Raw genomic sequence first — 115343 nt, forward strand, 5'->3', positions numbered from 1 at the left:
GGCACGCCGCTGCACCCGCGGTCGTGCTCGAACCGGTGCCGGTGCGCCCTCACCCACAACCCCGCCTCGCCGTCGTCGGCCGCGGTTAGGAGCCATCATGTCTTTTCTCTCCTCCGTCTGGTACACGCGCTGCCCGGCGCCGACGCCCCTCTCCATCGCCCACCAGCTCGGTTGGATCGACCGGCAGTTCGAATCCTCCGGGGTCATTGTCCGCTCGATCCGCGACAGCAAGGACCCCGTCGTTCGCCGGAGCCATTTCACACATGCGCTCGACTACTCTTTCCGGCAGGGAGGCAACATTCCGCCGATCTGGGCACGCTCCGGCGGACGCGAGACCCGCGTCATCGGCATCACCAGCACCGATGAGTTCCAGGCGATCATCGCGCTCCCCTCATCCGGCATAAAGACCGGCGCCGACTTGAAGGGCCGTCGCCTCGGCGTGCCGCGCAAGCCGGACGAGAAGATCGTCGATTTCCAGCGAGCCACGGCTCTGAAAGGGATTGTTTCGGCGCTTTCGCTCGATGGCCTGACGCACGATGACGTCAAATTCGTCTATCTCGACAGCACCGAGGCCAACCTGATCGAGCGGGGCAACACCGCCTTTCTCGGCCTGAAGCGCCGTTACCCTTATGGCGACGAATTTCTGGCCCTTGCCCGCGGCGACATCGACGCCTTTTTCGTCAAGGGTGCGGAAGGCATCGTGCTTGCCAACCAGATCGGCGCCGTCGTCGTCTCGGAATTCGGCTTCCATCCCGACGCGAAGATCCGCATCAACAATGGCACGCCGCGGCCCCTGACGGTCGATGCGCGCTTCCTCGACGAGCATTTCGACCTCGTGACCGAGCTTGTCGAAACCATCCGCGGCGTGGCGGCGTGGGCTGAGGCCAATCCGGGAGATGCGGTACGCTTGATCGCCAATGAGATCGGCGTTGGCGAAGATGCGGTCTGGGCGGCAAATGGCCCCAACGTGCACAAGCACTTGACGCTCTCGCTGGATGCAGACCAGATCGCCGCTTTCGACCACTTCAAGAGTTTCCTCCTCGAATGGGGCTTCATTCCCGCCGATTTCGATGTTTCGGCCTGGATCGACAGCAGGCCATTGGAAGCTGCAAACCGGCGGGCAGCCGCATGAGCCGGATCCTCGTTACCGGCGCGACCGGGAGGCTGGGCCGGCTTATCGTCGAACGGCTCGTCGCGCAGAACCGGCCGGTCCGGATCCTCACCCGCCGGCCGGAAACGGCACGCAACCTGTTCGGCGCCATCGTCCAGATCGCCGCCGGCGAATTTGCCGACCGCTACTCGCTCGATGCCGCCATCCGGGGCGTCGGGCGGCTTCTCCTCCTGTCACCGATCAGTGAAAGGCTGGCAGCGGACCAGATTGCCGTCGCCAACGCCGCCGAGGCCGCGGGCGTGCAGCGCATCGTCAAGATTTCCGGTTCGGACTGGACGATCGATCCGCCCGGCGTCTCGATTTCCGGTGACGCCCACGCGGCCGTCGAGCAACACCTCCGCCGCCTTTCGATTGAATCGGTTTCCCTTCGTCCAAATGCGTGGATGCAGGTGTCGCTTGCCAACACCATCAAACACGTCCTGGCCGGCAATCCCGTCACCGCCGCGAACCTTGATGCCGGCGTCGGATATATCGATGCCCGCGACATAGCCGACGTCGCCGTCCATCTTCTTCTCGCCGACAGGATCGCCGACCGTATCGCCGACGCCGACGCGCTCAACCTGACCGGCCCTGACGTGAGGACGCCGCGGCAGATCGCAAGCCTCATCGCGACAGCGCTTGGGCGACGGGTCACGGCGATCGAGAAGCGGCCCGGCATCGGCCCTTCCGATACTGGTTTTGAACATCGAGCCGTTGCACAATTCGCCACCCTCATCGCCGCCGGCCGCGCGGCCGTTACGACGGATCTCGTCGCCTCGATCCTGGGGCGACCACCGCGAAGCGTCGAGGCCTTCGTGTCAGATTATCTCGCCGCCGAAGCGGCCCTGGTTGGATAGAATCCATGAGTATTCCCTTCGTCGACATCGTCATCATCGGCGGCGGCCCTGGAGGCCTCGCCCTGGCTCAGGGCCTCAAGAAAAACGGCATCGATACCGCCGTCTTCGAGCGCGATCCGGTTCGCGCCGACTATGTGCAGGGCTTTCGCATGCGTATCCGCCAACGCGGCATCGATGCGCTTCAGGCCAACCTGCCGCCGCATCTGTACGACGCCTTTCTCGATACGCTCGGCCTTGCGCCAACGGAAAATCTTGTACTCGACGAGCAGTTTAATCGGCTGGACGACACCGGGCGTGGCAGCGGAGAGCCGGAAGATACGCATATCGAGAAATCCGTAAGCCGTATCACGCTGCGACAGATCCTGCTTTCCGGCCTCGACGATATCGTTCAAACCGGCAAACGTTTTGAACGATACGCTCTTCAGCCGGATGGCACGGTGATCGCTCATTTTGCCGACGGCTCGGCAGTGCGCGCCAATCTGCTGGTCGGTGCCGACGGGGCGGGATCGGCGGTGCGACGCCAGCTCCTGCCTGATCTCGCCAGCATCGATACCGGCGTACGTCGTCTCGCCGGAAAGATCGCGCTCAGGGACGCCGAACGCCATGGCATCTCGCCGCTGCTCACCGATTTCAACACCCATATCCGCCCGCGCGGAGGCCGCACGCTGATGATCACCAGCCACCGGGTCAATCCGGCTGCTTACGCGCGCCATGGCCTGATTGGCACCGAGGACCCGAGCCATTTGAGTATCCCCGGCTTCCACTTCAACAACACCACCAGCTATGCCTGGTGGAACACGGCCTACGACACCGGCGAGCTCGGACCGGACGAAGCCTTGGAAAAGCTGGACGGCGCTGCATTGCTCGAGGTGCTTCTCGCCCGTATCCCACATTGGGACGAGCGCATCCTGAAGCTTGTCCGGCATACCGATCCCTCTACCGTCGCCTTCCTCAAGGTGAAGAGTTCGACGCCCGGCGCCATTTGGCAGACGGGACCGGTCACCCTGCTTGGCGACGCCATCCACGCCATGACCTATTTTCGCGCCCTGGGCGGCAATACCGCGCTCTACGATACCGGCCTTCTCGTGCCGCAGATCGCCGCCGCCCGCCGCCACGGCAAACCCCAGGCGGCTGCCGTCAACGATTATGAAAATGCCATGCGCGAGCACGGCTACGAGGCCGTGCGCTCCTCTCTTTCGGCAATGTTACGCAATGTCGGTGCCGGCCGGCCGATTTCGGCCGTGGCCGCTCCCCAATAGCTTCAAGGAAATAATCGCATGTCCATCGTCGTCTTCGGCGCTTCAGGAAACATCGGCAGCAATATCCGCAAGGAAGCGCTATTCCGCGGCCACCGCGTCACCGCCGTCACCCGCTCGACAGATCTCGAACCCGCTGAGCGCTTGGCTGTCCTCAAGGCGGATATCGCCAATGCCGACGACGTCGCAAAGATTGCCGCCGGCCATGATGCGGTGATCAGTGCCTACAGTCCCGGCCTGCGCCGCCACTCCGCCGATGACGCAGCCGAACTCATCCGCAAGGCGCATGACGCGCTGTTTGCGGGGATCAAACACGCAGGCGTCCGCCGCCTTATTATCGTCGGCGGCGTTGGCAGCCTTGAGGCGAGTCCGGGTGTCGATGTGGTCGACAGCGATTTCTACCCAGCCGAACACAAGGCCCATACGCTGCGCAACCGCGAGATCCTGAGGAGCCTCAAGCGCGGTGACCACGATCTCGATTGGACCTATGTCTCGCCACCGCTTTCGATCAAGGCTGGCGAACGCTCCGGCAAGTTCCGGCTCGGCGAAGACCGTCTGCTGCGCGATGAAGCCGGCGAGAGCCGCATCTCGGAGGCCGACTTCGCCATCGCCATCCTCGACGAACTCGACAGGGGCCAGTTCGTCCGCCGGCGCTTCACTGCCGCCTACTGACGGCTCATTTAGGATTCCACACAGATGACAAGCACACAGCGCAAGCTCAACCTCAATGTCGGCATCAACACGACCGGTTATCTCGGCAATGCCTGGAAATACCGGACGGGCAACCGGCACGAGATCACCGATCCCAACTATTACCGGCGCCTGACCGAGCTTGCCCACAAGGGCCTGTTCGACGCGGTGTTCTTCTCCGACCATCCGGCGCTGATGACCGATCCGAATGGCCGCCCCTTCCACACGATCGATCCGCTTATTCTCTGTACCGCGCTTGCCGCCCAAGTACCGGATATCGGTTTCGTGGCGACCATGTCCTCGACCTACAATTCGCCCTATAACCTCGCACGCCGCACCCAGTCGACGGACATCATCTCGGGCGGCAGACTGATCATCAATATCGTCTCTTCCTTCAATCCGAACGTCGCCGCCAATTTTGGTTCGGAGCCGCTGCCGCCGCGCAACCAACGTTATGCCAAGGCCTCCGAATTCCTCGATGTCGCCAAGAAGCTCTGGGCGAGTTGGGACCCCTCCCGCGAAGGCGACGTGCCGGACGACCGTTTCTGGGATGCGACCAGCGCCCATGCGATCGATCACCAGGGCAGCTATTTTACCGTCAAGGGCCCGCTCAACGTTCCGCGCGGGCCGCAAGGCCACCCGGTCATCGCCCAGGCAGGCGCGTCTGAAGGCGGCATCGACCTTGCCGCCCGCCATGGAGAGATCATCTACTGCAACATCCTCTCGCGTCCCGCCGGCCAAGCCTTCGGCAAGAAGGTCAGGGACCGCGCCATTTCATTTGGCCGCGACCCCTTGGGCATTCGCATCGTGCCCGGCCTCGTCGTCATTCTCGGCGAGACCCGCGAGGAAGCACTGCGCAAACACGAACTCTTCAGCGGCGCCGGCTCGGAAGACGGCCTGATCGCCCGCTTCGTCAAGGAGAACGGCATTGATCCTGACGGTTTCGATCCGGATGCGGTTCTGGATGCGGAGCGTTTCATTCCCGATCCAAATCGCCTGCAGGCGGTAGGCATGGGACTTGGGCTTGTCGATCTGCTCACCCACGAGAAGCTGACCGCCAGAGAGGTCGTGCGGCGTTCGGAAGGGCATCACCGCCTCCTGCTCGGCACGCCCGAGGAGGTGGTCGACGGGATCATCGATCTCTGGGCGGACGGAACCGTCGACGGCTATACGCTGCAGCCACCCCGCGCGCCGGACGATATCGAGGAATTTGTCGATAAGGTGGTACCGATCCTGCAGGATCGCGGCGTCTATCGTACCCGGTACGAGGAAAAAACCGTCCGCGAGCGGTACGGCCTGCCCTTTCCCCAAGCAGGCGCCGACATCGGCAGGAGCGCCGCCATTTCATGGCTGCGCTGAGCTCCAGTATGATGTGTTGAACCGCCTCTCGCTCGGCTTTGGTTAGGCATTGGTCGAGATAGCGGTTTTAAAATGAGGATTCATCTCGCGCTCCAGCACGGTTCGCACGGCTGTTCTTTCGAGCATCTGGTTTTTGTGCCGGGTGAAATGCTCGAGCGTCTCCATCGGCAAGCCGTTGCTCGTGCCCCAGCCGTAAAAGACGAGCGCATAGGGGTCCACGACCGTATATTGTTCGCCCATGATCCAATGGTGATCGGCAATCAACCTGTCGATTTCTACCATACTCTCCCAATATCTCGCTGCAGCCTTCGTCCGGATAGCGTCGTGAACCTCTTCCTCATCGGCGAACTGATAGGGCCGGAATTTGGCTTTCTGAAATATATGCGGCGTGTTCGAAAACCACGCCATCTGCGCAATACATTGCATCTGCTCGACAACATCTGTCGGAAACATGCGCAGTTCGGGATTGATGAGGCCGATATAGGCCAGTATCGCGGTGTTTTCCGTGATCACCTGGCCATCCAGCGTCACAAGGGATGGGACTTTCCCCCGGGGATTGATCGCCAGATAGTCGGGAGTGAGGTGCTGTTGCTTCCCCAGCAATGTCTCGATCGGTCGAAACGGCCGGCCGGTCTCCTCGAGAGCGATATGGGGAGCAAGCGAACAGGCTCCCGGACTATAGAAGAGGATCGTTTCACCCTTCGGAGCCGAGAGCCCGCCCGATAGCAGCTCAACATTCTCCATATCCCGCTCCTCCCTATTGTTCTCCAAGCCGTCTGCCGGATGCCTAAGCTCTCAAAGCGGCGGTCATGATCCGTTCCCGCGTCATCGGCATGTCGTGGATGCGCATGCCCAACGCATGGGCGACGGCATTGCCAATGGCAGCAGCGGTCGGCCCACCGGCGCATTCGCCCACTCCAAGCGCCTCATGCTGGTCCGCTTCGATAAGTTCGACACGAATTTCCGGTATGTCCGAAAACCGAATGACGGGATAGCTATGCCAATCAACGGTCGAGATCCCTTGCGGGCCGAAGCCAACTTCTTCGATCAGGGCCCAGCTGATGGCCTGAACGATATTGCCTTCGATCTGGTTGACGACGCCATCGGGATTGATGACGAGCCCCGCATCCACGGCGCACCAGATATCGGTCACGCGCACCGCCTCCTCGACCTCGACGGCTGCAACGACCGCGGCATAGGCCGACGCGTTTTTATAGCGGGCGATGCCGATACCCAAGCCCTTCCCGGCGCCGCCAGCGTCACGTGACGACCAGCCGGCCATCGCCGCGGCCTTTTCAAGGGTTCTGCGGGCCCGCGGGTCGGAAAGGCTGGACAGGCGGTATCTCACCGGATCCTCGCCGGCCCGGGCGGCAAGTTCGTCGATCAGGGCTTCGATGGCAAAGACATTCAAAGTCGCCCCGAGCCCGCGCAACGACGAGGTGCGCACCGGCACGTCGTGTATCAGGTGGTAGCTGATCCGCTTGGCGGCCATGTCGTAGAGCGGAATTCCGTTACGCACCGCACCTCCTCCCCGCTCGAGCGGAATGTCGAAGGGCTTGCGTTCGGGCGGTGGCTCCTTCATCGCCTCGGCGGCCAGAAGATAGGCGCCCCCAACTCCGGGACGCTGGCCATGCGTAGCGCTCCATATCTCGGTCGTCCAATCGGCAGGTCGCCCGGCGGCGTCGACTGCCGCGTGGACGGTGACGGTCATTGCCGAGGAGAGCGGTTCGTAGCCGAACTCCTCTTCCCGCCGCCACATCAGCCGGATGGGTTTACCCGGTAGTGCCAATGCCACAAGAGCGGCATCCAACGCGGCATCATCGGCGCCGTTATGGCCATAACAGCCAGCGCCTTGCACGTGATGGCATGCGACCTTTTCGAGGGGCAGGCCGACCGTTTTTGCAATATTTTCCCGCAACGGATGCATGCCCTGGCCGTGGGACCAGACGGTCAGCATGCCATCGCGGTAAACTGCGACCGCGCAGGACGGGGCTAGCGAGCCATGAGACAGAAAGGGGCGGGAAAAGGTTGCCGATATACAATCGGATAAGGGGTCAGCAGGAGGATCGCCAATCACTCGGTCAATAGAAGGCTGTGCGGCCACCCATTCGGCCGTGGCCTGTTCGGGATGCAGCGTCCGAACGTTGGCCCAGACGGAATATTCCGCCGCAGCGACGGCCGCCGCGCGAACGGCGGTCTCGTCGCCCCCCACGAACGCCAGGAAGTTGTCGATGCGGATGACGTTGATATCGGCGACGGCCTTGCGCCGCACGGCCGCCTCGTCAAGCAGGGTAAGCGTAGCACCGCGACCAGGCTGGCGCAGGGTGCGGGCATGCAGCATGCCGGGCAGCGTCATGTCGTAGATGAAGCCTGATCCGGTCAGCTTTGCAGGAAGATCGAGCCGCGCAACGGAAGTGCCGACGAGACGATAGGCATCCGCAGGCTTCGGCGAAACCATGCCTGTCGCCTCGGCAGAAAGATCGAGCTCGCCTGCGATCGTCCAATAGTCGATCCCGCTCGGCAGGCCGTTTCTGAAGAAGGAACCTTCGACGATGGTGAGCTCATCCGGCGAGGCGTTCAGACGCAGGGCAGCATGCATCAAGGCAAGCGCGCGGACCTCCGCCGCGACGAGGCGAATTGCAGCGCCTGAATGCTCGATCGACCAGCTGGAGGCGGTATAGCCTTCCCCCGGCCCCTCCACGCTGTTGCCGGACATCATGCTGATCTGGCCGATGCCCAGATCCAGCTCTTCCGCAGCGATCTGGGCGAGCGCCGTCAGAACCCCCTGACCGAGCTCGACCTTGCCAGTGCCGATCCGTACCGTGCGGTCGCTGAGGAAGCGAAGCCAGCGGTCCAGACGCGGGTTGTCCTTCAGACTGTGGACAGGTCCTGTCATCGAGCCCCCTCATGGCGCAACACGGCTGCTGCCTTGAGCACAGCGCGCAGGATGCGGGGATGCGATCCACAGCGACAGAGGTTTGCATCAAGCACCGCAGCGACTTCGGCACGCGTGGGGTCCGGATTGCGATCCAGAAGAGCCTTGGCCGACATGAGAATACCCGACAGGCAATATCCGCACTGTCCTGCCTGCTCATCGAGAAAAGCTTGCTGAAGCGGATGCAGCGCTTTGGCCGAGCCCAAACCTTCCACGGTGGTGATGTCGCGATCCGAAAGCGTACCGACCTCACGACTGCAGGAATATTCTGCAGAACCATCGATCAGCACCATGCACGCGCCGCATTGTTCAAGCCCGCAGCCATATCGGCTGCCCTTCAGCCCCAGATGATTACGCAGCACGTCCAGTAGAGGCATAGTGGGAGGAACATCCAGGTCATATTCCCGACCGTTGACGGCCAGAGTAAAAAGCTTGCTCATGCAATGCAGTCTCTTCTTTGCCTGCCTAACGAGATATCTGGTCGCTGAGGACCGCAGCTGGCGGGACCGCCCAGCCTGCTCTGAAAAATGCCGGGCGTTGAACTTCAGCACCCGGCAGTCCCTTTGGCCGCCCGCGTTCAGATCGAAATCAGCTCGGCTGCACGAGGCCCGCCTTAACCAAGGGTTTGAGGGATTCAATCTCGCGCTCGATCGAACCGCGCATTTCGTCTGGCGTATTGACCACAGCCGTTAGACCGAGCGATGCCAGCTTGGCTTTGGCGGCGGGCGTGTCGCTCCACTCCTTGATGGCCTTATGGATGGCACTGACGATCTCGGGAGACATTCCCTTTGGGCCGACCGCGCCAAACCAAAGGGTCTGATTATAGTCCTTGAGCCCCTGTTCCGCGACCGTCTTTACATCCGGCAATTCGCCGATGCGCTGTGCTGACGTCACGGCAACGCCGTGGATTTTCCCATCCTTGATATGCGGCAGGTAATTGGACGGCGCGTCGAGAGCGAAATCGATATGCCCGCCGAGCAAATCGGCGAGCAGAGGTGGCGAGCCCTTGTAAGGGATGTGGTTTATCTCAATGCCGGTCTGCAGGCTGATGATGGCAGCACAGATATGGCCTTTCGTTCCGGCGCCCGGGTTTCCGATATTTATCTTTCCGGGATTGGCTTTCGCGTAGGCAATCAGTTCCTGAAGCGATTTCGCCGGCGCCTTGGCGCTTGCGGTCAGCAGTGCCGGGCTTTCTGCAACCACGGTGATGGGCGTGAAGTCAACCTGAGGATCATAGGCGAGATTGGTCTGCACCACCTTGTTGGCGGCGATCGGTGCGCTGCCGCTGATGAGGATCGTGTAGCCATCCGGCGCCGAGCGGGCGAGCTTTCCGCCTGCGAGTGCACCGGCCGCGCCGGCCAGGTTTTCGATCACGAACTGCTGGCCGAATTTCGCCGTCAGCAGGTCTGCCACGAGACGGGCGATAATGTCGCTCGTGCCGCCCGGAGGGTAAGCCGAGATCACCACCACCGACTTGCTTGGCCAGTTGGCGGCAATTGCTATTCTGCCTGAAGCCAGCGCGACAGCTGATCCTCCCAGCACGATGAATTCTCGTCTGTTCATTCTGTTCCTCCTCCCACTCGTTAAATCGAGTTCCTTGGCTAAAGCCCTACCCTGTCTGCTCTTCAGGGCGAACTGCTGACTATCGCCGTTCCGCCCTTTGGAACGGCCGGCATGGCCTTCCTGCGCCGGCAGTCATTCATGGCCGGCAAGCCAGCGTTCTTCGCCGGCGTGGAAAGCGCTGAGCTCGTCGGGCCGATCGTCCCCCAAAAGGTCAGGACTGACCGTCACACCCCGCTTGTGCTGGATATAGGTGAGGAACTTGTAGGACGGCCGCATCGTCGCCAGAAGCGACCAATCGACAGGCAGCAAATCCGACGGATTGACCGGTTTCATGATGTCCCTCTCGAAAAGCACCTCGAAACTCATCAGCTTCCACGTCCCCGCTTCCCGGACCGCCCGAGAAAAGAAGCGGCAGAAGACGTGAACGTCCACTTCGATATCGTCCGGGCGTGCGCGGTTGAAAATCATCGCTGGACTTTCAACGGTTGCCCGATCGCCGTTGACCTGCGCGAAAGCCGGAAACACCCAGTGCTTGCTGTTGCCGGTCGCGCCCATCCATTTGCGGGTCGCCTCCACATAGGCCTCTCCGCCGCGGGCGTCATACCAGCTTGTACGAATGTAAGCGTCCTTGTGGAAACATGCGCTCATGGTGTCGAAACGACGTTGGTCACGGGCAAATCGCTCGCGGCGCACGAGATCGAATAATTCTTCGCGATCGAGAAGAGCTCGAAGGCGTTTGTCATCGTCCAGCTGCATCATAACCCCCTGAAGGTTGATCGATTGGTTCGGTCAGAGTCAGGCGCTTCCGGCAGAAGGCGCCGGACGCTTCATTTGTTGCCATCAGTCGGCCTCCTGCAGCCCCTCCTCACGCACCTTGCGGAAGCGCGGCGATACAATCGACAGGAGGAGCAGGAAGGCAACGATCAGCGTGCCGAGACTGAGCGGGCTCGTGAAAAAGACCGTCGCGTCGCCATGGGAGATCAGAAGCGCCCGTCGCAGATACTCTTCGGCCATCGGGCCGAGGATCATCGCGAGAATGAGAGGCGCAGGTTCTGCCCCAATTTTCTTGAAGAAATATCCGAGCACGCCGAACAGGGCCATCATGTAGACATCGAAGACGCTGTTGTTGATGCTGTAGACGCCGATCGCGATGAAGACGCAGATCACCGGGAACAGGAAATGGTAAGGCACCGAGATCAGCCTGGCCCACATGCCGACAAGCGGAAGATTAAGAAACAGCAGCATCAGGTTGCCGAGCCACATGGAGACGACAAGGCCCCAGAACAGGGCTGGCTGTTGCGTGAGGATTTCAGGCCCTGGCTGGACGCCCTGAACCACCAGCGCACCGATCATCAGCGCCATGGTCGCGGTTCCGGGAAGGCCGAGCGTCAGCATCGGGATGAAACAGGTTTGCGCCGCGGCATTGTTGGCAGCCTCGGGTGCCGCAACGCCTTCGATCGCTCCCTTGCCGAATTGCTCGGGATGCCGGGAAATCTTCTTCTCCAGCGCATAGGCTGAAAACGAGGCGAGCAAGACCCCAGCGCCTGGCAGCACGCCGAGCAATACGCCGATGCCGGTGCCGCGCAGGATCGGCGCGGACATACGGCGCCAATCGTCCGCAGTCGGGAAAAGGCTGCTGACCGTCGCCACGCTGGCGACCCGGTTCCGCTCGTTCTCCAGATTTGCAAGAACATCGCCCAGACCGAATATGCCGGTCGCGACGACGACGAAGTCCAGTCCGTCCAGGAGGTTGGCGGAATCGAATGTGTAGCGCGCGGCGCCGGAATTGACGTCGGTTCCGATCATGCCGAGAAGAACGCCGAACAGCGCCATGCCAAAAGCCGTGAGCAGGGAACCACTTGTCAGCACCATTGACGTGATCAGGCCGAGCACGATCAGCGAGAAGTATTCCGCAGGTCCGAACGTCAGGGCGAAACTCGCAAGAAGCGGCGCCGATATCGCGATGAAAAGCGTGCCGACCGTACCGGCGAAGAAGCTACCGATCGCTGCCGCCGCCAATGCCCGTCCAGCCTTTCCCTGCTTGGCCATTTCATGGCCGTCCAGCGTCGTGACGACGGACGAAGCCTCGCCGGGAATGTTCATCAGGATGGCCGTGGTCGAGCCGCCATACTGGGAACCGTAGAAGATGCCCGCCAGCATGATCAGCGCCGTGTCGATCGGCAGTCCGAACGTGAAAGGCAGCAGCATCGAAATGGTGGCGATGGGGCCAAGGCCAGGCAGCACACCGACGGCCGTGCCGAGAAACACGCCGAAAAAACAGTAAAGGAAGTTCTCCGGCGTGGTCGCCGTCGAAAATCCAAGCAGAAGTCCGTTGAATATATCCATGTCAAACTCCTGCGATGTCTATAGGCCAAGGCCCTGCAGCCAGTTTCCGACAATCGGAACAGGCAGGCCGAGCAGTTCCACGAAAAGGACCGAACAGAACGCGGCAAAAGCAGCCGCCCCTGCGAAGGCTCTCCAGTCCAGCCGGAATTTTTCGCTCGTCGTTGCGCTGACGACCGTCAGCAAGAAGACGGCGATCGGCAGACCGAGCGGTTCGACGACCAGGCCAAAAATCAGGATCGCGAGGGAAACCACGACGATCGGCTTCCAGCCGATTTCCGGTATCGCTCCAAGGGTCAGCCGCGATCGGAACAGAACCAGAATGCCCGTGAGAACGAGCAGGCTCGATACGATGACAGGAAAATAACCCGGCCCCATCCGACTGGATGTCCCGAACGGATAGCTTGCCGCCATCACTGCCGACCCGACACCGATGGTGGTAAAAAACAGTCCCAGTAAAACGTCCTGGCTAAGCTTCATCCGAGCTCCTCACCCCAGAAGAAGTGGCACGCTATCGTAAGATACCCGATGCATGGTCCATCTCTTGAGAATGGACCATGATCATCAACGCACTACGAAACGTGCTCACATGGTTGATCAATACAAAGCTGGTGAAGGCTGGCAACGCGGCAATGACGATGTTTCACCAGACGAAGACGGCCGAAGCGGCGTGTCGCAGAATAGCGCGCGACGTTTCGGGCAATTTGCATGCTTGCGTTATAGATGGCGCCCCTCGTCGACAGGAACGACGATGCCGGTCGAACTGGTGAGATGGACGATACAGGCGATAACTGCTCGCGCAACATCATCCGGGGCAGTGATCCTCGCAAGAGGCAGCCTTTCCGCAACCTTCTGCAGCTGGTCTCGGGACCGATTGGGAACGAAATCCGTGTCCACGCCGGCAGGTGAAACGGAAAAGACGCGAATCTTGGGCGCCAGAACCTTGGCAAGCGCAATGGTGAGCGCATCGAGCCCCCCCTTGGCGGCCAGATACGCAAGGCTGCTCCCCACCCCCGTCCGCGCTGCGATCGAAGAGATGTTGACGATCGTCGCGCTGTCGACCTGTTCCAACAAAGGCCGAAATGCCCGGATCATGGCAAATGGTCCTCTCAGATTTATCGTCAACGCTCGATCGAAGATATCATCCGTCAACGCGTCGAAATCGTTTGCCGCAACGGGTGTGGTGGCACCTCCGCAATTGATCAGGGCATCGAGGCTGCCGAATTTCTCGCCGACGGCGGAGGCTGCCTCGGTGACCGAGGCCGGATCGTCGATCGCGATACGAATTGCAGCATGACCGCTGCCCTGGAGGCCGTTCACGACCTTCTCCGCCATCTCGCGTCGGCTGTTGTAGCCGACGATGACGGTGCTGCCCATGCTGGCGAGACGTGCCGCTGTCGCCCGCCCGATCCCGCTGTTTCCACCGGTAACAAGCGCGACTTTCGGAATTTTCAGTTCCGGGATTTCGATGGCAGTCATTTCCCCTCCCGGCAAGACCTCTGCGGTTCCTGCCCATTATCGAAAGCTTGATGAAAATGCGGGTCCCCCAGCCATCCCCGCTGCTCGAACCCGATCAAGCAGGGACGTCGCCAATCTGCCCGGTCGACGCTCCCACGAAAAGCCCCATCTACAAGCGGCCAGTGCCGGGATCGCAATCCCCAACGGTTTTGCCGGGGTTTCGCCGGCGGCAGCCAATTAGTCGCAATAGTCCTTCAGCGCCGCGGTGGCCGCCGATCGGATGAAGCCATGGTCGCTCGAAACCAGCATCGCGCTGGCGCCGAGCTGCTTGGCAAAGGTCAGATCTGCCTTACCATTCGGCAACAGCATCAGGGGAACGCCGGCCTCCCGAGCGGCCGCGGCCACCGTGGTGGTGATTTCGGCCACCTTGGCGCCGGCATCGGGATCGTCGCCGAATGATGCGGTAAGATCGCCTCGTCCCACGAACAATGCGTCAATGCCGTCGACCCTGGCAATATCGCCTGCATGTTCGACTGCTTCGGCATCCTCGATCATCGCAATGCATGTCACCTGTCGATCCTGCATCGCCATATGCTGCACACCGCCAACCACGCCCCAACCGCTGGCGCGCGTGAGCCCCGCAAACCCGCGGCTGCCGCCTCTATACCGGCAGGCTCTGGCAATCGCCTGAGCCTTCTTAACCGTCGTCACATGCGGGACCATGATGCCGGAGGCACCGCAATCCAGTGCGGAGAGGATATTCGCGTCGCTGAAGTCGCCGACGCGCACGATCGGCGCGATATTCGATGCCCTCGCCGCAAAGATCATCATATCCGTAATGGTGCGATCAAGCGGCGCATGCTCCTGATCGATGACCACGAAGTCGTAGCCAACCGCCCCCAGGATCTCGACCACCTGGGTGGTCGGAAGCTTGAGGAACGTGCCGATCATCCGATCTCGCGCCAGCAAACGATCGCGGAAGGAACTGAAGTGAGGACGTTGGTTGGTCATTGAGCCTGCCTTTCGATAGCTGCTGCCTATACGCTGCGGACGCAACTACGAAGCCAATAGCCGTACCGTTTCTCGCTGCGGAACGCCGGCTGCGGCCGCCTGTACGTTTCTAGGCGCGAAACGGCCGGCGATAAGAATTGTGATCGGCGGCTTCCGGTGCGAGCGAATACGCGAACCCTCATGGTCGATAGACGACCGCACTCAGCAAGGAAGGCGACGCTTGGCCGATCCCACAATCATCACCTGTGCCGTTACCGGCAATATAACGAGCCCTTCGCAGACGCCCCACCTGCCGATCACGCCGGAACAAATCGCCAATGCCTGCCTGGAGGCGACCCGCGCCGGCGCGGCCATCGTCCATATCCATGTCAGGCATCCCGACGGCAGACCGAGCATGGAACTCGCCCATTACCGGGAGGTCGTCGAGCGCCTTCGGGCGGCCGACGATGACGTCATCATCAACCTCACCACCGGTCCTGGCGGTCGCTTCATCCCGAGCGAAGACGACCCGAAGACTGCCGCGCCGGGGACGACCCTGCTGCCGCCGGAACTTCGCGTCGAACATATCGCCGCGTTGCGACCGGAGATCTGCAGCCTCGACTTCAACACGATGTATTCAGGGACATCGGTGGTCATCAACACGCCGCGCAATCTGGCGATCATGGCCGATATCATTCAAAATGCCGGCGTCCTCCCCGAACTTGAAGTGTTCGATACGGGAGACATACAGCTTGCCAATCATTTCCTGCAGGAGGGGCGGCTCGATGGCCCGGCGCTTTTCCAGATCGTGCTCGGCGTTCGTTACGGCGCCATCGCCACACCGGAAACCCTTCTTTATATGAAATCGCTTCTCCCGACGGGATCGCATTGGGCCGCTTTCGGCGTAGGGCGCTTCGAGTTCCCGATGCTGGCGCAGGCTTGGCTGGCGGGTGGACATGTCCGCGTCGGCCTGGAGGACAACATCTATCTCGAAAAAGGCGTGCTGGCCGAGAGCAACACGGTCCTTGTCCAAAAGGCCGTGCGAATCGTGAAGGAACTCGGAGGCACGATCGCCACGGTGGGTGAGACGCGCGAAATCCTGAAGCTGAAAAAACAGCTTCCAATGGCGAGCTGAAACACATCCAAAGCAAGGGAGATAAAGATGTACGTCCAAAGCGACCCGCGGTCGAGCCTGCGGGGCAGTGCCGCGCAGAAGGATGCCGTGGCGCATACCAGCTATTTCGGCTCTCAGACCGGCCTTTTCTATCAGCAAGACCCACAGGTCAGCGATGCCAACGGCGACACCTGGATCAGTCGCGGGCAGAACTTCGTCGTCGTCTATAGCAACGGCAAGGAAGGCGGCACCTTTTCAAGAGAAACCCAGCCTGACGAATATGCGCTGATCATCCCGGACAGGGAGACCTCGGTCGAGATTACGACGGCGCGAGGAAGCACGATCGTTCCGGGTTATTCCGTGGCCTTTGTGCCGCCTGGGGCAAGCTCGATCCGACTGCTGACCTCCGGCACGATCGTCCGGTTGTTCACTCCGAAATCGGAGGACCTGGCAAAGGCGGCATCCAACGCCGATGCCTTTAACGGGCCGCACCCCAACGTGCCGCCGTTCGAAGCCTGGCCCGAACCGCCCGGCGGCCTCAAGTTGAAGTGGTATACCCTGGACGTGCCCGAAGATCCCTCCCGATTCGGGCGGATCTATCGCTGCACGACCTTCATGATTAACTATCTCACCCCGCGGATCGGCCCCCGCGAGCGCGACAAGGTCTCGCCCCATCATCACGATGATTTCGAACAATGCTCGCTGGCGCTCAGCGGCAGCTTTACCCATCATCTACGTTGGCCGTGGGCGACCAACATGAATATCTGGCGTGAAGACGAACATCTCTACTGCGAGTCGCCTTCGATCTGCGTCATTCCGCCACCCGCCATCCATACGACGACGGCGGAATCTGCCGGCGTCAATCAGCTGGTGGATATCTTTGCACCGCCGCGGGCGGATTTCTCGGCAAAACCGGGCTGGGTTCTGAACGAAGAAGACTATCCGCTGCCCGAAAGCTGAAGATTGGTCGGGCGGCGGCATCCACTGCCGCCCGACCGATCTCGGGAGTATCATGATCCGGGGCGGGGCACAGGAACGGTCTCGGCAAGCGCCGGATCGACCGCCAGCACAACCTTGCCGATCTGCCGGTTTTCGTCGAGGATGGTATGGGCGGCCTGAACCTGCGAGAACGGGACGATCTCGTGGATACGGGTCACGATAAGCCCGCTCTCGAGCAACGGCCAGACCTGATCGACCAACTCCCTGGCGATTTGCCCCTTGTAGGAAGCAGGTCTTGGCCGCAGCGTCGAACCGGTGATCGTCAGCCTACGACGCACAAGCGCACGAATGTCCACCTCCGCGGTCGGCCCCTGATGGCTCGCGATGAAAACCAGACGTCCGTCGTTTTTCAGCAGGTCCAACTGGCGTTGCGTGTCAGGTCCGGCCTGACCATCGAGGATCACATCGACCCCGTCGCCGCCTGTCAACGCACGGATTTCCTCGTCCCACCGGCCACGGTAATCCAATGTCGCCCGCGCACCGAGAGCGCCGCAGACGGCTCGTTTCTCGTCGCTGCCGGCCGTAGCGAAAAGCGTGGCATTGCGCAGGTGTCGAGCAATCTGGATGCCAGCCATTCCCACTCCGCTCGTCCCGCCGTGGACCAGCAGCGTCTCCCCGTTCCCGAGCCGGGCAAGCCATATCAAGTTGTTCCAGGCGGTAAAAAAGGCCTCCGGCAGCGATGCCGCTTCGACGTAGCTGAAGCCACGCGGAATCGGCATGCACTGAACCGCCGGAGCAACGCAGTATTGCGCATAGCCTCCGCCGTTGACCAGTGCGCAGACCGCGTCTCCAATCTGGAGCGCGTCAACGCCGTCGCCCACGTCTTCGACCATGCCGGAGACGTCGAGGCCGATGATCGGGGAGGCGTCCGGCGGGGCTGGATAAAGCCCCCGCCGTTGCTGCACGTCGGGACGATTAACCCCGGCGGCGAAGACCCGTATCAAAACCTCTCCCGACCTTGGCCGCGGACGCGGCTGTTCGGCGATCTGAAGAACTTCCGGCCCGCCGGTCTTCTCGATCAGGACAGCCTGCATGGTTTCGACCGCGGCACCCACGTTCAGCCGGTCAATCCAAGCAGGCGGGCGGGATTGTCTGCGACCATGATCCGCACCTCCGCCTCGCTGAAACCGAGCGCCAGGCAAAGCTTGATGGCCTGACGCATGCCTTCCACCGGCGTCGGATTGTCCACCTGTCCGAGGTCGGACCCGATCGAGGAATGTTCGACGCCGGCCGCAAGAATATGCTCCCTGAACTCCTCGGGCGTGTAGGTGTTGAAGCGGGAATCCACATAAAGCCCAGCGGACTGCTCGATCAATGCGCCTAGCCTGGCCAGGTCGCGGACGTCTTCATACGTAAAATGCAGGCCGTACATGGGATGGTTGACGAGCAACCGCTTGACACCACGTGACCGCGCCTCGTCGAAGAGTTTCCAGATTTCCCATACATGCAGATGGCCCGACGAGAGGATCACATCGAATTCGGCGATGAGGTCGAGAATCTGCTTCACCTCGTCGAGGATCTTTCCATAGGGGTCGACAACGGTGAGCGCCGGAGAGGGCCGGAGCTCGACATTGGTTGCCAGCCGCGTCTTGCGATGCGCGCTGCGGATATGGTTGCCCGCCTGCGCCGTCGGCATCCAGATCAGCTTGGCACCCATCTTCAACTGAGCGTCGACGACGAACGGGTTCAGCCCTCCTGTCGAATTGTTGAGAACCAGGCCGCTGAACATCGACAGCCCGCGGTCTCCGAACAAACGCTCCATCATCGGAATGACGGGCGCCACCGAATAGTGGTGATCCTTAAACAACACGGCGCGCATCCCGGCCGCCGCCGCCTCGTCGGCCGCCTCCATGTGGTCGAGCTTCCGCGGCATGGTCGACGGGCCGGAATGGACGTGAAGGTCGATGGCGCCCTTCAACAGACCATTGGCCACGCCGTCGTCTATGCCAGCGATAAGCTGCCGGACTTGTTCCCTATTGCGGTTTGCATCATCTGCCGAAGCCATGGTCTTCCCCTGTAATCAACTAGGCTCTGGTAAAGCGTGACCCCGGGAAACGACAACTTGTCTTGGCTGTCGTTCCGCGTTACGAAACGGTCGCCAAGATGCTACGGGAGGAGGATCCATGGGCATTCGAGCTGTCGAACGCGCGATGACCGTTCTGCAGGAACTCAACCTGCAGCCCATCAACACGATCGCGCAACTGCACGCCCGGACGAAACTTCCCAAGCCCACTCTCGTGCGCATCCTGCGCACTCTCGAAGATGCGGGATATGTCGAGAACGATCCCCGGCAGGGCGGCTATCACGTCAGCGCGCTAGTAACCTCCTTAAGTTCCGGTTTTCACAAGGATCCTCTGGTCGTGGAAGCCGGGCGCGCATGGGCGATCGCAATGACCCGGCAGCACAAGTGGCCGGTGGCGATTGCGTTGCCGGACTATGACAGGATGGTGGTACGTTTCAGCACCGTGCCGGACAGTTTCATTTCGCCGTTCCACAGCACGGTCAACAAGCGGTTGAACCTTCTCACCCGCGGCCTCGGCCTTGCCTATCTGGCTTTTCTGGACAAGGAAGAATTCGAACTGATCATCGGTGTCCTGAAGCGCTCGGACGATCCGGAGAACGCCCTTAGCCATCATCCCGACGAGCTGAAGAGGCTCGTGGGAAGGGTGCACGAAAATGGATATGCCGTCAGGTCATCGCTGGTGGAGCCGAAAAACTCCAACACGATTGCCGTACCCATCATCGGTCAAGGCGATCGGGTGCTGGCGAGCATCGGTTTGACCTACTTCAAATCGGCATTCAAGTCGGAGCAGGAAGCTTGCGAGCGGTATGCCCCCATCCTGAAATCCGCGGCAAAAGCAATTTCGGAGGATCTGGATCGCCTCTCGAACCAACTTGCAGTCTGATTGCTTCGATCTTTCGCTCTGCTCTTAAACGCGGCATCGCAATCAGCCGCCCCGAACCGATCCGCGCCAAACCAGTTCGGCGTGCATCTTCTGAGAGTTGCCAAGTTCCGCGGGCAGGCGGTCAAGCCAGGCTACGGCTTCGGTCGCTATTCGATCGATCGGCTGGGCAAATGTGGTGAGGTTGTAGGAAGACCAGGACGACTGCTCGATGTCGTCGAAGCCGATGACGCAGACATCCGAGGGGATGACGAGGTTGAACTGGTGGCGGGCCGCATCCATCAGCCCACAGGCCAGCAGGTCGTTGACGCAGAAGATCGCATCCGGCCGCTTTTCGCGGGTGAGAAGCCGCTGCGCCAGCACAGCGCCGCTCTGGTAGGTCGTCGGGCCGAAACGCTCCACCGTAACCTCGAACCCATGTTCGCGGCCGGCGGCGCAGAACCCCTCCTCGCGCGCCATCAGGCTTGGTGTCATCGCCTCTGAATTGGCAAAGGCGAAACTGCGACAACCGGCGCGCAACAGCGCGATGAAGGCGCGTCGCGCCGCCTGCCGGTCATTGAGGTTGATCATCAGCGCGCCCTCCCGATCCTCGTCACGGTTGATGAGCACGAGGCGCTGGCCGCTCTTCAGGCAGAGGTCGGTGATCGATTTGTCGGGCATCCCGGAGAGAATGATTGAGGCATCGGCGCGATAACTAATCGCCTGCCGCAATGCCTGATCGACGCTATCGTCCGAACGGTCGGTATTGATCAGCATGGCGATCTTCGACGTGGCCTGAAGCTGCTGGGTCAGCGCGCGGACGAGCCTGGCGCGATAGGGCGTGTCCATTTCCGACACGATCAGGCAGACGATACCGCTTTCATTGCGCATCAGCCCGCGCGCGAGGTGGTTGACGTGATAACCAAGTTCTTCGGCGGCCTCCGTAACGCGGCGGCGCGTCTCGTCCGACACGCTGGCGCCGGGCGTAAAGGTGCGCGACACAGCGGACCGGGACACCCCTGCCCGATCGGCGACCTCCTTGGCGCTGACGAAAATCTTGCGGCTCATCGCCACCCCTCCCTTGCCCATCTCATGCCTATTTTTGCAAACGAGTGCAACAAATATATGATGGGGGCAACCAATGCTGCTGGAATTCTTCAGCGATAGGTTATTGACAAGCGATGCAAGTACGTGGAACCATTGCACACGCTTGCAAAGCGGGTGATGTGGAGGCGTCACCAAATCTGGGAGGATAAATCATGCGCCTTGCTCTTATGGCTGCGACTGCGCTCGCGGCTGGCCTTATGACGAATGCCACGGCATCCCGTGCGGCTGAAGAACTCAATCTCATCTGTTCCGCGGATGTCGTCATCTGCGAAATGATGCAGCAGATGTTCCAGAAAGAAACCGGCATCCAGGTGAATATGGTTCGCCTGTCGTCCGGCGAAACCTATGCCAAGATACGCGCCGAAGCCCGCAACCCGAAAACCGACATCTGGTGGGCCGGCACCGGCGACCCGCATCTGCAGGCCGCCGCCGAGGGACTGACCCAGGAGTACAAATCGCCGCTGCTCGGAGAGCTCAACGACTGGGCGAAAAAGCAGGCGGAGGCCTCGGGCTTCCGCACGGTCGGCGTTTACGCCGGCGCGCTCGGCTGGGGCTACAATACCGACCGCTTCAAGCAGAAGAACTACAAAGAGCCGAAGTGCTGGGCCGACCTGCTGGATCCTTCCTTCAAGGGTGAGATCCAGATGGCAAATCCGAATTCGTCCGGCACCGCCTATACCGCGCTGGCGACGCTCGTACAGATCATGGGCGAGGACAAGGCCTATGACTACCTGAAGAAGCTTAACGCCAACATCTCGCAATACACCAAGTCCGGCTCGGCTCCGGTCAAGGCCGCGGGCCGCGGCGAAACCGCGATCGGTATCGTTTTCATGCACGATGCCGTGGCTGTGGCCGTGGAAGGCTTCCCCGTAAAGTCGGTCGCGCCATGCGAAGGCACCGGCTACGAAATCGGCTCCATGTCGATCGTCAAGGGCGCCCGCAACATGGAAAACGCCAAGAAATGGTACGACTGGGCACTGAAGGCCGATGTGCAGTCGCATATGAAGGAAGCCAAGTCGTTCCAGCTGCCGTCGAATTCCAAGGCAGAAGTCCCGAAGGAATCGCCGAAGTTCTCCGACATCAAGCTGATCGACTATGACTTCACCAAATACGGCGATCCGAACACCCGCAAGAAGCTCCTGGAGCGCTGGGACAAGGAAATCGGCGCGAACGCCAACTGACGTCAATCGTTCCGCTGCACCGGGGCTCGCCCCGGTGCGGCGGACCTGTTCTCCTGTTAAGCAAGGTCACGGCCGGCCATGGACAATCGCAACCGCAGACTGGACATCGTGCTGGCCCTCGGCATTGCGGCCACGATTGTCCTGCCGTGGTACCGGATCGAGAAGGGGTTCTTTTCCTTCTCGTGGCTGCCTGACTTTCCCCGCACGGATGCGGTCGCGCCGGGCATTCTGCAGATGACCATGTACGGCCGCTGGTGGCTGCTGGCCGTGCTTTTCGCCCTCGCCGTGGCGCTCGTCGCGCGTTTCGTTGCCGATCCCATGAGGCGCGGCGCAATTCTCGCCTGGGCCGGCGGATTCGGCGTGCTGTTCCTTGCCTTGCAGGGGCTTGCGATCGGCGCCACCGGATGGACCTGGACCATCAGCGAGACGTTGTTCGGCCAGATTGTGGGTGGCCAGTCCTCAATGGGCGCCGGTGCGGTTCTTGCTTCGATTTCCTTCGTGCTGATATTCTCCTTCGGCCTTGCGGAACGCGGCGCCATGCGTGGCGATGCATTCGTCGTTTCGACCATTTCGATGCTTGTCTTCCTCGTCGCCGTCTTCGTCTTCTACCCGATCGGCAGCATGTTCATCGGCGCCTTCCAGGATTTCGACGGTTCGGCGAACTTCGACGGCTTCAGCCGTAATATCGCGGACTCGTCGATCTGGAGCCTCGATTGCCTGATCGGCGGGGCACGCTGCGGGATTGCCTGGCGTACGCTGTTTCTGGCGATCCTGACAGCGGCCGGCTCGACCACCCTCGGGCTCGCCTTCGCGCTGGTCGCGACGCGCACGCGCTTTCCGTTCAAGAAGGGCTTGCGGCTCCTGACCGTATTGCCGATCATCACGCCGCCCTTCGTGATCGGCCTCGCACTCACCCTGCTCTTCGGGCGCGCCGGCGTGGTCACCCAGGAGCTTTCGTCGCTCCTCGGCGTCGAACCGAGCCGCTGGCTCTATGGGCTTACCGGCATCTGGATCGCCCAGGTCCTCTCCTTCACGCCGATCTCCTTCCTGGTGCTGATCGGCGTCGTCGAGGGTGTCAGCCCGTCGATGGAGGAAGCCTCGCAAACGCTGCGCGCCAACCGCTGGCGCACCTTCTGGCGGGTCTCGCTGCCGCTGATGAAGCCGGGCCTGGCCAATGCATTCCTGATCGGCTTTATCGAAAGCATGGCCGATTTCGGCAACCCGCTGGTGCTCGGCGGCAGCCACGGCGTGCTTTCGACCGAGATCTTTTTCGCCGTCGTCGGCTCGCAGAACGATCCGTCCCGCGCCGCCGTGCTTGCCATGATCCTGCTCTGCTTCACGCTGTCGGCTTTCCTTGCCCAACGTGTCTGGCTTTCCGGCAAGAATTTCGCGACCGTCACCGGCAAGGGCGATAGCGGCTCCCACATTGCGCTACCCCGCGGCCTTTCCATCGGCGTCCATGCGATCGTCATTCCGTGGATGATCTTCACACTGGTCGTCTACGGCATGATCATCTTCGGCGGCTTCGTGAAGACCTGGGGTCTCGACAACGCGCTGACGCTCGCCCACTACGCCAAGGCCTTCTCCGTCACCATGCGCGACGGATCGATCGCCTGGACAGGCGTCGCCTGGAATTCGTTCTGGACGACGATGGAAATCGCTCTCATCTCGGCTCCACTCACCGCCGCCGTCGGACTTGCGACTGCCTACGTCATCGTCCGGCAGAAATTCGCCGGCCGTGAATTGTTCGAATTCGCGCTGATGATGAGTTTTGCCATTCCCGGCACGGTTATCGGCATCAGCTACATCATGGCGTTCAACCTGCCGCCGCTCGAAATGACCGGCACGGCGCTGGTTCTTGTCGCCTGCTTCGTGTTCCGCAACATGCCGGTCGGCGTGCGCGGCGGCATCGCTGCCATGAGCCAGTTGGACAAGAGCCTGGACGAGGCCTCGATGACGCTGGGCGCCAACAGCTTCCGCACCATTCGCAAGGTCATCCTGCCGCTCCTGCGGCCGGCGATCACCGCGGCGCTGGTTTATTCTTTCGTGCGCGCCATCACCTCGATCAGCGCGGTCGTCTTCCTCGTCAGCGCCCAATACAACATGGCGACGTCCTACATCGTCGGCCTGGTCGAGAACGGCGAATATGGCGTGGCGATCGCCTATTCCTCGATGCTGATCGTGGTGATGATCGGCGTCATCGCCGGCTTCCAGCTGATCGTCGGCGAGCGGCGGCTGAGGCGCGAGAACCGCGTCGCCGGCATTGCCAGCCAAACAATCCCCGCCTTTTCCGAGGAGAAAGCCGCATGATGCCCAGCCCTGGTTCGGTCGTCTTTCAGAATGTCCGCAAGACCTTCGGCGCTTTTACCGCCATCCACGACCTGTCGCTGACCGTCGAGCCCGGCACGCTGGTAACGCTGCTCGGACCTTCCGGTTGCGGCAAGACGACAACGTTGCGCATGCTGGCGGGCCTCGAACATCCGACCTCCGGCCGCATCCTGATCGGCGGCAAGGACGTGACCATGTTGCCGGCCAACGAGCGCGACGTCTCCATGGTCTTCCAGTCCTATGCCCTCTTTCCGCATATGACCTCGCTCGACAACGTCGCCTACGGGCTAGAATCCTCCGGGTTGAACAAGAAGGAAGCACGCCAGAAAGCCGAGCACGGGCTCGAACTCGTCGGCCTTGCCGGCATGGGTCGCCGCCTCCCGGCCGAGCTCTCCGGCGGCCAGCAACAGCGCGTCGCCGTTGCCCGCGCGCTGGTGCTCGAACCGCAGGTGCTATTGCTCGACGAGCCGCTGTCCAATCTCGACGCTCGCCTTCGCCGGCGCGTCCGCACGGAAATCCGCGAGCTGCAGCAGCGGCTGCAGTTCACCGCCGTTTACGTGACCCACGATCAGGACGAGGCGCTGGCCGTCTCCGACAAGATCATCGTCATGAAAGACGGAGAAATCGCCCAGGCCGGCAGCCCGCGCGAACTTTATGAAGCGCCGGCTTCAACCTTCATCGCCGACTTCATTGGCGAGGCGAATGTCGTGCCCTGCGAGATCATCGACATTTCGGGCGCGCACGCGACGGTCAGCATCGAGGGCTTGCGGCATGTCGTGCCGGCGCGCGGCGCCAAGACAGGTCGCGGCAAGCTCGCCGTGCGACCGAGCGCGATCACCGTGGAGCCGGCCGAGAGCGCTGCCTTTTCCGGGCGGATCAGCCATGCGGCCTATCTCGGTGATCATATCGAATACGAGGCGGAAACGAGCGGCGGGACGTTGTTCATCGTCGACCCGTCGGTCGACCGTCCTCTTGCCCCCGGCACTCAGGTCGCCATCGGCTTGAAGAGCCGGGGGATCGCCATCATCGCGGAATGACGACAAGGATATTGTCATGAATATACATGAACGGGAAATCAGGGACCGACATGCGTTGGCCGAAGAGATCGCATTGGCGGCCGGCAAGGTCGCCTTCGACTATTTCAGCAAGCGCGAGACCCTGGTCATCGAAACCAAGGGTGACCCCCAGGATGTCGTCTCGATCGCCGACCGGGAAGTCGAAAACCTCATTCGCGATTGCGTTTCCCAAGGCTTCGCCGAAGACGGATTTCTGGGGGAGGAATATGGTCTGGTCGGGGGAAGCTCCGGTTATACCTGGGTGGTCGATCCGATCGACGGCACAAGCCCCTTCGTCAGCGGCATGCCGAACTGGTGCGTCTCGATCGCCGTGGTGCACAACAAGGTGCCGGTGGTGGGCGTGATCTACGTACCCTGTCACGACGAACTCTATTCTGCCTCTACCGGACAGGGCGCCACGCTCAATGGTAAGCCGCTGTCGCTCGATCCGAAAAAGACCATCCGCAACGCGCTGACAGGGATCGGCGCCAACCATCACGTCACCCCCGCTTCGGTTGCCAAGATCGTCTCCGATCTGCTTGGAGCCGGCGGCAACTTTGTGCGGCTCGGCTCCGGCGCGCTGATGCTCGCCTATGTCGCCGCCGGTCGTCTCGTCGGTTATTACGAGCCCTACATGCACGCCTGGGACTGCCTCGGCGGCTACTGCATCGTCAAGGAAGCGGGCGGCTGGCACCTGCCGTTTCCGGCCGAGGGTGAACGGCTGACCAAGGGCGCTCCGGTTCTTGCGGCCGGCCCCGGCGCGATCGAAGACCTGCAAAGCATCGCCCGCATCGGCGCGGGAGACATCGCCGCCGCCTAGCCGCACATTCGTGACCGACGCGATAACGAGGTCGTCGAACCGAATTCCGGTTCGAGTGCCTTCAGCCGCCCTGCCCGGTCAGTGCGAAAGCAACCCTCGGCAAGCAGCAGTTCCAACGATCACCAGCTTCGCAAGATCGGCCTACCTTCATCCACAATGGTGTTGTCGGCCTTCGCGGTGCTGACGGGCGGCGGCTACCTATAGGCGAACAAGCGGGAAAACATCTATTCCGCGAATCGATGATTTGTCCTAACCAAGGCGGGATTTTTTTGAAGAGGCATTATGACAAGCAGATTGCCTCGCCAATGCAAAGCTAGAGATAAGTCCGATCAACCGTCGACCGACATAGCTGAAAGCCGCCGTTATGCCCGCGCTCATTTTGCCGAATCGCCCGCTCTCAATCGCCCGCGACGTTATCTCGACACCTGGAGCTTACTTCTGGTCGACCCCCATCATTCTTGCATTGGCTGTTTTCCTCGTCCTCTGGCAAGCGCCGGGGCTCCTGCGCGATTTCCAGATCAGCCGGAATCCCTTGGTGATGGAAGACGGGGATGTTCAAAACGGGCATTGCACGACCCGCAAAGCCATCTTCACCGATTGCGAGGCGCAGCTCGTCTACAGCTATAATGGACGAAATTACAGCTCCGAGGTGAAGATCATGTTCGTAGACTTTCATGTGGGAGACTACGAGACGGATCTTGTGATCTCCACGGATCACCCGGAACTGGCGACCATGAGCCTTGGCCTGGACAAGCTCTGGAATCGGATCATCACCCTTGGCTTGTTCACTGCTCTGCTCGGCGGCATGAGCCTCGGAATGCTGTTCCTGGCTCTGCGGATCTGGCGTGTCAAACGTCAGCTGCGGCGGCCAGCGCTCCTAAAGCCTGTGCCGGTGGAAATCACCGCTTTCGACCGGAAGCGAAACCTCCTCAATATCACCTACAACGACAAGCTCGCCGGCGATAAGACGGGGCGCTCGGTCTATACGCGGATGAGGGACGGCGAAGAGCCGCTGATCGTGGGGGAAGCGAATGGAAAGGCCGTTGGACTGGCCGTCAGGCACGGTAAGACCGCCTTGCCGGTACTTCTGGATGATCGTCTGCAGCGTATCGGGCTGACCGGGGAGGAGCGTGACGCTGCGCTTGCCCCATTCGTGCAGTTTAACGGCGGCCATAACGGACCGGTATTGCTCGATGAGGCTAAAAGGACGATTTCGATCGGCAAGCGGCTGCAGATGTTTTTCGGCACCCTGCTCGTGATCGTGGTCGGCGTGTTCGGTTTCTGGCTTTGGTATGTAACGAGTTCGAGCACGCAGTTTCAAAGCCCGGGGATGGATATCAACAACCTGATGCCGGCGCCGCTGAACGAATGGGGCTGCGGCCAACTAAAGAAACGGTTCGGCCACGATCGAGCGCCGTTTGGCTGCGTCGCAAGCGATTATACAAGCTGGAAATAACAGCTTGGCCGGCCATCGTCTGCTCAAGCCATATCTTTCGCAGACCTAAACCTGGCAATGACTGCCGGTTATTCCAGCCTGCTGCCCAAGTTGTGCATTCGTCTCAATTCCCTCCGCCACCATACGGAGCCGACTGGATTGCCGGCATGGAGTCCGAGCTCCGTTGCAAGACGGGCTGAGCCCGAAGAGCCGCTGAGCTCGGCAGTTTCGATCAACGATGTGGCACATGCGTGGCCGTCGAAGTTGCTATTTCATCGCTTCGAGCAGGGCAGCGATATAACCGTAGCAAAAAGCAAAGGCCACGCCCGTGGGATCGCGGCCGCTTATCGTGGGAACGTGATCCGGCATGATCATGTAGCGATAGCCGACTTCTTTATAAACCTTGAGGGAACGCACCATGTCCATGTCGCCCTCGTCCGGAAAGGTCTCCATGAAAGAGAGCTTTCCGCCCGCGATGTTACGGAAGTGGACATTGAAGATCTTGCCGCGTGTCCCGAACCAACGAATAATATCGTCGATTTCCTGCCCGGGATTGTCCAGCATCTCCCCGATCGAGCCCTGGCAAAAATTGAGACCGTGATAGGGGCTCTCGCGCATCAGCACGAACTTTTTTAAACCCTCAACGGTGCCGAGCACGCGAGTAACGCCCTTGTAGCCGGGCGGGGTGTAAGGGTCATGCGGATGGCAGGCAAGCCGCACCTTGTTGCTCTCCGCGACAGGCACCACCCGTTCCAAGAAATAGTCGATCCGCTCCCAGTTCTCGTCCTCGGACAACACACCTGCCAGGCCCGGTTCGGCCTGCTGGTCGGCCTTGTCCCACCGAAAGGCTTCGTTCAGTGAGCCGCCTCGCCCCGGTTCCATCTGGGTCCGCGGAATGCCGATCAGGTTGAGATTGTATTTCACCGAGGGGATGCCGGCCTTGGCCGTTTCCTCGATCAACCTGCACACCGCGTCGATCTGCCGGTCGCGATCGGGGCCTTTGAGGAGGATATCCGGATAGGACGCCTTCTCGATGGGCTGCGAGGGAAGCGGAAGCTGGATCATGTCGAGGATCAGCCCGAAGCTCTCGATCTTGTCGCGATGACGCTCGAGATCTTCCAGCTTCCAGCTCGAAGGCGCGCCGGGCGGGTCTGCGCAGATGTGTTTCAATCCCAACTGAGCGAAAACACGGTAGTCGTCATCATCTCTCGCGCCAACTTGTGTGCCGACATACATTTTAGCATCCTCCCAAGCCTCTCACATATCATACGACCTATTATGATTTTTATCGGCTGTCGAGCACCTTCGCGCAGTCCGGCGTCCAGACCGCTGGACGGACATATCACGGGACGGGTTCCCGCCGCCGACGGGCTGTCTTTCGGGCTCTCGGCGAGAGACTGCGCGATAACACGCATTATCAAATGGTTATCCTGAGTTACTTTACCCCGAAGATCTCCAGGAAGGCTTGCCCAAGGTCCGGACTGCAGCCTGATGAGCGATTCCGGCAAAGCTTGCCATCCCTCAGAAAGTCCGCTAAGTCATCATACAACGCTTAAAACAAGCGGCGATGCCCTTGGCCAACTCTGGGAGGAGTTACAATGAAATATCTTTGCACTCGATTGCTCGTCGGCGCCGCTTTCGCTGTCATGTCGTTCGGCATGCCAGCAGCTTTTGCCGAGACGCCGGCCAATCAGCTTGTTATTGCGACGTCGCTTGCCCAGGTTCTCTCGCTGGATCCGCATCAGGCAACGGAAGCCAAAGCCAACGAGATCATGGCAAACCTCTACGATCGCCTGGTTTCCACCGACGGTTCGGGAAAGATTTCCCCGCAGCTCGCCGAAAAATGGGAGATCGACGACAAGGGCATCACGTTCCATCTGCGCAAGGCGGAATTCGCCTCGGGCAACCCGGTCACCTCCGCGGACGTGGTATACTCGATTACCCGCCTCCTGAAACTCGACCAGGCCGCCGCCGCCAATCTCAAGCGTGTCGGCTACAACGGCGGCAATGTCGAAAAGCTGGTAACGGCGCCGGACGAGAAGACCGTGCGCATCGACCTTTCCGGCGAGGTCACCTCCGAGCTCCTGCTCTATCGGCTGGCAATGGTCATCGCCAGCGTTGTCGACAGCAAGGAACTGAAGAGCCACGTCGTCAACGACGACTGGGGTAATGCTTGGTTGCGCACCAATTCGGCAGGCTCGGGCCCTTTCACGCTGAACAAGTGGACGCCGAACGAGATCGTCATCCTCGACGCGAACAAGAATTACGTCGCCGGACAGCCGAAGATGCGCCGCGTCATTGTGCGCCATGTGCCTGAGAGCCAGGTCGAGCGGCTGATGCTCGAGCGTGGCGATATCGACATCGCAAGCGCGCTGACCGCGACCGACCTAGCAACCTTCACCGGCAAGCAGGGCTATGAAATCCAGCGCGTCCCAACAGGGGGCTTTTATGTCCTGTCGATGAACGCCAGCAAGGAGCCGCTTTCCAACCCCAAGGTCCGCGAAGCGATCGCCTACGGCATCGACTACAAGGGCATGGAAAAGGCCATCATGGGGCCGTACGGCCGCGCACGCACGGTTCCCGTTCCGGAAAACTTCGAATTTGCCATTCCGAGCCCGGATTGGAAGCTGGACGTGGCAAAGGCAAAGGCGCTGTTGGCCGAAGCCGGATACAAGGACGGCTTCACGGTGAACCTGAAGACGATTGCCCAGACGCCGCGCATCGATCTTGCGACCGCTATCCAGGCGTCGCTCGGCCAGATCGGCGTCAAGGTCAATATCATGCAGGGCAATGGTGCGGATATCATCGCCGCGCACCGGGCGCGAGATTTCGATCTGCTGATCCCGCAGACGGGTGCCTATATGCCGAACGTCCTGGGCGCGATGGAGCAATTCTCCAGCAATCCGGATAATTCGCTGAAGGCCAACAATGCCGGCAACTTCGTATGGCGCTCCGGCTGGGACATTCCCGAACTGACGGCCATCACCGCCAAGGCTGCGCTGGAACCGGATGCGAAGAAGCGCGGCGCCCTTTACGTTCAGATGCAGGAAATGTTCGTTGCCCAGAAGCCTGCTGTTCTGCCGCTCTTCGAACGATATGAGCCGATCGTTCTGACGAGCCGCGTGCAGGGTTATGTCGGGCATCCGAGCCAGACGACACGTCTCGAAGGCGTCGCGAAGACCGATAAGTAACTTAGCGTCAGATCAGGCAGCCGATCATGAAGGAACTTTCGTTAGCCGAGCTGGGACGACGACTTATCCATCTGATCGTCAGCCTGTTCATCCTGTTGTGCGTCACCTTCGTGATCGGTCGCGTCATGCCGACCGATCCGGTCGGGGCCATTGTCGGCGAACTCGCCGATCCGAAAGCCTACGAGGCCATGCGCGTTAGGCTTGGCCTCGATCTGCCGCTCTATCAGCAATTCTTCGTCTATGTCTGGGGACTGCTGCACGGCGATATGGGCACAGCCATCCTGACCGGCAACGCGGTCACCAAGGACCTGTCGCAGGCATTCCCGGCAACGCTGGAACTTGCAACGCTCGCGGTGTTGATTTCCACTCTGATCGGCGTTCCTCTCGGCCTGGCGGCCGGTCTCTTCAGGGATAGCGCGGTCGACAAATTTGCGCGCGTCTTCGCACTGGTCGGGCATTCGATCCCGGTCTTCTGGTTCGGTATCGTGGGCTTGGTTATCTTCTATGCCGGCCTCAACCTGGTCGGTGGCCCCGGTCGCGTCGATGTCTTCTATGAAGGCCTGATCGAACCGACCACGGGACTGATGCTCGTCGACAGCCTGCTCGAAGGCGAGACGGACATCTTCTGGAACGCCCTGTCGCATATCATCCTGCCGGCCTGCATCCTTGCCTATATGGCCATGGCCTATATCACGCGCATGACCCGGGCATTCACGCTGGAGCAGCTCAACCAGGACTATGTCATCGCCGCGCGCGCCAAGGGCGTCGGCCCGGTCCGCACCGTCATCAGCCACGTCCTGCCCAATATCGCGGTTCAATTGATCACGGTCCTCGCGATCTCTTACGGCAACCTTTTGGAAGGCGCGGTGGTGACAGAGATCGTGTTTTCATGGCCCGGCATCGGTCAGTACATGACCAACGCCCTCATGATCGGCGACATGAACGCAATTCTCGCGGCGACCATCATTGTTGGTTTCATCTTCATGCTCCTGAATTTCATTGCAGACATCGCCTACGCGCTTCTTGATCCGCGCACCCGGGAGGCCGCACGATGAGCAATATCATTCAGGACGACGCCATCATTCAGCCGCCGGCAATCGGCACCCGGATATGGAACTCGACCTCTCGCATTCTGCGCAAACTCGCCGACGAACCACTTGGCATGGTGGGCTTCATCATCCTCGCCATTCTGGTCGTGGTCGCAATCTTTGCGCCGTGGATCGCACCTTACGATCCCGCGGCCCAGACATTGGGCGACGCGCTTCAGCCTCCGAGCCTCGCGCATCTCGCCGGCACGGACGAATTCGGACGCGATATCTTCAGCCGTCTCGTCTACGGCACGCGCATCACCATCCAGACCGTCTTGTCCGTCTCGGTGATTGTCGGCCCGATCGGCCTCGTCATCGGCGTCGTCGCGGGCTTTTTCGGCGGACGCACCGATGCCATTCTGATGCGGGCCACGGATATAGTCCTGTCGTTTCCGTCACTGATCCTGGCGCTTGCCTTCGCCGCTGCTCTCGGGGCAGGCTTGGGAACCGCGATCGTTGCCATTTCGCTGACGGCCTGGCCGCCGATCGCCCGACTTGCACGCGCGGAAGCGCTCGTCGTGCGCAACGCGGATTACGTGGCGGCCGCAAGGCTTTACGGCGCTTCGCCATTGCGCATCCTGTTTCTCTACATCGCCCCGATGTGTATTCCCTCGGTGATCGTGCGGCTGACGCTCAACATGGCAGGCATCATCCTGACGGCTGCCTCCCTCGGCTTCCTCGGTCTCGGCGCACAGCCGCCGCTGCCGGAATGGGGTGCGATGATTTCCAGCGGGCGTAAATTCATGCTCGATTATTGGTGGGTCGCGGTGATGCCCGGCGTCGCCATTCTGTTGACCAGCCTTGCCTTCAACATCGCCGGAGACACGCTTCGCGATCTATTGGACCCGCGCCATGCCAGATCTTGAGGAAATGCCCGTCCTGTCCGTTCGCGGCCTGAACGTCCGCTTCGGCCGAAACTCCATTCCGGCGGTCTCCAATGTCAGCTTTGATGTGGGGCGGGAGCGCATCGGCATCGTTGGTGAATCCGGCTCGGGCAAATCGACCACCGGCCGCGCCATCATGCGGCTCTTGCCGCAGCGCGCCGGCGTGACCGCCGAGCGAATGGATTTCCTCGGCAGCCCGTTGCTGGAAAAGACCGAACGGCAGATGGGCGCTCTTCGCGGCAAGGATATCGCCCTGATCATGCAGGATCCGCGTTATTCGTTGAACCCTGTCCTGACCATCGGAAAACAGGTTGCCGAGGCTGCAAAGCTGCATCTTGGCGTCGGTGGCAAGGCTGCCGTTGCGCACGCCCGCGACATGCTGGCGAGGGTGCGCATCAACGATCCCGATCGCGTCCTGTCTCTTTACCCACACCAGATATCCGGCGGCATGGGCCAGCGGGTGATGATTGCGATGATGCTTCTGGCGCGCCCCAAGCTCGTGATCGCCGATGAACCGACGTCTGCACTCGACGTCAGCGTACGCAAGGACGTTCTGACGCTGCTCGATGAACTGGTGCGGGAGAACAATTCCGGCCTGATCCTCATCAGCCACGACATCCGTATGGTCGCTGCTTTTTGCGAGCGCATTCTGGTCATGTATTCTGGCCGCGTCGTCGAAACGCTGAGCAAGCTCGAAGATGCAGCGCATCCCTACACCCGGGGCCTGATCGCTGCGATGCCTGATCCCAAACATCCCGTCAGACGCCTGAAAGTCCTCGATCGCAAATCGATCGAAGTGGAGACCAATCCATGATCAAGGTCGAAAACCTCGATGTCGTCTATGGCTCCAAGGATAAAAGCAATCATGTCGTTCGCGGTGTCAGTTTCGCCGTGAGCCGCGGCGAAGCGCTCGGCATCGTCGGTGAATCCGGTTGCGGCAAATCGACGGTGCTGCGCTCGCTTGCCGGCCTCGAGGGCGCATGGACTGGATCGATATCGTTTGACGGCAAACCGGTCGGCAAGGTGCGGACACGCGACGAGCTGAAGCTTGCCCAGATGGTGTTTCAGGACCCCTACGGCTCGCTGCATCCACGCCACCGCATCGGCACCGCACTCGCCGAACCCATCAGGTCGATGGGCGCTGGCGACGGTTGGACAAGGGTCGCGGAGGCACTGCAACAGGTCGGCCTGCCGGTGCATTTCGCCGGCCGTTTCCCGCATGAACTCTCCGGCGGCCAGCGTCAGCGCGTAGCGATTGCACGGGCGCTGATCCTGTCACCGCCGATCCTGCTTCTCGACGAACCGACTTCGGCGCTCGATGTCTCGATCCAGGCGGAAGTGCTCAATCTGCTGGCGGACCAGCGGGAGGAGCGCAATCTGACGTTCATTCTCGTCAGTCACGATCTCTCCGTCATCTCCCATATGTGCGATCGGGTCCTCGTCATGCAGAATGGCGTGTTCGTCGACGAACTCACCAAGGCGGATCTGCAGGCGGGCGTGACCCACGCGAGCTATTCCCACGAATTGTTCGACGCAAGTTTTTTGTAGCACCGTGCACTCCGAGCCGACGACGTCTCCGCCGTAGCGAAAGACGCTGTCTATCCGGATCAGGGTGCGAGCTGTGTTTCAGGAGAGGTGTCCACCTGTCCGCGATATTCTCGCGGCGAGCACCCGACCACTCGCTTGAACGCCTTGCTGAAGGCGCTCTCGGACTGGTAGCCGAGCGCCGGCGCGACAACGGAGATGGGATCATTTCCCTTTTCGAGCCGGTCGCAGGCAAGAAGCATGCGCCATCGCGACAGATAGTCGATCGGTGTCTCTCCGACAGTTGCCCTGAAGCGTTCCGCAAATACCGAGCGTGACATGCCAGCTGTCTCGCCAAGCTCCGTCAGCGTCCAATGTCTTGCAGGGTCAGCGTGAATGGCCCGAATTGCGCCGCTCAGGCGTTTGTCCGACAAGGCAAAGAACCATCCCGTGCCCTGATGACCGTTTGCGAGATGCATGCGAAGCGCCTGGAGCAGCATCATATGCGCAAGATGTTGAGCCATGAGGTAGCCGCCAGGCTGGTTTAAACGAACTTCCTGCATCATGCGTTCGATCGACCAGCGCAAGGCGTCCCGCTCCGCTTCCTGGCTGAGGTGCACGATGGGCGGCAACATCTCCAGCAGCAGTTCGGCATGATGACCACCGACCGCAAAGCGGGATCCCGTCAGGGAAAAACCACCCCCTCCGTTGATGGTCACCATTCCGCCGGCACGGGCTGGCGGAAAGATCGTGGAGGCATCGATCGAGGGCAGATTGAGGTCGCTTGCAAGCCGGAACGGCAATCCGCGCGGAAGCACAAAGCAGTCACCCTGCTCGAGGCGTACCGGATCGCGGACGCTATCGACGGCCAACCAGCACCCGCCCGACTGGATCACATAACATTTGATCTGGCGTTGCTGGTCGCCGAACCGGACCGACCAATCCCCGCCGGCATCGAAGCCGGACGAAATGGTGCTGCTGGGTTTTAGCAGGGTGAGAAGCTCGGACAGGGGATCCATACGTTTTCCGGACGATCGCGACGATAATCAAGACCATGGAGCATGGATCGTCTGCGAGCAACGCCTTATTTGTTTCGGCGAGCCACGGCGTTGGTCCTGAACAAGGAACGACATCGACCCGCGAGAACATAAGGAGCATGCCATGATTGTAGTCACGACCCCTACGGGCGATATCGGCCATCAGCTCGTTGAGAATCTGCTTGAGAACGGCGCCGCCGTACGCGTCATCGTCCGCGATCCATCCAGGCTATCCGATTCCATTCGCAACCGGGTTGAGATCGTTTCGGGTTCCCATGCCGATGCCAATGTCGTGAACCAGGCGTTCGAGGGCGCCGACGCAGTCTTTTGGCTGGTGCCTGCCGACTCGAAGGCAGACAGCGTCACGGCCGCCTATGTCGATTTTAGTAAGCCGGCCGCCGAAGCGTTGAAGGCCTGCGGCGTCAAACGCGTCGTCAGCGTCAGTGCGCTCGGTCGAGCGACCCCGCTCGCCAACCAGGCCGGTTATGTCACGGCCTCGCTTGCGATGGACGACCTGATTGCGGCCACTGGCGTGAATTTTAGGGCGCTGACCATGCCGTCGTTCATAGACAACACCCTCATGCAGGCTGCGGTGATTAAGGCCCAAGGAGCGTTCTTTTCGCCGATCGACGGCGACCTGAAATTGCCGAGCTGCGCTACCCGCGACATCGCGGCCGTCGCATCGCGACTGCTGCTCGACGAGACCTGGACAGGTCAAGAAGAAGTCGCGGTCCTCGGTCGAGAGAACATCTCCTTCAATGACATGGCGGACATCATGTCCGATGTGCTCGGCAGGCCGATACGGTTCCAGCAGATTCCGCTCGACGCCTATAAAGCCCGATTCTTGCAGTTCGGGTATTCCGAAGCAATGGCCCAGGGAATGACAGACATGGCAGACGCGAAGAACCGCGGCCTCGACCTCGGCGTCGCGCGAAGTGCTGACAACACCACGCCCACGAGCTTCCGCCAATGGTGCGAAACGACGCTTCGCCCGGCGATCCTCGATTGAAAGCCGGGCGTCCAAAGTAAGGAGACGGCAACGTGCTGATGACAGGTGCGTCAGGTCAGATCAAAGTGCCAGTTCGCGCCGCATCGTTTCCAGCCGCTCCATGGCGATGACGCCTTCGGCGATCGTCGGGGCGGGCGTCGAAGCTCCCCCCAGGGCCGGGACGACGTCGGCCAGCAATGCGTGATATCCTTTCGGGTCCTCGTTGGCGGCTGCGGTAAAGTTCGGCTTCCAGGTCAGCGTATCGCAATCCTCCTTCAGCGTCGCGCCGAGGTCGTCGATCTTGAAGGGCGGGTTGCGGTGCCAGCGGATCTCGATCACGTCGTCCACCTCGATGCGCTGATGGTCGCCCATCAGCTCGATCCGCTCGACCGGAGTGCCCCGCGACTGGACTGTACCCATGGCGATATTGCCGATCGCGCCGCATTCGAATTCGAAAGCCACATGGAAAAGCAGGCGTCCCGGGGTCTTTTCGACCTTGCGGGTGGAGATCGAACGAACCGGTGAAACCAGGAAGGACACAAGGTCCATGTAGTGGACGCAGTGGTGCAGGAAGAAGCCGGTGTAATCGACGTTGCCGACGAAATAGCCGGGGGCTGTCATGTAGTAGCCGGTCAGGCCCAGCACGTCCCCGAAGCGTCCGGATTTCACGATGTTCGCCGCCATGCGGTTGCCGATCGAATATCGCTTCATGAACCCGATGAGCAGCGGCTTCTTTGCCTTTTCCGAGGCGGCCAGAAGCTCCCGCGCACCGGCGGCAGAACCCGATGGCGGTTTTTCCATGAAAACCGACAGGCCCCGTTCGAGCGCCGCCTTGCCGAAGGCAAGATGCTGATCCGGCCCGACGGCCATTCCGACCGCATCGATTCCGGGTGTCGAAAGCAACGTCTGGGCATCCGTCGTCAGATTGGCGACGCCGAATTGCCGGCCGGCATCCTTCAGACGCTTGCCGTCGATATCGCACATCGCCACGAGCTCGACATCATGGCGCACGAGCTGGGGAAGCAGCATCTGGGTTGCGTGGATACCACAACCGATCCAACCGATTTTCAAAGTCATCGACGATATTCCGTAAGCAGGAGATGGGATTTCATGAATGCGCTGGAGGCTGCGAGGCGATTGCTTTCGTCCTCGTGCGGCGGGCGCCACTGGGCAAACGGCACCCCGAAACGGTCGTCACTGCGCCGGAACGGCTCGAGCGATACCGGCCCCTTGTAACCGACCTCGTGAAGGGCGCGGCAGACTTCGACCCAGTTGGTCATTCCCGTTCCCGGGAAGCCGCGGTGGTTCTCATTGGCCTGGAAATGCACGAGACGGTCACCTGCAAGGAGGATCGCCTCGGCGATCGAGCTTTCTTCCATGTGCATGTGGAAGGTATCGAGCATCAGTTTGACGGCCGGGTTATCGACCGCGTCCAGCAATTCCATCGCCTGCTGCGTCGTGCAAAGCACATCGCTTTCGAAACGGTTCAGCGGTTCGACGGCCAACAGCACGCCGGCCTTGCCCGCATAATCGCCAGCCTCTTTCAGACCCCTGACGCAGCGTTCCTTCCGGGCCAGCCTTTCGGTTTCGTCGACCGGCTGCGGGGGGCGTCCGGCGAAAACCAGCGGATTTCCGGTCAGCGGGCCTCCGACGATCTTCGCGCCCAGGCCGGCGGCGCAATCGACCGTGTATTTCAGGTAGTCGATACCGGCGCGATGGGCCTCGGCATCCGCCGATGCGAGATTGCGCTGCAGGTTGACGCGGGCGGCGAGCACCACGCCGAGGCCGGCATCGTCGAGCGCCCTTTTTGTTTCCCCGATGTCGAGTTCGCCGATCTCCGGAACCAGAAGCTCCACAAAATCAAAACCGTGCTCACGCATCTTCTCAAACAGCCGGAAATGCTCGGCCGTAAAAGGCCTCGCATATTGCATGGAAATCAACCCGATGGGGTTCATTGTCATTTCCTTTTCAAATCCTCGATAGTTCCGTTGTTCTTTCTGTTGAATGTTCCGCTTCCCTCATCCCTGTGACGAGCACCGGAATGAGGGTGGAGCTCTTTCAGCGCCGGCCATTCTCACCCTTTCACCGCGCCCTGGGTCAGGCCGCCGACGAGGCGGCGCTGAACGAGAAGGAACAGGATGGTTGCAGGCATGGCGCCGACCACTGCGCCGGCCGCCAGCAGGCCCCATTCGATCTGGTACTCGCCGATCAACGTCTGGATCGCCACCGTGACCGGCCGTACGTTTCGCCCGCCCAGCGTCAGGGCGTAGAGATATTCGTTCCAGGCGGTGATGAAGATGTAGATGCCGGTGGAGATGATGCCCGGCATGGTCAGCGGCAGGACTATCTTGCGCAGCGCCGTCAGCCGCGAGCATCCATCCGTCATGGCTGCTTCGTCGAGGCTCTTCGGGATGGCGCCGATATAGCTCGTCAGCATCCACACCGCGAATGGGATCGCCACCGTCGCGTTGGCGAGGATCAGACCGAAATGGGTGTCGAGAATGTTGAAGCGGCGCATCAGCACGAAGAGCGGCAGGATGAGCAGCACGATCGGGAACATGTTGATCAGCAGGAACTGCAGCATCAACAGCTTGCGGCCCGGGAAGCGAAACCGGGAGAAAGCGTAGGCAGCCGTAACCGAGACGATCAGTCCGACGACGACCGTGCCGCCGGCGATGATCAGGCTGTCGAGCATGTTCTTGAGGAAGGACGTCTGCTCGACCAGCCGCACATAGTTGTCGAGGCTCCAGCCCCGCGGTGAAAGCGATACTCCGGTGGCAGAAAGCACGGCGGTCGGCGTCAGCGACGTCAGGATCATCCAGGCGAACGGCGCCATGGCGAAGAGGACGATTACCAGGACGGGCAGGTCCGTCGTGAGGATCCGGCGAAGCGTGCTCTGCTGTCTCATCGTTCCACCTCGCGCATGGTGCGGGCGAGATAGAGAGCCACGAACGCACCCAGAAAAATGGTGAAGGTGACGGCGATCGACGTGCCGTATCCGAAATCGAGATTCTGGCGCGCCTTGACGAAGGCGTAGAGCGGCAGCGTGTGCGTCGCATAACCCGGACCGCCGCCGGTCATGACGAAGATGACATCCATGGAATTGGCGACCCAGATCACCCGGAGCAGCCCGGCCGTTGCCAGCACCGGCGCGATCCCCGGCAGCGTGATATGCACGAATTGCCGCCACGTAGAAGCGCCGTCGATCGAGGCTGCCTCATACTGGCTGCGTGGAATTCCCTGCAGGCCGGCGAGGATCATCACCGCGAAAAAGGGAAAACCCTGCCAGGTCAGCGTCGCGATGATCGCGTAGATCGCGACATTCGGGTCGGCAAGCCACGGCACCGCCGAGCGAACGATCGAAAGATAGATGAGGATGTCGTTGAGCACGCCGGTATTCGGGTCATAGATCCAGCGCCACATCAGCGCGATCACGACGCTCGGCAATGCCCAGGGAATGATGATGAGGGCGCGTGCAAGACCGCGCCAGGGAAATTCGCGATTGAGAAGCAGCGCTGCGACAAGCCCCAACCCCATCTGCAGCGGCACGGTCAGGCCGATCCAGATGACCGTGTTCCAGAGCGCCGTCCAGAAGACCGGATCGTTGAACAGTTTTACGTAGTTTCCAAAACCGACGAACTTGCTGGCGTTCGGCCGAAACAGGATGAGATCGTAGAAGCTCGTGAACACCGCCTGCACCATCGGCATGAACACGATGACGACGGTGACCACGACGGCGGGGGCAAGCAGCAGGTAGGGAAGCAGCCGCTCGGAACGCCATATCGACGTTGTGCGGCGCTGGGTGGGGGAAGAGATCGATAGGGACATGCTTATCCTGCCTGTGGACCGCGGCGGAGAAGGAGGTCCCGACACATCACTGCCGGGACCGGGAGATTTTACTGAGCAAACAGCGTCTGCAGCTGTTCCATCATTTTCTTCGCCGTGATCTGACCGGTCAGCGCCTGCTGCATGTTCGTCTGCCAGGCCGTGTTGACGAATTCCGAAACCGCCGAGGTCTGGGGCAGCACCTTTGCGAATGGCAAGGACTGGACGGTCGCTTCGACGAAACGGCGCTCATGGAGTTTCCAGTCGGCGGAACCGCTCTTCGTGACCGTCAGCTGACCCGTCGCGCTGTTGAAGGCAACGTTGTTCTGGCCCTCTGCGAGGAAGGAAATCCACTTCCAGGCCGCATCCTTCACCGAGGACGAAGAGAAGATCGCGAGCGACTCGTCGCCGTAGGAAGTCCACTGGCCATTGCCGCATTTCGGAACCGGCACGGCCGAGACCTTGTCGCCGAGTGCGGCTACGAGATCCTTGGACGAACCGATATGGTGGATGGTCATCGCCGTCTTGCCGGACTTGAAGGCGGCAACGATTTCCTGGAAGCCGTCATTCGGCGCGGACGGCGGAATGACCTTGTCCTTCTGGAAGAGATCCACCAGCCACTGGTTTGCGGCAATCGCCTCCGGCTTGGTCAGGCCGCCCGGCTTCAGCTCGGCGCCCTGGGAGAGCACGAACGCACCCCACTGGTCCCAGCCGCCCTTGCCGCCGCGCAAGCCGAAACCATAGGTCTGCGGCGCATTGGTGAGCTTGATGGCCGCGTTGCGGAATTCTTCACAGGTCTTCGGCGGCTGCAGGCCAGCTGCCTGGAAGAGGTCGGTTCGATAGTATAGATAGAGGACGACATACTGGATCGGCAGATAATACTGCTTGCCGTCAGGCCCCTTGTTCAGCTCAAGCAGGTTATCCAGAAGGTCTGCTTTGCCTTTCCAGCTGTCGATCTGCTTGCCGATCGGTTCCAGCGCGCCCATTTCAGCGAGCCGCGGCTGGGCGAAGAGCTTCACCATGGCCGCGTCAGGCGCGTTGCCGCCGACCAGCGCGGTGTAGAGGTTGTCGTAGTAGCTGTTCCACGGCACGTTCTCGGCTTCGATCTTGATGCCGGGATTGGCTGTCTCGAATTTCTTGACCAGATCCGACATCGGGTTCGCCGGATTGTCGAAATGGTACCAGAAGCGGACGGTTTCCGCCTTGGCCTGGCTGAAAGCGGCCGAAGCCGCAAGAGCGGCCCCGAGCGCGAGTGTCTTCAGAAATTTCATAGTCTCCTCCTCCTGATTGTTTACGTCATGGACGTCTTGTTAGTCGCCTTGCTGCATTGCCCGCGACCGCCAGAGCCTCCCTTGCGGCCGAAAGTTCGTTGGTGTTCTGCAGGAAACCGTGGATGACGCCCGGCACGATGTGCAACTCGTCATCACGGCCAAAAGCCTTGAGACGTTGGCTCAGGCCCAAAGTGTCGGAAAGCAGCGGATCCACGGCGGCCGCCATCAGATAAAGCGGCGGCAGCGCGGCCAGGGCCGCATCGGAAGCCGCGAGGGGACAGGCGAGCGGATCCTCCTCGATCGCGCACTCGCCGGAATAGAACGACCAGTAGCGCTGCATCTTTCCGCGCGTCAGCGCGGGACCTTCGGAGAAGCGGACATAGGACGGCGACGTGAAGCTCCGTGCGTAACAGCCGTAGAAGAGCAGCGCTGCATCCGGCAATGCGCGGCCTTCCGCTTGCTCATGCAGCATCGCCGCAAGAGCAAGGTTCGCGCCCGCGGAGTCGCCCGAAATCAGCAACGGGCCGCGGCGGACGCCAGCATCGGCCGTCACTTCGAAAAGGTTGCGCAGGCTGGCAACGACGTCCTTGAGGCCTGCCGGATAGGGATTTTCCGGCGCCAGCCGATAATCAGGCATGACAACCGGCAGGCCACTTTCGAGTGCCAGAACCCGGGCGCAGCGCTCGTGGGTTTCCGGCGAGCAGAAGGCAAAACCGCCGCCGTGTACGAAAAGGATGGCGCCTGCCCCGCCGCCGGGAGGGACGAGCACCTTGAGGCGACAACGTGCCGAACCAAGGCTTGGGTCTTCCGCCACCATGACCTCAGTCACGTTTTCCATCGCCGGCAGGTTAACGTTGCAGCGTTCATTGGCGGCAAGCGATTGCGCCCGACCTTGCGCAGGCGGCAGCATTGTCGGATCCGGTAACGGTCCCAGTTCGGCAAGGACCCGCTCGATGAGCGCCGCCATCTCGTCCGACAAGACACCCGACAATTCGATATCGTTGCTCACTGGATCACCTCCGGGAAGACTTCCGGCCCAAAGTCGACGATGGTCGCGATATGATGATGCATGGCGGTGGTGGCGCGCCTTGCGTCGCCGCCCTCGATCGCGTCAATGATGCTGCGATGGCGCAGCGCCGTCGCCTCGAGATCCCGCGCCATCGGGCTGCGGGAAATCTTGAAGCGGTGATTGTGGACGAGGCAGCGATGCAGGATCGGGTCGAGTGCCGGCAGATTGGCATCCTCGAAAATTCGGCGATGGAAGTCGCGGTCGAACGAAGCGAGTTCCAGTTCATCGCCCGCTCCGGCAGCGACAAGCATCTTCTCAAGAAGGCCATTGAGCTCCTTGACCAGCGTCCGGCTCGGCGCACGCATCACCCGCGCCATGCCGCTACCCTCGATCTGCTGGCGCAGCCGGAACATTTCGATCGCCTCGTCCTCGGTGCATTCCGAGACCTGCGTGCCTCGATGCCCCTGGCGACGAACAAGCCCCTCCTCCTGGAGCTGAAGCAGCGCTTCACGCACCGTTCCCTGGCTGCACTGGAAATGTGCCGCCAGATCCAGTTCGGTCAGCCCGGTTCCGGGCGCCAGCGTTCCGAGCATGATGTCGCGCTTCAAGGCGTTGAAGGCGGCGCCTGCCTTGGGGGGTTTGGTCGATGTCGGTCGAGACGAAAAATACGCCATGTAGTCGATCCAGCCGGTTGCGCATTTCTAAACTTATCATTATTGATATTGATATCGATAATTGGCGTCAAGCGCCAAAGTCGTGTGGAGGAGGAAAAACGTGGCCGGCATTGCATTGAAGAAAATCCAGAAATCCTATGGTGCTCTGCGGGTCATCCACGACATCGATATCGAGATAGAAAGCGGCGAATTCCTGGTCCTCGTCGGCCCTTCCGGCTGCGGAAAATCGACCCTGCTGCGCATGATTGCCGGGCTGGAGGAGATCTCCGGCGGTGAACTCGATATCGGAGGCCGGACTGTGAACCTGCTACCGCCGGCCGAGCGTAACATCGCCATGGTGTTTCAGGACTACGCGCTCTATCCCCACATGAGCGTGCGGGAAAACATGTCTTTCGGCCTGAAGATGCGCGGCAGCGATCAGCCTGATATTGACAACCGCGTCAACCAGGCGGCGGACATCCTGAAGATCCAGGATTACCTCGACCGGCGCCCTGCGCAACTGTCTGGCGGACAACGCCAGCGCGTCGCGATGGGACGCGCGATCGTTCGCGAGCCTGCGGCGTTTCTCTTCGATGAGCCTCTCTCCAACCTCGACGCAGCCCTGCGCGTGGAGATGCGCCTCGAAATTGCAAAACTCCATCGCCGCATGAAGGCGACCACCGTTTACGTGACCCATGACCAGGTGGAGGCCATGACGCTTGCGGACCGCATCGTGGTGATGAACGGGGGCGTCGTCGAGCAGGTCGGCAAGCCGCTCGATCTCTATCACAAGCCGTCGAGCCTGTTCGTCGCCCGCTTCATCGGCAGTCCGACCATGAACACCGTCCCGGCCAAGCTCTCCAGATCGGGAGGCGAGGCTCAAGTGCTTGGAAGAACCGTTAAGCTGGACGGGCTTGAATTGTCAGGCCATGGCGCCGAGGACATCGTCCTCGGGATAAGGCCGGAAGACCTGATGCAATGTCCGGCCGAACAGGCCTGGTTCAGCGGCGAATTGATGGTGGCCGAGAAGCTCGGCAGCCAGACCTATGGCTATATTGAGGTCGGGCACACGAGAATGCTGGCTGTCGAGTTTCCTCGCGACCAGGAAATGAGTGTGGGCGATCTCATGCATGTCCGAGGCAGCGCCTCTGCGCTGCATCTTTTCGACGCTGGAAGCGGTAAGCGCCTGAGCATGTGAGCCGGAATGATCCTTGATCCATGATGGGTTCGAGAATGGTCGAAGCCGGATGCAGGGCCGGCCTGACATGCCGGCCCTTTCTGCGTCGAAAAAGTCGCTTCAGGATCGTGCTGCCGGAGCCGCCGTTTCGGGACGAACCTTGTCCAGCAGCTTCGAGAACACGCCCTTTCGAGCGTCCTTTGTCTTGATGCCTCGACGTTTTTTGATCTGGACCGTGAACGGCTTTGTCGGGAACTTCATCGAGACGTTCTCCCTAAGCCACCTGACGCTCGGCCTCGATCTGAAGAGGCGCCTGCTGAAAGGAACTGTCTCCGATCGCAATCCTGCGCGGTTTCATGGCCTCGGGCACTTCGCGCTTCAGCGCGATCGAGAGAAGGCCATTCCTCAACGAGGCGTTCTCGACCCTGACATGGTCGGCAAGCTCGAAGCGGCGTTCGAATGTCCGTCCGGCAATGCCGCGGTGCAAGTATTCACCGTCCTTCTCCTCGGCTTTCTGCCCCTTTACCACGAGAACGTTGCGCTCCTGGGTGATGTCGAGGTCGCCCTCGGCAAAACCCGCGACGGCCATCTGGATGCGATAGTCGTCTTCTCCGGTTTTGACGATGTCGTAGGGCGGCCAAGTATCGATAGCCTGCAGGCGCTGCGCATTGTTCAGGAGATTGAAGATGCGGTCGAAGCCGATGCTGGACCGGTAGAGTGGTGCGAAATCAAGTTCGTTTCTCATAGCCATATCCTCCGTAAAGCAACATGGAATGGAGACGCGTCGGAAACCTGCGCCTCCGGTTCGATCGGCCCCTTTTAGGCTGCCGACGAAAATGATCTGGTTTTGAGCGATTTTCGATTCAAGAGGGAATCCGAAAAAAATTTAAGCAGGCCCGCCACGAAAAACTAAAGCCTCATGATTGCCGATTTCGTGGGGCGCGCGTCCTTAAAAAGGCAGGCCCACATAGTTCTCCGCAAGCGCCGTCGAGGCCGCCCGCGAATGGGTCAGATAGTCCAGCTCGGCTTCCTGGATCCTCTGATCGAATTCGCCCGTATCGGGAAAACGATGCATCATCGTCGTCATCCACCAGGAGAAGCGCACCGCCTTCCAGACGCGGGCCAAAGCTCTTTCGGAATAGGCGTCGATGCCGGCATCGGAATGGTCCAAATAGTGTCCCCGCAGCCCGTCGAAGAGGTAATGCACGTCGCTTGCGGCAAGGTTCAGCCCCTTGGCTCCGGTCGGCGGCACGATATGGGCTGCGTCGCCGACGAGGAACAGGTTGCCGAACCGCATCGGCTCGGCAACGAACGACCGCAGCGGTGCGATCGACTTCTCGAAGGACGGCGCGGTGATCAGCGCTTCCGCGTGATGCACCGGCAAGCGGCGGCGAAGCTCGTCCCAGAACCGGTCGTCGCTCCAGTCCACGATCTTCTCGTCGAGCGCGCACTGGAGATAATAACGGCTGCGGGTCGCCGAGCGCATCGAACAGAGCGCGAAACCGCGTGGGTGGTTGGCATAGATCAGTTCATGGTTGACCGGCGCGACCTCTGCCAGGATGCCGAGCCAGCCGAACGGATAGATCTTCTCGAAAACGCGGATTGCGCTTTTCGGCACGGCGTTGCGGCTGGGGCCGTGAGAACCATCGCAGCCGGCGATGAAATCGCAGTCGATGCGATGCGTGCTGCCGTCTTTTTCGTAGGTGACGAAGGGTAAGCGGGTGTCAAAATCATGGGGCGTGACATTGCCGGCTTCATAGATCGTCTGGGCTCCGCCTGCCTCGCGACGTTCCATCAGGTCGCGGGTCACTTCGGTCTGGCCATAGACCATGACGCGCTTGCCGCCGGTCAGCCCGTAGAGATCGATCCGGTGGTCGCGCCCGTCGAAGGCGAGCGAAAAACCTTCATGCGGCAAGCCTTCGGAATGCAGCCGGGCGCCGGCCCCGGCCTGGTCGATCAATCCGACCGTGCCCTCCTCCAACACGCCGGCGCGGACGCGGCCGAGGATGTACTCCTTGCCGACACGATCGAGGATGATGTTGTCGACGCCCGCTTCCGTCAGAAGCTGGCCGAGCAGGAGACCCGACGGTCCGGAGCCGATAATGGCGACCTGCGTTCTCATGCGTCTCCTCCCGAATGTTTTTGTTTTGGTAAATTGTGCTCGGCTTCCGTGTTGGCAGCAATGGACATTCAAGCCAAAAAATTGGACAAAACGAACATTGCGGCCGGAGGCATCCGATGAACAGGCACATACCGACCTACCAGCTATACGGAGAGGATCCAGGCAAGCGGCATGATTTCTGGCTGCATTGCGAAACCATCAAGGCGAGAAGCAGCCGCCACCAATGGGAAATCCGCCTGCATCGGCATGAGTCATTCTTTCAGATACTGTACATCGAGGCGGGATCGGGCGACGCGACCTTCGACACCGAGACGCATGCCATCCGCCCGCCGTCGATCGTCACTGTTCCCCCTGCCCTCAATCATGGCTTCCGGTTCTCCCGCGATATCGAGGGGTTGGTCGTCACGATCCTGAGTTCTCATCTGGGCCATCCGCCGGGGGAGCGCAGCCGCTTCGGCGAATGGCTCGCCACACCGCACCTCACCCCGCTCGACCCGTCGAACGCCGATGCTGCCTACGTGATGCAAACAGTGAAACGAATTGGCGAGGAATTCGACCACCGCAACAGCGGGCGCAATGAGCTTCTGGCTTCCTACGTAAAGCTCGCGCTGAGGCTGACGGCGCGCATCTCTCACGCCGACGACATCAACCAGCTCCCGGCGAACGAAGGCGAACGGCGGATGGAGATGCTGGGCGGCCTGATCCGGCAGCACTTCCGCTCGCATAAACCGATATCCTTTTACGCGGGCGAACTCGGCATCTCGCTGACCCATCTCAACCGCATCGTCCGGTCGGTGGCGGGCTGTACGGCGCGCGATCTGATCGCCGCCAAGCTGATCGAAGAGTCGAAGCGCGAGCTCGTCTTCTCGCTCGCATCCGTACAGGAAGTCGGTCATCGCCTCGGCTTTGCCGATCCCGCCTATTTCTCGCGGTTTTTCCTAAAGCAGACCGGAGAGACGCCGCGCGCCTGGCGCCTGCGAGAAATCCAGTCGCTACACCGGACTTCTTCCTGAAGAGCGCGAGCTGCCGCGCGGCACAAAGCCTGGCCTCATCGTGGCGGCCGCAATCGGGGGCCGGAACCATCGGGCTTGCGCTCGGGGCAGGCTTGGACATCGTCCTTCAGGTGATCAGAAGAAGCAGGACGTATGAAACTACCGTGAAGAGCATCCCGCGGAATGCATAGGAGACACATCGGTACTTCTGCCGGGCGATGAGGGACAACACGTCGGCATTGTCCAGGTATTCCTTGAAAAGATAACCGACGTCGCTGCGCTGCGCCGCGTGCTCGAATATTGCTCGGTGCTGCGGCCATGTCCCCCAAAAAAGCGAGGTGGATTTCGCCACCCGCCGAGGCAACACAACGAGGATGGCTGAAAGAATTGAGGAAACTGACGCGATGGCGAGCAATGCGGAAACAACCACCGCAAGCCACGTGCCCCCGGTATACCGCGCCAAGGTGAAGACGCCGCGCCCCTCGCTCGAAGAGATCAAAAATGCCAGCATGAAGGTAAAAATATAGGCAGCCTTCTGATCGGATATTTTGATTTGGTCATAAAACACGTCGTTTATCTTACGGACGTGATTGAAATACTCTTCAGTGATCTCACCGGACGCCATCGGCATTTCGAGCATCTCGATCGGCGCGCTGTCGAAGTCGCTCAACTTGCTTTTCCTCAGTTCCGAACTGTTTCCCTGTTAATACACTCTGGCCGAAAAGCAATGCCGTTTCTAAAGGCTATCTTGACACTTGCCAGGTTTAAAAGCAGTGGTGAAGCATGTCGGGGGCGATCAATCGTTTTTATCTTGCAGCGGTCGCGCTGCCTATACTTGCTGGCGGACTAGCGTCGCCGGCAGCGGCAGAGCCTGTGCAACGATCGGGGCAGCCTGCCGGGGCAGTCATTGCGCGCAAGGCAGGCGAGGAAGTCCGCTTTATCGACGTGTCCAGCTGGCAGTTCGTCGACCTGAAGCAAGACCTCGTCACCGGCGACGTGCTGCGTACCAATGCGACCGGCCAGCTGGCGATCCTCTTTTCCGATCGGACGCAGGTCCGGCTCGGCCGCAATTCCTCGTTGGTTGTCAAGCAGATCACCGCCAGCACCAGCGCCGACACCATATTGGAGCTTCAGTCCGGTACCATCTGGGCACGCGCGGAACGCGGCGGGCCTGGTGTCCGGGTCGAGACGCCGGCGGCGGCCGCGGCGATCCGTGGCACCGACTGGACGATGACGGTCAAGGGCGACCAAACCTCGCTCAACGTCCTCGAGGGCATCGTGCAGCTCAGCAATCCGCAGGGCAGCGTCGAAGTGCGCCAGGGCGAGGGAGCCGTCGCCTCGATCGGCCAGGCGCCGCACAAGGTCGTCATCGTCGATTCCGACGACCGCGAGCAGATGCTGTTCTTCCTGCCGCCGCGCCAGGCATTCGAGCGGATGCCGCCGTCAGCCCAACCGGTTGCCGAAATGCGCCGTAAAGCCGATCGCATCACGGCGATCCCCGCCGAACGGCGCAGCGCGGAGGATTGGGTCTCGCTTGCCGAGGCCCAGCTTTCGCTCGAGGGTCGCCAGCGGGCGCGGCAGACGCTTGCCAAGGCCAAGGGCCAGCGGCTTTCCGCCTCGCAGAAGGCCCGAGTGACATTGATCGAGGCAGTCCTCGCCGCAAGCGAAACCCGCTATGCGGAAGCCGCGAAGCTGTTCGAGAAGGCGCAGCGCGGCCTGGATTCCAAACGACGGGGCATCGCACTTTACGGCGGCTATTATGCCCGGGCGCTTGCCGATCCCAACCGGGTCGAAGCACTGCCGCCGCAGGTGGGGGGACCGGACGGCGCATTTCTGCGCGCCTACGCGCTCGGCTTCCTGCAGGACCTGGGGGCGGCAATCAAGGTCCTCAAGGAGGCTGAGCGCCAGTATCCGGACGATCCGGAACTGCCTGCCTATCGCGGCTGGCTTGCGGTCTTGCTGAACGATCGCGCCCAGGCGGAGGAGGCGCTCAACCGGTCGCTTGCGATCGATCCCGCTGAGCCGACGGCGCTCGAGGCTCGTTCGCATTTCCGCGCGGGCTTCAAGGGCGATTATCAGGGCGCGCTCGCCGACCTCGAAGCGGCCATCAAGGTCGCACCCGGGGGCTCGACGACCTGGAACGCGATCGGCAACATCCAGGCCGCACGAAACGCCAACCGCGAGGCCGAAGCCGCCTTCAAGAAGTCGATCGAGCTCGATCCGCAGGACCCGCTCGCCCATTCCAACCTGGCGATCTTCTATCTTGATATCGGCCGGATCGAGGATGCCAAGCGCGAGATCGACACCGCGCTCGCCATCGATCCGGCCTTCGACATCACGCTCGTGGCGCGCGGTCGCTACTATCTGCAGACCGGAGAGCTGGACAAGGCCGTCGACGACCTGCTCGCGGCAAGCGTGGCCAATCCGGCCTATTCGCAAGCGCAATTGCTGCTTGCGGCCGCGAATTACGAAAAAGGCGACCGGGTGCCGGCCGAGCAGGCGACGGAAAATGCCGAACGGCTCGACGATAACGATCCGATAATATCCGCCCTGCGCACGGCAATCGCGATCGACAATTACGATTCGGAAGGCGCCATCCGCAACGCGCAGGAATATCTCAAGCGCTCCAAAGCCCGCGGCGGCGATTTCACCTCGCTCGGCGCCAACCAGCAGGCCGGGTCGACGCTGAACGATGCGTTCCGACTGCAGGGCATGAACGCCTGGGGCGAATATTACAGCGACGCCGCCTTCGATCCGTTCGCCGGCACCGCCTATATCGACCAGAGCATCCACGGCAGCGCCAACCCCTTCGTCAACAACTACTTCTACGGCGACAACGTCATCACCAACGCGCCGAACGGGCAGGCGTTCTCGTCCTTCCTGCAGGGCCTGATGCTCGAGCCGCATATCATTTCCGGCCGCTCGCGCTCCGCCAACATCATGAGACGACCGTTCTTCGAAGGTTCGGTCGGCGGAGGGATCAATATGGCGGGCGGAGAGCTTGATTATATTGGCGAGGGTGAGGTCCAGGGGTACAGCAATCTGCCGTTCCCGATCAGCTTCTATGGGAATTTGCAATGGCAGAGGGTGCCGGACAGCCGTGATATTGGCGCGCTGACTGATCTCGATACGGAGAACAAGCCGATCAGCGGTACGGGCTATCTGACAGCAAGCCCGACTCCTTACGATCGTTTTGTGCTATATTTTGGTCGGGGGCGCACCGATTTCAGCCGTAGTTTTGAGGCTGATGGCGGCGGTGGTTTCACAACACTTACCAATGTGGACGTCTCCACCAAGGTGACCAATGGAGGTGTCGGTTGGAGCCATACCTTCGGCTTTGAAAACACCCTCAACGCAGCTCTGCTATTTAGCGAAATCAGCAGCGAGGATCGAGAGTATCAGGAATTCCGTTTTCTTGGCTTGCCCTTGATAGCGACACTGAACACAAATGAGGTGAGCCAGAAAGCATATATTGCTGCAATCAATCACAGCATAGGCGCAGGAGATCTCACGTGGCGTTATGGCATCGAGGGCGGATGGATCGATGCCCGGCAATCCCAAGGCTTTGAAGTCGTCATCCCGCCTCTCGGCTTGGTTACGGCTTCGACCTCGGATCGTAGCACGGTTGGCCGAGCATATATTGACTTGCTGCAAGAGGTCAGCCCTGACCTGAAGGTCGAATATGCCCTTTTCGGGACATATATCGAAAATGGTGCCCTCAGTGAGTTTAGACTGGATCCTCGCCTCGGAGGTGCGTGGTCTCCTCTCCAAGGTCAGTGGTTACGGGCCGGCTTCATGCGGAACAGCCTTGATCTGACCACCCCAACACTTTCCCCGATCGGGGTGGTTGGATTGCAGCAAAATCAGATTGCCGTGAGTCCCGGCGGCTATGTGGATACATATGCTTCGCGTTGGGACGCGGAATGGACGCCAAAGATTTTCACCGCGGTTGAGTTCCAGCATCAGGAGGTCAATGGCGCCAGCATTTCAATACCCTTGTCGGCCGCAACAGCGGATATCGATAAGGGCACCATAGATCGCACCAGCTTGAACGCCAATTTTCTGCTCGGCCATGGTTTCGGATTGTCTTCAACTGTCGCCTACTCCGACACTGACGATAGAAGCGATGTTCCAGTTGCCGGGGGGCAAATACCTTTCATCCCGGAATGGGGAGGACAGGTGGCGCTCACCTGGGTCAACGAAGCGAATGTGAAGGCGACACTTGCCGCAAACTACGTGGGCAACCGGGTCGACGAAGTCGGCATCGAACTCGACGACTACTGGACCCTGGACGCCAGCCTGACGTGGGAACCGTTTGACAAACTGTTTGAACTCGAACTTGCGGCCTATAACCTCCTGGACGAAAACATCGAAGTGAGCGCCGGCACACCCGGTTGGGGCCGGTCCTTCCGGGGCACGCTCAAAGTTCGGTTCTAATGGCCGGCCGGCGCGGTTTCTCCTTTTCAATGCTGCGCTTCTTCTCGTCGCGCAGCGTGCAGGTTGCCATTCTGGCGGCATTCTTCTTCGCTGCGGTAGCACTCCTCACGCGCCTGCCGGGCTGGCCGCTGATCGACTATCGGGCATTCGACTATCTTTCGACCATCCCGGATGAGCCGATTGCGGAAGGAGGGCCGATCGTCGTGGCGATCGACGAGCCGTCGCTTGCGGAGATCAACGTGCAGTGGCCGTGGCCGCGCGGCCTGCATGCAAAGCTGGTCTCCCTGCTGCGCGCCGCCGGCGCCAAAGTGATCGGCCTCGACATCATTTTTTCCGAACCGTCTGCGCCGGCCGAGGACGAGGCGCTTGCCGCCACGCTCGGGCCAGATGTCGTGCTGGCGGGCGACGAGACGCTCGTAACCTCTAACCAGGCCGACCAGTTCATCCGGGTCATGCCGCTGCAGATGTTCTCCGACAGGCAAGCGCCAACAGGCATCGCCTCGGTCGGCCTGCATCGAGACGGCGTGCTGCGGGACATGCCGGACTTTGTCGACGGCTTTGCCGCCGTGGTCGCGACGGCCGCGGGCATCGAAGTGGGTCTGCCGGAGCCCGGAAGCCTTATTCAGGTGTTCGGCGGTCCCCGCGCCTATCCGACGGTGTCCTATTATCAGGCTCTGGATCCTGAAAATTTCCTGCCGCCGGGCCTGTTCAAGGACCGGATCGTCATCGTCGGGCTGAGCCTGCAGAATGCGCCGTCGATCGACAATGGCGGAGCCGACGCCTTCCCGACCTCCCATACGATTCACGATGGCAAGCTGCTGGCCGGCGCCGAAGTTCAGGCGACTATTTTCGACAACCTGCGGCTCAAGAATTCAATCGCCGAAGCCAATCGCCCGATGAGACAATTGCTGCTTCTGGTCGCGGTCGTGGCGGCGGCGGTGCTCATCTGGAAAGGTACCGGCTGGCACACGGTGGCGGGCGGCGCGGTGGTGATCGTCGTGCTGTTCGTCGGCAGCTACGTCACCCTGCGTTTCGGCCGCGTCTTCCTGTCACCTATAGCGGCGTCCCTCGCCTTTGCCGGCATGACTGCAGCACAGGCAGCGCTCGACTACGCCCAGGAGCGGAAGAGCCGCCGGCAGATCATCCGAGCTTTCTCGCAATATCTGGCGCCTGCCCTGGTCGATCAACTCGCTCGCGATCCATCCAAGCTGAAGCTCGGCGGCGAGAAGCGCGAGCTTTCGATCCTGTTCTGCGATGTACGGGGCTTCACCACCATTGCCGAGCAGCTCAAGGACGATCCGCAACAGTTGACGATGCTGATCAACCGGCTGCTGACACCGCTGTCCGACATCGTGCTTTCCCATGGCGGCACGATCGACAAATATATCGGCGACTGCCTGATGGCCTTCTGGAATGCGCCGCTCCACGATCCAGCGCATGCGGCCCACGCGGTAGCCGCCGCGCTTGATATGCTCGACTCGATGCAGGCGCTGAACGACGATCTGGAGGCCGAAGCGGAGGCGGCAGGACGGACTTATTATCCGCTGGCGATCGGAATCGGCATCAATACCGGCGAATGCGTGGTCGGTAACATGGGCTCGACGAGCCGTTTCGACTATTCCGCGCTCGGAGACGCCGTCAATCTGGCAGCTCGACTTGAATCCGCATCAAAGGCTTATGGCGTGCCACTGCTGCTAGGTGAGAGGACCGCACAGGCAGTGGACGATATTTTCGCAGTCTTCGAACTCGACCGCATCACGGTTAAAGGCAAGACGGAAGAGGTTCCCGTCTGCACCGTGCTTCGTGAAACTTCCGAGGCGGCACGGAAGGTCCATCGCGAATTTCTTGAGGCACGTTATCGCGGCGACGTCGCCACCCAGCAGACGCTGGCGCAGAGGCTTATAGATGATGTGCCGGCGCTTTCGGCGTATCATGGGCAGGCCCTGTAGCGTCCAAGCAAGAAAACGAAATGCCGCACCGGGTCGCCGGTTCTCGTGTCCTCGGTCGACATGTTGGGATGATATTTCACTATCCGGCGCATTCTTAAATTAAATAGTCTATTTCTTTTATAGAAAATATCCCACCCTTCCGTGCATCGACTTTCGTGTCCTGCAACCGATGAGGGGAAGATCAACGATGACACTGGTAAAAACTGTGAGAACGGCGCTGCTCGGCCTACTTGCCTTCGGCACCATGAGCGGGGTGGTCGCGGCCCAGACGAACGCGCCCCTTCTTCCGAAGGTGCCGCCCGGAACAGTCCTGACGGTCGGCGATCCGGTGACGCAGAAGGCGCTGGAGGTCTCCGGATTGATCAAGGAACTGTCGTTCGAAGTCAAATGGGCCAATATCAGCGGCGGCCCGCAGACCTCGGAAGCATTCCGCGCCAAGGCGCTCGACGTCGGGTCGGTGGCGGAAATCCCTTCGATCTTCGCCAACTGGAACAATCTGCCGGTTCGCAACATCGCCTATCGCGAACGCCGCGACCCGATTGCCAATCCCATCTACCGCTTCGGAGTGGCACCGGGCGCCGGCATCAAGACGCTGGCCGATTTCCGCGGCAAGCGCATCGCCTTCAGCCCCGGCCAGGCCCAGGGAGCACTCGTTCTGCGCGCCCTCCATGCCGCGGGCCTCAAGAAAAGCGACGTCACCCTGGTCGAACTGCCGAGCACCGGCGATGTCTATCCGAAGGCCCTGGCCAGCAAGCAGGTCGATGTCGCGCCGCTCGGGGGCGTCTATATAAGGCGCTATATCGCCCAGTACGGCGGCGATGGCGCGACGCTCGTCGAACACGGGCTGCGCGATGATCCGGGCCATCTCTATGCACCGCAATGGGTGCTCGACGATCCGGCAAAGGCCGCGGCTCTCGCCGAATATGTCGGGCTTTGGGCACGCGCCACCGAATGGGTGAACAAGAACCCCGAGATCTGGATCAAGGAATATTATGTCGGCCAGCAGGGTCTGAGTCAGGATGACGGCGAATATCTCGTCAAGCTGACCGGGGAGCAGGTTGTTTCGGGAGATTGGAACGAGGTGAAAAAGCGCCACCAGGAGACGATCAACCTGCTGGCGGCGGAGCTCGGCTACAAGCCCTTCGACGTGGAAAAGATCTTCGACAACCGGTTCGAAAAGACCGCCTCCGCCGCCTTGGCGAAGAGCCAGTAATCCCCCTGCATCATCCAAGAGGAGATCCGAAGCATGGCAACCATTTGGGATGCGGATGAGGCGAAATCATCCCGGTCTTCCAGCCGTGAAAGTGCATATACCGTTCCAGCCGTGGCGAGGCCCGTCACGTCCCGGAGCCGCCGGAGACTGGGGCCGGGACCGGCGATACCATTCGGGCTTCAAATCGGGCCGGCATTGCTGGTGCTGCTGTGGGTAGGCGGCTCCGCTCTCGGGTGGATCGACCCGCGCATACTCTCTGCGCCCTGGACGGTCGTCGAGGCTTTTGGAAGGCTGATCGAGCAAGGCCGGCTGCAGGATAACTTCGTGACCTCGGCGACGCGTGCCCTGCTTGGCCTCAGCATCGGTCTGGTCATCGGCACGATCCTTGCCGTCACCGCCGGTCTTTCCCGGATCGGCGAAGCACTGATCGACGGCCCCGTTCAGATCAAGCGCGCCATCCCCACGCTGGCTCTGATCCCTCTGCTGATCCTGTGGTTCGGCATCGGCGAAGGCATGAAGGTCACCACGATCGCCCTTGCGGTCATCATACCCATTTACATCCACACCCATAATGCGCTGCGCGGCATCGACAGCCGCTACGTCGAACTGGCCGAGACCCTGCGCATGAGCCAGAAGGATTTTATCTTTCAGGTGGTGCTGCCCGGCGCATTGCCCGGCTTTCTTCTGGGCCTGCGGTTTGCCGTCACTCTCTGCTGGGTTTCGCTTGTCGTGGTCGAGCAGATCAACGCCACCAGCGGGCTCGGTTACATGATCGACCTCGCCCGCAACTATGGGCAAACCGATGTCATCCTCGTCGGCCTGGTCGTCTATGTACTGCTCGGCCTTGTCTCGGACGGTCTTGTCCGCCTGCTCGAACGGAGGGTCCTCTCATGGCGCCGCACTCTAGCCAACTGAAGTCCGCATCCAGAGCCGTGCATGTCCGCAACCTCGTGCGCCGGTTCGCCACCAAGACGATCCTCGATCGCGTCGATCTCGATATCGCAGAAGGGGAATTCGTTGCCCTGCTCGGCAGGAGCGGTTCCGGCAAAAGCACCTTCCTCAAGGCGCTCGCCGGCCTCGATCACGACGTCCAGGGAACCGGGACGCTTGAAACACCGGACAATCTCTCGGTCGTTTTCCAGGACGCACGTCTTCTGCCCTGGCGCACCGTGATCCAGAACGTCACTCTCGGTCTGCCGGGGGCTGCCGGGCAGGAAGCAGGCAGAAAGGCCTTGGCCGAGGTAGGGCTCGAGGGGCGCGAGGCAGCTTGGCCAAACCAGCTCTCGGGCGGCGAGCAGCAAAGGGTCGCGCTTGCACGCTCGCTGGTCCGCCAGCCGTCCCTGCTTCTGGCCGACGAGCCTTTCGGTGCCCTCGACGCACTGACCCGGCTGAAGATGCACGACCTGCTGCGGGAATTGTGCGGAAGACATCGGCCGGCCGTGTTGCTCGTCACCCACGACGTCGACGAGGCAATCTCGCTCGCCGACCGGATACTGGTTCTCGACGAGGGTCATCTGATCGAGGACCTGCGGATCGATCTGCCGACGCCGCGCGATCATGGCGATCCGCGCTTTGCAAAAATCCGCACCCAGCTTTTAAGCCGCCTCGGGGTTGAAACTCCCGGACGGCGAGCCGCCTGAAATCCAACGGAAGTTGTCATCATGGCCCGCACGGGTCAGCTCAATCTCAACACCTCGAACGGGGGACACGTCAATGAGTAAACAGAAGAGACAAATGCGGCTTGGGGCCTTCATCATGGCGACGGGCCATCATGTGGCGGCCTGGCGCCATCCGGCTTCGCAGGCCGACGCGGGACTGAATATCGATCACTACCGCGAACTGGCGCAGACGGCGGAACGGGGCAAGTTCGATCTGGTCTTCGTGGCCGACAGCCCGGCCGGCTGGGAGCGCGCCAATGACCCGGAGGCGCTTCGGCGTTCCTCGCAGGGTGCCCATTTCGAACCGGTGACCCTGTGGGCCGCGCTGTCGCAGACCACGAGCCATATCGGCTTCGTCGCCACCGCGTCCACCACCTACGAGGATCCCTATCTTCTCGCCCGCAAGTTCGCCTCACTTGACTATATCTCCAAGGGCCGGGCAGCCTGGAATGTGGTGACGACGGGCGCGGATGTTTCCAAGAACTTCTCCATCCCGGGCCATCCCGCCCATGCCGACCGCTACGCCCGCGCCGAGGAATTCGTCGATCTGGTGAAAGGATTATGGGATAGCTACGAGGATGATGCCTTTATCCGCGACAAGGAAAGCGGCGTCTATCTCGACCCGGACAAGGTGCATCTCGTCGACCACAAGGGTCAGTTCTTCTCGGTCACCGGTCCGCTCAATGTCGGCCGACCCGTGCAGGGTTATCCAGTCATCGTCCAGGCCGGCGCATCGGAACCCGGCCGCGAGCTGGCGGCCCGAACCGCCGAGATGATCTTCACCGCCAACCAGACGATCGAAGATGCCCAGGAATTTTATTCCGACGTCAAGGGACGGCTTGCCCGCTATGGACGCAGCCAGGACGACCTGTTGATCAGCCCCGGCATATTCCCCGTTCTCGGCGGCACCGAAAGGCAAGCACAGGAGAACTACGACTATATCCAGTCGCTCGTTCATCCCTCGATCGCCTGGAACATCCTTGCCCGCCACTACAAAGGCGTCGACCTTTCCGGTTATTCGCTGGACGATCCCGCTCCGCCTCTGCCGCAGGATACGGAACTCAACAAGAGCCGCCTCAAGCTGGTGACCGATCTGGTATCGCGCAACAATCTGACACTGCGCCAGTTCTATCTGGCCGTCGCGACCGCCCGCGGCCATCGCACGGTGATCGGCACGCCTGAGCAGATTGCCGACGCGATGCAGCAATGGTTCGAGAATGGCGCTGCCGACGCCTTCAACATCATGCCGCCGATCCTGCCCGCCGGATTGACGGATTTCGTCGATCAGGTCGTGCCGATCCTGCGCAAGCGTGGTCTTTTCCGGCATGAATATGAAGGAACGACGCTGCGGGAGAACCTCGGTCTCAAGCGCCCACAGAACGGTTTCGTGCTTCGCTCACAGCTTGAGCCGGAGGTACGGGCAGCCGTATAGCTCCCGCGTCACATCAAATCTCCTGGCCGCGAAAATGGTGACGCTGCCGATACTTCTCGGCCAGGACCTTCCGCTCGCCTCTTCTCGGACAGGCTTCGCTCAGGCGCTCAATGCCTGCCTACGGTTGCTGACGAAGCCGGCCACTTCCGATTGAGGCATTGCCTTGCCGAAGATATAGCCCTGCCCTATGTCGCAGCCCTGACCAAGGAAGTAGGCGAGCTGGGCGTTCTCCTCGATCCCTTCGACAGTGGTCTTGAGGTTGAGACTGCGGCTCAAGCCAAGCACCGCGTCGATGATTTTGGCGTTCTTGTCGTTATGGGTGAAGCTCGACACAAAGCTCTTGTCGATCTTGATCTTGTCGAACTTGAAGCGCGCCAATTGCGCCAGACTTGAATATCCGGTTCCGAAATCATCCAGCGCCACCTGGATGCCGGCGGCATGAAATTGCTCGATCGTCGCGGCGGCAAGGTCCGGGTCATCGATCAGAGCATTTTCGGTAATCTCGATTTCCAGCCTGGACGCCTGTAGGCCGGTCTGCTGCAGGATGTGGAGAACACGGCTTGCGAGCAGCCTGTCTTCCATCTGGACCGGCGACACGTTGAAGGAGAGCGACAATGTTCCCGGCCAAAGCTGCGCATCGCGGCAGGCTTTCGACAGAAGCTGCTCGAAGAGCGTGGTAATGAGGCCGGTCTCTTCGGCCACGGCAATGAATTGTTGCGGTGAGACGAATACGCCGTCCTTGTTCCACCGGGCAAGCGCTTCGAAACCGCAGAGTTCACCTGTCCTGAGATTGATCAGCGGCTGGTAGAAGGGTTCGATCTTGCCCTCGTCGATGGCCCGGCGAAGGTCGCCTTCGAGTTTGGCGCGCTCAGAGACCTTTTCCTGCATTTCAGGCTGGAACAGGGAATATTGATTGTGACCCCGGCCCTTCGCCTCGTACAGCGCAACGTCCGACCGGTGGCAGACTTCCTCAAGCGAGTTGCCGTGGTCCGGCAGGCGCGCATAACCGACGCTGGCACCGACTTGCGTCAACAGGGTGCCGATGCGGACCGGCCGGGAAACTGAGTGGATGAGCAGCTGGGCGAAGAGCTCCTCCTTTTCCGGCAAGAGATTACGAGCCACGGCGACGAATTCGTCGCCGCCGAAGCGGAAGACGCATTCGTATTCAGCCAACGCGCAGATGCGCCGCGACACTTCCTTCAACAGGACGTCGCCGCCCTGATGGCCGAGAAGGTCATTGACCTTTTTGAAGCCATCGAGATCTATCGAAAACACCGTTGCCGTCTGCGGCCCGTTATCCTCGTCTGTTTCCTGCTGCCTTTCATCGGGTTGCGAAAGGACGAACCTGTCGAAGGCATAACGGTTGGGAAGTTTCGTCAGATGATCGTGCGTGGCGATATGGTCCGCCGCATCGAAGGCCTTCCGGCGATTCATCATTTCACTGCGCATATCGAGAATGCGCAGCACCGAATAGGCGAAGCTCGCAAGCCCTGCAACGATGAGTACGATGATGATGAGATGGGCTTTTCCCGCACTGATCGACTGAACCAGCTCCAGCAGCAGGTCGTCATAAGCTATACAGCCGATGAGCAAAACCATCGCGACTGCCGTCACTTGCGCCAGCTGCCTGCCGGCTTTGCTTTCCAGAAAATCCTTCATCTACCCCTCCAACTCCGTGATCCTAGGAGAAATAATTAAAGGATTTGTTATTCCCGGTTGTGCTTCCTTCTAGTTTAGCGAGAAGAATGATAGATTCGGCGCCGGCAAAAGTATGCCGCCGAACGCACCTTGCTCGGCCGAACGAAAAACTCCACCCGCATGGTCTGTCAATCTGCGGTCTGGCGGCGTCAATTGATGTCCTTCTTGAATATTGCTCCTTTAAGAGCCTCTGACAGTTCGGCAAGCTGGTAGGGTTTGCGTAGGATCTTGATGCCTTGCGCGTCTGCCGCCTGTTTGGCGACTTCGGAATATCCACTCGTCAACAGGATCGGCAGGTCCGTGCGGCGAGCTCGAATTTCCTTGGCCAATTCCACGCCGTTCATTCCTCCAGGCATCATGATATCGGAAAATACCAGGTCGACCCGCCGCCCGTTCGCAAGCGCGCCGAGAGCAGCGGCAGCCGTCGCGGCACGGACGACCTGAAATCCAAGATCATCCAGCATTTCACTGACAAGAGCCGCGACTTCGTCGTCGTCTTCAACCAGCAGGATGCTGCCCGCCGAAGCCGGGCGTCGCCGCGCGACGTGCAGATCGACCAGATTGTGCTGATCCGGTCCAGGCTGGTTCGAAGAACGCGGCAACAAGAGGATTATTTTCGTTCCCCGGCCGATTTCGCTTTCGATCTTTATCTTCCCGCCCGACTGCTGGACGAAACCGTGCACCTGCGCAAGGCCAAGGCCGGATCCCTTGCCAATGTCCTTGGTGGTAAAGAACGGCTCGAACACGCGCGCCTGCACCTCTCGGGTCATTCCGGAGCCGTTGTCGCTGACGGAAAGGCAGACGAAGTCCTTGGCGGGGCCGGCTTGATCCGAGACAGGAACGTTTTCCGCGCGGATTTCTATCGTGCCCCCTTTGGGCATCGCGTCGCGGGCGTTGACTGCAAGATTGAGAACAACAAGTTCCAGCTCGCTTGCGTCAACCTCGACGGGCCACAGATCAGGTGAGAACTCGAGGGTGACATGGACATCGCCCCTCAGACTGCGGTCGAGCAGTTCGCGCATCCCCCCGATCTGGCGGGCGAGATCGACTGTCTGCGGCCGGAGTTCCTGCCGGCGGGAAAAAGCCAGAAGCTGCCGTGTCAGGCCCGATCCGCGTTCGGCGGCTTGGCGCATGCCGTCCATCAAGCGTTTTCGCCTGGCCGGGTCAGTCTGGCGGTCGAGCATTTCCAGTCCTCCGGAAATCACCATCAGCAGATTGTTGAAATCGTGAGCGACGCCCCCAGTCAATTGGCCGATCGCTTCGATCTTCTGGGCTTGCCGAAGCTTCTCCTCCACATGCGCCCGCACCGTCATCTGGTCGCGCAGGGCCTCGTTTGCTGCTTTGAGTTCCTGGGTGCGCACGATGACCTGCTTCTCCAGTTCCTGGGCGGCCTGCTCGCGCTCTTCCAGCAGCGTACGCAGTTCCAACTGTCGGGCTCGCGCGCGAAGCGCCGATTGGATCGTGCTGACAAGGGTCAGGGCCTGGATCGGGCGCTCCAGAAGGGACACGTTGCGCAAGGAATCGATCAGTTTCTGCCGCCATGCCTCGATGCCGGTCTGCTCCTGGCGGCTGGTCAGCAGGATAAAAGGAAGATCCGACCATGGCGGCTGGTCGGCAACCCATTTGAAAAGCAAACTCGCATCTTTTCCGAACAGGGCCTCTTCGGCAATAAATGCGGCTGCAGCGCCGGTCTGCAGTGCTCCCGTGAGGTTTTGAAGATCGTTACAGGCCTTTGCCGCGATGCCGCTTCGATTGAGCAAGCCGACTGAGGCGGCCGCATCTCTGCCGACCGGAGCAAAGACAATAACGGGTTCTGGTTGGTCTTCACCTGGCGCCATCATTTCCGTCTGCTGAACTCGTTACAGGAGCGGCTGAAAAATACGGCGAGCCGGCTAGCACGCCGGTGAACTCGAGCGTCGGCGGCCCGAGTTTGATGCCATTGTCGGACAGCCTGAACTCGCGCACGCTGTGCTCGTGCCTGCCGCTTCGCTTTTTCACGACGGATATCGCTCGGCGCACGGTGCCCTGCACTTCGAAATACCGCAGCATGATGACGGAATCGCTGAGATAGCTCAGGTCGAGCGGAGCCTCGAGCGGGCCCACGAGCCCATGCTGTGCGAGGACAAGGATGGTCAGTACGCCACGCTGGCCAAGGTAGGTCAGCAGTTCGTGCATCTGCAGGACCAGAAAACGCTCGTCCGGCATCGCATTCATGTAGCCATTCAAACTGTCGATGACGACGACGCGCGCGCCGTCGACCTCCACGCTTTTCTGGACGTTGGCGGTAAACTCCCCTGGAGATAGTTCCGCAGGATCGATCTGCTGCAACCGGATCAACCCGCTGTCCAGATGGGTTTGAAGATCGAAACCCAAGTTCCTGGCCCGCGCCTGCAGCGTTCCACGCCCCTCATCGAAGGCATAAATGACGGCATGTTCGCCGCGGTTTGCCGCCGCCAAGGCATAGGTCAGGGCAAGTGACGACTTTCCTACCCCGGCGGCCCCCAGGAACAGGACGTTGGTACCTCGCTCGAGCCCACCGCCCAGCATGTCGTCGATTTCCTTGTTCCCGCTGGAGGTGAACTCGTCGTCGAAAGCCTGATGATGCTCCGCAGCGATGAGGCGCGGAAAAATGTGGAGACCACCCTTCTCGATCGTGAAATCATGGTAGCCGCCGCGAAACTTGATGCCACGCATCTTGACGACCCGCATGCGGCGCCGTTCTGCGCCGAAGTCGATCGCCAACTGCTCCAGCAGCACGACCCCGTGGGAAATCGAATGGAGTTGCAGGTCGTTCTGTTGAGACGACAGATCGTCAAGAAGGATGACGGTGCACTGCCGGCTGGCGAAGAAGTGCTTTAGCGCCAGGACCTGGCGCCGATAACGCAGCGGACTGTGAGCGAGGAGGCGCAATTCGGAAAGGCTGTCGATGACCACGCGCCTCGGGTTGAGTTCGGAGACGCGATCGAGAATGAGCTTCGTCGTCTCGTTGAGCTCCATTTCCGCCGGATGGAAGACCGTCAGTTCGCGGTCGGGGTCGAGCGTGGTCTCCGGAGGGACGAGTTCGAAGACCTCGATACCCTTGAGCGACCAGCCGTGACGGGAGGCGACAAGCTGCAGCTCGCGTTCCGTCTCGGAAAGGGTGATGTAAAGCACCTGCTCTCCCTGGCGGACACCTTCGAGCAGAAATTGCAGGGCGATCGTGGTCTTGCCCGTGCCAGGCCGGCCCTCGTAGAGATAAAGCCGGTTTTCATCGAGGCCCCCGTCGAGGATGGTATCGAGACCGGGCACGCCGCTCGAGATACGCGGAGGGTCGACAAACTCCGCCTCTTCGAACCGTTCTGTCATGTTCAACCTTTGCAGTGGAAACCCTTGAACAAGATCATATAGATTGCGGCGGACAAGCCTCAAGAGGGGCCGCCGAGGTATGCCGGACGGCTTTCGAAAGGCTCGCCCGCCCCACAAAGCATCAGGCGGAATGTTGTTCCCAATACCAGGCCACATACATTTTCTTTTTGTCGTGCCGGCGGCTTTTCAGGAGGGCGCGGATGGACCGCACATCCGCCTTTTCGCAGGCGACCCAGACGAAGATCTCGTCATCGACGGAGGCGATCGCCTTCTTGGCTTCCTCTGCAAGAATGCCTTTGGCTCCAGCCGGATAACTCCGCCGATGCAGCCAGCGGATATCCAACGACCCCGCCGACGGGAGCGGCTGCTCCTCCGCTTCATCCAGCACTTCGATGATGGCCTGCATCCGGGTGCCCGGCGTCACCTCAGCCGCAATTCGGGCGATGGCGGGAAGAGCACTTTCGTCGCCGACCAGAAGAATGGACTGTGCCGCCGGAAGGCTTCCTCCTCCCGGCCCGAGCAGCGCTACTTCTTCTCCGGGCTGCACGTCGCGGGCGAAGTCGGCTCCGGGTGTCGCCACAGGGGACGATGGATGCTGCAGGAAGTCGATCCACAATTCCCGGCGTTCGATATCGACGGCGCGGATCGTGTAAATGCGAACCAGAAGTTCGTCTTCTCCCTCAGGCCAGGCGACGCGCCCGTCTTGGCGGATTCCCGGCCAGACCGGCGGCCTGCCCTTCGGGGGAACCAGAAGGCGGACGTGCATGTCGCCACCGACGAACGGCGCTATATCGGCGCAAGCAAACTTCACCCGCCGCATGTGAGGGGTGACATCCTCCGCCGAGACGACCGTCACCTCGTGGATATTCGGCAGCACCGCGAGGGACGAATGCTCCGACCACGTCAATTCAAAAGGATCTTCCCCTGCAAAATAGAACAGATGCTCTGCAATCATCGTCTGATTCAGCTGCAACGCCGCTTGCGACTCGCATGCCAGTTCGATCAGGAGCTTGCTGTCTGCCAGCCGAATGCTCGTCGTGCTGTTCTTGCTCTTCAGCAGAGCGTGGTCCTTGCTCCGCTGCACGTCGGCATGCTCGGTGAAGTGCTCGCAGATTTCGTCGAGCATGCGTTCGGCATCCTTTGGCAGTGCGACGCCGGACAATTTGAGGGGCTGAACTGCATTCATGACCGATTCTCCTTTAGATCCTGCCCCTCCGCCATCCGATGGCGGCCGATCGGCAGCATGATCGGCCGGCCCGATGTCGGGTCGGTAATGACGCGGCTTTCGAGGCCGAAGACCTGCCGCACGTTCTTTTCCGTCAATACGTCCTCGGGCCTGCCTGCGACATGCACCCGCCCCTCGGCTATCGCGACGAGGTAATCCGCATAGCGTGCCGCGAGATTGAGATCGTGCAAGACCATGACGACGGTGGTTCCCCGCGCGTGGTTGAGATCGGTCAGCAGATCGAGAACTTCGACCTGGTGATTGATGTCGAGAAAGGTCGTCGGTTCGTCCAGCAGCAGAACCTCCGTCTGCTGCGCCAGCGCCATGGCGATCCAGACGCGCTGGCGCTGCCCACCTGAAAGCTCGTCCACCGGCCGCTCGGCAAGCTCGACGGTTCTGGTCACCGTTAGCGCGCTCTCGACGGCTTCGTCGTCCTTGCGCGTCCAGCGTGAAAACAGGCCTTGATGCGGATGCCGCCCGCGGCTGACGAGATCGGCGACGGTAATACCCTCCGGCGCGATCGGCGACTGGGGAAGTAGCCCCAGTGTCCGGGCCAGCTCCCGGGATGGGATACGATGGATCGATTTGCCGTCCAGCAACACATGCCCCTGGCTGGGCGAGATGAGCCGGGACATGGTGCGCAAGAGCGTGGACTTGCCGCAGGCATTGGCGCCGACGACAGCGGTAATCTTGCCGGACGGCACCGTAAGATCCAGCGCGTGCAAAATTTCGGCATCGTTATAGCCGGCTGAAAGCCGGCTGGCGGTCAGAGAATGAACAGTCATAGCGAGCCTCCCATCCGGTTGGCGCGCACGATCTGATAGATCAGATAGGGCGCGCCGAGTGCTCCGGTCACCACGCCCACCGGATAACGGCTTGGCAGAAGGAATTGACCGACATAGTCCCCGCCCAGGACGAGTATCGCCCCGATCAATGCCGCCGGTATCAGCAACGATCCGTTACGTCCGATGACCCGGGCGGCGATCGGTCCGGACAGGAAGGCGACAAAGGCGATCGGCCCCGCCACCGCCGTCGCGGCTGCGATCACCCCGACCGCTGCAACCATGACCAGCATGCGGGTCCTTGCCACCTCGACCCCCAGGGCCGCAGCCATGTCGTCGCCCAGGCGAAGGACTTCCAGGTCGCGCGCCCGGCTGAGCAGAAGTCCGCCAAATGTGACCAACACCAGGAGAAGCGGAAGCGCCTGGCCGAGCTGCGCGCCGTTGACGCTGCCGGTCAGCCAGCGCATGGCTTCTTGCAGGTTCCAGGCTGGCGCGCTGGAGAGAATATAAGCGACGACGCTTTCCAGCATGGCGGAGACGCCGATCCCGACGAGAATGAGCCGGGTCCCCGCAACCCCGTTGCGGAATGACAGTGCATAGATCAGCAGCGCCACGGCAAGGCCAGCGAGGACGGCCAGGACCGAAACGATCGGCCCGCTCAATGACAGGACAACGATGGCAAACACGGCCGCAGCACTTGCGCCCGAAGTGATGCCAATGATGTCCGGGCTGGCCAGCGGATTGCGCAGCATGAGCTGGAACGTGACGCCGCCGAGCCCAAAGGCCAGTCCGGCGAGAACGGAAAGGACCGAGCGCGGCAGCCGCAGCTTGCCGACCGTAAAGGTGGCGCCTGCGACATCCTCCCCGAGCAGGACGCGCATGACGTCACCGGGCGGCGTGAAGGACTGGCCAAGCGACAGGGTCACCGCAAAAAGAATGACGAGGACAGCCAATAAAATGGTTGTCACGAGAACATGCCGGCGCGTGCGCCGGCGGCGATTTTCAACGATGAGACCAATAGTTGGGGAAAGCACTGTCACAGTTCTCGAACCCGCTGCCGCCTGACGATCCAGATGAAGAACGGGGCCCCGACGAGGGCCGTGATAATTCCAACGTCGATTTCGGCAGGTCTGGTGGCGATACGCCCGACGACATCCGCCGCCAGCAGCAGGCAAGCGCCGCCAAGCGCGGAAAACGGCAGCAGCCACCGGTGATCGACCCCGACCAGCAGACGGCAGGCATGCGGCACGACCAGTCCCAGAAAGCCGATGGGGCCGCAAACCGCCGTTGTTGCCCCACACAGGAGAATGGCGCCGAATGAGGCGACGGCGCGGGCCAGCGCGACGCGCTCCCCGAGCCCAGTCGCGACGTCGTCGCCCAAAGCCAGTGAATTCAGCTTTCGCGCCGACAGAAGGCTAACCACGAAACCGGCGGCAAGAAACGGCAGGACCGGAACAATGCGCTCGAAGGTCGCGCCGCCCACGCCGCCGATCTGCCAGGAGCGGATGCCACCTGCAATATCCGTCCGCGGCAACACCACGGCAATCACCATGGAGGAGAAGGCGACCGACGTTGCGGTTCCGGCCAGCGCCAGCTTCAACGGCGTCGCCCCGCCGCGCCCGAGCGATCCTATCGTGTAGACGAAAACCGCCGAACACCCCGCTCCGAGGATCGCAGCCCAGATATAACCCTGCGCGGAGGACATATCGAACAAGACCACGCCGGTCACGACGGCCAGCGATGCCCCCATATTGACGCCGAGAATGCCCGGATCGGCGAGAGGATTGCGGGTCACGCCCTGCATGATCGCCCCGGCAAGCCCGAGCGCGGCTCCGGCAAGTACGGCAAGCACGGTCCTCGGGATACGCACGCTCACTGCTGCCTGGCCGATGCCGTCGATCCGCCCCGCGAGCGCCGCCACGATATCGCTCCAGGCCACCTCACGGGTGCCGACCGTGACGGAGAGCGCACAGAGAGCGGAAAGGGTCACGACCAGTCCGGCTAGCCAGAGACCGCGGGTCCGGTTCGAACGTCGAGAGACGAGCGACCGAGAGAACGATCGTATGCTGCCGGCCGTCATTTGGATTTTCTGGCCGCTTCCGCAAGCAGATCCACATAGTCCTTCAAGACCCATGAGATCGAAAGCGGTGTCGGATTTGCCGCCGTGCCGACTGGGTTACGACCGAGCATGACGAGAGCGCCCTTGTCCACGGCCGGCATTCTGGACATCAAGGGGTTCGCCGCCAGCGCATCGAGCAGTTTCTGGTTTCCGTAGGTGACGACGATATCGACGTCGTCAAAGACATCGATACGCTCGGCGCTAACAGAGCCTGCGAATTTCCCCGACTTCGAAGCCTCCACGACGCTTCTGGGGGACTTCAGACCAAGATCCGCGAAGAACCTCACCCGGGTATCGTTCGTCGTATAGAAATTGACAGTGCTCAAATCTGTCGCATCGAGATGGGTAATGAACATCGCGGATTTACCCCGGAGTTCAGGATGCCCGCCAACCACTTTGGCGATGTCGGCTTCGATCCTTGCGATCAACGCCTCGCCTTCGGAGGCCATGCCCATGCCAGCGCTGTTCAGGCGGATCATGTCACGCCAGTCGGTCGACCAGGGCGCCTCGGGATAGGCGACGACCGGGGCGATCTGGCTCAGCGTGTCGTAATCCGATTGGCTCAGGCCGGAATAGGACGCCAGGATCACATCGGGCCGCGTGGCGGCGACAGCCTCGAAATCGATGCCGTCCCCTTCATCGAAAAGCACCGGTTCGGCAGCATGGAGCGCTGCCAGCCTTTCGGCTACCCAGGGCAATATCCCATCGCCGTCGTCGTCGCCGAAATTGGCCCTGGCGAAGCCGACGGGCACGACACCGAGCGCCAGCGGCACTTCATGGTTTGTCCAGGCGACGGTCGCAATCCTTTCAGGCTTCTTGGCGATGATGGTCGTGCCAAACGCATGCTTGATGGTGACGGGATAGGTCGTTCCTTCGGCAGCCCGGGCGCCTGCCCCGGCGCTGCCGAACGCAACAATCCAGATGGCTATCGCCGCCATTTTCACGGCCGAAACCAGTAACCGCAGCATCATCAAACTCCGCAGACCTTAAGTGGACTTTCACTTTCAGGTTAAGAGAGCCACGTCAACCGCCCCCCAGGCCTGCACTGACAAGAGCACTGAGATTTCCGTGGGATCCTACAAAGCACGGAGAATTTACAATACTGGACAATCATGCTCAAGTTAGTAGCGGTCGGGGGGGCATACCAGACCAGGATGTCGTTCGGGATGGTTCCCCCAGACCTGGCATCAGTCTCGGCGATCTCCCGCCTAATCAACTTCTGGAACGTGAATATGGACAACGAAAGAACAAGCGCTCGTTCGAGACCGGCCCTTATCCGCTACCGGAATGCGGCCCTTCTGGCTTGCACGGCGCTTGTCGCCTTCACGCCGACCGTCGTGCTTGGCCAGGAAAATTCGAACGCCGATACGACACTCGCACCGATCGTCATCCAGGGCAGCGGCGCTGGCCTCGATACCGACAACGATTCGAAGTCGATCGTCGCGACGAAGACGACCGGCGTCGGCAAGATGCCGGCGGATATTCTGGAAACGCCCGCGTCCGTCTCCGTCATCACGTCCAAGGAAGTCCGGGAGCGCGGTGCGGACAGCATCGAGCAGGTCGTGCAATATACCGCCGGCGTGGTCACGGACTATTACGGTTCGGACGACCGTTACGACTATTTCAAGATCCGCGGTTTCACGCCCTTTACATATCGCGACGGGCTAGTCATCGGCAGAACCTGGAGCGGGATCCGGGAAGAACCCTTTGCCTTCGAGCGCATCGAGGTACTGAAGGGCGCCAACTCCACGGGCTTCGGGGTTTCCGATCCCGGCGGTTCGGTGAACTATGTCACCAAGCGGCCGAAGAGCGAACGTTTCGGCGAGATTTACGGCACCGGCGGTTCCTTCGGCCACAAGGAGACCGGTTTCGACTTCGGCGACAATATCACCGAGGATGATACCCTCTCATACCGCTTGACCGGCAAGTTGCAGCGGTCGGACGCCGAGTACGACTACTCGCAGGATGACGAAAACTTCATCATGGGTGGCCTGACCTGGCGCCCCACGGCTGCGACGAGCCTCTCATTCGTCTTCGATCATCTCGACAAGGACGGCACACCCAGCAGCGGCGGCCATCCGAGGGGGACGAATCTCGACAGGGATCGCTTCTTCGGCGAGCCGGACTACAACTACGATACGACGAACAGGAACACCTACAGTGTCACGCTCGACCACGATTTCGGGAATGGCCTGACCTTCAATTCCAACGCGCGCTACAGCAAGTCGGATACCGGATTCGGTTATGCCTATATCTACGATGCGCTGGGTGCTAACGATCCCACGGGCATGATTGACCGAAATTACTTCGGCAGCGACAAGTCATCCGAACAATTCATCGTCGATGCGCATCTGCTCTACGAGACGAATTTTAACGATGTGGAAAGCCGTACGCTGCTCGGCGTCGAGTATAACAAGTTCGAGTCGAAGAATGACAGCTTCTACACCGCTGCTCCGGCCATAAACTGGCAAAATCCGGTCTATTCGGGCGGACCCGGATCGCTGTCGCCGTACGTCAGCGTGGCCAGCGACCAAAAGACCAAGGCGATCTATCTGCAGCAGGATCTGACCTTTTTCGACAAGCTGACGGCGAGCATCGGCCTGCGCAACGATTGGCTTGACCTCAAGGAAACAGACCGGCTTACAGGCACCTCGGCGTCTGGCGACTTTAGCGAATTCACCAAGCGCTTCGGCCTGAGCTATAAGCTCACCGAGGAACTTGCGGCCTATGTCAGCTATGCCGAATCCGTCGCGCCGCCGAGCGCGGGTACCGAGCCTACGCTCGGCACGCAGTATGAAGCCGGCATCAAATATCGCCCGGATGCCTTCCCCGCCCTGTTCACCGCTTCCGTCTACGACCTGACGATGGAGAACATCACGACCTATGAAGCTCCGACGTACCTGCCGGCGACGGTCGACAAGATCCGGCATCGTGGTATCGATCTCGAGGCCAAGGCGGAGGTGACGAACAATATCAACCTCATCGCATCCTATTCCTATATCGACTCAAAGATCGTCGAGAATGGCGGCTCCTACGGTGGCAAGCGCTTCGCCCAGGTTCCGGAGCACCTGGCCTCGATCTGGGGCACTTATACGGTAGAAGGCAACGGAAGCCGCGGCGATATGACGTTCGGGCTCGGGGCTCGTTATACGGGTTCGTATTACTTCGACAACACAAATAGCCGAAAATCGGACGGTGCCATCGTCTTCGATGCCGCCTTTACCTATAAGATCCAGGAGAACACGACGCTCCAGATGAATGCCAGCAATCTGTTTGACGAGAAGCATATCGCCAACGATGACGGCGGCGCCTATTATTATAATCCCGGTCGCGCAATCTACGCGACGCTGCGCCAGACGTGGTGATCCTCCGGTCCTGGGGCAAAAAGTCCCGCTGCAAGGCCGCGAGACTTCTTGAGGCGCTGGACCGGGAGGGAGTTGGTCAGGCAGCCTGAACCTTGCGGCCGGTGCGGGCCCAGGCCGGCAGCCAGTCGCCGTGAGCGGCAAGCAGCTCGTCTGTCATCGCCCAGATCTGGTCGAGATCGAGTTCTGCCGCTGTATGCGGATCCATCATCGCAGCGTGATAGATGTGCTCGCGGTTCTCGGTCATCAGTGCTTGAACCGTCAACTCCTGGACGTTGATGTTGGTGCGGATCAATGCCGTGAGCTGCGGCGGCAGGTCGCCGACGAAGGTCGGCTGAATACCCGACGCGTCGACCAGGCAGGGAACCTCGGCTGCGCAATTGTCAGGCAGCGAAGTGATGCAGCCATTGTTGTGCACGTTGCCGTAGATGACGGAGGGTTCGCCGGTCCAGACCGAATTGATGATCGACGAGGCATACTCCTTCGATTGCGCGACCTCGATCTTGTCGGCTGAACGATAGGCTTCCGCCTGCCCCTTCCAGCGGGCGATCTGCTCGATGCAGCGCTTCGGATATTCGTCGAGAGGAATACCGAATTTCTCGATCAGGTCCTCGCGGCCTTCCTTGATGAAGTAAGGCGTGTACTCGGCGAAATGCTCCGAACTCTCCGTGACGAAATAGCCGAGGCGGGTCAGCATCTCGTAACGCACCTTGTTCGGGCAGCGCGGGTTCCAGCCGGGCTTGGGCGCGCGGCCTTCGCGGTAGGCGCGGACCAGATCCGGATAGAGATCTTTGTAGGAGCCATCTGCCTGGCGATGCTCGAACTTCAGATAAAAGGCCATGTGGTTGATGCCGGCCGAGCGGTAGCGGATCTCCTCATAAGGAATGTCGAGGTCATGCGCCAATTCCATTGCCGTGCCCTGCACCGAGTGGCAGAGGCCGACCTGCTTGATCGCGGGATATTTCTCCGAAATCGCCCAGATGTTGATCGCCATCGGGTTGACATATTGCAGCATGATCGCCTCGGGGCAAACGGCGAGCATGTCCTCGCAGATCTTCCACAGATGCGGCACGGTGCGCAGGCCACGCATGATGCCGCCAATGCCTAGCGTGTCGGCGATCGTCTGACGCAGGCCGAACTTCTTGGGGATCTCGAAGTCGGTCACCGTGCAGGGTTCGTAACCACCGATCTGGAAGGCGACAACGACGAAGTCCGCGCCCGTCAGCGCCTTGCGCTGGTCGGAATAGGTCTCGGCCTTCGCCTTGGCGCCGAGTGTTGAAATCAGCTTGTTGACGACGATTGCGCTTTCTTCGAGACGCTGCGGATTGATGTCCATCAAGGCGAAGGTGGCGCCCGACAGCGCCGGGCGCTGCAGGACATCGCCGATGATGTTCTTCATGAAAACGGTCGAGCCTGCTCCGATAAATGCGATCCTGGGATTTCGTGCCATTATAACCTCCGGCATTCGGCAATCATTATGCTACCTCGAAAGCGGCCTTGACGAGCCGTTCGGTGTAGGCGGTCTTGGGGTAGGATAGAACTTCGTCGACGGGACCCTCTTCCATGATCTTGCCGTGCTGCATGACAATGACCCGGTGGCAGAGGGCACGCACGACCTTCAGATCGTGCGAGATGAAAAGGTAACTGAGGCCCCGCTCGTCCTGCAGCTTGCGCAAGAGTTCGATGATCTGCGCCTGAACCGAAAGATCGAGAGCCGAGGTCGGTTCGTCGAGCAGGATGAATTCAGGCTCGAGCGCGATGGCGCGGGCAATGGCGATACGCTGCCGCTGGCCGCCCGAAAACTCGTGCGGGAAGCGCGACAGGATGTTGCCCGGCATGCCAGCTGCGATGAGCGCCTCGCGCACGCGGTCGAGCCGTTCGGCCTTCGTCGCGCCGAGCTTGTTGACGACAAGCCCTTCCTCGATGATTTGGCCGATCGTCATGCGCGGATTGAGCGACGAGAACGGATCCTGGAATACCACCTGCATGCGCGAGCGCAACGGCCGCATTTCGACGCGCGAACGGCCGTGGATCGGCTGCCGGTCGAAATAGATCTCGCCGCTGTCGGTGTCGTTCAGCCGCAGAAGCGCCTGTCCGAACGTTGTCTTGCCCGAACCGGACTCGCCGACAAGTCCCAGCGTTTCATGGCGGCGAAGCGTCAGATCGAGGCTGTCGACCGCAACAAGCTCCTTCAGCTCCGGCTTAAAGAAGGTGCCATGGCGCAGCATGAAGGAGACGCGCACCCCCTTGGCGTCGAGAATGACGTCGCAGCCCTCCGGCAGCGGATTGGCCTGGCCGCGGGGCTCGGAGGCGAGCAGGTGCTTGGTATAGGCATGCTGCGGACTGGCGAAGAGCTTTTCGGTCGTGTTGTGCTCGCACATCTCGCCATGCTGCATGACATAGACATAATCGGAGAACTGCCGCACGACGGTCAGGTCGTGGGTGATCAGGATCACCGCCATCCGCAATTCCTTCTGGAGATTGCGGATGAGGTTGAGGATTTGCGCCTGCACGGTGACGTCGAGTGCCGTCGTCGGCTCGTCGGCGATCAGCACGTCCGGATTGTTCGACAGCGCCATGGCGATCATCACGCGCTGGCGCTGGCCGCCGGAGAGCTGATGCGGATATTGCCGCAGGCGCGCTTCCGGGTCTGGAATCTGCACATGCCTCAGCAGTTCAAGCGCCCGGGCCTCGGCCTGTTTCCGGCTCATCCGGCGATGCACGCGAATGGCTTCAATGATCTGGCTGCCGATCGTGTAGATCGGGTTCAGCGAGCTCATCGGCTCCTGGAAGATCATCGAGATACGATCGCCGCGCAGCTTGCGGCGCTCGCGCTCGGAGAATTTCAGGATGTTGGCGCCGTCATAGGCGACGGTCGATTGCGGCGACACCACGGCGCGCTTCGACAGCAACCCCATGACGGTGCGCGCGGTTACCGATTTGCCCGATCCGGATTCGCCGACGATGGCGATCGTCTCGCCGCGGTAGAGCTGGAAGGAGATATCCTTCACGGCCTCCACCGTGCCGTGCTCGACCTTGAAGTTCACGGCGACGTTGCGGGCATCGATGACCGGCTGTTCCGTGCGGCCGGCATGATCGAGGCGGATGGGCGGGGCGAAGCTGTTGACGAGTGCGAGAGCCATCTGGACCACCTCAATAAGGATCGACTGCGTCGCGCAGCCCGTCGCCGAGCGCATTGAACGCAAAAACCGTAATGAGCACGAAGCCGACCGGCGCCAGTATCCAGGGATAGGTGCCGATCACGGAATAGTTTGCCGTATCCTGCAGCATCAGTCCCCATGAGATCAGCGGCGGCTTCACGGCAAAACCGAGGAAGCCGAGGAAGGATTCGAGCAGCACGACGCTCGGGATATGCAGCGTGACAGCGACGATCACGTGGCTCATGACGTTCGGAAAGATGTGCTGGAAGATGATCCGCCGGTCGGTCGCGCCGACGGCCATGGCCGCCCGGACATAGTCGATGCGGGCGAGCGCCAGTGTCTTGCCGCGCACCTCGCGCGACATCTGCGCCCAGCCGAGCGCCGACATCACGACGATGACGAAGCCGAGGAAAACGTTGGTCGGTGCCGTCACCGGGATGAGCGAGGTCAGCGCCAGATAGAGCGGCAGCTGCGGAAAGGCGAGGACGACTTCGACAAAGCGCTGCACCCAGGTATCGAACGAACCGCCGAAATAGCCGGATACCATGCCGACCGTGGTGCCGATCACCGTGACGATGAAGACGACGGTGAGCGCGATCGTCAGCGAAATCCGCGAGCCGACGATGGCGCGCGACAGCACGTCGCGGCCGAACTTGTCGGTGCCGAGGAAATGCACCGGCTGGCCGGTGATGGAACCGAAGAAATGGCGGTTCGCCGGGATCAGTCCGAACAGCCGGTAGTCGGCGCCCGCCACGAAGAAGCCGAGACGATTCGGGTTGTCGTAGTCGGGACCGACGACCGGCTGAAAGGTCACCGGGTCGAGCTCTGCGGACTCGGTCTGTCCATAGACGCGCGGCTGGAAGACGATGTTGCCGTCCTTGTCGTGGAAGCTCATTATCTGCGGCGGGGCAAAGCCCACATCCGTCGCCTTCGGATCCATCGGCGCAAAAAACTCAGCGAAGATCGCCATGATCAGCAGCAATCCGACGAGGATGAGGCCGATCATTCCGGTCCAGGAGCGCCGCAGCCGGCGCCAGACGAGCGCCATGTAGCTTTCATTGCCGTGCGGCGCGTTCTTGGCCGTCTGTTCGAGGGACATCTGCCCGTGGGGCAATGGCGGGGAGGAGTCGAAGGCGAGCATATCAGGCTCCTCCGTAGGCACGGACGCGCGGGTCGAGCATCGCCAGCAGCATGTCGGCGATGATGTTGCCGACAATGAGCGTGGCGGAAAGCACCATCATGAAGGTCGCCGTCACATAGACGTCGCCGACGGCCATCGAGCCGACAATCGCCGGCCCGACGGTCGGCAGCGAAAAGATGATCGCCGTCTCGATCTCGCCGGTCAGCATGTAGGGAAGCACGACGCCCTGATACATGACGAGCGGGTGCAGGGCATTGGGCACGGCATGGCGCATGACGACCGCACCGCCAGAAAGCCCCTTGGCCCTTGCCGTCTCGACATACTGGGCGTTCAGCGTATCGAGCAGGTTGCCGCGCATGACGCGCATGTTGTAGGCGAGCCCCCCGAAGGTGGCGATCGCGACGACCGGCCAGACGTGTTTGACGAGGTCGGCGAATTTCGCCCAGGACCACGGCGCGCCGCCATATTGCGGCGAGAAGAAGCTGCCGATTTCAGAAACGTTGAGCTGGAAGACGAGCAGGTAGACGATGATCAGCGCCATCAGGAAACGCGGCACCGTCATGCCGAGAAATGAGATGCCGGAGAGCAGGCTGTCGATCCAGGAATATTGCCGGGTTGCCGCCCAGATGCCGAAGCCGATGCCGAGCACCGACGCAAGGATGTGGCAGACCAGCGCCAGGAGCAGCGTGCGCGGCAGACGTTCGCCGACGACGTCTGCCACCGGCTTGTTGTAGAACATGCTGTAGCCGAAATCGCCCTTTGTAAGGATGCCCTTGATCCAGTTGAAGTACTGGATGACCATCGGCTGATCGAGGCCATGGGCGATGCGGTAGGCCCGAGCCTGTTCGTCGGCCTGTGCGAAGGACGCGCCGCTCTGGTTGATCAGCTGCGAGCGGATGTAATCGGCATAGTCACCGGGCGGCGCCTGGATGATCGCGAAGGTCGCGATGCTCAGAATGATCAGGACGGGGATCGCGGACGCTATGCGCACGAGCAGGAATCGTAACATCGGACGGTTCGCTTCTCCTTGCCGCCAGTCGCGCCTGTCGGTGCGGCCGGCTTGTTGATCTTGCCCGGCCGCGCTTCACGCGCGGCCGGAATCCTCGGTTGGGAGGGGAGCTCTTAGTTGATTGGGCCCTTTTCGCCCGGCTTGCCGGGCAGCCTTTCGGGAAACAGCTCATATTTGCCCTGCTTGTCGGCAGCGACCCATAGGCGCTCACGGATGACGGAGTCCTCGGCCCAGTTGAACATGAAGATCGGGGTTCCTTCTGGCACGTTCGAGAAGCGCTTGTTGATGATCAGCGCACCCGGATATTCCGTCAGTCCGACCGTATCGACATTCTCGGTTGCTATCTTCTGGTATTGCTTCATCAGGTCGACGCGCTGGTTGTTGTCCTGGCTGGTCTGGAACTTGGCGACGATAGCCACCAGCTTTTCCTCGTAGGGCATCAGGTCGAGTTTGCCGTCCTTGCCGGCGCGGTGGTGCCAGCTCGTGCGCGGACCGACAGGTGCAAGCTGCTCGGTGTTTTGAACCACGGAGGCAAGTTCCGGCATGTTGCGCTGGATCAGCCAGTCGAAACGACCGCTATAGTGAGCGTCGTCGCGCTTCGGACCATCGAGCGCATTGAGGATGACCTTGACCCCGAGCTTTTCCATCTGGCCGATGACGCCTTCCGCGAGGCTCTTGTCCGTCGCGTAGCCGTTGTTGACCAGAAGGACGATCTCGACGTCCTTGCCGCCGACGGTTCCGGCGGGGAAGTTCACGAAACCGTCGCCGTCGGTATCCTTGAGGCCGGCCTTCGCCAGCAGCGCCTTGGCACCATTCAGATCGAAGGGGTAATAGACCACGGAGTTGCGATCGTAGAAGCTGGTGCCCGAGGACAGGCCACCCGGATAGATCGCGGTGAACGGACCCTTGACCAACGAATCGCCGATCGCCTTGCGGTCGAGGCCCATGGTGATCGCCTTGCGGAAATCCTCGTTGCGGTTCAGTTCGCGAACGGCCTGGCCGCGCGCGTCTGGCTCACCCCAGCCGTTGCCGGACAGGTTCATGCGCATGTTGTAGCCAATCAGGCGCGGGCCGAAGGCAAGACGTGCCGGGGCGGTCTTCTCGGCGGCGCGCTTCAGCGACGCCACGAAATTTTCCGGCTGCTCGAGGTTGGAAATGTCGCCGGATCCGGCAACGGCCTGCACGTCGCGGTCGGCCCAGGTCGACAGCTTGTAATGCAGTTCGTTCAGATAAGGGAGTTGATTGCCCTTCTCGTCGACCTTCCAGTAGTATGGATTGCGGCGCATCACGATGATGTCGTCAGGACGGTATTCGACCGGCACCCAGCCGCCCATCACCGGCATGTTCAAAAATTCCGGCGGGAACGCATTCTTGAACTGATCGTAGGTATTTTTCGAATATTTCGGATGCTGCGGCTTCAGGATATGCGACGGGCCCGGGCAGAAGCCCGGATAGGCCATCGTGTAGAGATATTGTTTGGGGAAAGCCTCCTTGAAGGTCCACTCGACGGTATAGTCATCGATCTTCTGAAGTGTTGTCCCCTGGCCGAACGCTTCAGGCGATGCGCCGCCGCCGAGCGGCGAGACATTCGGGTCGATGACCTCGTCTTCCCAGTAAAACATGATGTCGTCGGCATTGAAGGGAACGCCGTCGGACCATTTCGCGCCTTCGACCAGATGCATGGTGAGCTTATGGCCGTCCTTGGACCAGTCCCAGCTCTTGGCAAGGTTCGGCAGCGGCTCGGTATCCTTGGCTTCCACCTGGAAGAGCGGCGCGGTGCGCGTCAGGCACTCGGACAGGCCGATATCGATGCCGCCCCAGCCCTGGGTCTGGCCGGCGCCATAGTTCCAGCCTTCAGGCCGACCGCCGATGACATGCCGCAGGGTATCGCCGTAGACGCCGGGGCCATCCACCATGTTCTCCGTCTTGAAGACAAGCGGCACTTTGGGCAGGCGGTCCTTAACGGGCGGCAGCTTGCCGCTGTTGACGAAGTTCTTCGTCACCCAATCGGGCTCATGATAGGTGGGGAGTGCCTTGAACTCCTCAATGGAATCCCTGGACACGTATTTGATCTTGCCTTCCGCCGGGAACTGCGCCGGAACGGGCGGAGCCGTGGGCTCGGAGGCATAGGCGCTCAAAGCCGAGACCGAGACGCTCAGCGCCAGTCCGGCAAGACTGCCAAGGTTGCGGAAATTTGTCATCGTTTCTCCCTCTTGTTGCGGAGCACTTCGCAATACCCCGGTTCTCCTCAACCGATCCGGATGCGGGCTTGCGGCGACAGGCTCCCTCCCGGAGCCCCATTGCCACCCGTCCTCCCGAACTCTCAGACGGCCTGCTTGAGCGCCGCCTTTTCGGCGCGCAACTCGTCGATCGAGCGGACGTTGCGGCGTGCCGCCCCGGCCCAATCGCGGGTCTTCACCGTCGATTTGGCCAGCCGCTCTTTGGCCGCAGGAATGGCATCGGCATATTGCGGCAACCAACCGGCCTGGGCGACGACCATCTCATCGACCATCTGCCAGACTTCTTCCGGAGTTGAGATGGCGCCAACCAAGGGATCGTGCAGGACGGCCAGCTTCAGGAGGTCGATATCGCCACCGATGGCTGCATGCACCGACATGCGCTGCACGTTGATCGAGGCGATGCAGGTCGCTGCGCAGGCTTCCGGGATCGTGATGCCGGAGACCATATTGATACCGAAGCGGTCGACAAAACCGGGCGACTCGATAATCGCATCGGCCGGCAGGTTGGTGATGACGCCGTTGTTCTTGACGTTGAAGTGGCCGCGATAGACGCGGTTGGTTTCAAGCGCTTCGAGAATATGGCTCGCATGCTCGTTCGAGCGCTTGGCTGGATCGATCGGCTTTTCGGCCGAGGCGAGGAACTGCGGGAATTCCGTTTCGAACCAGTTGCGCGTTTCCGTCGAGTGCCTGAGGTAACCGCCGGTCTCGCCGTGGATCCAGTCGGACATGTCGATCCATTTGGTGATCTCTTCCGGCCGTTTGCGATACCAGGGCAGGTATTCGGACAGGTGGCCGTTGCTCTCCGTCGAATACACGCCGAAGCGCTTCAGGACGTCGATACGCAGCTTTTCCTGCTGCGAGAAAACCGGATGAGCCTCGAAGGCTGCGACGAGTTCGTCCTTGCCGATCTTTCGGCCGTTGAGGCGCAGATCGATGAACCATGTCTGATGATTGATGCCCGAGCAGATATAGTCGAGTTCGGAGCGCGACTTGGCGCCGAGAACCTCGGCGATCTGTTCTGCCCCATGCTGGACACCATGGCAGAGGCCGACGGTATCGACCTTCCCGTATTCGATCGCAGCCCAGGTGTTCATCGCCATCGGGTTCGCGTAGTTCAGGAATTTCGCACCCGGTTCGGCGACCTCGCGGATGTCCTTGCAGAAATCGAGGATCACCGGGATGTTGCGCTGGCCGTAGAGAATGCCGCCGGCGCAGATCGTATCCCCGACGCACTGGTCGATACCGTATTTGAGCGGGATGCGGATGTCGTCGGCATAAGCTTCCAGGCCGCCGACGCGAACGCAACTGATAATGTAGCGGGCACCCGTCAGCGCCGCGCGACGGTTGATGGTTGCCGTCACCCTGGTTGGCAACCGGTTGGATTCGACGATTTTGTCGAGGATCGCCTTGATCATCTGGAGGTTATGCTCGTTCATGTCGGTGAGCGCGAATTCGATATCCCTGAATTCGGGAACGCACAGGATGTCGGTGAACAGCTTTTTCGTGAAGCCGACGCTGCCTGCGCCAATGATAGCGATTTTGAAGCTCATGATCCTGACCTCGATGCGATGAAAATGCCGGCGTTGGGGATGAGAAGAAGAATAGCCGCCGGGCTTGCGCGCTGCGCCAAAAAAGGCCAGAAATCCGGCTTATTCCCCTCCCCGCCGTTCCTCGATGCTGGCGGTGTTCTCTCTCTCGGGAGCGGATTATGCGCAAATTCGGCGGGGCCGCCAGAGAAGGATTATGCTTTCATGGGTAATTCTATGCTGCAGGAACTGATCGAGCGGGGGCCGGTCATGCGGACCGTTTCGTTGCCGCGGGGCCGGCAGACTTTGCACACGATGCCGACCAGCACCGGCTACGAGATCCGCACGGATGCAACCTACGATTGGGATGGACGCAAGCGCGGCCAGACGCCGTTCACCGTACTCCAGCACACCATCGGCGGCGCTGGCAACCTCAGATACGACAACCGGGAGCTGCGGGTGAAGGAAGGCGAAACCCTGTTGGTTCTCGTCCCGCATAACCATCGCTATTGGCTGGAGGATGGCGGACGATGGGAGTTCTTCTGGATCTCGATGAATGGCGACGAAGCGCTTCGCATTCACCGCTCCGTCCTTGCGGTGACCGGCCCGATCCTCAAGCTGCAGCCGCGCACCATCGAGCATCTGGCCGATTGCAGCCTGCGTCTCATCAATGGCGCGGAGACCCCGGGCCGTGCATCGGCCATCGCCTACGAAGCGGCGATGGCACTCTATGACGACGTCTTCGGTTCGCATCCCATCTTCAGCGAGGAATACCGGACGATGCAGCATGTCATCGGCCACATCACGAGCAATCTTGAACATCCGCTGCCGGTCGAGGAGCTAGCCAAGGTCGCGGGCCTCAGCCGAGCGCATTTCTCACGCATCTTTGCCGCCAGCGAAGGCGTTCCGCCGGCCGAATTCGTTCTGCAAAAACGCCTGGAGCGCGCCATCAAGCTTTTGACCAAGACCGACGGCATGCCGGTGAAGGAGGTGGCAATCCGCTCGGGCTTCCGGGACGCAAACTACTTCTCCAAGGTCTTCCGCCGTGTCTACGGCACCAACCCTACCGAATTCCGCACGACCGGCATGTATGCGAGCGTCGGCAGGGGCGCTGACACCATACTGCGACGGTGACCGCCGACTCATCTTTCCACCTCTTAGGAGAGCTTCAATACCAGGCCGGCCGAAGTACCGCCGCTGCGGCGACCATTTGCGCAGAACTCGCAGAGCAAGATGCCGTTGATGGTAAAAATCACCCTTGGCGGGTCTCAGACGACATGGAGAACTGGTCCGGGTGCCAATACTTCTGGTTATGCGTGCAATGCTGCCGTGAGCCAGGCAATGGCTCTGTCATTGGCAACCGTTCGTCGCGCCCTGAGTGGCAGCAGGATATTATATCGCCCGTCAGCCTTGTAAGTCAGATCATGCAGCGCGACCAACGTTCCGGCATCAAGAAAAGCCTGAACGAGCGCGCCCCAGCCGAGTGCTACCCCCTGGCCATTACACGCAGCGAATATCGTTTCGGTATAATGACTGAATCTCAGCGAAGGCTTGAAATCGAAGGATGCTCCGATCTGGTCAAGCCATTGAGCCCACGAGAACCACAACGGGTCGGAACTGTGAGTTTCGATATACTCGTCTGTCGATGATAAAGGGCCTGGTTGTCTGCGTTTGAGATAATCGGGCGAACATACGGGCGTTATGAAATCGTCTTTTGAAGCAATGACTGTCCCATCGTTAAACGGCGGTATTCCATAACGAATGGCAATGTTTATCTCACCACTATCGAGATCGATCTTTTCATCCTGGGATACGACACGCACCTGGATACCGGGGTTTTGGGAGCGGAAGTCGGCCAGACGCGGAAGCAGCCAGAAGGACGAAAACGCGATCGTCGCGCCGATTGTGACGACATCCTGGCCGGACGTTTTGATCGCATCGACCGTCTCCGCAATATCGGAAAGGCTCCGCGCCAGCGACGCTCCCAGAATGCGACACGCAGGCGTAGGTTCGATTGCGCGATGTTTACGCACAAACATTGGCTGCCCCAATTCTTCCTCAAGCAAAGCAATCTGCCGGCTTACGGCCGCCTGAGTGACGCCAAGTTCGGTCGCGGCCGCGGTAAAGCTCTTTCTGCGCAAAACTGCTTCAAGCATGAGCAGCGCGGTCAAGGATGGCAGCCGTTTACGAAACTGCATGCTCCCGCCCTCAATCCATTACTTTTCATTATGCCAACGTAACAATTTATGCCGTTGAACGAATTGCATGGCAAGGTCACTCTTGCCCGAAAGCTGGCAAAGAGGTCTTCATGCTGAACAAACTTGCGTCTTCGATCTCGTCACTTTTGGACGCGCGTGCCGACGGCCATGCTCTGCCAGCGGGCCTGTATACCCGGTCAGACGTGTTCGAAGCGGATATCGACGTGTTCTTTCGTCGGCACTGGATTTGCGTCGGACTTGAATGCGACGTGCCCGAGCCCGGCGACGCTGCGGTTATCGACATCGGCAAAACCAGCCTGATCCTGCTGCGCGACGATGACGGCGAAATCCGCGTCGTGCACAACGTCTGTCGCCACAGGGGTTCGCGCCTCCTCAATCCCGGCAAGACGATCGTCTCGAAGCTGGTCTGTCCCTATCACACCTGGACATACGAACTCAGCGGTGAACTGAGCTATGCACCCCATATGGGCAAGGACTTCAACAAAGAGTGTCATAGCCTGAAGCCTGTGACCTTCAAGTCGATCAGCGGCCTCATCTATGTTTGCCTTGCCGACAATCCGCCAAAGGACATTGCTCGGCTCGAGTTGGCGATGACCGAGCGCTTGGCGCCCTACGATATTGGCAATTCCAAAGTCGCATTCGAAACCGATGTGATCGAGCACGGCAACTGGAAGCTGACGATGGAGAACAATCGTGAGTGTTACCATTGCTCGGCGAACCACCCGGAGCTTTGCGTCTCTTTCGTCGATCTGGATTTCGGTTTCGATCCCGAGACACTCAACCCGGAGGACAGGGCGCAGGCCGAAGAGCATCTTGCTCTTTACGAAGAGCGCACACTTCAGTGGACAGCGGACGGCTACTCATCCGCCGCCATCGAACAACTCGTCGATTGCGAGACCAATTTCAGGACGCAGCGCCTTATCATTTCCGGTGCGGGCGAATCCCAGACCCCGGACGCTACGGCGGCATCATCCAAACTTTTAGGAACGATGACCCGCAAGGACCTCGGCGATATGCATCTCTGGGGCCATAACAGCTGGAACCACTTCATGGGTGACCATGCCATCGTGGCGATAGTCATTCCAATTTCGCCCGACAAGACGCTGGTGCGCACGAAGTGGCTCGTTCACAAGGACGCCGTCGAGGGCGTGCATTACGACCTTGAGAAGTTGACGAACGTCTGGGTGGCGACCACGGATCAGGACGCGGAACTCGTCGCGCGCTCACATGCCGGCGTCGAAGACCCTGCCTATGTGCCCGGTCCCTATTCGCCATTCTCGGAGACGAACCTCGACAAATTCGCCACCTGGTACATCGATCGGATGCGTGCGCATGGATATTAAGAGCGCATTCGCATCTGTCGATCGGACAGAGAAAACTGAATTCTGGAACCGGGATTTGGACGAGGATCTGGTTTGCATCGACGTCCACCAGGAAACGCATGATGTAAAAACATTCACATTCGCTTCTTCGCTTGGAAAGAGGTTCGCCTTCAAGGCCGGCCAGTATTTCCTGTTCGATCTCGAAATTGACGCAGAGCCCGAAAGTCGCTGTTACAGCATATCCTCCTCGCCGCAGCGCACCAACGCGTTTTCAGTCACCGTGAAACGCGTGCCAGGGGGTAAGATTTCCAACTGGTTTCATGACAACGTCACAGCTGGCTCAATGATGAAGGGCAATGGACCGCTCGGGCATTTCATCCGGCCCAATGCAAAAAAATTGCTGCTTCTGTCTGGTGGGTCGGGGATTACGCCAGTCATGTCGATCGTCCGCGAACTGGCAGATACCTTTGAGCCCATCGACGTCGTATTCATGCATGCTGCGCGAAGCCCCAAAGACTTGATCTTTCGGGAAGAGCTCGCCTGCCTGGCGAATAAAGGAAAGCAGCTCCGCCTGCATTTCCTACCTGAGATCACCGCCGGCGAAGCCCATTGGCCTGGCCTTACCGGGCGCATCTCGGCAGACTACATGAAGCTGGCCGTACCTGACATTGCAGAGCGTGTCGTCATGTGCTGCGGCCCGGCGCCATTCATGGCTGCTGCCCGCGTGATTGCCGCAGAGCTCGGCGTTCCGTTGTCCCATTATATCGAGGAGAGCTTCGACGCTGCGGTCATCGACGACATCGATCTTCCGGTTGGCCTGGAAACAGCCACGCGAACGTTCACGGTGGAGTTTGCCAAGCAAGTCCGTAAAATCGATGTTTCAGGCGAGCAAACCATCTTGTCCTGCGCAAAAAAAGCTGGCGTGAAACTCCCCTCTTCATGTTCCAACGGCGTGTGTGGCACCTGCAAATCAAAACTGGTGTCCGGATCCGTCGACATGAACCACAATGGCGGGATCCGCCAGCGGGAGATCGATGCCGGGTTATTCCTGCCCTGCTGTTCGAAGCCGCTCAGTGACCTCGTGGTCGATCGATAGGGCTTTAAACAATTGCAGGATGACTGGAGAACTATCGATCGCCTTGAATCAATGTTTCCGCTGGTCGGGTAACAGTGCCCAGAATGCGAAGAGAGGCTCCTCGCCCGAGCGCATCGCATGCCGGATTCCAGGTGGATTGTAAAAAGAGCCACCCATGCCCGGCGTGAACCAACCGGAATCGCCCTGCATGAATTCGCCGTCCGACAGGACGAGATAGATTTCCTCCGGTGCATGATCGTGGTCCGGATACCGCACGTTCGGCGCCATCAAGGTCGCGCCAAGCCACACGTCCGGACGGTCCTCGAGGCCGCCCGGCCCGACAATCATGGTATTGGCGTGGCTCATCGGGAAATTCGCGCTGGCTGAATTGTCATAGGTCGAGCGACAGTTCCATTCGAGCTGCGCCTCCAACGCTGCGAAGCGCCGGAGCAAGATGTTCAACGAGGGTTGCTCCGCCTTTTCAGCCAAGACACTCTCCAAATACAGGCCGCAAACCGGAAGCCGCTTTGCGATATTCACCCGCTCCGGCAGCGATGTTTGCAGGTGCGCAAATATCTGCGTCAGTGACTGCCGGGCCCGTGAATCCTCGACAAACCGGTCGAACGCGACGAACGCGGCATTCAGAAAATCCAGCAAGGCTTGGCTGCGGGCCATGTTCAGATATCCTTGGCAAGCCGCAATGCGTCATAGATCGCTGCATGCGTGTTGCGAGCAGCGACCGCGTCGCCAATCCGAAAGAGCTGATAGGTGCCCGCGGGATTGCGCACGGCCGTCTGCGGCACGCCGGAAATTAGCTGGTCGTAGGAAACTTCACCGAGGTTCTTCGAGCCGGGCTTCATCTCGAAATAAAGGTCGTCCAATGGGATCGTACCGTGATTGATGACGATCTGGTCGATGGTCCGTTGCGTTTCAACGCCGCCATAGTCGCTGCCGACATGGGCAATGATCTGGTTGCCGCTCTTTTCGGCCGATTGCAGCCGGTAGGTAACGGTGAAGGTGACGTCGAGTTTCTGCAGCGATCGCATGTAGGGAACAAGGTTCATCGCCATGACTTCCGGCGCGAAGGAGCGGTCGGGCGTCATGATCTCGACCCTGGCCCCTGTCTTGGCGATGAATTCCGCGGCCTGCAAGCCGGCATGGTCGCCGGCATCATCGAAGATCAGCACATTGGTGCCCGGCTTGACGTCGCCCGAAATGATATCCCAGGAGGAGACGACAAGCTCATTTCCCTTCGACAGAACCTCGGTATGCGGTAGTCCGCCTGTCGCGATGATAACCACATCGGGCTCTTCCGCCGCGATCACATCGGCATCCGCCCAGTTGTTGAAATGGAACGTGACACCAAGCTTCTCGCATTGGCTCATCCGCCAGTCGATGATGCTGATCATCTCTCGGCGGCGTTCGCTCTGCGCGGTGAGGCGGATCTGCCCGCCGGGATTGTTGGCCGCCTCGAAGACCACGACCGCATGCCTCCGCTCGGCGGCCACGCGCGCCGCTTCAAGGCCAGCCGGCCCGGCTCCGACAATGACCACCTTCTTGCGGGTGTCGGCTTTTGCAATGGTATGCGGCATGGTCTGTTCGCGACCGGTTGCGGCATTGTGGATGCAAAAAGCCATCCCGCCCTGGTAGATGCGGTCGAGACAGTAATTCGCGCCGACGCAAGGGCGTATGTCCTCCTCGCGCTTTTCGATAATCTTGCGAACGATGTGCGGATCCGTCATGTGGGCGCGCGTCATCCCAACCATGTCCACTTTGCCCGCCGCAATGGCGTGCCGTGCCGTCGCCACATCCGGGATTTTTGCCGCGTGAAAGGTCGGAAATTGGGTTGCGGCGCGGATTTCACCGGCAAAATCAAGATGTGGCGAGTTCGCCATGCCCTGGATCGGAATGACGTCGGTCAGGCCAGCATCCGTATCGATGTGACCTCGGATCACGTTCAGATAGTCGATCAGACCGCTGTCGCGCAGCCGTCGCGAGATCTCGATACCGTCAGCTTTTCCAGTACCTCCGGGGAGACATTCGTCGGCCGTGTAGCGAACGCCGAGGATGAAATCGTCTCCGACGCGCTCGCGCATCGCCTTGAAGACGTCGAAACAGAACCGCATGCGATTTTCGAGCGAGCCCCCATATGGCTCGTCCAGTTCATTGGTGAGCGGCGAATTGAACTGATCGATCAGGTGACCGTAGGCTTCAAGCTCGACACCGTCCATGCCGCCCGCCTTCATGCGCTCGGCTGCGTCTGCGAAATCTCTGATAATACGCTCGATGTCCCAATCCTCCATCTTCTTCGGGAAAGAGCGGTGCGACGCTTCACGATGATGGGACGGCGCGACCACCGGCAGCCAATCGCCCTTGTCCCAACGGGTGCGCCGGCCGAGGTGGGTCAGCTGGATCATGATAGCCGCGCCCTCTTCGTGCACGGCATCGGTCATTTCTCGGATCCACGGAACGATCTCGTCCTTATAGGCGAGCAGGTTGTTAAAGACCGGTGGACTGTCTTTCGACACCGCGGCCGATCCCGCCGTCATTGTCAGCGCAACGCCGCCCCTCGCCCGCTCCACGGTGTAGGCTCGGTAGCGCTCCTTCGGCATGCCATCCTCAGGATAGGCGGGCTCATGCGATGTAACGATGATACGGTTGCGTAGGGTCAGATGCTTCAGTGTGTAGGGCTGAAGGAGGGGATCGTTCGACATGCGACGGGCTCCGGTTTATGGCCTTTGCGCATAAGGCTAAACAGGAATGTACAGTTGTGTCAATATTGAAAACATCGACGTACCTATAGTTGACATTGATGTACATTTCACTTGAAGTGCGGTTATGAATTTGTTAGGAAGTGCCTATGGAACAGGCGGTAAATGACAGCGGCTGGCGTGGTTCTCAGGAGGGTTGGCTTGAAGCCGCCTACGAAGCGCTGCTCGAATCCGGCGTAGATTCGGTGAAGATCCTGCCGCTTGCCAAGAAGCTGGGTCTATCGCGGACAAGCTTCTATTGGTTCTTCAAGGATCGGGAGGAACTGCTGAGCGCGCTGATACTGCGCTGGAGGGACAAGAACACAGGCAACCTAGTGAAGCAGTCCGAGGCATACGCGGAATCTCTTGCGGAAGCGATGCTGAATGTCTTCGATTGCTGGCTCAACAAAGATCTCTTCGACTCCCAGTTCGAGTTTGCAATTCGCAGTTGGGCATTGCAATCTCCGGAGATCCAGGTTGAAGTGCAGCAGGCTGATCTAGCCCGAATAGACGCTTTGAGCCGTATGTTCGTGCGGTTCGGCTTTGACGAAGAGCCTGCGGACGTTCGCGCGAGAACAACCTATTTGGTCCAGATCGGCTACATCTCCATGCAGTCCACCGAGGATATCGGACTGCGTATGAAGCGCATTCCCGAATACATCGCAATCTACACCGGTCAGATCCCGCAACAGCGAGAACTCGATCGCTTCTACGCGCGGCACGGCTATAAACAAGGGTGAGAGCAAGGTGGAAGCTGGCGGGGGCTGGAAAATTGGCGTGATCGGCGGCAACGGCTGGCTGGGCAGCGCCCTTGCCGGCGCGGTGCTGGACGCCGGCTTCGTCAAGCCTCGGGACCTGTCGCTCTCTTATCGCAACAAGCGGCCGGATCGTTTCGAAGAGGCTTTCTGGACATTGGACAATCAGGCCCTCGCCGACCGCTCGGATGTCATCATTCTCTGCGTCCGCCCCGCTGACTGGCGTGACCTTAACGTCGATGCGAAGGGCAAGCTGCTGATTTCCGTCATGGCAGGCGTTCCGTTGGACTCGCTGAGCGACCATCATCAGACCGCCTGTGTCGTTCGTTCGTTGCCGAATGCAGCGGTCGAGGTCCGCCGGTCCTACACGCCGTGGATCGCGACCCCGGAGGTCAGTGAAGAAGAACGCACATTTGTCCGAGCCCTGTTCGAGACCTGCGGTGTTCAGGATGAAGTGCACAGCGAAACCGATATGGATTATTTCACCGGCCTGTCCGGATCCGGCCCCGCCTTTCCGGCGCTTCTTGCCGACGCAATGATGCGAGATGCCATCTCCCGGGGCATCCCCGTCGCGATGGCCAGGCGTGCCGTTAACACGCTTATCATTGGCGCAGGGCGTCTCATGGAAATGCGTGAGATCTGTCCTACTGAAATCGTGCAGACCTTCCTCGATTACCGCGGCACCACGGCCGTCGCAATCGAGACAATGCGCGCTGCGGGTTTCGAGAGAGCGATTGCTTGCGGACTGACGGCAGCGTTCGAGAAATCGATGAGTTTGGGAGACGCTCCCAAGCACTTGTGAATCGGGTATCCGCGGCGTCCCGCATTCTACGTCAAGCCGCTAAAAAAAGGGAACAGTGCTATGAATAAGCTTTTGGCTTCGGGTTGCGTGCTAGTCGGAGTGTTCGCCGGCGCATCGGCGGCAAATGCCGCCGGGTGCGGCCGCGTCACGATCGCGAGCATGAACTGGCAAAGCGCGGAGGTCATCTCCAATCTGGATAAGTTCATCTTAAACGAAGGTTACGGCTGCCAGGCGGAGATCACGGTTGGAGACACCGTGCCGACCATCACCTCCATGGCAGAAAAGGGCCAGCCTGATATCGCTCCTGAGGCCTGGATCGACCTGCTTCCCGACGTGGTTGCGAAGGGCACGCAGGAAGGTCGGATCGTCAAGGTTGGATCTCCATTGCCGGACGGCGGCAATCAGGGCTGGTGGATCCCGAAATATGTCTCGGACGCGCATCCGGACATCAAGACCATTCCGGATTTGCTGAAGCATCCCGAACTCTTCCCGGGTGAGGAAGACCCAAGCAAAGGCGCAATCCTCAACGGTCCTCAGGGGTGGGGTGGCACCGTCGTGACAACCCAGCTGTTCAAGGCGTTCGGCGGGGAAAAGGCCAAGTTCACACTGATCGACACGGGATCGGCGGCCGGTTTGGACGGTGCCATTGCAAAGGCATATGAGCGGAAAAAGAGTTTTGCCACTTACTACTGGGCGCCGACGGCGCTGCTCGGCAAATACCCGATGGTGAAACTTGAGGCCGGCGTGAAAAACGACCCGGCTGAATGGAAGCGTTGCAACACGGTTGCCGATTGCCCGGATCCGAAGCCGAATTCTTGGCCGATCGACACAATCGTCACCCTGGTCGCCAAGCCCTTTTCGGAAAAAGCAGGATCCGAGGTGATGACCTATCTCGAAAAGCGGTCCTGGAGCAACCAGACCATCGGCAAGCTTATGGCATGGATGACGGACAATCAGGCCAGCGGTGCGGATGGCGCCAAACATTTTCTGAAGGAAAATAAGGACATCTGGACCAAGTGGGTTTCAACGGACGCCGCCAAGAAGATCGAGGCAGCACTGTAATAAGCCCTTGGGGCGATGTGCCGAACACATCGCCCCTTCCGCTTGCCGTCAAAAGAAGAAAAAGACCTCACACGGCTCTTTCCAGAGAAAGGGAACCGAATGGAATGGTTTTATAAATTTCCACATATGGATGACGACGCGCTTCGCAACTTGAAGAAAGCGATCGACGAGGGATTTCGCGCTTTCACCCGCGCCTACGGCGATACGATCGAAAGCATGTTTTCGCCTCTGCAGAGCTTTCTGCTGGCGGCCGATCGCTTCATGACGCAGACCCCGTGGCCGATCATCACGGCGATCATCCTCACTATTGCATGGTTTGCGAGCCGAAGTGTCAAAATCGTGCTGAGCTGTCTGATCACGCTCCTGCTGATCGGTTATTTCGACATGTGGACCGACACGATGCGTACGGTCGCGATGATCTTTGTCTGCACCGTCCTGTCGATTGCCGTCGGCCTGCCGATAGGCATACTCATGGCGCGTTCGAACGGCGTCCAGCGGGTCGTCAACCCGATCCTCGACGTGATGCAGACCATGCCGAGCTTCGTCTATCTCATTCCGGTCGTCATGCTGCTGGGCATCGGCCGCGTCCCGGGCCTCATCGCCGTGGTGATCTACGCCATACCGCCAATGATCCGGCTGACCGATCTCGGTATCCGCCTCGTCGACAAGGATGTTCTGGAGGCCGCCGACGCCTTCGGCACCTCGGAGACCCAGAAGCTTTTCAAGGTGCAACTGCCGCTTGCCCTGCCAACAATCATGGCGGGGATCAACCAGACGATCATGATGGCGCTGGCAATGGTGGTGGTCGCCTCGATGATCGGCGTTCAGGGGCTTGGCCAGCCGGTGCTGAAGGCAATCGCCAACCAGTATTTTACCCTCGGCGTGTTCAACGGCCTCGCAATCGTTGGAATCGCCATAATCTTCGATCGGGTCAGCCAGGCCTATGGCAAGCGGCTCCAGAAGCATCGGGAGATCGTTCATGGCTGAGCAAGGTTTGGGCGGCATCGCAATCCGCAATCTCTACAAAATCTTCGGCGCCAACCCCGCCGCCTATGTCGATGCCGTCCGCAACGGTCTAACGAAGACAGAGCTTAACGATGCACATGGCCATGTGCTGGGGCTGTGCGATATCAATTTGGATATCAAGTCAGGCTGTATTCAGGTCATCATGGGCCTGTCCGGTTCCGGCAAGTCCACGCTCATCCGCCACATCAACCGCCTTATCGATCCGACCGCGGGTGAAGTGCTGGTCGACGGGGTGGACGTCGTAAAGATGAACAAGGACGAACTGCGAAACTTTCGGCGTCATCAGACGGCAATGGTCTTTCAGAAGTTCGCCTTGCTGCCGCACCGGAGCGTGGTCGACAACACCGTTTTCGGCCTTGAGGTCCAGGGCATCGGCCGTTCCAAAGCGACCGACGTCGCAATGAGATGGCTGGAGCGCGTCGGGCTGAGGGGGTTCGAGCATAAGTACCCCAACCAACTGTCTGGAGGAATGCAGCAGCGCGTCGGGCTTGCCCGCGCCTTGTCGAACGATGCGCCTGTCCTCCTGATGGACGAAGCCTATTCCGCACTCGACCCGCTCATCCGCATGGACATGCAGTCCGTTCTTCTCGACATCCAGAACGAGATCAAGAAAACGATCGTGTTCATCACACATGATCTCGATGAGGCTCTCCGGCTGGGAGACCAGATCGCCATCCTGCGCGACGGCGAGGTCATACAGCAAGGTACAAGCCAGGACATCGTCCTGAGGCCGGCGGATCAATATGTGGCCAATTTCGTCAAAGAAGTGAACCGCGGACGGGTCGTGCAGGTCGAAGCGGTCATGGCTCCCTTACGTTCCCGGACTGGGGGTGAGCAGCCCACCATTCCGGCAAATGTCACGATCGAGGAAGCGATACGCGCGCTGGTCTCTGCCCCTGACGGCGACGTGACCGTTGTCGATCCATCAGGCAAGCCGGTCGGAACCGTGAGTTTCCGGCAGCTGGCAGGGGCTATGGTCAATTCCCGCGATGTCGAGCACCGGTCTTTCGACGCGTCGGCGATAGTCGCTTAGCGGAAGAGGTTGGCAAGTCTGATGGGTCTTTGCCCGAAAATCAGCAGATCTGTCGCATCCGGCGCCAGGCAGCCGGCGTATCGCCGGCAATCTGCCTGAACGCCTTGGTCAGATGTGCCTGGTCGGTGAAACCCAGCTGGGCCGCGACCTCCGCGACGGCCAGATCGCTATCGACCAGCAGTTTCTTGGCCAGATCGATGCGCCTGGCGAGTTGCCACTGCAGCGGCGTCCTGCCCGTCGTCTGCTTGAAGACATTGGAGAACCAGCTTTCGGAAAGACCGACAGTCGCCGCCATTTCGGCAACGGTCAAGCGGCAGTCGTTCGAGCCGTCGAAACGCGATACCAGCTTGTTCATCTGCGCTTGAGTAAGCCTGCCATTGGCCTTTTCGGCTTCATGGTCGGGTATATCGAGAAGGCCGGCGACGATGCTGCCCACCAGGCTTTCGGCATAGACAGCGTGCTTTGCCGGGCTCGATATCTCGTCGACGAGCAGGCCCGCCAGCGTCTCTATGGCGCCGACGTCCTGAAGCTCCACCGGCCGGCGCACCGCGGCCAAGGCGGCGGAGGCCCCAACCGAGGGCGACAGGAACCGCAGCAACCGATCCCGGTGCATGTGCAGGTTGAGGTGGGAAAATCGGTGCTTGGTTTCGCTGCTGGTCCACATGGGAACGCCCGCGGGGACATAAACGGCGCGGGTCATCGGGCGGTAGCCCTGCGAGCCGTCCCGGTTCGACACGCGAATTCGAGACGACACGTCGTTGAAGAAAATCATGATGCGCGGGTCATCCGCCAAATAGTAGCCCGTGGCGCCCGATTGGCTTTCGGCTTCCCAGAAGACACTCACCAATCCGTCGAAACGACGCCACTTGACCGGGGCGACAACCCTTATCCCCTCCGTATGCCAAGCCATGGAATGCCAATAACTCAACGCCGGGATCCTTCGCCTCATAACATGATAACTTTAGTCATCTATATAAAACCTCCGGGCGGATAGTAAAGGTCCGCATCTTCGATGCCTACCCGACCCGCCCCGGCGACACCTTGCTTCTTGACAAAGGATATTGCCGCGGTCTGATCCAGCACCTTGACCTCGTCACGATTATCTTATGGATGCCTTTCCCGGTATTCAGGCCATGCAGGAGAAATTTCGATGAACGTTCAACATCCACTTTTCGATCTGCGGGGACGCCATGCCGTCCTCACCGGTTCGAGCCGCGGCCTCGGCCTTGCCATGGCACGCGGACTCGCCTCCGCCGGAGCGCGGGTCACGCTGAACGGGCGCGATGAGGCGACGCTTTCGGCAGCAGTGAACCAATTGAAGACGGAGGGCTACGAGGCCTCGGGGATGGTCTGCGACATCACCAAGGCCGACGAAACGGAGGCCGCGTTCGCCGGCATCGGCGCGGTCGATATCCTCGTCAACAATGCTGGCATTCAGATCCGTGCGCCATTCCTTGAGCACAGCGCCGAAACTTGGCGGCGGATGTTCGACACCCACGTGATGGGCGCGGTACTTCCCTCGCAAGCCGTGCTGCCTGGGATGATCGAACGCGGTGGTGGCAAGATCATCAACATCTGCTCGCTGATGAGCGAGGTCGGCCGCAAGACCGTCGTGCCTTACACGACGATGAAAGGCGCGCTGAAGATGCTGACCCGCGGCATGGCGACGGAACTGGCCCGTCACAACATTCAGGTCAACGGCATCGGTCCGGGCTATTTCGCGACCGAGATGAACCGCGCGCTGATGGACGATCCGGTATTCGACGCCTTCGTGACGAACCGAACGCCTGCCGCTCGCTGGGGCCGACCGGAGGAGCTTTCCGGTGCAGCGATCTTTCTGGCCTCTCCGGCGTCGGATTTCGTCAACGGCCAGGTGCTCTATGTCGATGGCGGCATCCTGGCGGCTCTTTGAGCCGCCTCGCTTCCGCAACGTCCGATCGGCGTTGAAAGCGCCAGACGTTAATTCTTTGCGGGCTGGTAGCCGAGCCCGGCGGAGGCGGTGAGCCCCGCCGTGCGCAAAAGGTCGGCATACTCGGATTTCCGGCTTTCGTCGAAGCGGAACATCGGAAAGGAAATCGAGACGGCGGCGATCGGTTTTCCGAGATAGTTGAAGATCGGTGCCGCCATGCATCGCACACCCGCTTCGCTCTCCTCCACCTCCTCGGCAAAGCCGCGGCTGCGGGCCGCCTGCAATTGGGCAAACAATTCCTGCGGATCGGTGATGGTGCGCGGCGCGAGCTTCGTCAATTCCATCTTGTTGATCCGCTCCCGGATCTCGTCGTCGTCGCGCCATGCAAGAAGCGCCTTGCCAAGCGAGGTGCTGTGCAGCGGGTTGCGGAGCCCGAGCGTCGATTTCATCGAGAGGCTGTAGGCGGAATCGTATTTATGGATGTAGACGACCTTCTGGTCGCGGTCATCGAGAATACCGAGATTGACGGACTCACCGGTTACCCGAGAGAGCTTTCCCATCGCCTGGTCCGCAACACGCAGCAGATCCGTCTGCTCGGTCAGCGAGCGCGCGCCCAGGCTGAAGAGTTTCAGCGTCAGGCCGTATTTTTCCGTCTCAGCATCCTGCTCCACATAACCGAGTTCCACCATGGTCTGCAGCAGGCGATGCGCTGTGGTCTTCGACGTCATGGCTCGTTGAGCGAGATCGGCAAGGCTCACCTTCTTTCCCTCGACCAAGGCCTCCATCACGGCGAAAACCTTGAGGACGGCGGCGACATTTTCGGTTTTTGGGTTCAACTCTGACATAGCGCGTTCTATTTTTTTCGAAATCTTATTCTGGAATTTGAAAAAACCTGTGTCAAGATACAGGTGAGCATGCGGAACGGGCGCAGAGTGCAACAGAAAAACACGGTTGAAAAGCCATGGAGAGTATGATTTCTTAAAATCCGGAATATCGTTCCGAATATTTGTGGAGGACGTCCGGCATGCATCCGCTGCTGCGGCAAAAGCAACATCTTATCGAGCGCCACGATGTGTGCGGCCTCATCGATCGGCTGATCGACAACCTTATCCATATCGAGGATCGCACTGGTGAATTCCTCCTGCGCCTCGACGACGGCCGGGTTATCGACACCAAAGGCTGGGCGGGCTGGGAATGGACCCATGGCGTCGCACTTTTTGGCCTTCTCAAATATTGGCAGCTGACCGGCAACCAGAAGGTGATGGATATCATCGTCGATTGGTTTGAAGCCCGGCTTGCTGAAGGGACCCCCACAAAGAACATCAACACCGTCGCACCGTTCCTGACGCTTGCCCATCTCTACGAGCTGACGGGAGATCCCCGTTGGCGGCCCTACCTGGAAACGTGGGCCGAATGGGTGATGCATGAAATGCCGCGTACCCGCGAAGGTGGGCTGCAGCATATCGTCTATAACAGCGTCAATGATCAGCAGATGTGGGACGACACGCTGATGATGAGCGTGCTGCCGCTTGCCAAGATCGGCCTCGTGCTCAAGCGCCCGGAATTCGTGGCGGAGGCAAAATACCAATTCCTGGTGCACGCCCAATATCTCTGCGACACGCAAACCGGCCTCTGGTTCCATGGCTGGACGTTCGACGGCAATCATAATTTTGCCCGCGCTCGCTGGGCACGCGGCAATAGCTGGATCACCATCGCCATTCCGGAATTCATCGAGCTCCTGGACCTGGCTGAGAGCGATCCCGTCCGCCGCCATCTCGTGTCCCTGCTCGGCCGGCAGGCGGCAGCGCTGAAACTCCACCAACATCCATCGGGCCTGTGGCACACGCTGATCGACGATACGTCGAGCTATCTGGAAGCCTCGGCGACCGCCGGCTTTGCCTATGGTCTGATGAAGGGCGTACGCAAGCGGTATCTGGGCATCGAGTATCTGGAGACCGCCGAGAAAGCCATGAAAGGCGTGATCGATAACATCAGCCCGGAGGGAGAGCTCCGGCAGGTTTCTTTCGGCACGGCGATGGGCGGCGATCTCGATTTCTACCGGCAGATCAAGCTGACATCCATGCCTTACGGGCAGGCGATGGCGATGCTCTGCCTGACTGAACTTTTGCGCAGCTTCGTGTAGCGAGCTGCGCCAAGAAGAATGGAGCGTGTCCGGCAGGAGGAGCCGGCACGCGGCAAACCATGGAACAACCGCAACGCATCCGGCGCCGACCAGACGCTCCGGAGTTAGAAGGAGGAGGACAAAATGACCAAACTGACAAGGCGAACTTTATTGGGCACGATAGGAGCGGCGGCAGCCGCTTCTGCGCTTCCGGCCATGCCGGCGCTTGCTGCCACGCGCACCATCCGCCACTATTGGTGGGGCAATCCGGAGCGCGACAAGCGCACCTTTGCCGTTATCGACGCATTCCAGAAGAAGAACGCCGGTATCGCCGTCTCCGGCGAAACGATCGGCTGGGGCGACTACTGGACCAAAATGGCGACCCAGACCGCAGGCCGGAACATGGCCGACTTGGTGCAGATGGATTACCGGTTCCTGTTTGAATATGTCAATCGCGGGGCTCTGAAGCCTCTCGATGAATTCGCCGGCAAGAGCCTGATGATCGCCGACTTCGACAAAGGCCCCCTCGATGGCGGCAGGGTCGACGGAAAGCTTTATGCCCTCAACATCGGCTCGAACAGCCAGGTCATGGTCTACAATACGCGCGCATTCCAGGAAGCGGGCATCGACGCAGACCTGATCAACTGGACCTGGGACGATTTCGCCAAGGCATGCGAAAAGATTACCGCCAAGTCCGGGGGCAAGATGAAGGGCTCGGACGACCTGTCCCTGATGATCGAGACCTTCGAATCCTGGGTTCGCCAGAACGGTCGGGAATTCTACAGCCCCGAAGGCAAGGTCACGGCGACAGCGGCGGACGTCGCGAGCTGGTGGCAGATGTGGGCCGACCTGCGCAAGGCAGGGGTCGTTCGCGACAAGAACAAGACCGTTATTCTCGATCCGCCGATTGCCGAATCGGGCGTCGCCGTCGGCGATACCGCCATGTCCCACTACTGGTCCAACCAGCTGGTCGGCATCCAGTCGGTGGCAAAAGACAAGATCGGTGCCGCCATGGTGCCCCACAAGGCGGGCGGCAAGCCTGGCCAGTTCATCAAGCCCTCGATGTTCCTGTCCCTCAGCCGGGACGCCAAGGACACGGAGGCCGCAATTGCCTATATGAATGCCTGGGTCAACGATCCCGAGATCACCGGCATTCTCGGTCTCGAACGCGGTATTCCCTGTTCGCCAAAAATCCGTGCAGCGCTGACGCCCAAGCTTACGGAGGTCGAAAAACTCTCGGTCGACTACTTCGCAGCGATTCAGAGCAAGGTCGGCCCGCTGCCGCTGCCTGCCCCCAAGGGAGCTGGAGAGGTGCGAGACGCCTTCATGCGTGCCGGCACCGACGTCGTGCTTGGCAAGGTGGAAGTTGCGAAAGCCGCTGCCACCTTCATCGAAGACGCCCAGTCGATCGTCGAGCGCGCCCAGTAATCGGTGCGGGAATATCAAGGCCCCGGCAATTCCTGCCGCCGGGGCCTCTCTTCCGACAACAAGGTCGTTTCGATGAGACGTTTTTTTGCCCGCAATGCACCGGCCTATGTGTTTCTTCTCCCATGGCTGATCGGATTTTTCCTGCTCGCCCTGGGGCCGATCCTTGCGTCGCTTTATCTATCCTTCACCCGCTATGACATGGTGAGCGCGCCCCGATGGATCGGTTGGGGCAATTACGAATACATGTTCACCCGGGATCGGCGCTTCTGGAAAGCGCTGCAGGTCACTTTTACCTATGTTGCGCTGGCTGTGCCCGCCCGCCTGATCATGGCCCTCGGTGTCGCCATGCTGCTCGACAAGGGCTTGCGGACGATCGGCCTGTACCGAGCCATCTTCTACCTGCCGTCCCTGCTCGGCTCTTCGATTGCAATCGCGATATTGTGGCGTCAGCTTTTCGCGGCCGACGGGGTCGTCAATCAGGTTCTGGCAATGGTGGGAATCCAGGGTGCCTCCTGGATCACCGATCCCGACACTTCGCTCTTCACGATTGTCGTGCTCGCCATGTGGCAGTTCGGCTCGCCGATGCTGATCTTTCTGGCTGGCCTTCGCGGCATTCCGCGGGATCTGTACGAGGCGGCGGAAATCGACGGCACGCCGCGCTGGCGGCAATTCACCCGCATCACCTTGCCGCTCCTTGCTCCGGTGATCTTCTTCAATCTGGTGCTGCAGACCATCGATTCCTTCAAGACCTTTTCCAGCGCCTTCATCATCTCCAACGGCACCGGCGCGCCGGCGGACAGCCTCCTGTTTTACACGGTCTACCTGTTCAACGAGGCCTTCAAATTCTTCCGCATGGGTTATGCATCGGCGCTTGCCTGGTTCCTGCTGGTCATCATAGCGACCTTCACCGCGATCGCTTTCTTCACTTCCAAATATTGGGTGCACTATGAAAACGAGCGCGACTGATCTGGAAATCGCCATCCAGGTGGATGAGGCCGCGCGCGTCGCTCACGAGCTTCGGCTGAAGCGGGACAAACGCGATCGCAACGGCCGGATCCTCAAGCATATCTTCCTAATCACCGTGTCATGCGTGATGCTCTATCCGCTGTTCTGGCTGCTCGCTTCCTCGTTGAAGCCGGAAAACGAGATTTTCGGCAGCCTGACGCTTTGGCCTTCCGAATTTCGGTTCGAGAACTACACGAAGGGCTGGTACGCGCTGCCGATATCCTTCACGGTCTTCTACGTGAACTCGGCGATCGTCACGAGCCTGTCGGTAATCGGCAATCTGGTCTCCTGCTCGTTTGCGGCCTATGCCTTTGCACGGCTGAGTTTCACCGGGCGCAGCTTCTTCTTCGCGCTGATGATGATGACCCTGATGATCCCCTATCACGTGGTTCTCATCCCCCAATATGTTCAGTTCCTGAACCTCGGTTGGGTCGACACCTATCTGCCCCTCGTGGTGCCGCGCTTCCTCGCCTCCGATGCCTTTTTCATCTTCCTGATGGTGCAGTTCTTTCGGCAACTACCCCGCGAGTTGGACGAAGCTGCGATGATCGACGGCTGTTCGCCCTTCAAGATCTATTGGGCAATCATATTGCCGCTTTCGCTGCCGGCCATGGGCACGGCGGCGATCTTTTCGCTGATCTGGGTCTGGGAGGATTTCCTGGCCCCGCTCATCTACCTCAACGACATCAAGAGCTACACCGTGCCGCTGGCGCTTCGCCTCTTCCTCGATCAGGAAGGGCAGTCCGCCTATGGCCAGATGTTTGCGATGTCGGTCCTTTCGCTGGTCCCGGTCGTCATCTTCTTCGTCCTGTTCCAGAGACTCATCGTGCGCGGCATCGCCACCTCCGGAATGAAATAGGGAACAAGACGCATGGCAGGATTGACGCTTCGAAACGTCGGCAAGCGCTATGGGGCGCTGTCCATCATCCAGGGGCTGAATCTGGACATCCACGACGGCGAGTTTCTTGTTCTCGTCGGTCCATCGGGCTGCGGAAAGTCGACGCTCCTGCGCATGATCGCAGGCCTCGAAGACATCAGCGAAGGAACGATCTCGATCGGCGGAAAGGTCGTCAACGACTTGCCCGCCTCCAAGCGCGAGCTTTCCATGGTCTTTCAAAGCTACGCTCTCTATCCTCATATGAGCGTGCGAAAGAACCTGGCTTTCGGCCTTCAGAACGTCAAGGTGTCTCGCGCCGAGGTGGAGCGGCGGGTGGCGGACGCCGCGCGCATCCTGCAGATCGAGCAGCTCATGGACCGCAAGCCGCGCCAGCTTTCGGGTGGCCAGAAGCAACGCGTCGCCATCGGCAGGTCGATCGTGCGCGAGCCGCAGCTTTTCCTGTTCGACGAGCCGCTTTCCAATCTGGACGCGGAACTGCGCGTGCAGATGCGCGCGGAGTTGGCCTCGCTCTACGCCCGCCTCGGCACCACCATGATCTACGTGACCCATGACCAGGTCGAAGCGATGACCATGGCAAGCCGAATCGTGGTCCTGCGCGGTGGCAAGATCGAACAGCTCGGTACGCCGCAAGAACTCTATATACGGCCGCAGAACCTCTTCGTAGCAGGCTTCATCGGCTCTCCGAAGATCAACATGCTACAGGCAAGAGCAACCCGCGGGTCCGGAAAGACCACTGTGTCGGTGGCCGGCATGCCCGACTTTTCGATTGCCGAGCTTCCGACCGAGAATCCGGCGCTGACGTTATGCGTGCGGCCTTCGTCTCTGCGTGTCGGCAATGGCGACGTCACGGGCGAAGGCACGATTCGGCTCGTGGAATATCTTGGCAGCGAGACCTTGCTGCATATCGCGCTGTCTTCAGGCCAGGTGCTGCTGGCCAGCGACAACGGACGGACGCCCTACCGGATGGGCGATCCGGTCACCATCGGATTCGACCTCCCCGAACTCCACTATTTCGATGGCGCAGGCAAACGCATCGAACCCATCCAGAAAGAAAGCCAAGCACAGTGAAGATCGCCATTGTTGGATGCGGCTCCCGGCATCAGATGTTCCGCAATTCCGTCGTTGAAGATTATGCCGATAAACATGAGATCGTTGCCCTTTGCGACAGCAATGCGCATCGCCTTGGCGAAGCGGCGCAGGCGGCCTCAAAGCCCGGGACGAACGGCGTCGCGACTTATCTTGCCGCCGATTTCGATCGCCTGATCGCGGAACAGAGGCCGGATACGGTCGTTGTCGCAACGCCGGATTTCCTGCATGCCGATTACATCGTTCGTGCCTTCGAGGCCGGCTGCGACGTCATTTGCGAAAAGCCGCTGACGATCGATCTCAGCCGTCTCAAGCAGATCGTCGATGCCCAGGCGCGCACGGGCCGAAAGGTCACCGTGACCTTCAACTACCGCTATTCGCCGGCACGCACCCAAATCAAGGAATTGATTTCATCGGGAGCGATCGGCACCGTGACGGCGGTCGATTTCCGCTGGCACCTCGATCGGGTTCACGGCGCCGATTATTTCCGCCGCTGGCACCGCCAGAAGGAGAATTCCGGCGGGCTCCTGGTCCACAAATCGACCCACCATTTCGATCTTCTCAATTGGTGGCTGGGGACCGCGCCGACGGAGGTCCTCGCCTCCGGCCGACGCGTCTTTTATCGCCCGGAAATGGCAGTGGAACTTGGCCTCGCGGGCCGTGGGCCACGCTGCAGCGACTGTCCCGTCGCCTATAAGTGCGATTTCCGCCTCGACCTTGCAGCCGACGAAAACCTGCGCAAACTCTATGTGGAGGCTGAGCACGAAGACGGCTATTTCCGAGACCTTTGCGTATTCGACGAAGAGATCGGCATCGAAGATACGATGCAGGCGCATATCCGCTACGCCTCGGGCGTCACCGCCAATTACACCCTGACTGCCTATTCGCCCTGGGAAGGGCTGGAGATCAAGTTCCAGGGCACCAAAGGCGACATTACCCATCGCCATGTCGAGGTCCATGGGGTTTTCGGCGGCAAACGCGCCCATGCGGACGAAGATGCGATCACCACCGAACTCCACCTGGCCGGCGAGCCTCCGCGCCAGCTCACCGTTCCGAAGGCGACGGGGGATCACGGCGGCGCGGATCCGGTCATGCTGGGTTATATCTTTGATCCGGAAAGCATGCAGCCCGATCCTTATGGCCGGGCTTCCGATCATGTTGCCGGCGCCTGGTCCATCCTCACCGGCATCGCTGCCAACGCTTCCATAGAAACGGGCTCGTTGGTCAACATACAATCCATGCTCCGCGCTCGCGGCATCCACCTGAACAGGTAGTTCCCATGGCTTTTAACCTTCGTATCGGCGTCATCGGCATAGACCATGGACATATCTACGGCATGATCAACGGCATGTTGGATGCCGGCGCCACGCTCGTAGCGTGGACAACGGGCGAGGAGACCCCAGAGGCGGCCCGCAAGACATTCCAGGAAACCTATCCGGATCTGCCGGCCCGGTCGATGCAGGCCATCCTCGACGATGAAAGCATTGTCCTTGTCCTCTCGGCCGCAATCAACAGCGAGCGCGCCGATATCGCGGTGGCGGCAATGGTGCACGGCAAGGACGTTCTGGTCGACAAGCCCGGCTGCACCAGTCTGGAACAGCTGGCAGACATCCAACGCACCGTCGCGGATACCGGGCGACGCTGGACCGTGTCCTTTTCCGAACGTGTCTCCGTCGAGAGCGCCACCCTGGCGGACCAGCTGATTGGCCAAGGTCGGATCGGCAAGGTGGTTCAGACGGTCGGTCTCGGACCGCATCGCTTGAATGCGCATCTGAGGCCGGATTGGTTCTGGGACAGAGCTCGCTGCGGCGGAATTCTCGCCGATATCTGCGCCCATCAGTTCGATCAGTTCCTCCATTATACCGGGTCGACCGAGGCACGCGTGGTTTCCGCCCATGTGACCAATGTCGCAAATCCGGATCGGCCTGCATTCCAGGATTTCGGCGAGGTGCTGCTAGAGGGTAATGGCGGCCGGGGTTATGCCCGTGTCGATTGGCTGACGCCCGACGGTCTTCCCGTCTGGGGCGACGGCAGGATGACCATTCTGGGGACGGAAGGTTATATCGAGCTGCGCAAATACATCGACATCGCCGGCCGGGACGGCCAGGACCACGTCTTCCTGGTCGACAAGTCGGGTGTACAGCGGTTCGAGGCGAGCGGCGCCGGAAAGCCGTTTTTCGCCCGCCTGGCCGCCGACGTGGAAAGGCGAACCGAGACGGCCATGGGCCAGTCTCATGCGTTCCTCGCGACGCGGTTGGGACTGCAGGCGCAACTTGTCGCGGAAGAGAAAACAGATCGATGACGGAGCGTGTCCGGGTCGCCGTCATCGGCGCGGGTATAGGCAAGGCGCACATCGCCGCTTATGCCGAATTGGCTGATCTGTTCGACGTCCGTTACGTCTGCGATCTCAACCTGTCTCGCGCCGAGGACGCGGCGCGAGAGGCGCCGGGCAGCCAGGCTGTTCCCGACATCAACCAGGTCTTCGCCGATCCTCTCGTGGATCTGGTCGACATCTGCCTGCCGCCACAACTGCACGCGCCGATGACGCTTGCAGCCCTGGAAGCAGGAAAGCACGTGGTCTGCGAAAAACCGCTTGCCGGTTCGATAACCGAGGTGAGCCGGATCGCCGAGCTTTCCGAACGAACTGGGCGGCAGGTCTTTCCCGTCTTCCAGTATCGTTATGGCGCCGGCTACCGAGCTGCACACGAATTGAAGGTCCGAGGGCTCCTCGGCCGGCCTTACGTTGTAGCGCTGGAGACACATTGGCAGCGGGGCCTGGATTATTACGCAGAACGCTGGCGGGGCACATGGAAAGGCGAACTCGGCGGCGTACTTGTCAGCCATGCATGCCATATCCACAATCTCATGACTCATCTCGTCGGAGATGTCGTGGAGGTCGCCGCCTTCCTCGATACCCGCGTCAATCCGATCGAGACCGAGGATTGCGCGGTGCTTTCCATGCGCACCGCGCAGGGCGCGCTGATCACGTCGTCGGTCACCTTGGGTGCGGCCGGAAACAGTTCGCGGTTGAGGATGTGTTTCGAGCACGTCACGGTCACGTCAGGCGCAGAGGCCTATCAGATCGGGGCGGGACCGTGGAAGTTCGAAGCCACCGACCCGTCGCGGCAGCCCGAGATCGATGCGGCAACCCGAGAAATACCCGACGTCCTTCCACGGTTTCCGGGACTATTCGCGGATGTCCATGCGCGTCTCACCGGGAAGCCGGACCTCTATCTGCCATCGCTTCAGGAAAGCTATCACTCGATCGAGCTTGTTACGGCAATCTACGCATCGGCAAGGGAAGGCCTGATCGTACGCCTGCCGCTTTCCGCAGATCACCCCCTCGCCGCGGGGTGGCTGCCGGTCTGAAGGCAGATATCAGGTTGCGAAAAATTGTAGAGCCCGAAGGGGCGCTCAGGCGGCTGACGCCCGCTCGGCCACCGCCCGATGCACTGCCGTCTGAAGTTGCTCTTGAGTGAATGGTTTCGTCATCCGCGGGAGATCTGAAAGCCCGTGATCTTCGTGTAGTTCAACATATCCGGAGGCGAGGATCACCGGCAAGCTCGGATAGGAGGCGACGATCCGGCGCGCGAGCTCCGCGCCAGTCATGCCCGGCATGGCGTGGTCCGTGATGACGAGGTCGAACCTCTGGCCCGAGTTGAGGATTTCCAGTGCGGCAGCGGCCGAGGACGCCTCCGTGGTGACATGGCCAAGATCTTCCAGCATTGCCGAGGTTCCCATGCTGACGAGCGCATCGTCATCGACAACCAGTACCGTCAGCGCATTCGGCATATTGGGAGCAGCATCCTGGGGCACGGGCTCCGGCCATGGCGCTGTCCCGCCGATATCGTTGGCGACCGGCAGCCACAGGGAGACGGTCGTCCCCTCTCCCTTGACACTCGACAGGTCCAGAATGCCGCCCGATTGGGCCGCCAGACCGTGTACCATGGAAAGGCCCAGACCGGTTCCCTTCCCAGGTCCCTTCGTCGTAAAAAAGGGCTCGGCCGCACGCGTCACCGTGGCTTCGTCCATGCCCTCTCCGGTGTCGGAAACCGAAATCCGCACGTAACGGCCGGCGGTCAGGCTGCTGGCCCGCGTGACATCTTTTTCTTCTGCGGACACGATGATCGTGCCGCCCCCCGTCATGGCATCCCGGGCGTTGACGAACAGATTGAGGAGGGCAAGTTCGAGCTGATTGCTGTCGACCAGCAACTGCGGAAGCCGGGGCGGAATATCTTTCCTGATATCCACCCCAGGTCCGAGCGCCTTGCTCAGGAGGTCCTGAATGTTTTCGAAGAGCGCGGCGAAATCGACCGCGTGCGGCTTCAATTCCTGGCGGCGCGCGAATGCCAGCAACCGCTGGGTCAAAGCCGCGCCACGCTCGGCTGCCTGTATCGCATTGGCGACCAACCGCTCGCTCTTCTCATCGATGGGAAGCCGCTTCTTCAGGAGGTTCAGGCTGCCCAGCACCGCCATCAGCAGATTGTTGAAATCATGGGCGACGCCGCCGGTCAGCTGACCGATCGTGTCCAGCTTCTGCGCCTCGAACAGCTGAGCAATCGCCTCTTCCCGCTCGCGCGTCCTCTGGTCAATCCGTTCCTCGAGTTCTTCGTTAAGCTGACGCAATTGATTGGAGGAAGCTTCGAGCTCGGCGGTACGTTCGCGAACCCTATCCTCGAGGTCAGCGTTCAACCGCTCAAGTTCCCTCGTCTTTCGGTACAAGTCAGCGAACACTCGCACCTTGGCCCGCAGAACTTCGGGAACGATGGGTACCGAGACATAATCGACGGCTCCGGCCGCATAACCGCGCAGCCGGTCCGGTTCGGCCATCATGACGGCCGATACAAATATGATTGCCGTATGCTGGTAGCGGGGATGCTCCCGGATCATGCTGACGAGCTCGAAACCATCCTGCTCCGGCATGCAGACATCCACCAGAATGACGGCAATATCGTTGCGCAGGAGGTGCTCCAAAGCCTCTCGGCCGGACTGGGCCTTGATCAGATTTTCACCAAGCTCCTGGAGCACCACCTCATAACTTAGAAGTTTTGCCGGCTGATCGTCCACGAGAAGGATGTTGACAGGGTCCATGGCCATATCCCCTAGCGGTGCAACCACATGCGGAGCGCGGATAGCAGTTGTTCGGTATTGACCGGCTTTGCCAGATAATCAGACGCACCCGCTTCCAGGCACTTCTCGCGATCGCCTTTCATTGCTTTCGCGGTCAGCGCAAGGATCGGCAGGCGTCGGAATCTGGGGTCCGAGCGGATCACCTGCGTCGTTTCGTAACCATCCATTCCAGGCATCATGATGTCCATCAGAACGATGGCGATGGCCCGATCCTTCTGAATGACGTCGATGGCTTCGCTGCCTGTGGTCGCGGTCAGAACTCTCATTCCGCGACGTTCGAGAACACTGCTGAGTGCGAAAATATTGCGGGCGTCGTCGTCCACCAGCAAAACGGTCTCTCCGATCAGATCCTCGTCGGAGCTGTGAAGTTCCTCGAGCATCGCTTGCTTGGCGGCAGGCATATCGGCCACGACCCTGTGGAGGAACAGGGCAGTCTCGTCCAGGAGACGCTCAGGCGACTCGACACCCTTCACCACGACGCTGCGCGCCATGGTGTGTAGCTGGGCGTCCTCCTCGGGCGAGAGCTCGCGTCCCGTGAAGACCACGACCGGAACCTCGGCAATGTCATCGTCGTCACGGATCTTTTCCAGAACTTCGAAGCCGGACATGTCAGGCAGGGTGAGATCGAGAACGACGCAGTCGGCCGGATCCTCTTTAAGTGCGGCGAGCGCCTCGGCACCCGAGCCTACACTTTCGATGTCGATATCGTCATGGCTGAGCAGAGCGGTCACGCTCAGCCGCTCAGCCTCGCTGTCTTCAACAAGGAGAAGCCGTTTGCGGCGCGGCTCCGCATAATTCTTCAGCCGCAGGAATGCTTTACCGAGACTGTCGGTCGTGGTCGGCTTGCTCATGAATGCGAAGGCGCCGCGTGTGAGGCCATGTTGACGGTCCTCGTCAAGGCTGATGATCTGAACGGGAATATGCCGCGTCGCCGCGCTCTGCTTGAGTTGGCTCAGCACCGTCCAGCCGAGCATGTCCGGCAGGAAAATGTCGAGGGATATCGCGGCAGGTTTGTATTCCTGCGCCAAATTCAGCGCTTCGCCACCGCGCGTCGCCACCAGCACCTTGAACCCGCTGTCATGGGCCAGATCGACAAGGACGCGGGCATAATGCGGATCGTCCTCGACGATCAGCAGAACCGCATCCCCGGGCTGTATTTCGCCACGATCGTCTTCGACCTGTTCCGCGGGCTTGTCGGCGCGACGTGCGGCGGCAGCCTCTGCGAGCTGCACGACATTGCTGTGGGCCGGCAGGGCCTTAGAAGCGGGGGAGGCGCCCACATAAGTCAGCGGCAAATAGAGCACGAACGTGCTGCCGACGCCGGGCGTGCTGCGCAGCTGGATTTCGCCGCCAAGAAGGTTCGCGAGTTCACGGCTGATCGCAAGGCCCAGCCCGGTGCCGCCGTATTTCCGGCTGGTCGAAGCGTCAGCCTGCTGGAAAGCCTCGAATATGATGCGCTGCTTTTCGGGCGGTATTCCGATCCCGGTATCGGTGACCTCGAAGGCGATCACCGATGGCGCATGTTTGAGAGACGAATGATCCAGCGACCAGCCTTCGGTCACCGGCGCGACTTTCAGCGTGACACCGCCTTGCGCGGTGAACTTGAAGGCGTTCGACAACAGGTTCTTGAGGATCTGCTGCAACCGCTTGGAGTCGGTAATGATGCTTCTCGGCACGTCTTCGCCAATCTCGACCATGTAGCTGAGATCGCGATTTTCCGCCTCATGCCTGAACGGCCGCGACATCATCTCCAGCAGGTTGGTGATGAATATCTCTTCGGCATCAACCGATACGGTCCCCGACTCGATTTTGGAGAGGTCGAGAATATCACTGATCAGGTTGAGGAGATCGGTGCCAGCCCCGTGGATCGTCTTTGCGAACTCCACCTGCTTGCCGGAGAGGTTGCCGTCGGGGTTTTCTCCGAGCTGCTGGCCGAGGATCAGGATCGAGTTCAGCGGCGTGCGCAGCTCGTGCGACATGTTGGCGAGGAACTCGGACTTGTATTTCGACGTCAGCGCCAGCTCGGTTGCCTTTTCTTCCAGCGCGCGGCGGGCCTGCTCGATTTCCTGGTTCTTCGCCTCGACCTCGACATTTCGTTCTTCGAGCTGCTGCGCCTTTTGCTCAAGCTGCTCGTTGGTCTGCTGCAACTCCCTCTGCTGCGTCTGAAGTTCTGTCGCAAGCTGCTGGGATTGCTTGAGCAGGCCTTCCGTCTGCATCGTCGCCTCGATCGAGTTGAGTACGATGCCGATCGAGGTCGTCAGCTGGTCCAGGAAGGAAAGCTGCAACTCGGTAAATTCGCCGGCCGACGCAAGCTCGATCACCGCCTTGACCTGCCCTTCAAAGTGAACCGGCAGAACGATGGCGCTCTTGGGAAGGGTCGAGAAAACGCCAGAGCTGATGGGAACGACATTGTCGGGAAGATTGGTAACCAGAATGCGCCGGGCATCGATGGCGCACTGCCCCACAAGCCCCTGGCCGAACGCCAGACGCCGCGGATGTGCCGCACCGACCCCGTCCGCGTAACTTGACAGCAGAGACAGGGTTGGCTGGTGATCCTCAGCGTCCACCTGATAGATAACGCCTTGATGTGCCCCGACGAGAGGCGCGAGTTCCGAAAGCAGCATTTTCCCGACCAGCGTCAGGTCGCGCTGCCCCTGGAGCATGTTGGTGAATCTCGCCAGGTTCGTCTTCAGCCAATCCTGTTCGGTATTCTGCTCCGTCGTCAGGCGCAGGTTGCCGATCATCGTATTGATGTTGTCCTTGAGCTCGGCGACTTCACCGCGCGCTTCCACCTGGATCGACCGCGTCAGATCGCCCTTTGTCACGGCGGTTGCGACCTCGGCGATCGCGCGGACCTGGGTGGTCAGGTTTGCCGCCAGCAGGTTGACGTTACCCGTCAGATCTTTCCACGTACCGGCGGTGCCCGGCACGTTCGCCTGACCGCCGAGGCGGCCTTCGACGCCCACTTCGCGAGCCACCGTGGTGACCTGGTCGGCGAAGGTCGCCAGTGTATTGGTCATGTTGTTGATGGTTTCGGCAAGTGCGGCGACCTCGCCCTTGGACGCGACGGTGAGGTTCTGCTTGAGATCGCCGTTGGCAACCGCCGTCACCACCTTGACGATGCCGCGCACCTGCTCGGTGAGATTGGCCGCCATGACGTTGACCGTGTCGGTCAAATCTTTCCACGTACCGGCGACGCCCGGCACCTGCGCCTGTCCGCCGAGCTTGCCCTCGGTGCCGACTTCGCGCGCCACACGCGTGACTTCGCCCGCAAAGGCGTTCAGCTGATCGACCATCGTGTTGATGGTATTCTTCAGTTCGAGAATTTCGCCCTTCACGTCGACGGTGATCTTTCGCGACAGATCGCCTCGCGCGACAGCGGTCGTTACTTCGGCGATGTTGCGGACCTGCGTGGTGAGATTGGCGGCAAGCAGGTTGACGTTGTCGGTCAGGTCTTTCCAGGTGCCGGCGACGCCCGGCACCACCGCCTGACCGCCAAGACGGCCGTCAGTGCCGACCTCGCGCGCCACGCGCGTCACTTCGCCCGCGAACGACCGAAGCTGGTCGACCATGGTGTTGAGCGTGTCCTTCAACAGCAGGATTTCACCACGAACGTCGACGGTGATCTTGCGCGACAAGTCGCCATTGGCGATCGCGGTGGCGACCTCAGCGATATTCCGGACCTGGGCCGTCAGGTTGCCGGCCATCGAGTTCACCGAATCCGTCAGATCCTTCCAGGTACCCGCGACACCCGAGACCTGCGCCTGGCCGCCGAGCTTGCCTTCGGTGCCCACCTCGCGTGCGACGCGCGTCACTTCCCCGGCGAAGGCGTTGAGCTGGTCCACCATCGTGTTGATGGTGTTTTTCAGTTCCAGGATTTCGCCTTTCACGTCGACCGTGATCTTGCGCGACAGATCTCCTCTTGCGACCGCAGTCGTCACTTCCGCGATGTTTCGCACCTGACCGGTGAGGTTGGAGGCCATCGAGTTGACGTTCTCGGTCAGATCCTTCCAGGTCCCAGCAACACCCGGCACCTGAGCCTGGCCGCCGAGCTTGCCTTCGGTACCCACTTCGCGCGCCACACGCGTCACTTCCGAGGCGAACCGATTGAGCTGGTCCACCATCGTATTGAGGGTTTCCTTCAGCTGAAGGATTTCCCCCTTCACGTCGACGGTGATCTTGCGCGAAAGGTCGCCGTTGGCGATCGCCGTCGAGACCTCGGCGATGTTGCGGACCTGAGCCGTCAGGTTGCCGGCCATCGAGTTCACCGAATCGGTCAGATCCTTCCACGTGCCGGCAACACCCAGAACGTTCGCCTGGCCCCCGAGCCGCCCTTCAGTCCCGACCTCTCGGGCGACACGCGTCACCTCTCCGGCAAAGCCGTTGAGCTGGTCCACCATCGTGTTGATGGTCTCCTTGAGCTCCAGAATTTCACCCGACACTGTCACGGTGATCTTCTTCGACAGGTCACCCTGGGCGACGGCGGTCGCAACTTCGGCGATGTTGCGCACCTGGCCGGTCAGGTTGGAGGCCATGGAATTGACCGAGTCTGTCAGGTCCTTCCACGTTCCCGCGACGCCGCGCACGTTGGCCTGGCCGCCAAGCCGGCCTTCGGTTCCCACTTCGCGCGCGACACGCGTGACTTCCGAGGCAAACGCGTTGAGCTGGTCGACCATGGTGTTGATGGTCTCCTTCAGCTCCAGGATCTCACCCTTGACGTCGACGGTAATCTTCTTCGACAAGTCGCCATTGGCGATTGCCGTGGAGACCTCGGCAATGTTGCGGACCTGTGCCGTCAGGTTCCCGGCCATGGAGTTGACGTTCTCCGTCAGGTCCTTCCAGGTGCCTGCGACACCGCGGACGTTTGCCTGCCCGCCGAGCCGTCCTTCGGTCCCCACTTCGCGCGCGACGCGCGTCACCTCCGAAGCGAAGGCATTCAGCTGATCGACCATCGTGTTGATGGTTTCCTTGAGTTCCAGGATTTCACCCGAAACCGTGACCGTGATCTTTTTCGACAGGTCGCCATTGGCGATTGCAGTCGACACTTCGGCGATGTTGCGGACCTGGGCCGTTAGATTGGAGGCCATGGAATTGACGTTGTCGGTCAAGTCTTTCCAGGTTCCGGCGACGCCGGGCACCTGGGCCTGGCCGCCCAGCCGGCCTTCGGTGCCGACTTCGCGGGCGACACGCGTCACCTCGCCGGCAAAGCCATTGAGCTGGTCGACCATCGTATTGATGGTTTCCTTCAGTTCAAGGATTTCGCCGGACACATCGACGGTGATCTTTCGGGAGAGGTCGCCGCGGGCGACGGCGGTCGTCACCTGGGCGATGTTTCGCACCTGCGCCGTCAGGTTACCGCACATTGCATTGACCGAGTCGGTCAAATCCTTCCACGTGCCCGCAACGCCCGGCACAAGAGCCTGGCCACCCAGCTTTCCTTCCGTGCCGACCTCTCGGGCAACGCGCGTCACTTCCGACGCGAAGGAACGGAGCTGGTCCACCATCGTGTTGATGGCTTCCTTCAGCTGCAGGATTTCGCCGCGAACATCGACGGTGATCTTTTTGGAAAGATCGCCGTTGGCGACTGCAATCGTGACGTCTGCGATATTGCGGACCTGAGCGGTCAGGTTCGAAGCCATCGAGTTGACGCTCTCGGTGAGGTCCTTCCAAACGCCGGTGACTTCCGGAACCTGAGCCTGCCCACCCAATTTGCCGTCCGTGCCGACCTCGCGGGCGACACGCGTCACTTCGGATGTGAAGACGCTCAGCTGTTTGATCATCGTGTTGACGATCTCGGCTGAACGCAGGAATTCGCCTTTCAGCGGTCGCCCATCCACGTCAAGCGGAACCGTCTGGAGCAGGTCGCCTTTGGCGACCGCCGTGATCGTCCGGGTGACCGCCGTCGTCGGCCACAGCAAATCGTCGATCAGGGTGTTGATCGACCCTTCCATGTCGGCCCAGGCTCCGTCGGAAAGTCCAAATCTGACCCGCGTGCTGGTGCGCCCATCCCGCCCGACCACCTGGCCGACATTCTCGAGCTGGGCCGCCATTTTCTGGTTGGCGGCGATGATATCGTTTAATGTATCTGCGATTTTTCCGGTGACACCGGTCATATCGGACCGCATCCGGACCGAAAAGTCTCCTCGTCTCATCGCCAGGAGAGCTTCAAGCAGGGCGCGGGCATCTTCGTCCGCCATCACCGCGACATTCACGTCTGAAAGGTCGCTCGAATCCACGCCACTGCGCTGAACGTCATTGCCCTGTCTAGCCACCGAAGCCCCCTGCCTTAGAGTGCCATTTTAATCTAGCGCAGGATTTCAAAAAGACTACTGGCCGGGCGCACTCCACCTCCCGCGTCAGACAAGCAAATTCCGCTCGGTTTAGGGACGCTAATTGCGGCAAGTGAAGGCCCGGAAAAATACGGCCCGGCCGGTCGATCCGGCACACGAGCCGCGGCTGAATTTGTCAAATACTGCAGTTATACGATTGACAATACGAGCATATTTCGCTCAAAAAAGATAACAACAGATCATGTGGTCTAATATGCTGGTTATTCTCGCCGACGACCTGACTGGCGCGCTTGATTGCGCAGCGCCGTTTGCCGGCAGGGGTTTGCATACTGAAATCGCGCTGAGCGCCGAGGCTATCGAGTGGGCCTTGCAAATGAGGCCCGCGGTTCTTTCAATCAACCTGGGATCTCGTGAAGTCGGGGCGGAGGCTGCGCGGCAGGCGACTGCGGCGGCCCTGTCGTGCCTGCCATCGGACATCGTTCTGTTCAAGAAGATCGATTCCCGCCTCAAGGGCAATATCGCCGCCGAGCTTGACGTCACGCCTTTTCACCTGGCGCTGGTCGCTCCGGCGATACCCGATTTCGGGCGGAATGTCCGAACCGGACATGTCGAAGGTTTCGGCCTGGACAAGCCGCTGAATGTCGCCGATGCGCTTGGCGTTCATGCCGAACGGGCCATCATTCCCGATACCCTTTCGCAGGAAGACATGTCCGCGGCTCTGGCAATTGGCCGCGAGGCCGGGACCGATCTTTTTGTCGGCGCCAGGGGTCTCGCCGAGGCGCTGGCATGTCATATGACCGGCCGTCAGACCGCCGAACCGGCCCTCCCCAAACCGGGCCCCGCCCTTTTTGTCATCGGCTCGAGAGATCCAATCACTCTGGCGCAAGTCGAGGAACTGCGGCAGGCGGTCGTGCTTGACTATATTGCCGCGCCGAACGGACGCCCGGAGAAGATCGCGCCGCCCCAGCATTGCGTGACGCTGGTTCAGGCCACGCCGGCTGGAAAGGACGATCCGCCGCTTCTGGTATCGGACAGGATGGCGGCCGGCATAGTCCCAGACATGACGGCGCCGGCCGCCACTCTGCTTCTGTCGGGCGGGGCGACTGCCGAGGCTGTCCTGAAGGCAATGAATGTCTCGAGATTCCAGCTTCTCGGCGAATGTCTGCCGGGCCTTGGCTTGGCTTATATCGATGGCCAATGCATCATCGCCAAATCCGGCGGATTCGGCACGCCGGGCACATTGTGCGAGATAGCAAGAATAGCCATGGGCGAGAAGGGTTGAACGATGGGGCTTGAGAGCGGTACTGCCCGCAAGGGCCTTCCCGATATCGTCTTTGAGCGGATGTTGCGCGCGATCAAGTCGGGAGCATACAAGCCGGATGAACGGTTGCCGACCGAACACGAGCTAGCCAACGAATTCGAAGTGTCGCGACCGGTGATCCGGGAAGCGCTGAGACGGTTGCGCGAGCAGGGACTGATCTATTCGAGGCGCGGTGCCGGCAGCTTCGTGCGTGCGCTCGGCCTGCGTGAACCGCTCGGATTCGGCCAGCTGGAAAACGTCGCCGATCTCCTCAACTGTTATGAATTTCGCATGACGCTTGAGCCGGCGGCCGCGGCTGCGGCGGCAGTGCGTCACGACAAGGAGAGCCTGGCGGCGATAAAGCGGGCCTTGGAATTGCTGCGCGATGCCACGAACCGCCAGGCCCATCGTGAAGATGCCGACTACCAGTTCCATCTGGCCATCGCCCGTGCGGCTCAGAACAACTACTTCTCGACGGCGATGGAAGCCCTGAAAGATCACATTGCAGTGGGGATGAAATTCCACGGCGCCTCCGTGAAAAGAGAAGCCACCGGACTCGCGAAAGTGTTCGGCGAGCACGAGGCAATCGCCGATGCGATCACTCGCGGTGACCAGGAAGCATCGCGGCAACTGATGCTGGACCACTTGAAAGGTTCACGCGAGCGACTGTTTCAGTCCTCGCACCGGTGAAACCTCTAGATGTCATCCGGCAGCCTACAGCCGGATGACCGTCATTTCAAAACGCCGCCTCATAGATACCCAGCACATCCTGGACACTCATTTCGGCCGGGTTGTTATCCATCAGCCGGCGGATGGCATGTGCCTCCGAAGCGTAGAGGGAAAGTTCCTCCTGCCTGGCGCCATGAGCCGCCAGCGACATCTGGATGCCAAGCCCTCCGCAGAAATCGTAGGCTGAAGAGCGCAATTCGTCCGAGGAGAGGTGATCGCCAAGGCCCAATGCTGCAGCCACTTCCGCGGTCTTTGCAGCAACGACCGGCTGATTGAAAGCCAGGACATGCGGGAAAACGATGGCATTCGCCAGGCCGTGCGGCAGGTTGAGACGCGTGCCCAGCGGATAGGCGATCGCGTGGCCGGCCGCGGTATTGACCGGGCCGAGGCAAATGCCGCCGTAATAGGAAGCAAGCATCAGCCCTTCGCGGGCCTCCGTATCGTGCCCGTCCTTCACCGCCCGCGCCAGGTACCGGCCGACCAGCCCAAAACCCATGCGGGCAAAACCGTCGATCATCGGGTGGGCACGGCGGTTGGTGAAGGCCTCGACGCAATGCGCCATGGCGTCGACACCTGTCGCAGCCGTCACAGCCGGAGGCACCGAATAGGTCAGCTCAGGATCGAGCACCGCGAAATCGGCGATCATGTGCGGGCTCTCCACCGCGATCTTGGTCCGTTTGACCGGATCGGTGATGAGCGAGCGGATCCCGGCCTCCGAGCCGGTACCCGCGGTGGTCGCGACCTGGGCAAGCCGCGTGCGGCGGCCGGCGACGCGATTGGGACCGGCAACGTCTTCGAGGGTCTGCTCGGAATCCCACAGCGCCGCAACCAGCTTGGCGACATCCAATACCGATCCACCACCAAGTCCGACGATCATTTGCGGGCGGGCCTTTCGGGCGGCCTCCAGCGCAGCATCCAGCGTTGCGGTATCCGGCTCGCCTGGAATGGCGTCGAATACCGAAAATCGGCCGGGCAACTGCAGACGGTCGGCAAAACCAGCCGTAATCGGCGTGGCAATGACCAGGGTCGAGACGACGTCGCCAGCCCAGACGCCAACCTGGCTGATCGTGCCGGCACCGACGGCGAGGCGCAGCGGCTGGTGGAGTGTGATGGGTGCAATGGCCATGACGCGTTCCTTACCGGACCCCCGCCACGAGCTTGCGCGCGTAGGCGATGGCAGAATTCATGTTGCCGTGATTGGCGATCCCCTTGCCGGCGATATCGAACGCGGTGCCGTGATCGACGGAGGTGCGATCGATCGGCAGATCGACGGAAACGTTGACGGCCGTATCGAAGGCCACGAGCTTGATCGGGATATGGCCCTGATCGTGATACTGCGCGACGACCAGATCGAAGGCGCCGGAATAGGCGCGGTGGAAAACCGTATCGGCGGAGATCGGACCGTGAACCTCGATGCCTTCGGCGCGGGCGGCCGCAACGGCCGGCGCGATCTGATCGTCATCTTCCGTGCCGAAGAGGCCGTTTTCGCCGCAATGGGGATTGATGCCGGCAACCGCAATGCGCGGACGTTCATAACCGATGCGCTTCAGATGCGCGTTGCCGGCGCGGATCGTCGCCAGAACCCGTTCCGTTGTGGCACGCCGAATGGCCTCCTGCAGGGAAACATGCGTGGAGACATGGATCACCTTCAGACGGTCGGACGCCAATAGCATGTATGCCGCTGCCGAACCGGTGAGGCTGCGCAGCATGCCCGTGTGGCCATCGTAATGATGACCTGCGAGGTTGAGCGCTTCCTTGTTGATCGGCGCGGTGACGATGCAGCCGATCGAACCGGCCTCGGCATCGCGCACGGCGCGCTCGA

At 60.6% G+C, this 115343-nt stretch carries 95 protein-coding genes and 1 pseudogene (1 of these 96 running past the window's edge); 47 read left to right on the top strand and 49 right to left on the bottom strand.

Annotated features, from left to right (window positions below):
* The first annotated feature begins 97 nt into the window (after nt 1-97).
* Genes MOV61_RS00945 through MOV61_RS00965 form a run of 5 tightly spaced genes read left to right on the top strand, consistent with a single transcriptional unit; the run spans nt 98 to nt 5312 of the window.
* On the top strand, nt 98-1132 hold the full coding sequence (locus MOV61_RS00945; protein WP_247135201.1) for an ABC transporter substrate-binding protein: 1035 nt from the start codon (nt 98-100) through the stop codon (nt 1130-1132).
* The gene (locus MOV61_RS00950; protein ID WP_247135202.1) at nt 1129-2007 is read left to right on the top strand and encodes an NmrA family NAD(P)-binding protein; all 879 of its coding nucleotides are present in this window, start codon (nt 1129-1131) and stop codon (nt 2005-2007) included. Before MOV61_RS00945 ends, MOV61_RS00950 begins: the two co-directional genes overlap by 4 nt.
* 5 nt (nt 2008-2012) lie before the next feature.
* Nucleotides 2013-3266 carry an NAD(P)/FAD-dependent oxidoreductase gene (locus tag MOV61_RS00955; RefSeq protein WP_247135203.1) on the top strand — a complete coding sequence of 418 codons (1254 nt, stop codon included), beginning with the start codon at nt 2013-2015 and terminating at the stop codon, nt 3264-3266.
* An 18-nt stretch (nt 3267-3284) separates the two neighbouring features.
* Nucleotides 3285-3935 carry an NAD(P)-dependent oxidoreductase gene (locus tag MOV61_RS00960; protein ID WP_247135204.1) on the top strand — a complete coding sequence of 217 codons (651 nt, stop codon included), beginning with the start codon at nt 3285-3287 and terminating at the stop codon, nt 3933-3935.
* A 24-nt stretch (nt 3936-3959) separates the two neighbouring features.
* Nucleotides 3960-5312: an NtaA/DmoA family FMN-dependent monooxygenase gene (locus tag MOV61_RS00965; protein WP_247135205.1), complete on the top strand. Its 1353-nt coding sequence runs from the start codon at nt 3960-3962 to the stop codon at nt 5310-5312.
* 42 nt (nt 5313-5354) lie between these two features.
* On the opposite strand, the gene MOV61_RS00970 is transcribed toward MOV61_RS00965, so the two are convergent.
* The 9 genes from MOV61_RS00970 to MOV61_RS01010 all read right to left on the bottom strand — a co-directional run bounded on the left by MOV61_RS00970 (nt 5355) and on the right by MOV61_RS01010 (nt 14622).
* Entirely contained in the window at nt 5355-6056 is a 702-nt protein-coding gene (locus MOV61_RS00970; RefSeq protein ID WP_247135206.1) for a glutathione S-transferase family protein, read from the bottom strand.
* 43 nt (nt 6057-6099) lie between these two features.
* Nucleotides 6100-8208, bottom strand: a complete 2109-nt coding sequence (locus MOV61_RS00975; protein WP_247135207.1) for a molybdopterin cofactor-binding domain-containing protein — start codon at nt 8206-8208, stop codon at nt 6100-6102.
* Nucleotides 8205-8687 carry a (2Fe-2S)-binding protein gene (locus MOV61_RS00980; RefSeq protein WP_247135208.1) on the bottom strand — a complete coding sequence of 161 codons (483 nt, stop codon included), beginning with the start codon at nt 8685-8687 and terminating at the stop codon, nt 8205-8207. Before MOV61_RS00980 ends, MOV61_RS00975 begins: the two co-directional genes overlap by 4 nt.
* Before the next feature lie 148 nt (nt 8688-8835).
* A complete protein-coding gene (locus MOV61_RS00985; RefSeq protein ID WP_051900653.1) occupies nt 8836-9810 on the bottom strand; it encodes a tripartite tricarboxylate transporter substrate binding protein in 975 nt (324 codons plus the stop codon).
* A gap of 132 nt (nt 9811-9942) precedes the next feature.
* Nucleotides 9943-10569, bottom strand: a complete 627-nt coding sequence (locus tag MOV61_RS00990; protein WP_247135209.1) for a nuclear transport factor 2 family protein — start codon at nt 10567-10569, stop codon at nt 9943-9945.
* An 81-nt stretch (nt 10570-10650) separates the two neighbouring features.
* Nucleotides 10651-12156 (bottom strand): tripartite tricarboxylate transporter permease, encoded by a 1506-nt coding sequence (locus MOV61_RS00995; protein WP_040125554.1) that lies wholly within the window; start codon nt 12154-12156, stop codon nt 10651-10653.
* Between the two features lie 18 nt (nt 12157-12174).
* Nucleotides 12175-12633: a tripartite tricarboxylate transporter TctB family protein gene (locus MOV61_RS01000; RefSeq protein ID WP_040125555.1), complete on the bottom strand. Its 459-nt coding sequence runs from the start codon at nt 12631-12633 to the stop codon at nt 12175-12177.
* A 237-nt stretch (nt 12634-12870) separates the two neighbouring features.
* The gene (locus MOV61_RS01005; protein WP_247135210.1) at nt 12871-13632 is read right to left on the bottom strand and encodes an SDR family NAD(P)-dependent oxidoreductase; all 762 of its coding nucleotides are present in this window, start codon (nt 13630-13632) and stop codon (nt 12871-12873) included.
* Nucleotides 13633-13848: 216 nt separating this feature from the next.
* Nucleotides 13849-14622 carry an HpcH/HpaI aldolase/citrate lyase family protein gene (locus tag MOV61_RS01010; protein ID WP_247135211.1) on the bottom strand — a complete coding sequence of 258 codons (774 nt, stop codon included), beginning with the start codon at nt 14620-14622 and terminating at the stop codon, nt 13849-13851.
* A gap of 220 nt (nt 14623-14842) precedes the next feature.
* Here MOV61_RS01010 and MOV61_RS01015 point away from each other — a divergent pair, with 220 nt between their 5' ends.
* The gene (locus MOV61_RS01015; protein WP_247135212.1) at nt 14843-15736 is read left to right on the top strand and encodes a 3-keto-5-aminohexanoate cleavage protein; all 894 of its coding nucleotides are present in this window, start codon (nt 14843-14845) and stop codon (nt 15734-15736) included.
* 27 nt (nt 15737-15763) lie between these two features.
* Nucleotides 15764-16675: a hypothetical protein gene (locus tag MOV61_RS01020; RefSeq protein ID WP_247135213.1), complete on the top strand. Its 912-nt coding sequence runs from the start codon at nt 15764-15766 to the stop codon at nt 16673-16675.
* Nucleotides 16676-16725: 50 nt separating this feature from the next.
* On the opposite strand, the gene MOV61_RS01025 is transcribed toward MOV61_RS01020, so the two are convergent.
* Together MOV61_RS01025 and MOV61_RS01030 are read right to left on the bottom strand one after the other, a co-directional pair.
* Nucleotides 16726-17748, bottom strand: a complete 1023-nt coding sequence (locus MOV61_RS01025) for an NAD(P)H-quinone oxidoreductase (protein WP_247135214.1) — start codon at nt 17746-17748, stop codon at nt 16726-16728.
* A gap of 23 nt (nt 17749-17771) precedes the next feature.
* Complete coding sequence (locus MOV61_RS01030; RefSeq protein ID WP_247135215.1) at nt 17772-18719, bottom strand: DUF6282 family protein; 948 nt, start codon at nt 18717-18719, stop codon at nt 17772-17774.
* 118 nt (nt 18720-18837) lie between these two features.
* Between MOV61_RS01030 and MOV61_RS01035 the strand changes: the two genes are divergently transcribed.
* Nucleotides 18838-19620, top strand: coding sequence for a helix-turn-helix domain-containing protein (locus tag MOV61_RS01035; protein ID WP_040125559.1), 783 nt, complete (start codon nt 18838-18840; stop codon nt 19618-19620).
* 42 nt (nt 19621-19662) lie between these two features.
* Here MOV61_RS01035 and MOV61_RS01040 read toward each other — a convergent pair whose 3' ends face one another.
* Nucleotides 19663-20664, bottom strand: a complete 1002-nt coding sequence (locus tag MOV61_RS01040) for a substrate-binding domain-containing protein (protein WP_247135216.1) — start codon at nt 20662-20664, stop codon at nt 19663-19665.
* Between the two features lie 191 nt (nt 20665-20855).
* On the opposite strand from MOV61_RS01040, the gene MOV61_RS01045 reads away from it, so the two are divergent.
* The 5 genes from MOV61_RS01045 (at nt 20856) to MOV61_RS01065 (ending at nt 27543) form a co-directional block, all read left to right on the top strand.
* Nucleotides 20856-21884 carry an ABC transporter substrate-binding protein gene (locus MOV61_RS01045; RefSeq protein ID WP_040125560.1) on the top strand — a complete coding sequence of 343 codons (1029 nt, stop codon included), beginning with the start codon at nt 20856-20858 and terminating at the stop codon, nt 21882-21884.
* Nucleotides 21885-21962: 78 nt separating this feature from the next.
* Complete coding sequence (locus tag MOV61_RS01050) at nt 21963-24194, top strand: iron ABC transporter permease (protein ID WP_247135217.1); 2232 nt, start codon at nt 21963-21965, stop codon at nt 24192-24194.
* A complete protein-coding gene (locus tag MOV61_RS01055) occupies nt 24191-25249 on the top strand; it encodes an ABC transporter ATP-binding protein (RefSeq protein ID WP_247031212.1) in 1059 nt (352 codons plus the stop codon). Before MOV61_RS01050 ends, MOV61_RS01055 begins: the two co-directional genes overlap by 4 nt.
* Before the next feature lie 16 nt (nt 25250-25265).
* Nucleotides 25266-26087, top strand: a complete 822-nt coding sequence (locus MOV61_RS01060; RefSeq protein ID WP_247135218.1) for an inositol monophosphatase family protein — start codon at nt 25266-25268, stop codon at nt 26085-26087.
* 364 nt (nt 26088-26451) lie between these two features.
* Nucleotides 26452-27543 (top strand): hypothetical protein, encoded by a 1092-nt coding sequence (locus MOV61_RS01065; RefSeq protein WP_247135219.1) that lies wholly within the window; start codon nt 26452-26454, stop codon nt 27541-27543.
* Between the two features lie 246 nt (nt 27544-27789).
* Here the strand turns inward: MOV61_RS01065 and MOV61_RS01070 are convergent, their stop codons facing one another.
* Nucleotides 27790-28758, bottom strand: a complete 969-nt coding sequence (locus tag MOV61_RS01070; RefSeq protein ID WP_041366123.1) for a mannonate dehydratase — start codon at nt 28756-28758, stop codon at nt 27790-27792.
* A 410-nt stretch (nt 28759-29168) separates the two neighbouring features.
* Between MOV61_RS01070 and MOV61_RS01075 the strand changes: the two genes are divergently transcribed.
* Genes MOV61_RS01075 through MOV61_RS01095 form a run of 5 tightly spaced genes read left to right on the top strand, consistent with a single transcriptional unit; the run spans nt 29169 to nt 34233 of the window.
* On the top strand, nt 29169-30713 hold the full coding sequence (locus MOV61_RS01075) for an ABC transporter substrate-binding protein (RefSeq protein WP_408962332.1): 1545 nt from the start codon (nt 29169-29171) through the stop codon (nt 30711-30713).
* A 26-nt stretch (nt 30714-30739) separates the two neighbouring features.
* The gene (locus tag MOV61_RS01080) at nt 30740-31768 is read left to right on the top strand and encodes an ABC transporter permease (protein WP_247135221.1); all 1029 of its coding nucleotides are present in this window, start codon (nt 30740-30742) and stop codon (nt 31766-31768) included.
* Entirely contained in the window at nt 31765-32667 is a 903-nt protein-coding gene (locus MOV61_RS01085; RefSeq protein ID WP_247135222.1) for an ABC transporter permease, read from the top strand. Before MOV61_RS01080 ends, MOV61_RS01085 begins: the two co-directional genes overlap by 4 nt.
* Entirely contained in the window at nt 32654-33499 is an 846-nt protein-coding gene (locus MOV61_RS01090) for an ABC transporter ATP-binding protein (RefSeq protein WP_040125569.1), read from the top strand. The genes MOV61_RS01085 and MOV61_RS01090 overlap by 14 nt, the downstream gene beginning before the upstream one ends.
* Nucleotides 33496-34233 (top strand): ABC transporter ATP-binding protein, encoded by a 738-nt coding sequence (locus tag MOV61_RS01095; RefSeq protein WP_247135223.1) that lies wholly within the window; start codon nt 33496-33498, stop codon nt 34231-34233. The genes MOV61_RS01090 and MOV61_RS01095 overlap by 4 nt, the downstream gene beginning before the upstream one ends.
* Before the next feature lie 59 nt (nt 34234-34292).
* Here the strand turns inward: MOV61_RS01095 and MOV61_RS01100 are convergent, their stop codons facing one another.
* Nucleotides 34293-35228, bottom strand: coding sequence for an AraC family transcriptional regulator (locus MOV61_RS01100; protein WP_247135224.1), 936 nt, complete (start codon nt 35226-35228; stop codon nt 34293-34295).
* Between the two features lie 142 nt (nt 35229-35370).
* On the opposite strand from MOV61_RS01100, the gene MOV61_RS01105 reads away from it, so the two are divergent.
* Entirely contained in the window at nt 35371-36255 is an 885-nt protein-coding gene (locus tag MOV61_RS01105) for an NAD(P)H-binding protein (RefSeq protein WP_247135225.1), read from the top strand.
* A gap of 60 nt (nt 36256-36315) precedes the next feature.
* Here MOV61_RS01105 and MOV61_RS01110 read toward each other — a convergent pair whose 3' ends face one another.
* The 7 genes from MOV61_RS01110 to MOV61_RS01140 form a co-directional block, all read right to left on the bottom strand.
* Nucleotides 36316-37311 carry a Gfo/Idh/MocA family protein gene (locus MOV61_RS01110; protein WP_247135226.1) on the bottom strand — a complete coding sequence of 332 codons (996 nt, stop codon included), beginning with the start codon at nt 37309-37311 and terminating at the stop codon, nt 36316-36318.
* Nucleotides 37308-38189: a sugar phosphate isomerase/epimerase gene (locus MOV61_RS01115; RefSeq protein WP_247135227.1), complete on the bottom strand. Its 882-nt coding sequence runs from the start codon at nt 38187-38189 to the stop codon at nt 37308-37310. The genes MOV61_RS01110 and MOV61_RS01115 overlap by 4 nt, the downstream gene beginning before the upstream one ends.
* A 119-nt stretch (nt 38190-38308) precedes the next feature.
* The gene (locus tag MOV61_RS01120) at nt 38309-39142 is read right to left on the bottom strand and encodes a carbohydrate ABC transporter permease (protein ID WP_247031203.1); all 834 of its coding nucleotides are present in this window, start codon (nt 39140-39142) and stop codon (nt 38309-38311) included.
* Nucleotides 39139-40062, bottom strand: a complete 924-nt coding sequence (locus MOV61_RS01125) for a carbohydrate ABC transporter permease (RefSeq protein WP_247135228.1) — start codon at nt 40060-40062, stop codon at nt 39139-39141. Before MOV61_RS01125 ends, MOV61_RS01120 begins: the two co-directional genes overlap by 4 nt.
* Nucleotides 40063-40130: 68 nt before the next feature.
* The gene (locus MOV61_RS01130) at nt 40131-41330 is read right to left on the bottom strand and encodes a sugar ABC transporter substrate-binding protein (RefSeq protein ID WP_247031201.1); all 1200 of its coding nucleotides are present in this window, start codon (nt 41328-41330) and stop codon (nt 40131-40133) included.
* A gap of 25 nt (nt 41331-41355) precedes the next feature.
* On the bottom strand, nt 41356-42339 hold the full coding sequence (locus MOV61_RS01135; protein WP_247135229.1) for an alpha/beta hydrolase: 984 nt from the start codon (nt 42337-42339) through the stop codon (nt 41356-41358).
* A complete protein-coding gene (locus MOV61_RS01140; RefSeq protein WP_247135230.1) occupies nt 42336-43013 on the bottom strand; it encodes a GntR family transcriptional regulator in 678 nt (225 codons plus the stop codon). Before MOV61_RS01140 ends, MOV61_RS01135 begins: the two co-directional genes overlap by 4 nt.
* 100 nt (nt 43014-43113) lie before the next feature.
* Here MOV61_RS01140 and MOV61_RS01145 point away from each other — a divergent pair, with 100 nt between their 5' ends.
* Entirely contained in the window at nt 43114-44190 is a 1077-nt protein-coding gene (locus MOV61_RS01145) for an ABC transporter ATP-binding protein (RefSeq protein WP_247135231.1), read from the top strand.
* A gap of 99 nt (nt 44191-44289) precedes the next feature.
* Here MOV61_RS01145 and MOV61_RS01150 read toward each other — a convergent pair whose 3' ends face one another.
* The 3 genes from MOV61_RS01150 to pobA form a co-directional block, all read right to left on the bottom strand.
* Nucleotides 44290-44430 carry a hypothetical protein gene (locus MOV61_RS01150; protein WP_247135232.1) on the bottom strand — a complete coding sequence of 47 codons (141 nt, stop codon included), beginning with the start codon at nt 44428-44430 and terminating at the stop codon, nt 44290-44292.
* Nucleotides 44431-44443: 13 nt separating this feature from the next.
* Nucleotides 44444-44914, bottom strand: coding sequence for an Hsp20 family protein (locus MOV61_RS01155; protein ID WP_247135233.1), 471 nt, complete (start codon nt 44912-44914; stop codon nt 44444-44446).
* Nucleotides 44915-45118: 204 nt separating this feature from the next.
* Nucleotides 45119-46291 (bottom strand): 4-hydroxybenzoate 3-monooxygenase, encoded by a 1173-nt coding sequence (pobA, locus tag MOV61_RS01160; protein WP_247135234.1) that lies wholly within the window; start codon nt 46289-46291, stop codon nt 45119-45121.
* A gap of 116 nt (nt 46292-46407) precedes the next feature.
* Between pobA and MOV61_RS01165 the strand changes: the two genes are divergently transcribed.
* The gene (locus MOV61_RS01165; RefSeq protein ID WP_247135235.1) at nt 46408-47304 is read left to right on the top strand and encodes a helix-turn-helix domain-containing protein; all 897 of its coding nucleotides are present in this window, start codon (nt 46408-46410) and stop codon (nt 47302-47304) included.
* Nucleotides 47305-47410: 106 nt separating this feature from the next.
* On the opposite strand, the gene MOV61_RS01170 is transcribed toward MOV61_RS01165, so the two are convergent.
* Nucleotides 47411-47953, bottom strand: a complete 543-nt coding sequence (locus MOV61_RS01170; protein WP_040125582.1) for a Pycsar system effector family protein — start codon at nt 47951-47953, stop codon at nt 47411-47413.
* Nucleotides 47954-48066: 113 nt separating this feature from the next.
* On the opposite strand from MOV61_RS01170, the gene MOV61_RS01175 reads away from it, so the two are divergent.
* The 6 genes from MOV61_RS01175 (at nt 48067) to MOV61_RS01200 (ending at nt 57972) form a co-directional block, all read left to right on the top strand.
* Nucleotides 48067-51720: a FecR domain-containing protein gene (locus MOV61_RS01175; protein WP_247135236.1), complete on the top strand. Its 3654-nt coding sequence runs from the start codon at nt 48067-48069 to the stop codon at nt 51718-51720.
* A gap of 29 nt (nt 51721-51749) precedes the next feature.
* Nucleotides 51750-53669: an adenylate/guanylate cyclase domain-containing protein gene (locus MOV61_RS01180; RefSeq protein WP_247135237.1), complete on the top strand. Its 1920-nt coding sequence runs from the start codon at nt 51750-51752 to the stop codon at nt 53667-53669.
* 187 nt (nt 53670-53856) lie between these two features.
* Nucleotides 53857-54882, top strand: coding sequence for an ABC transporter substrate-binding protein (locus tag MOV61_RS01185; protein WP_247135238.1), 1026 nt, complete (start codon nt 53857-53859; stop codon nt 54880-54882).
* 33 nt (nt 54883-54915) lie between these two features.
* A complete protein-coding gene (locus tag MOV61_RS01190) occupies nt 54916-55797 on the top strand; it encodes an ABC transporter permease (protein ID WP_247135239.1) in 882 nt (293 codons plus the stop codon).
* The gene (locus tag MOV61_RS01195) at nt 55773-56522 is read left to right on the top strand and encodes an ABC transporter ATP-binding protein (protein ID WP_247135240.1); all 750 of its coding nucleotides are present in this window, start codon (nt 55773-55775) and stop codon (nt 56520-56522) included. The genes MOV61_RS01190 and MOV61_RS01195 overlap by 25 nt, the downstream gene beginning before the upstream one ends.
* Nucleotides 56523-56595: 73 nt before the next feature.
* Entirely contained in the window at nt 56596-57972 is a 1377-nt protein-coding gene (locus MOV61_RS01200; protein WP_247135241.1) for an LLM class flavin-dependent oxidoreductase, read from the top strand.
* A gap of 99 nt (nt 57973-58071) precedes the next feature.
* On the opposite strand, the gene MOV61_RS01205 is transcribed toward MOV61_RS01200, so the two are convergent.
* From MOV61_RS01205 to MOV61_RS01240, 9 genes and pseudogenes are all read right to left on the bottom strand, one after another.
* A complete protein-coding gene (locus tag MOV61_RS01205) occupies nt 58072-59631 on the bottom strand; it encodes a bifunctional diguanylate cyclase/phosphodiesterase (RefSeq protein ID WP_247135242.1) in 1560 nt (519 codons plus the stop codon).
* Nucleotides 59632-59819: 188 nt separating this feature from the next.
* Complete coding sequence (locus tag MOV61_RS30390) at nt 59820-60692, bottom strand: ATP-binding protein (RefSeq protein WP_309493539.1); 873 nt, start codon at nt 60690-60692, stop codon at nt 59820-59822.
* A 102-nt stretch (nt 60693-60794) separates the two neighbouring features.
* A pseudogene (locus tag MOV61_RS30395) lies at nt 60795-61511 on the bottom strand (hybrid sensor histidine kinase/response regulator); the annotation flags it as partial.
* A complete protein-coding gene (locus MOV61_RS01215; RefSeq protein WP_051900666.1) occupies nt 61495-63015 on the bottom strand; it encodes an ATPase domain-containing protein in 1521 nt (506 codons plus the stop codon). The pseudogene MOV61_RS30395 and the gene MOV61_RS01215, both read right to left, overlap by 17 nt.
* Before the next feature lie 121 nt (nt 63016-63136).
* Complete coding sequence (locus tag MOV61_RS01220) at nt 63137-64201, bottom strand: DUF2218 domain-containing protein (protein WP_247135243.1); 1065 nt, start codon at nt 64199-64201, stop codon at nt 63137-63139.
* Nucleotides 64198-65025 carry an ABC transporter ATP-binding protein gene (locus MOV61_RS01225; RefSeq protein ID WP_247135244.1) on the bottom strand — a complete coding sequence of 276 codons (828 nt, stop codon included), beginning with the start codon at nt 65023-65025 and terminating at the stop codon, nt 64198-64200. Before MOV61_RS01225 ends, MOV61_RS01220 begins: the two co-directional genes overlap by 4 nt.
* Nucleotides 65022-66056, bottom strand: a complete 1035-nt coding sequence (locus tag MOV61_RS01230; protein WP_408962333.1) for a FecCD family ABC transporter permease — start codon at nt 66054-66056, stop codon at nt 65022-65024. The genes MOV61_RS01225 and MOV61_RS01230 overlap by 4 nt, the downstream gene beginning before the upstream one ends.
* Before the next feature lie 2 nt (nt 66057-66058).
* The gene (locus MOV61_RS01235) at nt 66059-67102 is read right to left on the bottom strand and encodes an iron ABC transporter permease (RefSeq protein WP_247135246.1); all 1044 of its coding nucleotides are present in this window, start codon (nt 67100-67102) and stop codon (nt 66059-66061) included.
* Nucleotides 67099-68079, bottom strand: a complete 981-nt coding sequence (locus tag MOV61_RS01240) for an iron-siderophore ABC transporter substrate-binding protein (protein WP_408962334.1) — start codon at nt 68077-68079, stop codon at nt 67099-67101. Before MOV61_RS01240 ends, MOV61_RS01235 begins: the two co-directional genes overlap by 4 nt.
* Nucleotides 68080-68373: 294 nt before the next feature.
* Here MOV61_RS01240 and MOV61_RS01245 point away from each other — a divergent pair, with 294 nt between their 5' ends.
* Nucleotides 68374-70506, top strand: a complete 2133-nt coding sequence (locus MOV61_RS01245) for a TonB-dependent siderophore receptor (RefSeq protein WP_247135247.1) — start codon at nt 68374-68376, stop codon at nt 70504-70506.
* 76 nt (nt 70507-70582) lie between these two features.
* On the opposite strand, the gene MOV61_RS01250 is transcribed toward MOV61_RS01245, so the two are convergent.
* From MOV61_RS01250 to MOV61_RS01275, 6 genes are all read right to left on the bottom strand, one after another.
* Nucleotides 70583-71953: an alpha-glucosidase/alpha-galactosidase gene (locus MOV61_RS01250; protein WP_247135248.1), complete on the bottom strand. Its 1371-nt coding sequence runs from the start codon at nt 71951-71953 to the stop codon at nt 70583-70585.
* A gap of 25 nt (nt 71954-71978) precedes the next feature.
* Nucleotides 71979-73646 (bottom strand): ABC transporter ATP-binding protein, encoded by a 1668-nt coding sequence (locus MOV61_RS01255; RefSeq protein ID WP_247135249.1) that lies wholly within the window; start codon nt 73644-73646, stop codon nt 71979-71981.
* Between the two features lie 10 nt (nt 73647-73656).
* Nucleotides 73657-74805 carry an ABC transporter permease gene (locus MOV61_RS01260; protein WP_247135250.1) on the bottom strand — a complete coding sequence of 383 codons (1149 nt, stop codon included), beginning with the start codon at nt 74803-74805 and terminating at the stop codon, nt 73657-73659.
* Between the two features lies 1 nt (nt 74806).
* Nucleotides 74807-75814: an ABC transporter permease gene (locus tag MOV61_RS01265; protein WP_247135251.1), complete on the bottom strand. Its 1008-nt coding sequence runs from the start codon at nt 75812-75814 to the stop codon at nt 74807-74809.
* Between the two features lie 113 nt (nt 75815-75927).
* Nucleotides 75928-78015, bottom strand: a complete 2088-nt coding sequence (locus MOV61_RS01270; RefSeq protein ID WP_247135252.1) for an ABC transporter substrate-binding protein — start codon at nt 78013-78015, stop codon at nt 75928-75930.
* Nucleotides 78016-78137: 122 nt separating this feature from the next.
* Nucleotides 78138-79604: an alpha-glucosidase/alpha-galactosidase gene (locus MOV61_RS01275; RefSeq protein ID WP_247135253.1), complete on the bottom strand. Its 1467-nt coding sequence runs from the start codon at nt 79602-79604 to the stop codon at nt 78138-78140.
* 201 nt (nt 79605-79805) lie between these two features.
* On the opposite strand from MOV61_RS01275, the gene MOV61_RS01280 reads away from it, so the two are divergent.
* Nucleotides 79806-80714 (top strand): AraC family transcriptional regulator, encoded by a 909-nt coding sequence (locus tag MOV61_RS01280; protein WP_247135254.1) that lies wholly within the window; start codon nt 79806-79808, stop codon nt 80712-80714.
* A gap of 176 nt (nt 80715-80890) precedes the next feature.
* Here MOV61_RS01280 and MOV61_RS01285 read toward each other — a convergent pair whose 3' ends face one another.
* Nucleotides 80891-81778 (bottom strand): LysR substrate-binding domain-containing protein, encoded by an 888-nt coding sequence (locus tag MOV61_RS01285; protein ID WP_247135255.1) that lies wholly within the window; start codon nt 81776-81778, stop codon nt 80891-80893.
* A 110-nt stretch (nt 81779-81888) separates the two neighbouring features.
* Between MOV61_RS01285 and MOV61_RS01290 the strand changes: the two genes are divergently transcribed.
* Both MOV61_RS01290 and MOV61_RS01295 read left to right on the top strand, forming a co-directional pair.
* Complete coding sequence (locus tag MOV61_RS01290) at nt 81889-83142, top strand: aromatic ring-hydroxylating dioxygenase subunit alpha (protein ID WP_247135295.1); 1254 nt, start codon at nt 81889-81891, stop codon at nt 83140-83142.
* Nucleotides 83132-84217: a hybrid-cluster NAD(P)-dependent oxidoreductase gene (locus tag MOV61_RS01295; RefSeq protein ID WP_247135256.1), complete on the top strand. Its 1086-nt coding sequence runs from the start codon at nt 83132-83134 to the stop codon at nt 84215-84217. The genes MOV61_RS01290 and MOV61_RS01295 overlap by 11 nt, the downstream gene beginning before the upstream one ends.
* A 48-nt stretch (nt 84218-84265) precedes the next feature.
* Here the strand turns inward: MOV61_RS01295 and MOV61_RS01300 are convergent, their stop codons facing one another.
* Together MOV61_RS01300 and MOV61_RS01305 are read right to left on the bottom strand one after the other, a co-directional pair.
* On the bottom strand, nt 84266-84871 hold the full coding sequence (locus MOV61_RS01300) for a dimethylsulfonioproprionate lyase family protein (RefSeq protein WP_247135257.1): 606 nt from the start codon (nt 84869-84871) through the stop codon (nt 84266-84268).
* 2 nt (nt 84872-84873) lie between these two features.
* On the bottom strand, nt 84874-86910 hold the full coding sequence (locus MOV61_RS01305; RefSeq protein ID WP_247135258.1) for an NADH:flavin oxidoreductase: 2037 nt from the start codon (nt 86908-86910) through the stop codon (nt 84874-84876).
* Between the two features lie 146 nt (nt 86911-87056).
* Here MOV61_RS01305 and MOV61_RS01310 point away from each other — a divergent pair, with 146 nt between their 5' ends.
* The 5 genes from MOV61_RS01310 to MOV61_RS01330 all read left to right on the top strand — a co-directional run bounded on the left by MOV61_RS01310 (nt 87057) and on the right by MOV61_RS01330 (nt 91624).
* On the top strand, nt 87057-87686 hold the full coding sequence (locus tag MOV61_RS01310) for a TetR/AcrR family transcriptional regulator (RefSeq protein ID WP_247135259.1): 630 nt from the start codon (nt 87057-87059) through the stop codon (nt 87684-87686).
* A gap of 37 nt (nt 87687-87723) precedes the next feature.
* Nucleotides 87724-88503, top strand: coding sequence for a pyrroline-5-carboxylate reductase (locus MOV61_RS01315; protein WP_247135260.1), 780 nt, complete (start codon nt 87724-87726; stop codon nt 88501-88503).
* Between the two features lie 60 nt (nt 88504-88563).
* Complete coding sequence (locus tag MOV61_RS01320; RefSeq protein WP_247135261.1) at nt 88564-89565, top strand: ABC transporter substrate-binding protein; 1002 nt, start codon at nt 88564-88566, stop codon at nt 89563-89565.
* A 99-nt stretch (nt 89566-89664) separates the two neighbouring features.
* Entirely contained in the window at nt 89665-90552 is an 888-nt protein-coding gene (locus MOV61_RS01325; protein ID WP_040125608.1) for a proline/glycine betaine ABC transporter permease, read from the top strand.
* A complete protein-coding gene (locus tag MOV61_RS01330) occupies nt 90545-91624 on the top strand; it encodes a glycine betaine/L-proline ABC transporter ATP-binding protein (RefSeq protein WP_247135296.1) in 1080 nt (359 codons plus the stop codon). Before MOV61_RS01325 ends, MOV61_RS01330 begins: the two co-directional genes overlap by 8 nt.
* Before the next feature lie 40 nt (nt 91625-91664).
* On the opposite strand, the gene MOV61_RS01335 is transcribed toward MOV61_RS01330, so the two are convergent.
* Nucleotides 91665-92552 (bottom strand): AraC family transcriptional regulator, encoded by an 888-nt coding sequence (locus tag MOV61_RS01335; protein ID WP_247135262.1) that lies wholly within the window; start codon nt 92550-92552, stop codon nt 91665-91667.
* Between the two features lie 222 nt (nt 92553-92774).
* Between MOV61_RS01335 and MOV61_RS01340 the strand changes: the two genes are divergently transcribed.
* The gene (locus MOV61_RS01340; protein WP_247135263.1) at nt 92775-93536 is read left to right on the top strand and encodes an SDR family NAD(P)-dependent oxidoreductase; all 762 of its coding nucleotides are present in this window, start codon (nt 92775-92777) and stop codon (nt 93534-93536) included.
* Nucleotides 93537-93583: 47 nt separating this feature from the next.
* Here MOV61_RS01340 and kdgR read toward each other — a convergent pair whose 3' ends face one another.
* Entirely contained in the window at nt 93584-94378 is a 795-nt protein-coding gene (gene kdgR / locus MOV61_RS01345) for a DNA-binding transcriptional regulator KdgR (protein WP_247135264.1), read from the bottom strand.
* A gap of 179 nt (nt 94379-94557) precedes the next feature.
* Between kdgR and MOV61_RS01350 the strand changes: the two genes are divergently transcribed.
* The 8 genes from MOV61_RS01350 (at nt 94558) to MOV61_RS01385 (ending at nt 103441) form a co-directional block, all read left to right on the top strand.
* A complete protein-coding gene (locus MOV61_RS01350) occupies nt 94558-95676 on the top strand; it encodes a glycoside hydrolase family 105 protein (RefSeq protein ID WP_247135265.1) in 1119 nt (372 codons plus the stop codon).
* A gap of 123 nt (nt 95677-95799) precedes the next feature.
* Entirely contained in the window at nt 95800-97083 is a 1284-nt protein-coding gene (locus MOV61_RS01355) for an ABC transporter substrate-binding protein (RefSeq protein ID WP_247135266.1), read from the top strand.
* Nucleotides 97084-97155: 72 nt separating this feature from the next.
* Nucleotides 97156-98049, top strand: a complete 894-nt coding sequence (locus MOV61_RS01360; protein ID WP_041366645.1) for a carbohydrate ABC transporter permease — start codon at nt 97156-97158, stop codon at nt 98047-98049.
* The gene (locus tag MOV61_RS01365; protein ID WP_040125615.1) at nt 98030-98947 is read left to right on the top strand and encodes a carbohydrate ABC transporter permease; all 918 of its coding nucleotides are present in this window, start codon (nt 98030-98032) and stop codon (nt 98945-98947) included. Before MOV61_RS01360 ends, MOV61_RS01365 begins: the two co-directional genes overlap by 20 nt.
* A gap of 12 nt (nt 98948-98959) precedes the next feature.
* Nucleotides 98960-100054: an ABC transporter ATP-binding protein gene (locus MOV61_RS01370; protein ID WP_247135267.1), complete on the top strand. Its 1095-nt coding sequence runs from the start codon at nt 98960-98962 to the stop codon at nt 100052-100054.
* Nucleotides 100051-101346, top strand: coding sequence for a Gfo/Idh/MocA family protein (locus tag MOV61_RS01375; RefSeq protein ID WP_247135268.1), 1296 nt, complete (start codon nt 100051-100053; stop codon nt 101344-101346). The genes MOV61_RS01370 and MOV61_RS01375 overlap by 4 nt, the downstream gene beginning before the upstream one ends.
* A 5-nt stretch (nt 101347-101351) precedes the next feature.
* Nucleotides 101352-102374, top strand: coding sequence for a Gfo/Idh/MocA family protein (locus MOV61_RS01380; protein WP_247135269.1), 1023 nt, complete (start codon nt 101352-101354; stop codon nt 102372-102374).
* Complete coding sequence (locus tag MOV61_RS01385; RefSeq protein ID WP_247135270.1) at nt 102371-103441, top strand: Gfo/Idh/MocA family protein; 1071 nt, start codon at nt 102371-102373, stop codon at nt 103439-103441. Before MOV61_RS01380 ends, MOV61_RS01385 begins: the two co-directional genes overlap by 4 nt.
* Before the next feature lie 45 nt (nt 103442-103486).
* Here the strand turns inward: MOV61_RS01385 and MOV61_RS01390 are convergent, their stop codons facing one another.
* Together MOV61_RS01390 and MOV61_RS01395 are read right to left on the bottom strand one after the other, a co-directional pair.
* Nucleotides 103487-105163, bottom strand: coding sequence for a response regulator (locus MOV61_RS01390; RefSeq protein WP_247135271.1), 1677 nt, complete (start codon nt 105161-105163; stop codon nt 103487-103489).
* An 11-nt stretch (nt 105164-105174) separates the two neighbouring features.
* The gene (locus MOV61_RS01395; protein WP_157885366.1) at nt 105175-111399 is read right to left on the bottom strand and encodes a HAMP domain-containing protein; all 6225 of its coding nucleotides are present in this window, start codon (nt 111397-111399) and stop codon (nt 105175-105177) included.
* A gap of 346 nt (nt 111400-111745) precedes the next feature.
* On the opposite strand from MOV61_RS01395, the gene MOV61_RS01400 reads away from it, so the two are divergent.
* Together MOV61_RS01400 and MOV61_RS01405 are read left to right on the top strand one after the other, a co-directional pair.
* Nucleotides 111746-112774, top strand: a complete 1029-nt coding sequence (locus MOV61_RS01400) for a four-carbon acid sugar kinase family protein (protein ID WP_040125622.1) — start codon at nt 111746-111748, stop codon at nt 112772-112774.
* A gap of 3 nt (nt 112775-112777) precedes the next feature.
* The gene (locus MOV61_RS01405; RefSeq protein WP_040125623.1) at nt 112778-113482 is read left to right on the top strand and encodes a FadR/GntR family transcriptional regulator; all 705 of its coding nucleotides are present in this window, start codon (nt 112778-112780) and stop codon (nt 113480-113482) included.
* A gap of 46 nt (nt 113483-113528) precedes the next feature.
* On the opposite strand, the gene MOV61_RS01410 is transcribed toward MOV61_RS01405, so the two are convergent.
* Both MOV61_RS01410 and pdxA read right to left on the bottom strand, forming a co-directional pair.
* Nucleotides 113529-114647: an iron-containing alcohol dehydrogenase gene (locus tag MOV61_RS01410; RefSeq protein WP_040125624.1), complete on the bottom strand. Its 1119-nt coding sequence runs from the start codon at nt 114645-114647 to the stop codon at nt 113529-113531.
* Between the two features lie 10 nt (nt 114648-114657).
* Nucleotides 114658-115343, bottom strand: the 3' portion of a protein-coding gene (gene pdxA / locus MOV61_RS01415; protein WP_040125625.1) for a 4-hydroxythreonine-4-phosphate dehydrogenase PdxA. 262 nt of this gene lie beyond the right edge of the window; the window shows 686 of its 948 coding nt (coding positions 263-948); its start codon lies off the right edge, out of view — the gene reads right to left on this strand; it ends in the stop codon at nt 114658-114660.

Source organism: Neorhizobium sp. BETTINA12A (genome assembly GCF_023006485.1).
In the GTDB taxonomy this organism is placed as follows: Bacteria; Pseudomonadota; Alphaproteobacteria; order Rhizobiales; family Rhizobiaceae; genus Neorhizobium.

Coding starts and splice junctions, on each gene's coding strand:
- MOV61_RS00945 (WP_247135201.1), top strand. CDS start 98: ATGTCTTTTCTCTCCTCCGTCTGGTACACGCGCTGCCCGGCGCCGACG.
- MOV61_RS00950 (WP_247135202.1), top strand. CDS start 1,129: ATGAGCCGGATCCTCGTTACCGGCGCGACCGGGAGGCTGGGCCGGCTT.
- MOV61_RS00955 (WP_247135203.1), top strand. CDS start 2,013: ATGAGTATTCCCTTCGTCGACATCGTCATCATCGGCGGCGGCCCTGGA.
- MOV61_RS00960 (WP_247135204.1), top strand. CDS start 3,285: ATGTCCATCGTCGTCTTCGGCGCTTCAGGAAACATCGGCAGCAATATC.
- MOV61_RS00965 (WP_247135205.1), top strand. CDS start 3,960: ATGACAAGCACACAGCGCAAGCTCAACCTCAATGTCGGCATCAACACG.
- MOV61_RS00970 (WP_247135206.1), bottom strand. CDS start 6,056: ATGGAGAATGTTGAGCTGCTATCGGGCGGGCTCTCGGCTCCGAAGGGT.
- MOV61_RS00975 (WP_247135207.1), bottom strand. CDS start 8,208: ATGACAGGACCTGTCCACAGTCTGAAGGACAACCCGCGTCTGGACCGC.
- MOV61_RS00980 (WP_247135208.1), bottom strand. CDS start 8,687: ATGAGCAAGCTTTTTACTCTGGCCGTCAACGGTCGGGAATATGACCTG.
- MOV61_RS00985 (WP_051900653.1), bottom strand. CDS start 9,810: ATGAACAGACGAGAATTCATCGTGCTGGGAGGATCAGCTGTCGCGCTG.
- MOV61_RS00990 (WP_247135209.1), bottom strand. CDS start 10,569: ATGATGCAGCTGGACGATGACAAACGCCTTCGAGCTCTTCTCGATCGC.
- MOV61_RS00995 (WP_040125554.1), bottom strand. CDS start 12,156: ATGGATATATTCAACGGACTTCTGCTTGGATTTTCGACGGCGACCACG.
- MOV61_RS01000 (WP_040125555.1), bottom strand. CDS start 12,633: ATGAAGCTTAGCCAGGACGTTTTACTGGGACTGTTTTTTACCACCATC.
- MOV61_RS01005 (WP_247135210.1), bottom strand. CDS start 13,632: ATGACTGCCATCGAAATCCCGGAACTGAAAATTCCGAAAGTCGCGCTT.
- MOV61_RS01010 (WP_247135211.1), bottom strand. CDS start 14,622: ATGACCAACCAACGTCCTCACTTCAGTTCCTTCCGCGATCGTTTGCTG.
- MOV61_RS01020 (WP_247135213.1), top strand. CDS start 15,764: ATGTACGTCCAAAGCGACCCGCGGTCGAGCCTGCGGGGCAGTGCCGCG.
- MOV61_RS01025 (WP_247135214.1), bottom strand. CDS start 17,748: ATGCAGGCTGTCCTGATCGAGAAGACCGGCGGGCCGGAAGTTCTTCAG.
- MOV61_RS01030 (WP_247135215.1), bottom strand. CDS start 18,719: ATGGCTTCGGCAGATGATGCAAACCGCAATAGGGAACAAGTCCGGCAG.
- MOV61_RS01035 (WP_040125559.1), top strand. CDS start 18,838: ATGGGCATTCGAGCTGTCGAACGCGCGATGACCGTTCTGCAGGAACTC.
- MOV61_RS01040 (WP_247135216.1), bottom strand. CDS start 20,664: ATGAGCCGCAAGATTTTCGTCAGCGCCAAGGAGGTCGCCGATCGGGCA.
- MOV61_RS01045 (WP_040125560.1), top strand. CDS start 20,856: ATGCGCCTTGCTCTTATGGCTGCGACTGCGCTCGCGGCTGGCCTTATG.
- MOV61_RS01050 (WP_247135217.1), top strand. CDS start 21,963: ATGGACAATCGCAACCGCAGACTGGACATCGTGCTGGCCCTCGGCATT.
- MOV61_RS01055 (WP_247031212.1), top strand. CDS start 24,191: ATGATGCCCAGCCCTGGTTCGGTCGTCTTTCAGAATGTCCGCAAGACC.
- MOV61_RS01060 (WP_247135218.1), top strand. CDS start 25,266: ATGAATATACATGAACGGGAAATCAGGGACCGACATGCGTTGGCCGAA.
- MOV61_RS01065 (WP_247135219.1), top strand. CDS start 26,452: ATGCCCGCGCTCATTTTGCCGAATCGCCCGCTCTCAATCGCCCGCGAC.
- MOV61_RS01070 (WP_041366123.1), bottom strand. CDS start 28,758: ATGTATGTCGGCACACAAGTTGGCGCGAGAGATGATGACGACTACCGT.
- MOV61_RS01075 (WP_408962332.1), top strand. CDS start 29,169: ATGTCGTTCGGCATGCCAGCAGCTTTTGCCGAGACGCCGGCCAATCAG.
- MOV61_RS01080 (WP_247135221.1), top strand. CDS start 30,740: ATGAAGGAACTTTCGTTAGCCGAGCTGGGACGACGACTTATCCATCTG.
- MOV61_RS01085 (WP_247135222.1), top strand. CDS start 31,765: ATGAGCAATATCATTCAGGACGACGCCATCATTCAGCCGCCGGCAATC.
- MOV61_RS01090 (WP_040125569.1), top strand. CDS start 32,654: ATGCCAGATCTTGAGGAAATGCCCGTCCTGTCCGTTCGCGGCCTGAAC.
- MOV61_RS01095 (WP_247135223.1), top strand. CDS start 33,496: ATGATCAAGGTCGAAAACCTCGATGTCGTCTATGGCTCCAAGGATAAA.
- MOV61_RS01100 (WP_247135224.1), bottom strand. CDS start 35,228: ATGGATCCCCTGTCCGAGCTTCTCACCCTGCTAAAACCCAGCAGCACC.
- MOV61_RS01105 (WP_247135225.1), top strand. CDS start 35,371: ATGATTGTAGTCACGACCCCTACGGGCGATATCGGCCATCAGCTCGTT.
- MOV61_RS01110 (WP_247135226.1), bottom strand. CDS start 37,311: ATGACTTTGAAAATCGGTTGGATCGGTTGTGGTATCCACGCAACCCAG.
- MOV61_RS01115 (WP_247135227.1), bottom strand. CDS start 38,189: ATGAACCCCATCGGGTTGATTTCCATGCAATATGCGAGGCCTTTTACG.
- MOV61_RS01120 (WP_247031203.1), bottom strand. CDS start 39,142: ATGAGACAGCAGAGCACGCTTCGCCGGATCCTCACGACGGACCTGCCC.
- MOV61_RS01125 (WP_247135228.1), bottom strand. CDS start 40,062: ATGTCCCTATCGATCTCTTCCCCCACCCAGCGCCGCACAACGTCGATA.
- MOV61_RS01130 (WP_247031201.1), bottom strand. CDS start 41,330: ATGAAATTTCTGAAGACACTCGCGCTCGGGGCCGCTCTTGCGGCTTCG.
- MOV61_RS01140 (WP_247135230.1), bottom strand. CDS start 43,013: ATGGCGTATTTTTCGTCTCGACCGACATCGACCAAACCCCCCAAGGCA.
- MOV61_RS01150 (WP_247135232.1), bottom strand. CDS start 44,430: ATGAAGTTCCCGACAAAGCCGTTCACGGTCCAGATCAAAAAACGTCGA.
- MOV61_RS01155 (WP_247135233.1), bottom strand. CDS start 44,914: ATGAGAAACGAACTTGATTTCGCACCACTCTACCGGTCCAGCATCGGC.
- pobA (WP_247135234.1), bottom strand. CDS start 46,291: ATGAGAACGCAGGTCGCCATTATCGGCTCCGGACCGTCGGGTCTCCTG.
- MOV61_RS01165 (WP_247135235.1), top strand. CDS start 46,408: ATGAACAGGCACATACCGACCTACCAGCTATACGGAGAGGATCCAGGC.
- MOV61_RS01175 (WP_247135236.1), top strand. CDS start 48,067: ATGTCGGGGGCGATCAATCGTTTTTATCTTGCAGCGGTCGCGCTGCCT.
- MOV61_RS01180 (WP_247135237.1), top strand. CDS start 51,750: ATGCTGCGCTTCTTCTCGTCGCGCAGCGTGCAGGTTGCCATTCTGGCG.
- MOV61_RS01185 (WP_247135238.1), top strand. CDS start 53,857: ATGACACTGGTAAAAACTGTGAGAACGGCGCTGCTCGGCCTACTTGCC.
- MOV61_RS01190 (WP_247135239.1), top strand. CDS start 54,916: ATGGCAACCATTTGGGATGCGGATGAGGCGAAATCATCCCGGTCTTCC.
- MOV61_RS01195 (WP_247135240.1), top strand. CDS start 55,773: ATGGCGCCGCACTCTAGCCAACTGAAGTCCGCATCCAGAGCCGTGCAT.
- MOV61_RS01200 (WP_247135241.1), top strand. CDS start 56,596: ATGAGTAAACAGAAGAGACAAATGCGGCTTGGGGCCTTCATCATGGCG.
- MOV61_RS01205 (WP_247135242.1), bottom strand. CDS start 59,631: ATGAAGGATTTTCTGGAAAGCAAAGCCGGCAGGCAGCTGGCGCAAGTG.
- MOV61_RS30390 (WP_309493539.1), bottom strand. CDS start 60,692: ATGCGCGAACTGCTCGACCGCAGTCTGAGGGGCGATGTCCATGTCACC.
- MOV61_RS01215 (WP_051900666.1), bottom strand. CDS start 63,015: ATGACAGAACGGTTCGAAGAGGCGGAGTTTGTCGACCCTCCGCGTATC.
- MOV61_RS01220 (WP_247135243.1), bottom strand. CDS start 64,201: ATGAATGCAGTTCAGCCCCTCAAATTGTCCGGCGTCGCACTGCCAAAG.
- MOV61_RS01225 (WP_247135244.1), bottom strand. CDS start 65,025: ATGACTGTTCATTCTCTGACCGCCAGCCGGCTTTCAGCCGGCTATAAC.
- MOV61_RS01235 (WP_247135246.1), bottom strand. CDS start 67,102: ATGACGGCCGGCAGCATACGATCGTTCTCTCGGTCGCTCGTCTCTCGA.
- MOV61_RS01240 (WP_408962334.1), bottom strand. CDS start 68,079: ATGGCGGCGATAGCCATCTGGATTGTTGCGTTCGGCAGCGCCGGGGCA.
- MOV61_RS01245 (WP_247135247.1), top strand. CDS start 68,374: ATGGACAACGAAAGAACAAGCGCTCGTTCGAGACCGGCCCTTATCCGC.
- MOV61_RS01250 (WP_247135248.1), bottom strand. CDS start 71,953: ATGGCACGAAATCCCAGGATCGCATTTATCGGAGCAGGCTCGACCGTT.
- MOV61_RS01255 (WP_247135249.1), bottom strand. CDS start 73,646: ATGGCTCTCGCACTCGTCAACAGCTTCGCCCCGCCCATCCGCCTCGAT.
- MOV61_RS01260 (WP_247135250.1), bottom strand. CDS start 74,805: ATGCTCGCCTTCGACTCCTCCCCGCCATTGCCCCACGGGCAGATGTCC.
- MOV61_RS01265 (WP_247135251.1), bottom strand. CDS start 75,814: ATGTTACGATTCCTGCTCGTGCGCATAGCGTCCGCGATCCCCGTCCTG.
- MOV61_RS01270 (WP_247135252.1), bottom strand. CDS start 78,015: ATGACAAATTTCCGCAACCTTGGCAGTCTTGCCGGACTGGCGCTGAGC.
- MOV61_RS01275 (WP_247135253.1), bottom strand. CDS start 79,604: ATGAGCTTCAAAATCGCTATCATTGGCGCAGGCAGCGTCGGCTTCACG.
- MOV61_RS01280 (WP_247135254.1), top strand. CDS start 79,806: ATGGGTAATTCTATGCTGCAGGAACTGATCGAGCGGGGGCCGGTCATG.
- MOV61_RS01285 (WP_247135255.1), bottom strand. CDS start 81,778: ATGCAGTTTCGTAAACGGCTGCCATCCTTGACCGCGCTGCTCATGCTT.
- MOV61_RS01290 (WP_247135295.1), top strand. CDS start 81,889: ATGCTGAACAAACTTGCGTCTTCGATCTCGTCACTTTTGGACGCGCGT.
- MOV61_RS01295 (WP_247135256.1), top strand. CDS start 83,132: ATGGATATTAAGAGCGCATTCGCATCTGTCGATCGGACAGAGAAAACT.
- MOV61_RS01300 (WP_247135257.1), bottom strand. CDS start 84,871: ATGGCCCGCAGCCAAGCCTTGCTGGATTTTCTGAATGCCGCGTTCGTC.
- MOV61_RS01305 (WP_247135258.1), bottom strand. CDS start 86,910: ATGTCGAACGATCCCCTCCTTCAGCCCTACACACTGAAGCATCTGACC.
- MOV61_RS01310 (WP_247135259.1), top strand. CDS start 87,057: ATGGAACAGGCGGTAAATGACAGCGGCTGGCGTGGTTCTCAGGAGGGT.
- MOV61_RS01320 (WP_247135261.1), top strand. CDS start 88,564: ATGAATAAGCTTTTGGCTTCGGGTTGCGTGCTAGTCGGAGTGTTCGCC.
- MOV61_RS01325 (WP_040125608.1), top strand. CDS start 89,665: ATGGAATGGTTTTATAAATTTCCACATATGGATGACGACGCGCTTCGC.
- MOV61_RS01330 (WP_247135296.1), top strand. CDS start 90,545: ATGGCTGAGCAAGGTTTGGGCGGCATCGCAATCCGCAATCTCTACAAA.
- MOV61_RS01340 (WP_247135263.1), top strand. CDS start 92,775: ATGAACGTTCAACATCCACTTTTCGATCTGCGGGGACGCCATGCCGTC.
- kdgR (WP_247135264.1), bottom strand. CDS start 94,378: ATGTCAGAGTTGAACCCAAAAACCGAAAATGTCGCCGCCGTCCTCAAG.
- MOV61_RS01350 (WP_247135265.1), top strand. CDS start 94,558: ATGCATCCGCTGCTGCGGCAAAAGCAACATCTTATCGAGCGCCACGAT.
- MOV61_RS01355 (WP_247135266.1), top strand. CDS start 95,800: ATGACCAAACTGACAAGGCGAACTTTATTGGGCACGATAGGAGCGGCG.
- MOV61_RS01360 (WP_041366645.1), top strand. CDS start 97,156: ATGAGACGTTTTTTTGCCCGCAATGCACCGGCCTATGTGTTTCTTCTC.
- MOV61_RS01365 (WP_040125615.1), top strand. CDS start 98,030: ATGAAAACGAGCGCGACTGATCTGGAAATCGCCATCCAGGTGGATGAG.
- MOV61_RS01370 (WP_247135267.1), top strand. CDS start 98,960: ATGGCAGGATTGACGCTTCGAAACGTCGGCAAGCGCTATGGGGCGCTG.
- MOV61_RS01380 (WP_247135269.1), top strand. CDS start 101,352: ATGGCTTTTAACCTTCGTATCGGCGTCATCGGCATAGACCATGGACAT.
- MOV61_RS01385 (WP_247135270.1), top strand. CDS start 102,371: ATGACGGAGCGTGTCCGGGTCGCCGTCATCGGCGCGGGTATAGGCAAG.
- MOV61_RS01390 (WP_247135271.1), bottom strand. CDS start 105,163: ATGGACCCTGTCAACATCCTTCTCGTGGACGATCAGCCGGCAAAACTT.
- MOV61_RS01395 (WP_157885366.1), bottom strand. CDS start 111,399: ATGGCGGACGAAGATGCCCGCGCCCTGCTTGAAGCTCTCCTGGCGATG.
- MOV61_RS01400 (WP_040125622.1), top strand. CDS start 111,746: ATGCTGGTTATTCTCGCCGACGACCTGACTGGCGCGCTTGATTGCGCA.
- MOV61_RS01405 (WP_040125623.1), top strand. CDS start 112,778: ATGGGGCTTGAGAGCGGTACTGCCCGCAAGGGCCTTCCCGATATCGTC.
- MOV61_RS01410 (WP_040125624.1), bottom strand. CDS start 114,647: ATGGCCATTGCACCCATCACACTCCACCAGCCGCTGCGCCTCGCCGTC.